The following is a 115343-nucleotide window of genomic DNA, read 5'->3' on the forward strand; positions in this document are numbered from 1 at the left end:
CGCGGGCTGCTGCGTGCCGTAGCCGTAGCCCGGCCCCTGCTGCGCGGGGTACGGCGGAGGCGGCACCGGCGGGTACGGGCCGGTCGGCACCCGCCCGCCCCACCCGCCCCGTCCCTCCCACCCGTTCCCGGGATCCCGTCCGTTCCTGGGATCCCACCCGTTCCCGGGATCCCGTCCGCTCGTGCGCGCCCGCCCGGTCCCGCTAGCCCTTCTGCGGCAGCAGCCGGACCAGGCCCACCAGCACCAGTTCCAGTACCGCCAGCGCCGTCACGCTGCGGCCGAACGCGGCCGCCGGGTCGCCCCCGCCGTAGTAGAGCAGCCCGATCAGCGCGATGCCCAGTGCCCCGCCGACCTGCTGCACGGTGGCCAGCACACCGGCGGCCGACCCGACCAGCTGGGGCTCGACCCCGGCCAGCACCACGGAGGTCACCGGGGCGATCACCAGGCCCATCCCCAGGCCGTCCACGAACAGCCCCGGCGTCAGCCACCACACGCTCCCGCCCGGCGCGCCGTACACCGCGAGGGCGAGCAGGCCCAGCCCGACGGCCATCAGCAGCCCGCCGGCGGCGATCGTCCGGGCCCCGCCGAGGCGGGCGGCGACGCGGTGGGTGGCGTTGGAGGTGAGCAGGTAGCCGAGGCCGATCGCCGTGAACACCAGCCCGGCGCCGAGCGCGTCCAGACCGCGGCCCAGCTGGAGGTACAGGGCGAGCACCAGGAAGAAGGACGCCTGGCCGAGCCAGAAGGCGAGCTGGGCGAGCAGACCGGCGCCGAAGGCCCTGGTCCGGAACAGCCGGGTGTCGACCAGCGGGGCGGCGGAGCCGGAGCCGCTGCCGGAGCCGCTGCCGGAGTCGCTGCCGGAGTCGGGCGCGGTGGCGCCGGTCCGGGTGCGGTGCTGGTGCACCACGAAGCCGGCCAGCAGGGCGACCGCGCCGCCCAGGCAGAGCCAGGTCCACAGCGGCCAGCCCTGCGCGGGGCCCTGGATCAGCGGCAGCACCAGGGCGGTCAGCGCGGTGGTGACCAGCAGCACGCCCACCGGGTCCAGGCCCGGCCGTTGCGGGGCGCGCGACTCCGGCAGGCAGCGGCGGACCAGGGCCAGGGCGGCCAGGCCGATCGGCAGGTTGATCAGGAAGCAGCTGCGCCAGCCGAGGCCGAAGAGGTCCGCCCGGATCAGCAGCCCGCCGATCAACTGGCCGAACACCGCGCCGACGCCCATGGTCAGCCCGTACCGGGCGAAGGCCCGCGCCTGCGCCGCGCCGCTGAACGCCGTCCGCAGGATCGCCAGCACCTGCGGGCCCATCAGCGCCGCCGCCAGGCCCTGCATCACCCGGGCGCCGACCAGCGCGGCGGCGGTGGGGGCGAGGCCGCAGCCCGCGGAGGCGAGGGTGAACAGGGCCAGACCGAGCCCGAACACCCGGCGCCGGCCGTACCGGTCGCCGAGCCGGCCGGCGGTGACCAGGCCGGCCGCGAGGGCCAGGCTGAATCCGGCGATCACCCACTGGACGGCGGCCGGTCCGGCACCCAGGTCGGCCTGGACGGACGGGACGGCGACGTTGACGACGAAGAAGTCGAGGGCGGTCATGAAGGTGGCGGTCAGGACGACCGCCAGCAGGCCGCGCGGGGCGCCGGCCGCCGCCTCGGCCCCGGGCGCGGTGGCACTCGCGGTGGTGCCCGCAATGCCGGGCGCATTGCTGCTCGCATCGGCGGGAGCGGTCGATGGACGGGCGGTCAGGGCGGATCTCATCTCGGTTTCTCCTCAGTGGGGTCGGGGGGAGTGGGTCGGGAGCGGTGGGGGTCGCCCCCGACCCGTCCGGCCTGCCGTCAGGCGCCCGGGACGCGGTCCAGGAAGCCGTACACCGAGCCGATCCGCCCGTCCGGCGAGGCCACCAGGACGTCGAAGCCGATCACCACCGGTTCGGCGCCGGCCGGCCCGAGGTTCCAGGTGAACCGGGCGATGTCGTGGTGCGCGTCCACCGGGCCGAGGGTGAACTCCAGCCCGGGGAACTGGGCCTGGGCCGCGCCGATCAGCGCGTCGATCGCGTCCCGGCCGGCGACGGCGGCCAGCGGGTCGGTGTACCGGCCGTCCACGGCCCACACCTCGTCGATCAGCTTGCGGCGGGCGGCCGGGTCGGTCTCGTTCCAGACCGCGAGGTAGCGCTCGGCGAGCTGCTGGAGGGCGGTGGCGGTGATCTCGGTCATGGTCTTCTCCCGTGTCCCGGTGGGTGGTTGAGCGGCTCGTTCCCGCTGCTCACCAAGGTAGGGACGGGCCGGCGCGGGCGAATCAGTCACGTATCGGCATGGGGGTACGTAGCGTCCGGCGGGGGGTACGTAGGTGTGATCGGCGGTGCCCGCCCGTACCTGCGGCCGGGAGGGCCTCGGTAGGGTCGGGGCATGCTGTACGGGAGGGAAGACGAACAGTCCGTCGTGGCGGGACTGTTGGACGCGGCACGCGAAGGCCACAGCGGGGTGCTGCTGCTCCGGGGCGAGCCCGGGATCGGCAAGACCGCGCTGCTGGACCACGCCGTCGGGCGGGCGGGCGAGGCGTTCCGGGTGATCCGGGCGGCGGGCGTCGAGTACGAGGCGGAACTGCCCTTCGCCGGACTGAGCCTGCTGCTCGCACCCGGCCTCGACCGGCTGCACGCCCTGCCCGGGCAGCAACGGCGCGCCCTGGAAGCGGCATTCGGACTCGCCGAGGAAAGCGCCCCGGTCGACCGGCTGCTGGTCGGGCTCGCCACCCTCGGACTGCTCGCCGAACTCGCCACCGAACAGCCCCTGTTGTGCGTCCTCGACGACGCGCAGTGGCTGGACGACGCCTCCCTCGACGCCCTGTTGCTGGCCGCCCGCCGACTCCAGGCCGAAGGGGTAGCCCTGCTGCTCGCCGCCCGCACCGGCGGCGCCGCACCGGAACTCCCGACCACGGGCTTCCCCGAGCTCCGGCTGACCGGCCTGCCCGAGCCCGACGCCGCCCGGCTCCTGGACCACCGGGCCGGCCCCGGCCTGCCCACCGCCGTCCGCGAGCGGCTGCTCGTCGAGGCGGCCGGCAACCCGCTCGCCCTCACCGAACTCCCCATCTCCACCGGGGCGCAGACGAACACCTCCGGCTCGCCGCCGCCCGCGCCCGGCGGCCTGCCGCTCACCAGTCGGCTGCTGATCGCCTTCCACGGCCAGGTCACCGGCCTGCCCCCGGCCACCCAGACCCTCCTGCTGGTCGCCGCCGCCGAGGAGACCGGCGAACTCGACGTCGTCCTGCCCGCCGCGGCCGCCCTCGGCGTCCCCGCCGAACACCTCGGCCCCGCCGAGGAGTCGGGCCTGGCGAGCGTCACCCCCGACCGCCGGATCGCCTTCCGCCACCCGCTCCTGCGCGCCGCCATCCTGCAACGTGCCCCGCACCACCAGCGACTGACGATCCACCAGGCCATCGCGGGGGCGCTGCCGGACGGCGACCGCCGCACCTGGCACCAGGCCCACGCCGCCACCGCTCCCGACGCCGCCCTCGCCGACGCGCTGGAACGCACCGCCGTCCGCGCCGAGGCCCGCGGCGCCCACGGCGGCGCCGCCGCCGCGTACGAACGGGCCGCCCGCCTCACTCCGGAGCGCGACGCCGCCACCCGCCGCCTCGTCCTGGCCGCCGAAGCCGCCACCGAAGAAGGGAAGTTGGCGCAGGCCGAAACGCTCGCCGACGAGGCCGGGGCCCGCACCGACAACCCCCTGGCACACGCCCTGCTCGACCAGGTCCGGGCCACCGCGCACTTCTGGCGCGGCTCCTACCCGACCGCCTACCGGCTGCTGCTCGACGCCGCCGGCACCGCCATCGAGGCGCCGCACGCCGCCCGGATGCTGTTCCAGGCCTTCCACACCGCCTGGTACGCGGGCGAGGAACCGGTGATCGCCGTCCTCGACCGACTGGCCGCGCTACCGCTCGCCGACGACGACCCGCTCGCCCCGCTCGCCCGCCACCTGCCCGCCGCCGTGCTCCCCGCCCTCGGTCGGCCCGCACCACAGCCCCCCGCCGCCCGCGACACCGCCGCGGCAGCCCGCAAGGCCGGCGCCGAAACCCCCGTCGACCTCGTCCAACTCTGCGGCGCCACCCTCATCCTCGGCCGCGACGACGAGACCGCCGAACTCGGCGGCGAACTCGTCGCCGAAGCCCGCGCCAAGGGCACCATCGGCGTGATGCCCACCCTCCAGTTCTTCCTCGCCGAGGCCGAACTCTTCCACGGCCGCCACCGCGACGCCGAAGTCACCGCCACCGAAGCCCTCGCCCTCGCCCGCGACACCGGCCAGCACCAGTGGACCAGCCAACTCACCGCGCTCCTCGCCTACCTGGCCGCCCTCGGCGGTGACACCGACCGCTGCACCCGGCTCACCGCCGAATCCCTCGCCACCACCGGCCCGCAGACCGCCGCCCCCGCCGCCGGCCGCCCCTGGGCCCACTGGGCACTCGCCCTGCTCGACCTCGGCCACGGCCGCGCCGGCGACGCCGCCGACCGCCTGCACACCCTCACCACCGGCGCCCACCGGCACCACGTCAGCGCCACCCGGGCCGTCCCCGACCTGGTCGAAGCCGCCGTCCGCTTCGGCACCCCCGAACGCTCCGCCGAACCCTACGAACGCTTCGCCCGCTGGAGCGCCGCCACCGACCGCCCCTGGACCGAGGCGCTCCGGCTCCGCTGCCAGGCCCTGCTAGGCCCCGACGAACTCGCCGAATCCGCCTACCGCGCCGCCCTCGACCTCCACGAAGGCACCCACCGCCCCTTCGAGCAGGCCCGCACCGCCCTCCTCTACGGCGAATGGCTGCGCCGCTCCCGCCGCCGCACCGACGCCCGCCCGCACCTGCGCGCCGCCCTCGAAACCTTCGAACGCCTCGCCGCCCACCCCTGGGCCGCCCGCGCCCGCACCGAACTCACCGCCACCGGCACCCCGGCCCCCACCACCAGCCCCACCGGCACCCCCGACTCCCCCCTCACCCCCCAGGAACTCCAGATCGCCCGCCTGGCCGCCCAAGGCCTCACCAACCGCGAGATCGCCGCCCAACTCTTCCTGAGCCCCCGCACCATCGCCCACCACCTCTACAAGGCCTACCCCAAACTCCACATCACCTCCCGCGCCGACCTCCCCACCACCCTCTGACACCCCCACCCACACCAAAGGGCCCTCCCGAACACCTCCGGCAGGGCCCTGCTCTCCACTCGCTGGCTCGCTACTCCTTGGCCTCGACGCCACCTTCGTCGCCGAGGCTCCCGTCATGGGCGTGCTTCCAACCCTCGGAGTGGTGTTCTCGGTGATACGCCAGATGCACCTGGTCGATCTGATGGCCGTCAGCCTCGCGCAGCTTCCCAAGGCCGGCACCTGTGGCACGGTCGGTAATCGTCAGGTCATCCGCGATGGACAGCATGCCGAAGTCGAACAGCGTGTGGTGGTTGGGGCACAGACACAGCACATTGCCCGCGAGATCAGGCCCGTTGTGCGGCTTCCCCAGGGCCCGAATGTGAGCAGCCTCTGCGTAGGCACCCGTGGGCGTGGCAAGTCGAGTGCCGCACACCTGGCAGGTGAAGTCATGGACGCGCTTAACGTAGTTCGCCACCTTGGTGCTACGGACGATCCGCTGAATCGTCGCTTCCAAGCGCGTCGGCGTCTCCGTGCCAGCCGGTTCCTGAGGGGTGGGACCCGCGCTCACGGCCTCCTCGGAAGCGACCTTTGCGAGCCGGTAGCGCCAGATCGCGAAGCTGGACTGACCGGTCTCGCGCCAGAAGTCTTCGACACGGAAGAGCCCGTCGTAGCGGTAGCCAGCGGCGGGCGAGTGCTGGGGATCGCCTTGTGAACCACGTACGACTCGCACCGGGATTCCAGTAGCCATGCTGGTCGCCAGCGCAGCGTTTCCGCGGGTGAGCGTCTGGTGACCCACCTGCTGGCCCGTGTCGGCATCACGGCCCCCTTGCCCGGTGTAGACGATGATGCTGCCGTGGTCCAGGTCGTCCTCATAGCCGCCAGACACGACAATCGACTCCGCGCCGAGCTTCGCGGTACCACAGATGCCTGCCTGCAGCGGCCGGTGCACACCTGCCTCGCTCAGCGCCCGCCGATTCACGAAGACGCGTCCGGCTGCTATCCCTGGTACCGATCCGAAGCCGTCAAAGCCGGTGGGGACAGTGAGAAGGGTGTTTATCCGCAAAGCTGTCGGTCCTCTCAGCGCTAAAGAAACGGTTCACCAAGACGTCGACGGTCGGCTGCTGACCTGGCTGGCCGGAAGACTCGTCGACGTGCAAGGCAGCCACTGTCGCGCAGCGGGGGTCTTCCCGATTCGTCTCCGACATCGGGTCCTCGACCGATCCGCCAAGCGATCTCCGTATCGCGCAACGTGTGCAGGCTCGGTACGGTTCCACCACCTGAAGCCCGGTCAGCCCTGGGCCGAAAGGCCGGCTGCACGAGGGCTTTCTCGCAGAGGTCCCCGAGAGTCTTGGGGAAAGCAGTCAGGGCCAGTGACCCTTGCGGGTCACCGGCCCTGAGCTGGTGTTACTGGGTCGGGGTGGCGGGATTTGAACCCACGGCCTCTTCGTCCCGAACGAAGCGCGCTACCAAGCTGCGCCACACCCCGGTCCTGCGGTTTGTTGCTCCGTCTCCTTCGCAACGAGTAGAACTCTACCGGACGCTCGCCGAGACACGAAATCCGCTTCTTGGCGGGCGTCCGGTGCAGGTCAGCGGGGGGCCGGGGTGAGGGTGAGGAGGGTGGCCTCGGGGGGGCAGGCGAAGCGGACGGGGGTGTAGCGGTTGGTGCCGCAGCCGGCGGAGACGTGGAGGTAGGAGCGGTGGCCGCCGGCCTGGTGGGTGGAGAGGCCCTTGACCCGTCGGGCGTCGAGGTCGCAGTTGGTGACCAGGGCGCCGTAGAAGGGGATGCAGAGCTGGCCGCCGTGGGTGTGGCCGGCCAGGATCAGCGGGTAGCGGTCGGCGGTGAAGGCGTCGAGGACGCGCAGGTAGGGGGCGTGGACGACGGCGAGGGAGAGGTCGGCGTCGGGGGAGGGGCCGCCGGCGACCTCGCTGTAGCGGTCGCGGCGGATGTGCGGGTCGTCGAGGCCGGTGAATTCGAGGTCGAGGCCGTCGATGGTGAGCCGGCCGCGGGTGTTGGTGAGGTCGAGCCAGCCGGCCGCGTCGAAGCCGTCGCGGAGCTTCTCCCACGGGTTGTGGACGGCGTCGGTGACGCCGCGGCGGCCGGTGCCGTCGGCGTTGTTGAGGCCGTGGGCGCCGCTGCGCATCGCCTGGAGGTAGCGGGCCGGGTTCTTGCGGGCCGGGCCGTAGTAGTCGTTGGAGCCGAAGACGTAGACGCCGGGGAAGTCCATGAGGGGCCCGAGCGCGTCGAGGGCGGCGGGGACCCCGAGGGGGTCGGAGAGGTTGTCGCCGGTGTTGACGACGAGGTCGGGGCGCAGGCCGGCGAGGCTCTGCAGCCAGCGCTGCTTCTTGCCCTGGCCGCTCACCATGTGGATGTCGGAGACCTGCAGTACCCGGATGGGCCGGGCGCCGTGGGGCAGGACGGGGACCTCGACCCGGCGGAGCCGGAAGGAACGGACCTCGTACCCGACGGAGTAGGCGAGGCAGGCGGCGCCGGCGGCGGCGAAGCCGAGGGGAACGGAGTACAGCGGTCGCATCGCTCCATGCTCTCAGACGGTGGATCAGCCGGTGAACGTCCGGTGGCCGTGCGCGGATACGGGGGACTGCTCCGCTCCGGGGTGGTGTTCGGCGTGCCGGGCCAGCAGGGCGAGGACGGGGGCCGCCGGCGGGCCCGTTGCCCGCCGCCGGGCCGGTTAATGGCAAGCGACCGAACGTCGCAGGTGGGAGACTCGGGGCCATGACGACGCTCAAGGCGAAGCTGCACGAGGACCTCACGGCTGCGATCAGGGACCGGGACGAGCTGCGCTCGTCCACCATCCGGCTCACGCTGGCCGCCGTCACCAGCGAGGAGGTGGCGGGTAAGGCGAAGCGCGAGCTGTCCGATGACGAGGTGCTGAAGGTGATCGGCCGCGAGGCGAAGAAGCGCCGGGAGGCGGCGGAGGCGTTCGACACCGCCGACCGGGTGGAGCAGGCGGCCCGGGAGCGCGAGGAGGGCGAGGTGCTGGCGGGGTACCTGCCGAAGCAGCTCTCCGACGAGGAGCTGACCGCGATCGTGGCGGCCGCCGTCGCCGAGAGCGGGGCGGCCGGTCCGCAGGCGATGGGTGCCGTGATGAAGCTGGTGAAGCCGAAGGTGGACGGCCTGGCGGAGGGTGGCCGGGTGGCTGCCGCGGTGAAGGCGGCGCTGACGGGCTGAGCCCCGCCGCCAGAGCCGAAGGCCCGAGGGGCGCCGGTCGGCCAGGGGCCCGGATGGCACCGTCCGCCAAGCCCGAAGGGGCGCCCTCCGAGAGTGATCTCGGAGGGCGCCCCTTCATCGTGCCGTGCCCGGGCGGGGGCCGGTCAGCCGTTGTTGCCGCCGTGCTTGCCGCCGTTGCCGTTTCCGCCGTTGCCACCGTTGTTCCCGCCGATGACGCCCGGCGGGAAGGTGAACCCGCCGCCGATCATCCCGCCGGCGTTGTTGCTGCCGCCGCCGGGGTTCCCTCCGCCGGGGTTGCCGCCGCCCGGGTTGCCACCGGGGTTGCCGCCGGGGTTCCCCTGGGGCGGCGGGTTGCCGCCGGGCTGCTGGTTGGCGTTGGGGTCGGCCGGCGGCGTGGCCCCGCCGGTCTGGTTGGCGTTGGGGTCGGTCTTGGGTGCCGGGTCCGGGATGTTGATGGTCTGGATCTGCTCCGGGGACGAGCCCTTGAGGGCCTGGTTCATCGCGATCTGCCAGATCGGACCGGGGCCGTCGGCGCCGAACACCTCGTCGAAGTGCTTGCCGCCGATGTTGATGTTCTTCATCTTGACGCCGCCGGCCGGGCCGCCGAGCCAGACGGAGGTGGCCAGCGACGGGGTGTAGCCGCTGAACCAGGCGGCCTTCTTCTCGTCGGTGGTACCGGTCTTGCCGGCGATCTGCCGGCCGTCGTCGAGCTTGAGCGCGGCCGCGGTGCCCTTCTCGGTCACGTTGAGCAGGACGGTGTTGAGGGCGTCCGCGGTCTGCTCGGAGAAGGCCTGGCTGCAGGTGGTCTGCGGGACCTTGACGTCCTTGCCGTCGACCGTGCTGATCTTGTTGATCGCGATCGGGGTGCAGTACTTGCCGCGGGCCGCGAAGGTCGCATAGACGTTCGACATGGTCAGCGGGCTGAGCTCCAGGGTGCCGAGGACCATCGAGGGGACCTCCTGGAAGGCGTCGCCCTTGGCGGACTGGGTGATGCCCAGCTTGTTGGCCATCTGCTTCATCGCGCAGAGGCCGACCTGCTGCTCCATCTGCACGAAGTAGGTGTTGACCGAGAGGGCCATGGCCTGCTTGAGCTCGTACGGGCCGACCTCGCCGGCCGACTCGTTCTTCACCGTGGCCTTGGGCTTGTCGGTGTTCCTCCAGGTGCCCGTGCAGGTGGTCATCTGCGGGTAGTCGATCTTGTTCTCGGAGGGGAACGGCTGGGTGGGCGACAGGCCCGACTCCAGGGCCGCCGCGGCGAGGATCGGCTTGAACGTCGAACCGGTCTGGAAGCCGTTGCCGCCGCCCATCGCGGAGTCGACGTTGAGGTTGACGACGGTCTGGTTCTTGTTCGGGTCCAGGCCGTACGGGCGGGTCTGGGCCATGGCCAGGATCTTGCCGGTGCCGGGCTCCATCATGGTCGCGGCGGCCGAGACCGTGTCCGTGACGTTGACCTTCTTGGTGACGGCGTTCTGGGCGGCGGCCTGCTTGTCCGGGTCCAGCGTGGTGTAGATGTTCAGGCCGCCGGTGTCCCACAGCTTCTTGCGGTCGGCGGCGCTCTTGCCGAACGCCGGGTCCTGCTTGACCACGTGGCGCACGTAGTCGCAGAAGAAGCCCATGCCGGCCTGGGCGGTGATGCAGCCGTTCTGCGGGTCCTTGAACTTCAGGCCCAGCGGGGCGGCCTTGGCCTCCTTGGCCTGGTCCGCGGTGATGTGCTTGTTCTCGAGCATCTTGTCGATGACGACGTTGCGGCGCTTGACCGTGTTGTCGGGGTAGCGCACCGGGTCGTAGGACGACGGGTTCTGCACCATGCCGGCCAGGGTGGCGGCCTCGGCGACGGTCAGGTCCTTGTTGCTCTTGCTGAAGTAGCGCTGGGAGGCGGCTTCGATGCCGTAGGCCTGGTGGCCGTAGAAGGTGATGTTGAGGTAGTTGGTGAGGATCTGGTCCTTCGACAGGTCCTCTTCCAGCTTGATCGCGACCTTGAGTTCCTGGATCTTGCGACCCAGGGTCTTGCGCTGCGCCTCCAGCACCGCGGCCTGGTCGTCGCCGGCCTTCTCGACGTTGACGTTCTTCACGTACTGCTGGGTCAGCGTCGAGGCGCCCTGCGAGGTGGTGCCGCTCTCGGCGTTCTTGCCGATGGCGCGGAGCACGCCCTTGAGGTCGACGGCGCCGTGCTCGTAGAAGCGGGCGTCCTCGATGTCGACCTGGGCGTGCCGCATGAACGGTGACATCTGGTCGGCGGTCAGGACGGTGCGGTCGCGCTCGTACACCTTGGCGATCAGGCCGCCCTTGGCGTCGAAGATCTGCGTCGCCTGGGTGAGCGGCGGGGTCTTGAAGTCGTCGGAGATGTTGGAGAAGCTCTCCGCCGTGTCCTTGGCGGTCAGCCCGATGGCGCCGACGGCGGGCAGGGCGAGGCCTGCCAGCAGGACTCCGGAGAGCACGCTGACGCCCAGGAACTTCACTCCGTGTCCCGCGATGTCGAGCGGCGACTCGCGGCGCTTATCGCGCGGAGCTCCGGTGTTGCCTGGGGGCTGGGATGCCTGGGGGCGCTTCGGTGCCATGAGGAGAACCCTACGTCCCGGAATCCCGCCCATAGGGGCAGGTGTTCCCCTACGCTTGTCACAAGCTTGCGACAGCTTCGGTGCGTCAACACCATTCACTCTTGTGAGTGCAGAGACTTGCCCGAATTGCCCGATATTAGAGGGTTTTTGAGGCAGCTGTGGCCTGCTGTGCCCGTGTGAACGGTAGCGCTCCGTGATGACACGCGTGGCGAGAGTTGCCGCGCCGCGATTGGCAAGGCTTGCGACCTGCGATCACTCCAACGAGTGAGCTGACCGGTACCCATAGTCCAATCGGGTCATGCGAGATTGAGCCCGGAGGGGCTGTTGCTCGCTGTCGTTCTTCCGTAACGTCCTCAACTGGCAACGGTGAATATGCCGTTGCCGCCGTGGGGGAGCCTCGATACGGGAGAGGACGGCGCCGGGATGGGCTGGGTTGACGACTGGAGTGCGCAGGCCGCCTGCCGCACGAGTGATCCGGACGAGTTGTTCGTCCAGGGGGCGGCGCAGAATCGCGCCAAGGCGGTGTGCAGCGGTTGCCCCGTCCGCACGGAGTGCCTGGCGGACGCACTGGACAACCGGGTCGAGTTCGGAGTCTGGGGCGGGATGACGGAGCGCGAGCGCCGGGCGCTGCTGCGCCGCCGCCCGACGGTCATCTCGTGGCGGAGACTGCTGGAGACGGCCCGCACCGAGTACGAGGAGTCCCTCGCGACCGGCGTGATACTGACGGACTACGCCCAGGCGGGCTGAGCACACCGGCGCGGTGCGGACCGTGCCGTGACAGACCGGTGCCGGGGGGCCATCGGGCTGAGGACATCCACGCCGACGACGTTCGCGCCGGGCGCACCGGTGCCGGGCGCCCGGGCCGGGCCGGTGCCTACGCGGTGCCGCTGAGCCGGTCCCCGATGGCGCGCAGCCCGTCCAGGTCGTGCACGTCGCCCGGCAGCGCGGCGACCTCCACGATCGGCACGTCCGGGTACACGGAGACGAAGCGGTCGCGGGTGCGGCGCTCCCGCCCCATGATCTGCATCCGTTCGGCGTGCAGCCTCAGCAGCCCGGCCGCGAGCAGTTCGGCCTCGGGCGAGGCGTGCTCCGAGCCGTTCTCCTCCAGTGCCTCGGCGGCCGCCAGCGCCCGTTCCGCGGTGAGCTGCGGCGCGCCCGAGCCGTGCACCCGGTTGAGCACCAGACCGGCCAGCGGCATCCGGTCCGCGGCGAGCCGGTCGACGAAGTACGCGGCCTCGCGCAGCGCGTCCCGCTCCGGCGCGGCCACCACCAGGAACGCCGTGCCCGGTGCCTTGAGCAGCTGGTACGTGCGGTCGGCGCGCTCGCGGAAGCCGCCGAACATCGAATCCATCGCGCTGACGAAGGTCTGCACGTCGGTGAGCAGCTGGGCGCCGAAGATCTTGCCCAGGGTGCCGGTGATCAGGCCCATGCCTGCGTTGAGGAACCTCATCGCACTGCGGCCGCCGACCTTGGCCGGGGCGGTCAGGATCCGGATCACCCGGCCGTCGAGGAAGGAACCGAGCCGGTTGGGCGCGTCCAGGAAGTCCAGCGCGGAGCGGGACGGCGGGGTGTCGACGACGATCAGGTCCCATTCCTCGGCGTCGCGCAGCTGCCCGAGCTTCTCCATCGCCATGTACTCCTGCGTGCCCGCGAAGCCGGCCGACAGGGACTGGTAGAACGGGTTCTCCATGATCGCCTTGGCCCGTTCGGGTTCGGCGTGGGCGAGCACGACCTCGTCGAAGGTCCGCTTCATGTCGAGCATCATGGCCTGCAGCTCGCCGTCGCCGGTGACCCCCTTGACGACCCGGGGGGTGTTGTCCAGCTCGGTGAGGCCCATCGACTGGGCGAGCCGGCGGGCCGGGTCGATGGTCAGGACGACGACCTTGCGGCCGCGTTCGGCGGCCCGCAGGCCGATGGCCGCAGCGGTGGTGGTCTTGCCGACGCCGCCGGAGCCGCAGCAGACGATGATCCTGGTCCTCGGGTCGTCGATCAGCCCGTCGACGGCGAGCCGGCTGCCGGCGGCCCGGACACCGCTGCCGCCGTTGCCACCGCCGCCGTGGGCCCGGCCGGCCCCGCCGTTCCCGCCGTTCCCGCTGGTTCCGTTGGTGGTCACGCCGCCCCCTGCCGCTTCAGTTCGCCCGCCAGCCGGTACAGCCCGCCGAGGTCCACGCCCTCGCCCAGCAGTGGCAGCTCGTAGGTGGGGAGCCGCAGCTGCTGGAGGTCGGCGCGCTGTTCGCGCTCCAGCTCGACCCGCTCGGCGTGCTCCCTGGCCTGCTCCAGCAGCGGGTCGAGCAGCGGCTCCACCGCCGCCCGGACCGTCTCCGGCTTGCGCGAGCGCCCGCCGAGCCCGGCCTCGCCGAGGGCCAGCGCGACCTCCTCGCGGTGGTCCCCGTCCACCGCGGCCACCGCCGCGGCGTCCAGTATCGGCGGCCGGACCATGTTGACCATCACCCCGCCCACCGGGAGCCTGGCCTCGCGCAGCTCGGCGAAGCCGTCGACCGTCTCCTGCACCGGCATCTCCTCCAGCAGGGTGACCAGGTGCACCGCGGTCTCCGGCGACTTCAGCACCCGCATCACGGCCTGCGCCTGGGTGTGTATCGGCCCGATCCGGGCCAGCCCGGCGACCTCGGCGTTCACGTTCAGGAACCGGGTGAGCCGCCCGGTCGGCGGCGCGTCCATCACGACCGCGTCGTAGCGGCGGCGGCCGTCCGGGCCCTTGCGCCGGGCCGCCTCGCAGGCCTTGCCGGTGAGCAGGACGTCCCGGACGCCGGGTGCGATGGTGGTCGCGAAGTCGACGAAGCCGACCTTCTGCAGCGCCTTGCCGGCCCGGCCGAGCTTGTAGAACATCTCCAGGTACTCGAGCAGCGCCTGCTCAGGGTCGATGGCCAGCGCGAGCACCTCGCCGCCGCCCCCGCCGCCCCCGTCGTCGGGGGGCAGGCCCAGCTGGGCGCGGGAGACCGCGGCGATCCGGCGTTCCTCGTACGGGAGGGCGGCGATGCCGAACAGTTCGGCGATGCCCTGGCGCCCCTCGACCTCGATCAGCAGCACCCGGCCGCCGTCGGCGGCGAGCGCCAGCGCCAGCGCGGCGGCCAGCGTGGTCTTCCCGGTGCCGCCCTTGCCGCTGACCACGTGCAGCCGGACGCCCTCCCAGTCGGGGTCGCGCCGGGCCGCCTGGCCGGGGGTGCGTGCCACGCTCCGTCTCCGTCCGTCTCGTGGGCCGGGGCCGCTCCGTCGGCCGGCCCGAACTACCGGTGCCCTCTCGCGAGGGTAACCAGGGAGCGCGCCGGATGCCCGGAGCACCAGGGGGGCCGGGCCTGAATCATGCCCCCTTTGTGGGCCACCTCACACGCCGGTCCGTGGGCGGCGCCGATCGCCGCGGCCGCTCGTCTAGAGTCTGGCCATGACCAAGTGGGAATACATGACGGCGCCTCTGCTCGTGCACGCCACCAAGCAGATCCTGGACAACTTCGGCTCGGACGGCTGGGAGCTCGTCCAGGTCGTGCCGGGCCCGAACCCGGAGCAGCTGGTGGCCTACTTCAAGCGGGAGAAGAACGCATGAGCAAGGTCGAGGCCAAGCTCGCCGACCTGGGTCTGACCCTGCCGCCGGTGGCCGCTCCGGTCGCCGCGTACGTGCCGGCCCTGCGCTCGGGCGAGTTCGTGTTCACCTCCGGCCAGCTGCCGGTCGTCGGCGGCAAGCTGCCGAGCACCGGCAAGGTCGGCGCCGAGGTCTCCCCGGAGGAGGCCAAGGAGCTCGCGCAGACCTGTGCGCTGAACGCGCTGGCCGCGATCAAGTCGGTGATCGGTGACCTGGACCAGATCGAGCGGGTCGTGAAGGTGGTCGGCTTCGTCGCCTCCGCCCCCGACTTCACCGGTCAGCCGGGCGTGATCAACGGTGCCAGCGAACTGCTCGGCAAGGTGCTGGGCGAGGCCGGGGTGCACGCCCGCAGCGCGGTCGGCGTCGCGGTGCTGCCGCTGGACGCCCCGGTCGAGGTCGAGCTCCAGGTGCGCGTCAAGAGCAGCTGAGCGTGATCGCGAAAGGCGGGGTTGGGCCTGTCCAACCCCGCCTTCGTGCGCTTAGCATCCGGGCATGGACCATCGAGCGACGACGCTCCCGATGCCGCCCGGTTGGCCCGCCCGGATCCGGGCGGTCGACTCCGGCGTGCTGACCCCGCCGGTGCCCAGGCTCGCCGCGACGGTCGTGCTGCTGCGCGACGCGGCCGCCGGGCCGCAGGCGTACCTGCTGCGCCGGCGCACCTCGATGGCCTTCGCGGCCGGCATGTACGCCTACCCGGGCGGCGGGGTGGATCCGCGCGACGCCGAGGTGGAGACGGGCTGGGCCGGACCGGCGCCCGAGGAGTGGGCGCGGCGGCTCGGGGTGGACGCCCGGACGGCGCGGGCGGTGGTCTGCGCGGCCGTCCGCGAGACCTTCGAGGAAGCCGGCGTCCTGCTGGCCGGACCGGACGCGGACAGCGTCGCCGCACCGCGCGACTGGAGCGCCGAGCGGGCGGCGCTGGAGGCGCACGAGCTGTCCTTCGCCGAGTTCCTCCGCGACCACGCTCTGGTGCTGCGCAGCGACCTGCTGGGCGGCTGGGCCCGCTGGGTCACCCCGGAGTTCGAGGAGCGCCGCTACGACACCTGGTTCTTCGTCGCGGCGCTGCCGGCCGGGCAGAGCGCGGCCCTGGAGGTCGGCGAGGCCGACCGGGTGGCTTGGCTGACGCCCGCCGAGGCCGTCCTCGGCTACCAGGAGGGCCGGTTCGGGATGCTGCCGCCGACCGTGACGGTGCTGCGCGAGCTGGCGCCGGTGCGCACCGCAGCGGAGGCGCTGGACGCGGCCGCCGGGCGCTCGCTGGAGCCGGTGCTGGGCCGGGCCGAGGTCCGGGGCGACCGGATGACGGTCCGCTGGCCCGGGTACGACGAACTGACCATCGACGGGGACTTCCCCGAGGACGCCTGACCGCGCCGGCGCCGCCCCCGCCGCCCCGTCGGCGCTGTCGCCGACGACGCCGTCGAACAGAACTCGACACAGAGAAACAGAGAGGACCGACGCCCGATGACCCACAACGCCGTGGCTCGCCGGACGGCACCCGAGCTGCCCGCCCGCCGCCTGATCCCCCGTACCCCGGCCTGCGAGAGCCTGGTTCCGTTCGTCGAGACGGCCCAGCGGCCGCTCGTCCGGGTCCTGCCGCTCAGGGCCCTGCACCGGCCCCGCGGGGACAACCGGTGAGCGGGCTCCTGCCGGGCGACCCGGCCGCCACCATCGACGGCGAGGCCACGGCCCGGGCGCTGTGCGTGCTGGCGCCCAACCCGTCGCCGATGACGCTGGACGGCACCAACACCTGGCTGCTCTCCGAGCCCGGCTCGGACCTCGCCGTGGTGGTCGACCCCGGCCCGCTGCACGAGGGCCACCTGCGCCGGGTGGTCGACCTCGCGGAACAGCAGGGCAAACGCGTCGCGCTGACCCTGCTCACGCACGGCCACGCCGACCACTCCGAGGGCGCGGCCCGCTTCGCCGAACTCACCGGCACCGAGGTGCGCGCGCTGGACCCGGCGCACCGGCTGGGCTCCGAGGGCCTGGTCAACGGCCAGCGGCTGGACGTCGGCGGCCTCGACCTGCGGGTGGTCGCCACCCCCGGCCACACCTCGGACTCGCTGACCTTCCACCTGCCCGCCGACGGCGCGATCCTCACCGGCGACACCGTCCTCGGCCGCGGCACCACGATGGTCGCCCACCCCGACGGCCGGCTCGGCGACTACCTGGACTCGCTGCGCCACCTGCACACGATGGCCTCCGCGCACGGCGTGCGGACGGTGCTGCCCGGCCACGGTCCGGCGCTCGCGGACGCGCTCGGCGCCGTCGACTACTACCTCGCCCACCGGGCCAACCGGCTCGCCCAGGTGGAGACCGCGGTCGAGGCCGGCTGTCGGACCGCGGACGAGGTGGTGGCCCGGGTCTACGCCGACGTCGACCGGGCGCTCTGGCCGGCCGCCGAGCTCTCGGTCCGGGCGCAGCTGGAGTACCTGGAGGAGCACGGGCTGATCCCGGGCCTCGACTGATCCCGTCACGCGACGGGCAGCGGAACGCCGAAGGGCCCGTCCGCTCGGACGGGCCCTTCGGCGTTTACGGCGGCTGCGGCGCTCACGGTGTGGAGACGTGAGCGCGCCGGGGTCAGCGCGAGCGGCGCGACAGCCGCTCGACGTCCATCAGCACCACCGCGCGCGCCTCCAGCTTCAGCCAGCCGCGGCCGGCGAAGTCGGCGAGCGCCTTGTTGACCGTCTCGCGGGAGGCGCCGACCAGCTGGGCCAGCTCCTCCTGGGTGAGGTCGTGGGCGACGTGGATGCCCTCCTCGGACTGCACGCCGAACCGGCGGGAGAGGTCCAGCAGGGCCTTGGCGACGCGGCCGGGCACGTCGGAGAAGACCAGGTCGGACATCACGTCGTTGGTCCGGCGCAGGCGGCGGGCGATGGCCCGCAGCAGCGCGATGGAGACCTCGGGGCGGGCGTGCAGCCAGGGCTGCAGGTCGCCGTGGCCCAGGCCGAGCAGCTTGACCTCGGTCAGCGCGCTGGCGGTCGCGGTGCGCGGGCCCGGGTCGAACAGCGACAGCTCGCCGATCATCTCGCTGGGGCCGAGGACGGCGAGCATGTTCTCGCGTCCGTCCGGCGAGGCGCGGTGCAGCTTGACCTTGCCCTCGGCGACGACGTACAGCCGGTCGCCCGGATCGCCCTCGTGGAACAGCGACTCACCACGGGCGAGGGTCACCTCGGTCATGGAAGCGCGCAGCTCGCCGGCCTGTTCGTCGTCGAGTGCCGCGAAGAGTGCGGCGCGCCGCAGAACGTCGTCCACGTGCTTCCTCCTTCTCGGCCGTTCGGCGGGTGGGCCGTCCGGCGCAAGTTCCGTACCGTGCTCTGCATCACCAAGCATGGCGCATGTCGCTCCGATCATATGAGGAGGGGGTGTGCCGAGGTGTGCGGTGCGGGGCCATTCGTACCGGCGGGTCACGGGGCGGGGCGGCGCGGGGGCGGCGTCGGGTCGAACGCGTCATCGGACGGTTCGAACAGTGAATCGCCCACCGCCGTACGGGCGTAGAGGACGCTGTGACCGGCCCGGTGGGCGCTGGTCAGACCCGCCGCGCGCAGGGCGGTCAGGTGCTGGGATACGCCGGCGGCGGACAGACCGGTGCGGCGGGCCAGCTCGGTGGTCGAGGCCGGGGAGTCCAACTCGGCGAGCAGCCGGGCCCGGGACCGGCCCAGGACGGCGGCCAGCGCGTCCGGGCGCCCGTTCGGGCGCGGCTCCCACAGGGTGGCCGCGCCGCGCGCCGGGTAGCTCAGCTGCGGCGGATCCGGCGGCAGCACCCGGGTCAGCACCCGCGGCCAGGCGAAGGCGGACGGCAGGAGCAGCAGCCCGGCCCCGGCGCTCAGCCGGGCGACCGCGCAGTGCCGCCGCTCCAGGCGCAGCGCCGCGCCGTCCCAGCGGACCGTCTCGTGCAGGTCGTCCAGCATCCGCGCGGTGCCGTGCTCGGCGGCCTGCCGGGAGCGGTGGAACACGTCCGCCTCCAGCAGGGCGCGGATCCGGGCCCAGTACGGGGCGAGCGCGAGCTGCCAGTACGCCTCGATCTCGGCGGCGAGTCGGGGCAACTGCGCCGCCGGGTCGCGGTACAGCGGCTCCAGGACGGGCGGCAGGCGGCCGCCGGCCTCGGCGGCGAGGATGTCCAGGTCGGCGCGGACCTGCCCGGCGTCGGTGGCGGCGATCACGGCCAGTTCGTCGGCGAGGGCGGGGGCGAAGCCCGCCGGTGCGGGGTTGAGGAAGTCGGGCAGGTGGCCGACGGCCGGGACCATGACGGCCAGCCGGCCGCGGTCGAGCCGGGTGGCGGCCAGCCGGCCGCGGACCTGGTCGGCCCAGCGGCGGTGCAGCGCGGGGACGGGGGAGTGGGCGAGGGCGCGGAGGCTGGTCACCACCTCCTGCATGGGGGAGAGGGCGAAGCGGGTCAGCGCCAGGTCGTTCGCGGAGAAGTGCAGTGCCGTCCGCATGCCGGGCCCCTCCCAGAAGATTCGGGCCCAGCTTAATCAGTGGTGGCCCGCCCGGGCCGGGCCGCACGATGCGGGGGAACCGAGGCAGCACCCGACGGTACGGAAGAACGGTGACCCCGCATGTCCACTCCCCCTCAGGCCCCCACCCCCACCCCCACCCCCACCCCCACGCCGCGCGAGCGGGCGCTGCGGCTGCGGGAGCTCGTCGTGGACGGCCCGCTCGTCCTGCCCAACGCCTGGGACGCGGGCAGCGCCGCCGTCATCGCCTCGGCCGGCGCCCCGGCGATCGCCACCACCAGCGGCGGCGTCTCCTGGTCGCTCGGCCGCGGCGACGGCCACCGGCTGGACCGGGCGCAGGCCGTCGAGGCGGCCCGCCGGATCGTCGCGGCCGTGGACGTGCCGGTCACCGTCGACGCCGAGGGCGGCTACGGGCCGACGCCCGCCGACGTGGCGGCGACCGTGGCGGCACTGGTCGGGGCGGGCGCCGCCGGCGTCAACCTGGAGGACTCGACGGCCGTCGGCGGCCCGCTGTTCCCGGTGGCCGAGCAGGCCGACCGGCTGCGGGCGGCCCGGACGGCGGCGGCCGCGGCCGGGCTGCCCGAGCTGGTGGTCAACGCCCGCACCGACGTCCTCCTGTTCGGACTGGGCGGCCTCGACGACGTGTTGGCCCGGGCCGAGGCCTACGCCGAGGCGGGCGCCGACGGCCTGTTCGTCCCCGGGCTGCTGGACCTCGACGCCCTCGCCGGGCTGTGCGAGCGCTCCCCGCTGCCGGTGAACGCCATGGCCGTCGCGGGCGGGCCGACCGTCGCCGAACTCGCGGCCGCGGGGGTGCGGCGTGTCAGCGTCGGCACCGGGCTCGCCCAGCTCGCGTACACCGCGGCGCGCCGCGCGGCCGCCGAACTGCTCGGCGCCGGGACGCTGGCGGAGCTGGACGGTGCGCTCGGCTTCGGCGAGCTGAACGGGCTGTACCGGGGCTGACCGCGGGCCCGCCGGGAGCCCGGCCGCCCGGCGCCGTCGAGCCTGGCCTCGTCGAGCACGGTCCCGTCGAGCCCGGCCCGTTCACCCGGGACGGGCTCGCCGGGCAGGGGTTCAGCCGGTGAAGCCCAGCTCGCCGAGGGTCTTCTCGATCCGGCTGCGGTGCGCCGCCTCCCAGTCGTCCAGCGTCTCGGCGGCCTCCTTGGCCAGCTTGGCGCGGGCCGCTTCCAGGGACTCGGCGCGTCGGTCGGCGGGCACCACCACGACCCCCTCCTCGTCGGCCACCACGATGTCACCGGCCGCCACCAGCACGCCGCCGCAGCGAACCTGCGCGCCGTGCGTGCCGAGCTCCCGCTTGGCCCCCGGGATCGGGATCACACCGCGGGCGAAGACCGGGAAGCCCAGCTCCCGCACCTCGCCCAGATCCCGGATCAGGCCGTCGGCGACGAACGCCGCGACGCCCCGGCGCTGCGCGACGGCGCACACGTTGCCGCCGGCCAGCGCGTAGTCCAGGTCGCCCGACTCGACGACGATCACGGCGCCCGGCTCGGCCCGGTGGATCGCCGCGTGCAGCATCAGGTTGTCGCCGGGCGGGCACTGCACGGTGAACGCCGGGCCGGCCACCCGCGGCGCCCCCGCCCACAGCGGACGGATGCCGATGTCCATGACCTGGGCGCGCCCGAGCACGTCGGCCAGGGTGGTGGTGGGGATGTCCTTGAAGTCCTGGTTCATGCTTCCTCGTTCTTCGGTGGGCGGGCGGCGGCCGGCCGCCGCCGGTCACGCTAACCCGCGACGGTTCGGGCGAGGAAGGCCCTTCGGCCGGAGAACTCCACCGGCTCGGGCGGGAGGGGCGGGCGGGGGTTCAGACGCGGAAGGCCGCGACGTAGCGGCGGGGGTCGCGGCGGAGGTCGGTGTCCCAGCGGGCCGTGCACTGTTCGGCGAAGGTCTGCCCGGTGCGCAGCACCTCGTCGAGCGGGTCGAGGTAGTCCAGCACCTTCGGCTGTTCCAGGCCGGCGCGGATCCGGGCCCGCAGGCCTGCCCGGGCGAGCCGGACGAGTTCCGCCGCGAGTTCGCGGATCCGGTCGCCGCCCAGCAGGGTGTCCAGGCCGTCGGCGGGGATCCTGGCCTTCGCCGCGCGGTGCTCCGCCATGCCGTGGTGGCGCAGCAGTTCCCAGGCCGCCGTCCGCGACGGGGGGTGGTAGGCGAGTCCCGCCCACAGCGCCGGTACGGCCGGGATGTGCGGGTACGGCGGGCCGTCCCCGGCCCGCAGTTCCAGGGTCCGGCGGACCCTGACGTCCGTCCAGATCTGCGACATGTGGGAGACCCAGTGGTCGAAGGTCGGCATGGTGCCGTCGTCGAAGCCCTGCCGCAGGATCTCGGCGAACGGCCGGTCGGGGGCGAGCCGGTACCGGCCGTCCGGGTCGCGGTAGTAGATCATCGGGATCCCCAGCGCCCAGTCGATGACGTCGTCGGCGTTCACGTCGGGCCGCAGCGCGGGCGGCAGGACGCCGCAGCGGCGCGGGTCCATCCGCAGCCAGTTCTGCGACCTGTGCGAGAGCAGCCCGTTCGACCGTCCGCCCTGCAGCGGCGAGTTGACGAGCAGTGCGGCGATCACCGGGGACGCGGCGGTCAGCATCCGCAGCTTCTGGGTGAAGTCCTCGTCGGACAGGTAGTCCAGGTGCACCTGGGTGGACAGCGACATCGACATGATCTTCGGGGCCCCGCTGCCGGCCTCGCCGATCCGGTCGAAGAAGTCGCGCATGACGGCGCCGCGGAGCATCGGCACCCAGGAGACGGTGTCGAGCCGGTCGAAGGGGAGGTTGCCGCCGGGCAGGAGGGCCAGGCCGAAGCGCCCGACGAGTTCCGCGAGGCGCTCCATGGTGGCCCGCATGTCGTCCACGGCCGTGGCCAGGTCGGCGGCCGGGGCGGAGGAGTACTCGACCTGGCCGCCGTGTTCGAGCGTGATCTGGGCGGTGTCCGCCAGGTCCACGCCGGTCAGTCGGCCGTTGTCGCGCCGGTCCGTGCCGCCCCATTCGGCGAGGACGGCCTCCAGGACGGCCCGGACGCCGTTCTTCCCCTCGTAGGGGGCGCCCAGCCCGGTCTCCGGGTCGACGATGCCGTTCTCGATCTCCAGCCCGATCCGCTCGGTCGCGGCCGCCGCCGGGGCGAGCAGCGGGCCGAGATCGTCGCGGTGCAGCGCCGCTCCCGTCGCCGGGGCGCCGCTCTGCTCGCCGGTTCGGCGCCGGGGCGCCGGTGCCGCGCTCACCCGGCCCGCAGCCGGGCGGTCTCGTCGGCGGGCTGCCCCCGGTCGATCACCTGGCCGACGACGGCCAGGGCCGACTGGGCGGCGCCCTGCATCCAGGCGTGCGCTCCGGACAGGTGCTCTCCGGCGAAGAAGATCCTCGGGTCGTCGGTGGGGTGCGGGGCGCCGAGCCCGGTCAGGTACCGGGTGTGCTCGCCGGGCGCGAGGTGGGCGAAGGCGCCGCCGCCCATGCCGACCTGGTCGTCCCAGTTCCAGTGCACGATGTCGTCCGCGTCGCGGAGGATGCCGGGGTGCAGCCGTTCCAGGCACTTCAGCACCAGCAGGTCGCGGTCGGCCGGCGGCAGGGTGGTGAAGCGCCGGGCGTTGGCCCCCCACAGGTAGGCGCCGACGAGCACCGCGGGCTCGTGGGAGCGCTGCGGGTCCCGGGCGGCCCAGCGCCGCCTGCCGACGGTGCTCCCGTTGGTCCGGCCGTCGACGGGCCGGGCGTTGTCCGACGGGTACCAGCACTGCTGGATCGGCATGTCGGTGAAGCTGCCGCCGCCGAAGATCCGGTCGTCCAGTTCCCAGCCGCGCCGCTTGGTGTGCACGAGCGTCTTCGTGCTGCTGGCGTAGCTGATGCCGCGGATCGCGTGGCGCTGGTGGTGGGGCAGGCCGGGCCGGAAGCTGATCTGGTCGAGGGCGGGGACGGGGACGCAGCAGACGACGAAGTCGACGTCCTCGGTGATCGTGCCGCCGAGGCGCCGCCCGTGCACCCGGACGCCCCGGCGGGTCAGCGAGAGCTCGTCGATCTGGGTGGACAGCTGGAGGGTTCTCGGCCGCAGCCGGCGCACGAACGCGTGCACCAGGCGGTCGGTGCCGTCGACCAGTTCCACCTGGCCCGCGTGGAACAGTCCGAAGTAGTCGACGAGGACCTCCAGCAGGGAGGACTGCTCGTAGTGGACCAGGCCGCTGGCGTGGCCGAGGAGGTCCCAGGCGTCCTGCGACAGGTGCTCGTGGACGTACTGCCACAGTGAGACCGAGACGAGCCGGTCGAGCGCCGGGTCGTCCCAGTGGCCGTCCAGCACCCGCCGGCGCTGGTCGGGGGTGAGCGTCTCCCAGGCGGCCGTCAGCAGCCGGTCCAGGATCCGTCGCGGGTCCTGCTTCTCGGCGGCGCGCAGCGCGTACGCCGGGTGCAGCGCGTGCACCTCCTGGACGCGGGCGCGGTGGCCGCGCAGGTGGTAGTAGGCGTCTGGGTTGAAGTTGACGAACGGCCTGGTCCGCAGGCCGAACTGGGACACGTAGTGGAGGACGCAGTGGTGGTTCCCGGGGATGCGCATGGCGCCCAGGTCGGCGTGCGTGCCGTCCCAGAAGCGGTGCGTGCGCACCCGTCCGCCGGGTTGGTTCGACCGCTCGTACAGGACGATGCCGAAGCCCCGGCGCTGGAGCTCGTAGGCGGCGACGAGGCCCGCCACCCCGGCCCCGATCACCGCGACGCGTCCGGTGGCGCCGGTCACCGGGCGCAGCAGGCTGCTGGGAAAGGCGAAGCTCTCGTCGAACATGGGCACCTCGCGTCGTCGTAGCCCTCAGCCTGGGGCAGCCCGTCGTCGTGAGCCACCAGACGGCGCCCATCCGAAGGTCGGTCCGCGGCTGCCGCGGGCTCCGGTGATCCGCTGCCCGCCGTGGGCCGTTCGGCGTAGCCTTCGTGCATGGCAGAGAGCAAGGTCCGGGCGGCGGCACCGAAGGCGAAGGCCGTGCCGGGGGTGAAGCCGGGGAAGCCGGAGTCGCACCTGGCGATGGTGCGGCGGGCACGGCGGATCAACCGCGAGTTGACGGAGCTGTACCCGTACGCGCATCCGGAGCTGGACTTCGAGAACCCGTTCCAGCTGCTGGTGGCGACGGTGCTGTCGGCGCAGACGACGGACCTGCGGGTGAACCAGACGACGCCGGCGCTGTTCGCGAAGTACCCGACGCCGGAGGACATGGCGGCGGCGAACCCGGAGGAGCTGGAGGAGGTCATCCGCCCGACCGGGTTCTTCCGGAACAAGGCGAAGTCGCTGATCGGCCTCTCGATCGCCCTGCGCGACGACTTCGGCGGCGAGGTCCCGGGCCGCCTGGACGACCTGGTGACGCTGCCGGGCGTGGGCCGCAAGACCGCCAACGTGGTCCTCGGCAACGCCTTCGGGGTGCCCGGGATCACCGTGGACACGCATTTCGGGCGGCTGGCCCGGCGGTTCGGCTGGACCGCCGAGGAGGACCCGGTGAAGGTCGAGGCGGCCGTCGCCGAGATCTTCCCGAAGTCGGAGTGGACGATGCTGTCGCACCGGGTGGTCTTCCACGGCCGCCGGATCTGCCACTCCCGCAAGCCCGCCTGCGGCGCCTGCCCGGTCGCGCCGCTCTGCCCGTCGTACGGGGAGGGCGAGACCGACCCGGAGAAGGCGCGCAAGCTGCTCAAGTACGAGCTGGGCGGGCAGCCCGGGCAGCGGCTGAGGCCGCCGGGGGACTTCCCGGGGGAGGCCGCCGCCCGGGCCGACGCCGCCGAGCACCAGGGGCGGATCGCGGACCTGGCGGTGGGCGAGTGACCCGCGAGGCACGGCGGGCGCCGGAGCCGTCGGTGGTGCGGGTGGTCGAGGGGGACGGCCTGCCGGCCTGGCTGGAGCCGGTGCGGGAGGCGGCCGAGCGGGTGCTGCCGGAGCAGCTGAGCCGCTTCCTGCCGCCGGCGGAGGGCGGCCGGGCGGCGGCGGTGCTGATGCTGTTCGGCGAGGGCCCGGACGGGCCGGACCTGCTGCTGATCGAGCGGGCCCGCTCGCTGCGCTCGCACGCCGGGCAGCCGTCCTTCCCGGGCGGTGCGCTGGATCCGCAGGACGGTGACCCGGACGGCCCGGGCCCGGTCGCGGCGGCGCTGCGCGAGGCCTGGGAGGAGACCGGGCTGGACCCGGCCGGGGTGCAGGTGTTCGCGGTGCTGCCGGCGCTGTACATCCCGGTCAGCCGGTTCGTGGTGACGCCGGTGCTGGGCTGGTGGCGCGAGGAGTCGCCGGTGCGGCCGGTGGACCAGGGCGAGACCGGCGCGGTGTTCCGGGTGCCGGTCGCCGATCTGGCCGACCCGGCGAACCGGGTGCGGCTGCGCCACCCGTCCGGGCACGTGGGGCCGGCCTTCGCGGTGGCCGGGCGGCTGGTCTGGGGGTTCACGGCCGGGGTGATCGACCGGGTGCTGCATCACGGCGGGCTGGAGCTGCCCTGGGATCCGTCCCGGATCGTCGACCTCTCGGACGAGGCGCTGGCCCTGGTGCAGGGCGATCTCGACCACTCCCGGGCGCTGCCCGGCGGCAACGCCGGTCCCACGTGAGGGGCCGTCTGCACGGCCGGGCCGCGGGCCGTGGGAGGGTGTCCGGGTGAACGTCCTGGATGTGCTGCTGATCGCCGCTGCCGTGGCATTCGCCGTGTCGGGCTACCGGCAGGGCTTCGTCGTGGGTGTCCTGTCCCTGGTCGGCTTCCTGGGCGGCGGCCTGCTGGCCGTCCAACTGCTGCCGCTGCTGCTCGACCACCTCAGCCCGGGCACCACGGCCTCGGTGGTGGCGGTGGTGGTGGTGATCGTGTGCGCCGCGATCGGCCAGGCGGTCACCGCGCACTTCGGCTGGAAGCTCCGGGGCCACATCGGCCGCCGTCCGGCGCGGGTGCTGGACGCGACCGGCGGCGCGGCCGTGAACGTGGTCTCGATGCTGCTGGTGGCCTGGCTGATCGGCTCGGCGCTGGCCGGGGCGTCGCTGCCGACGGTGTCCAAGCAGGTCCGTTCCTCGGCGATCCTCGGCGGCGTGCAGAACGCGCTGCCCGACGACGCGCCGAACTGGTTCTCGGACTTCTCCAAGGTGCTGGCCCGCAACGGCTTCCCGCAGGTCTTCAACCCCTTCGAGCACGAGCCGATCACCCAGGTCGACACCCCCGACCCGGCGCTGGCCGGCAGCCCGGCGGTGGCGCGGGCCAAGCAGAGCCTGGTCAAGGTGGTCGGCACCGCCACCTCCTGCAGCAAGACCCTGGAGGGCAGCGGTTTCGTCTTCGCCCCGCACCGGGTGATGACCAACGCCCACGTGGTCGGCGGGGTCGACGAGCCGACCGTGCAGATCGGCGGGGTCGGCCAGCTGTACGACGCGACGGTGGTCCGCTACGACTGGCAGCGCGACATCGCCGTCCTGGACGTGCCCAAGCTGAACGCGCCCCCGCTGTCGTTCGCGGGCGAGGCGAAGACCAACGACAGCGCGATCGTGGCGGGCTTCCCGGAGAACGGCGCCTTCAACGTCCAGCCGGCCCGTATCCGCGGCCGGATCCAGGCCAACGGCCCGGACATCTACCATCGCGGCCAGGTGGTCCGCGACGTCTACTCGGTCCGCTCGCTGGTCCGCCAGGGCAACAGCGGCGGCCCGCTGCTCACCCCGGACGGCCAGGTCTACGGCGTGGTGTTCGCCAAGTCGCTGGACAGTGCCGACACCGGGTACGTGCTGACCGCGGCCGAGGTGCGGGAGGACGCGGAGAAGGGCGGCAGCGCGAGCGCCCGGGTGGACACCCAGGGCTGCGCGCTCTGACCGGGCCCCGGGGCGGTCCGACGCGCCGGATCCGACGATCCGATATCCGTCACACCGTCAGTCCGCCCTGGTAGCCTCTGCCGCGCTCACCCGTTCGGCTCAACCGGGCGCCGTCCCGGAGTGAGTCTTACGGGAGGTCGTGGTAGTCCGATGATGGGTCACTCGCACGCGGTCAGTGGGGCGATGCTGTACGCCGCCTCCGCACCGTTCCTGCCCCCGCTGCTGCTGCACACCACGCTGCAGCCGGCGGACATACTGATGGGCACGGTGCTGTGCGCGGGGGCGGCCCTGCTGCCGGACCTCGACCACCACGACGGCTCGATCGCCAACTTCCTGGGCCCGATCTCCAAGGCGCTCTGCCGCTTCGTGGCCTGGGCCTCCGGCGGGCACCGGCACGCCACCCACTCGCTGCTGTTCGTCGCGCTGATGGGCGCCGGCACCTGGGCGGGCGTCACCTACCTGGGCCGCAACTTCACCCTGGTGCTGACGTTCTTCCTGCTCGCGCTCGCGATCCGGGCGCTGCGGCTCTGCCCGCCGGGGGACCGCCCGGAGAGCTGGATCACCGTCATCGGGCTGTCCGCGCTCGGCACCTTCGGGATGAACACCTGGATGCCGAACTCGCCGGGCTGGCTGCCGTACGCGGTGGCGCTGGGCACCCTGGCGCACCTGCTGGGCGACTGCCTGACCAAGAAGGGCGCGCCGCTGCTCTGGCCGCACAAGGAGCGCTACGAGGTGGTGCTGATCAAGCGCAGCGGCAACGACGTCGAGACCAAGGTGCTGGTGCCGATCATGTCGGTGGCGACCTTCGTCCTGCTCTGGTTCACCGCGGTGTCGCCGACGCTCGTGAACTGACCGGCGGGACCGGTCGGCCGGCCGACCCGGCCGACGGGACCGACCGGCCGGACGACGCGGCGCGAGGCCTCAGGTCTCGCGCCGCAGTCGTGCGCCGACCCAGCGGGCGCGCCGGCCGAGGATGCGGGGGATGCCGAGCTGCTGCCGCTGCGCCGGGCGCGGACGGCGGTCGGGGCCGTCGTAGCCGAGGTCGTCCGCCCAGTCGGGGCGGTGGGCGGAGCGCTGGGAGCTGTTGTGGCGTCGGGCGCGCGGGGCGCCGCCGCGATCGGGCATCCAGGTCATACCGGAATGGATGCCCCTGGGCCGGTGGAGGTAACCGCCGGGCACGGGTCGAAATTGGCCTATGCGGTTGTCATATGTGCGTCAGATCAAGGGAGTTGGGACCAAGGGCCCTTCCCTCGCGGGCCCTTCGCCGCTCCTGTGTCGTCACTCCTTGTGACGGCCGACCCAGTCCAGCAACTCCGCGGTGAACTGCTCCGGGGCCTCCTCGTGCGGGAAGTGCCCGACCCCCGGCATCAGCCGCCAGCGGTACGGTGCCGCCACGTACTCGCCGCCGCCCAGCGCGGTGTGCGACAGCAGCACCGGGTCCGCCGCGCCCTGGACGTGCAGGGTCGGCGCCGTGATCGGCTTCTTCATCCGCCGGGCGAACTGGATGCCGTCCGGGCGCGCCATCGAGCGCAGCAGCCAGCGGTACGGCTCGATCGAGCAGTGCGCCGTGCTGGGGATCTGGATGGCCTGCCGGTACGCGTGCACCGCCTCCTCGTCCAGCCGGTTCGGACCGGCCCAGGCGTCCAGGTAGCGGCTGACCAGCGCTGCGTCGTCGGCCACCAGGCGGCGTTCCGGTATCCACGGCCGCTGGAAGCCCAGCACGTGCTCGAAGGCGGCCGCCTGGCGGCGGTCGGTCAGCAGGGCCCGGCGCAGGTCCCGGGGGTGCGCGGCGGAGACCACGGTGAGGCTCTGGATCACCGACGGGCGCATCACCGCCGCCACCCAGGCCAGCGTGCCGCCGGCGGCGTGCCCGACCAGGTGCGCCCGGCGTTCGCCGAGCGAGCGGATCACCCCGGTGATGTCCAGCGCGAGGTTGCCCGGGTCGTACCCGCGCGGGGTGCGGTCGCTGCCGCCGATGCCCCGCAGGTCGAGCGCCACCGCGCGGTAGCCGGCCTCGGCGAGCGCGGTCAGCTGGTGGCGCCAGGCCCACCAGTACTCGGGCCAGCCGTGCACCAGCAGCACCAGCGGGCCCGAGCCCAGTTCGGCGATGTGGAACCGGGCGCCGTTGGCCGCGAGGTCGCGGTGCGTCCACGGGCCGCTCTGCCGGACGCTCCAGGCCTCGGCGCCGCCGTCCGGGGCGGTGCCGGGGGCGGTGCCGGGGCTCTCCTCGGCGGGCTCCCCCCCGGGTGCCAGGTCGGGTCCGGAGTCGGCGGACGGCTGCGCGGGCACGGGCTTCTGGTCAAGCGGCATACCGAGAGCGTGTCACATCCGTGCGCCGGACGGCGCCCGGTACTCGCTCCCGGCGGGTCCGGGCGGGCGGCTGTGCGCCGCCGCCGGAAGGGCCGTTACGGGATGCGGCCCAGGGCCCGGTCGATCTCCTCCTTGGTGGCCGGCCGAGGCCGGGCGTTCTTCAGCACGTCGGCGGTCTTCTGGGCGCCCTCGATGGTGCGGTGCGGCTTCTCGATCCGCTTGAACGAGCGCCAGGCCATCAGCCCGAGCAGCACCGCGAGCAGCAGGTAGGCGCCGGCCACGATGAGGAACGACCAGCCGAGCGACAGTCCCAGCGCGTGGATGCCGAAGGCCGCCGCGGCGCTCAGCATCGGGACGGCGGCCAGCGCCACCACGGCGGCGACGCCCAGCGAGACGCCCCCGGAGACGCCGCGCTTGACGTCCGCCCGGATCTCGGCCTTGGCGAGCGCGATCTCGTCGTGGACCAGTGCGGACAGGTCGGCGGTGGCCGCCGCGAACAGCTGCCCCACCGAACGCTCGCCCTCGTAGGGCGCCCGGCCGTTGCTGGACGGGTCTGCGGCTCCTGCGGGCATCAGCGGTTCTCCTCTGCGGCTGTGCGGCGTGACGCCGCCGCGTGGTGCGGTTCGGGGGGCCGGAGGGGCCCGGAGGCGTCTGTGGACTGTCGACAGCTCAGAATCATGCCCCTACCGGTCAGTCGCACACCACTCCGGGGCCCCGCCGGGGGGACGTGTCCGGGCACTGCCGGGCCGCCGGCGGGCCTCAGCGGGGCGTCTGCGGCCCCTCGCCGTCGGGTCGCGGGGCGAGCCCGGCGGCCCGGGCCCGCCAGGCCGGGTCGTCCTCCTGGTAGACGTCCGGGACGCCGTCGCCGTCCACGTCCCGGTCCTCCTCCTCGCACAGCGCGCGGTAGTGCCGGTTGCGGAGCTTGAGCAGCACGGTGGCCACCGTCGCGCAGAGCAGCGAGCCGACCAGGACGGCCGTCTTGGAGAGGTCGGCGAGGGCCAGGTCGTCGCGGAACGCCAGTTCGCTGATCAGCAGCGAGACGGTGAAGCCGATGCCCGCGAGCACCGAGACCGCGAACATGTCGGCCCACTTGAGCTTCGGGTTCAGCTCGGCCCGGGTGAACCGGGCGGCCAGCCAGGTGCCGCCGAATATGCCCACCGTCTTGCCGACCAGCAGGCCGATGACGATGCCGAGCGGCGTGGCCTGGGTGAACACCTCGCGCAGCGTCGGGCCGGAGATCGTCACCCCGGCGGCGAACAGCGCGAACACCGGGACGGCCAGGCCGGCCGAGATCGGGCGGACCAGGTGCTCGATGTGCTCGCCGGGGGAGTGCTGCTCGTCGCCCTTCCGGTGGCAGCGCAGCATCAGGCCCATCGCGACGCCCGCGACCGTGGCGTGGATGCCGCTCTCGTGCATCAGTGCCCAGTTCACGACGGCCAGCGGCACGAACAGGTACCAGCCGTGCACCCCGCGCCGGTGCAGGAACCAGAACAGCACCAGGCCGGCGAAGGCCAGGCCGAGCGCCCAGAACTTGATGCCGGAGCTGTAGAAGACCGCGATGATCAGGATCGCGATCAGGTCGTCCACCACGGCGAGGGTGAGCAGGAAGGCGCGCAGGGCGGATGGCAGGTGGCTGCCGACCACGGCCAGCACGCCGAGCGCGAAGGCGATGTCGGTGGCGGTCGGGATGGCCCAACCGCTGGGGTGACCGCCGCTGCCCGAGTTGACGAGGGCGAACAGGATCGCCGGCAGCGCGACCCCGCAGACGGCGGCCACCACCGGGAGCAGCGCGGCGCTCGGGGTGCGCAGCTCGCCCGCGACGAACTCGCGCTTGAGCTCGATCCCGGCCACGAAGAAGAAGATCGTCAGCAGGCCGTCCTTGGCCCAGTTGCCGAGGGTGAGGTCGAGGTGCAGCGGGGCGGACGGTCCGACGGTGTAGTCGAGGACGCTCTCGTACGCGTGCGGCCAGACGTTGGCCCAGACCAGTGCGACCACGGCGGCGAGCAGCAGCAGTACGCCGCCGACGGTCTCGGTGCGCAGGGCGTCGGTGATGAACGTCCGCTCGGGCAGGGACAGCCGGCCGAGCAGCTGCCGGCGGCGGGTCGTCGGCTCGTGGACGGGCGGCTGGTCGGTCACGAGGACCTCCTGAGGGGCTGGGAGCGGCAACGGATGCACGGGTGGTGCAGTTGCCGACCAGACTTCCCGGCGCGCCCTGTGACGCTCGGATTCCCGTCCAGGGATCTTGATGCGTCGTTAACAGTCTAGGGGATCGTTCGGGTGACATCCGGATTGTCCTATTAAAGGACTTAAGCCCTACGGGCTGGTTCTGCACTCCGGAGGAGCAGTGGCGCGGCACCCGAATGGCCCAGGCCGCGTGCGGACGGGTGAACGCGGCACCGTTGGTCGCGGGGCACCGCCTGCTCCCGGCCGCCCCGCAGCACACCCCGGAGGCCGACCGGACGTGGGCTTCGGACCCACGGCATGGCTGTGCCCCGGGCGGTGACCACCGCCCGGGGCACGCTTCACCGTGCCGGTCGGCTCAGCCGTTGCCACCCGCCGGCGGCAGCTGGGCCTGGATCTGGCTCATCACCGTGCTGTCGGCGAGGGTGGTGGTGTCACCGACCTCGCGGCCCTCGGCGATGTCGCGCAGCAGACGGCGCATGATCTTGCCGGAGCGGGTCTTCGGCAGCTCGCCGACCACCTTGACCTGCTTCGGCTTGGCGATCGGGCCGAGGGTACGGCCGACGTGCGCGCGCAGCTCCTCGACCAGCTCCGGGCTCTCGGTGGCGCCGCCGCGCAGGATCACGAAGGCGACGATGGCCTGGCCGGTGGTGGCGTCCGCGGCGCCGACCACGGCGGACTCGGCCACCGACGGGTGGCCGACCAGGGCCGACTCGACCTCGGTGGTGGAGATGTTGTGGCCCGAGACGAGCATGACGTCGTCGACCCGGCCGAGCAGCCAGATGTCGCCGTCCTCGTCCTTCTTGGCGCCGTCACCGGCGAAGTAGCGGCCCGCGAAGCGCGACCAGTAGGTGTCGATGTAGCGCTGGTCGTCGCCCCAGATGGTGCGCAGCATGGACGGCCACGGCTCGGTGAGCACCAGGTAGCCGCCGGAGCCGTTCGGGACCTCGTTGGCCTCGTCGTCGACCACGGTGGCCGCGATGCCCGGCAGGGCGCGCTGGGCCGAGCCCGGCTTGGTCTCGGTGACGCCCGGCAGCGGGCTGATCATCATGGCGCCGGTCTCGGTCTGCCACCAGGTGTCCACGATCGGGGTCTTGCCGGCGCCGATGTGCTCGCGGTACCAGATCCACGCCTCGGGGTTGATCGGCTCGCCGACGCTGCCCAGCACCCGCAGCGAGGACAGGTCGAACTTCGCGGGGATGTCGTCGCCCCACTTCATGAAGGTGCGGATCGCGGTCGGCGCGGTGTAGAGGATCGTCACGCCGTACTTCTGGACGATCTCCCAGAACCGGCCCTGGTGCGGGGTGTCCGGGGTGCCCTCGTAGATGACCTGGGTGGCGCCGTTGGAGAGCGGGCCGTAGACGATGTACGAGTGGCCGGTGACCCAGCCGATGTCGGCGGTGCACCAGTAGACGTCGGTCTCCGGCTTGAGGTCGAAGACCGCGTGGTGGGTGTAGCTGGCCTGGGTGAGGTAGCCGCCCGAGGTGTGCAGGATGCCCTTGGGCTTACCGGTGGTGCCCGAGGTGTAGAGGATGAACAGCGGGTGCTCGGCGTCGTGCGCCTCGGGGGTGTGCTCGGTGGACTGGCGCGCGGTGATCTCGTGCCACCAGACGTCACGGCCCTCGGTCCAGGAGATGTCCTGCCCGGTGCGGCGGATCACCAGGACGTGCTCGACGCCGTCGACCTTGGTGAGCGCCTCGTCGATGGCCGGCTTGAGCGCGGACGGCTTGCCGCGGCGGTAGCCGCCGTCGGCGGTGATGACGAGCTTGGCCTGGGCGTCCTCGATGCGGGAGGCGACGGCGTCGGCGGAGAAGCCGCCGAAGACCACCGAGTGGGTGGCGCCGATCCGGGCACAGGCGAGCATCGCGACGACCGCCTCGGCGATCATCGGCAGGTAGACCGCGACCCGGTCGCCCTTGCGGACGCCGAGCTCCAGCAGCGCGTTGGCGGCCTGCGAGACCTCGTCCTTGAGCTGGGCGTAGGTGATCGAGCGGCTGTCGCCGGGCTCGCCCTCGAAGTGGATCGCGACCCGGTCGCCGTGGCCGGCCTCGACGTGGCGGTCGACGCAGTTGTAGGCCACGTTGAGCTTGCCGTCGGCGAACCACTTGGCGAAGGGCGGGTTGGACCAGTCCAGCGTCTCGGTCGGCTCGACGGCCCAGCTGAGGCGGCGGGCCTGCTCGGCCCAGAAGCCCAGGCGGTCCTCGGAGGCCTGCGCGTACGCGGCCGCGGTGACGTTGGCGGCGGCGGCGAGCTCTGCCGGCGGAGCGAATCGCCGCTCCTCCTTGAGCAGGTTGGCCAGGCTCTCGTTGCTCAACGCGCACTCCTCATCGAGTCATGATCGGAGACGATCCCGTGCGTGGGGATTGTCCCGTGTGTCCCAGCGCACAGCTCACCAGGCGAATGGGGCACTTGACAAGAGCCTCCGGGTAATTGGTGTAGACCTTTGACCGGCTGTCGAACGGACCATCGTACGGCGCACCTCTTCTGGGCGGTGCGCCGTACGACGGCCGGAGGGCCCGCGCCCCGGCCCGCCCGGCGGGGACACGGGCCCGGCTCTCAGGCGGCCAGCCGGGGGCCGTCCTCGGTGCCGCCGGCGGGAACCCGGCCGTCCTCATTCACCCGTTCGGGCGTGTCGCCCGCCAGCGGCCCGCTCGGCGGCGCCCCTGGCGCTGCCCGGCCGGCCGTGGTTCCGGCCGCCGCCGTCCCGATGCGCGCCTCGATCGGACTGAACGTCCCCTCGGCCCGGTCGAGTACGTAGGCCTGGGCGGTCGCGAAGTCGAAGTACATCCCGACCAGTCGCAGGGTGCCCTCCTCCACCCGGCGCTCCACGGCCGGGTTGGCCAGCAGCTGGTCCAACTGCTGGACCACGTTGGTGATGCAGAGCTGCTCCACCAGGTCCACCACCGGCCGCGCGTCGAACCCGGCGGGGACCCGGCGGAGCCGGTCCAGCGAGCCGCGGCCGTTGCGCAGCCAGCGGGCCAGCGGAGTGGGCGGCCCGGGGCGCTCGTGCACGCCGTCCAGCAGGGCCTTCATCGCGCCGCAGCCGGAGTGGCCACAGATCGTGATCGAGCCGACCTCCAGGACCTCGACCGCGTACTGCACCGCGGCCGCCACCGAGTCGTCGGCCGCGCCGGGCTCGTACGGGGCCGGCACCAGATTGCCGACGTTGCGGACGGTGAACAGGTCCCCCGGACCGCTGTTGGTGATCATGCTGGTGACCATCCGGGAGTCCGCGCAGGTCAGGAAGAGCTGGGAGGGCGTCTGCCCCTCCCGGGCCAGCCGGGCGAGTTCGGGGCGGATCAGCGGGGCGGTGTGCTGCTGGAACACCCGGACACCGTCCAGCAGTCGGCCGTGCGGATCCTCCTGCTGCTCGACGCAGTGGTGGCCGACCCAGGGCGTCCAGGCCCGGCAGCGGTGCGGGCCGGGTGAGCTGCCCGCCCGGACGGTGCCGTCGGGGTCGAGCACCTCGTCGTCGCTGCGGCGCGTCACCATCGAGACCCGGCCGCCCGCGGCCTGGTGGCCCGTCCGCCAGCTGTGCAGCGTCTCGTACGCGGCGTGGTCCAGGAAGGAGCCGTCGTGGACCACGGTGACCTCGGCGCCGGAGGGGATCCCGGCCAGCGCCCGGCTCAGCCGGGGCACGGCGGTGAAGGTGAGCGGCCCGTGCGTCTGGACGGTGACCGCGCCCGTCGGGCCGGCCAGCACGTCCACGTGGGCGCGGGTCAGCCGGTAGAGCGCGAGCAGTACGGCGGTGCCGGCGCCGAGCGCGACGCCCCACAGCACGCCGAGCGCCACCACGGCGAGCACGGTGGTCAGGTAGACCGGGAACTCGCGGTGCCGGTGCACGTTGCGGATGTGCGCGAAGCTCACCATCTGCAGCCCGACCACCAGCACCAGCGCGGCCAGCGCGGCCAGCGGGATCCGGCGCAGCCCGCCGGTCAGCGCCAGTGCGGCGGCGAGCACCCAGACGCCGTGCAGCACCGAGGACCACCTGCTCTGGCCGCCGGCCCGCACGTTGGCGGTGCTGCGGACGGCGCCGCCGGCGACGGGCAGCCCGCCGACCAGCCCGCTGACGATGTTGGCCAGGCCCTGGCCGCGCAGTTCGCGGTCGAGGTCGCCGGTGCGGCGGGACATCCGGTCGACCGCGACGGCGGACAGCAGCGACTCCACGCTGGCGACGGCGGTGACGGTCAGGACGGCGGCCAGCACTCCGGCCAGCGGGCCGTGCGGCAGCGCGGGCACGAGGGCGTGCGGCTGCCAGGCGGGCAGCCCGATGTGGGCGAGCCGCAGGTCCAGGGCCAGGGCGAGCGCGGTCGCGGTGGCGACGGCGGCCAGCGGGCCCGGCACCTTGGCCAGCCTGGCGCCGAACTCGCCCGCGGGGCCGGGGAGTCGGCCGAGTCGGGGCCAGCCCAGCAGGACGGCCGCGGTCACCGATCCAGCGAGCAGCGCGGGCGGGTGCGGCCCGGCCAACTGGCCTGGCAGCGCGAGGAGGTTGGCGATCGCGGAGCTCTGCGGGGAGCCGCCGAGGACGACGTGCAGCTGCGCGATGGCGATGGTGAGTCCGACCCCGGCCAGCATGCCGTGCACGATGGCGGGCGAGACGGCGAGCGCGGTCCGGGCCACCCGGCGCACGCCGAGCAGGAGTTGGAGCAGCCCGGCGGCCAGCGTGATGGCGCAGGTGGCCCGCCACCCGTACTGGACGATCAAACCGGCGGTGATCACGGTCAGCGCGGCGGAGGGGCCGCTGACCTGGAGCGGGGTGCCGCCGAACAGTCCGACGACGATGCCCCCGACGGCCGCGGCGGCGAGGCCGGCGGTGAGCGGGGCGCCGGTGGCGAGCGCGATGCCGAGGGAGAACGGCACGGCGATCAGGAAGACCACCAGGGAGGCGGAGAGGTCCTGGGCCCAGCGGGCCTTGGTGCCGGGGCCCGGTGGTGCGTGGTCGGTGGTGTCGGAGGCGATGGGGGCGCTGGAGATGTCGAGGGTCATTGTCTTCCCGTCTGTCCGGGGGAACGAACGCAGTCAGGTCCGGCGGTGAGTCCGGGGTGGGGCTCCGGGGCGGATCGGCTGTCGTGGGTCGCGACGGTGTGGCGGGATGGCGAGGGCGCGGCGGGGAGTGCGGGTGTCACCGGCCGGACCTTGACCATCAGGGCCCGCCAGGGACCTGGGCGAGGTGCGGGACGTCTCGCCGAGGGCCGTCGGGACGGACCATCAAGACTCGGTAAACCGAGGGTAATGAAAGCTTTGCACAGCGTCATTCCGGGAGGGAAGGGCAAAACCCCCCGATTCACCCCATTGGGTGGTGTTCGAACCGCTGGGAATCTGCTGGCGGAGCTGAGGGCGGCCGGGCGCTCGGTGGCGCCGGGCGGTCCGGACGTGCGGAACGGGCCGTGGCCCTCCCCGGGGAAGGGGGGAGGGCCACGGCCCGTTCGGGCGGAGCGGCGTCAGACGCGCGCACCCGCCGGGGCGGGCCGTTCGCCGCCGACCCCGAGCCCGCCCAGCACGAAGGCCTCGTCCACCTGGGTCGCGAGGTCGATGCCGACCTTGGCGTTGGCCCAACTCTCCGCGTTGCGCACGTGGAAGAGCACGGCCTGCTCGGTGTAGCGGCGCACGTCCCGCTGCCCGTACGCGGACTCGGCCTCGGTCCGCAGCTCCTCCAGGACGGCCCGGTTGGCCGGCTCCAGCGACTTCAGCGGCGGCTCGGCGCCCTGCTCCAGACGGCGCACCCAGTCCGAGTGCCCGAAGGTGGTGAGCAGGTCGTCGCCGACCTCCCGGCGCAGGAACGCCAGGTCGTCCGGGCCCTGCACCTTGTTGCCGATCACCCGCAGCCGGACGCCGAAGTCGCGGGCGTAGTCCTTGTACTGGCGGTAGACGGAGACGCCCTTGCGGGTCGGTTCGGCCACCAGGAAGGTCAGGTCGAAGCGGGTGAACAGGCCGGAGGCGAAGGAGTCCGAGCCCGCCGTCATGTCGGTGACCAGGTACTCGTCGGGGCCGTCCAGCAGGTGGTTGAGCAGCAGTTCCACCGCGCCGACCTTGGAGTGGTAGCAGGCCACCCCGAGGTCCTCCTCGGTGAAGGCGCCGGTCGCCAGCAGCCGGACCGAGCCCTCGTCCAGGGCGATCGGGCGGGCGCAGGCGGCGTAGACCGGGTTCTCCTCGACGATCCGCAGCAGGCGCGAACCCCGGCCGGGCGGCGTGGTCTTGATCATCTCGTCGGCCGAGCGGATCAGCGGGTTGCTGCCGCGCAGGTACTCCTTGATCTCCGGCAGGTGCGCGCCGAGCGAGGGCAGCTCCGCGGCTTGGGCATCCGTCAGACCCAGGGCCGGGCCCAGGTGCTGGTTGATGTCGGCGTCGACGGCGATGACCGGTCGGCCCGCTGCGGCCAGATGGCGGATGAACAGTGCGGACAGCGTGGTCTTCCCGCTGCCGCCCTTGCCGACGAAGGCGATCTTCATCTGGGACTCCGGCTCTCGCTCTGGGCCCGCGCTCGGGGGCCACCTGTTCAGGGGCCGCACATGCCGAGGCGCCCTAATTGGAAATAGTTATCGTCTCCGATAGCGGCCATGCTAGCCGGGGTTTGGGTCTCCTCGGCGGAGGGAAGTGAGGATTGCCTCTAACGGGTGATCCGGGGTTGCTGTTCCGGGAGGGGGCGGCTGTTCATTACTCTCGGGTAGGTGAGCACTGGAACAGATCCCCTCGCCCCGCTGGCCCAGCTCCCCGGGGTGCCCGACGCCGTGGCCGAGGTCCGCAAGGCCGTCGACCGGCTCTACGGCCACCGGGTGATGCGCCGCCGCGCGGCCGAGGTCACCTCCGAGTCCGCGCTGCGCGGCGCCCGCGCGTCGGCGGCGCTGGCCGGGGCCGACTGGCCGCTGGAGGAGGTCCGGCGCCGCAGCGACTTCAGCGCGGACCCCGAGGCCCGGACGGTCGGCGCGGCCCTGCGGATCGCCGCCGAGGCCGGCCAGCTGCTCAGCATCTGGCGGCACTCGCCGCTCCAGGTGCTGGCCCGGCTGCACCTGCTCGCCGTCGGCGACGGCGAGCCGTCCGCCGGGCGGCCCCGCCGTACGGGTGAAGGCGCCGAGGACCTGTTCCCGCTGCGGCTCGAGCCGGTGGAGAGCGTCGAGGTCGTCCAGGTGGACGGACCGCTGCCCGTGCTGCCGTCCGCCCCGGGCGCGGAGGAGGTCGCGGCCCGGCTCGACCAGCTCTCCCGGCTGCTGGTGGCACGCGCCGAGGGCCAGGGCGTGGGGACGCCGGCCCTGGTGGTCGCCTCCGTGGTGCACGGCGAACTGCTCGCGCTGCGGCCGTTCGGGGCGCACAACGGCGTGATCGCGCGGGCTGCCCAGCGGATCGTGCTGCTCGCCGAGGGGCTCGACCCGAAGTCGATCTGCCCGGCCGAGGTCGGGCTGGCGGAACTCGGCACCGACGCCTACCGGCGGGCCCTGGCCGGCTACCTGGCGGGCACGGCCGAGGGGATGGCGGCCTGGATCGCGCACTGCGGGCGGGCGCTGCGGCTCGGGGTGCGGGAGAGCACGGCGGTCTGCGAGGCGATGCAGCGCGGGATGGTCTGAGCGCGATTGGTCGGGTCGCGGGCGCGGCGGGGGCGCGGGCGCTTCTGGCACTTCCCGGCGCTTCCGGCACGAAGATGCGGCGGCACCCGATCCTGCCTGGTGCCGCCGCTGGTGCAGATACCGGGTGACCATGCATGCACCGGAAGTGCTGATCAGACGGGGATCCTGCCCGTTCGTCTGGTCCAGCGGCCCGACAGCGGGTCGGCTGCATGTGGGTGCTCGGTTATCTGTACACGCGGTCCGTGGGGCCTTAACTGCGTTGTCGGTTTGACCTCTTCAGGTCCTGACCGGGTCTCGCGGGCCGTGCTTCATTTGTATCGCGTTTCGGGCGAAAGGGGAACCCGAAAAGAGAACTCTGTGCTGATTGTCTGATTTGCCTGCGTTGCGGAGCCCGCAGGCGCCCGCGTGGCGGGGGCCCGCGGCGGGTGGCTCAGGCCTCCGGGCGGCGCCGGTGGGCCAGGTACCAGATCACCCCGGCGGTCACGGCCGCCGTCCCGATCGCCACGGCCGTCAGCACCGAGCCGCTCGGCGCGGAGAACTCCGGGAGCCGCCGCCGCAGTTCCACCGGCCGGTCGAAGACCAGCACCGGCCACTCCCGGGCCTGCGCCTCCTTCCGCAGCGCGCGGTCGGGATTGACCGCCGACGGGTGGCCGACGGCCTCCAGCAGCGGCAGGTCGGTGGAGGAGTCGCTGTAGGCGTAGGACGCGGTCAGGTCGTAGCCCTCGGACTCGGCCAACTCCCGGATGGCGGCGGCCTTGTTCTCGGCGTAGGCGTAGTACTCGATCTCGCCGGTGTAGCAGCCGTCCTCGACCTTGAGCCGGGTGGCGATCACGTGGTCCGCGCCGAGCAGCGCGCCGATCGGCTCGACCACCTCGGAGCCCGAACTGCTGACGATCACCACGTCCCGACCGGCCGCGTGGTGCTGCTCGATCAGTGAGGCGGCCTCGTCGTAGATGATCGGGTCGATCAGGTTGTGCAGCGTCTCCGCGACGATCTCGCGGACCTGCTGGACGTTCCAGCCCCGGGTGAGCGAGGAGAGGTACTCGCGCATCTTCTCCATCTGGTCGTGGTCCGCGCCACCGACCAGGAAGACGAACTGGGCGTACGCGCTCCGCAGTACGGCCCGACGGTTGATCAGACCGCCCTGGTAGAAGGGGCGGCTGAAGGCCAGCGCGCTCGACTTGGCGATGATGGTCTTGTCCAGGTCGAAGAAGGCCGCCGTGCGCGGCCCGCCCGGCCTGGGGCGAACGGGTGAGCGGGTCTGCGCGGGCCCGGTGGCCTCGCCCGGGGACTCGTCGGCGTGGTCGTCGGCGTTCTCGGTGGTGTCCACGGGAACCGAGGATAGAGGGAGCCGCAAAACAGGCCGCCATTCGGTGTACCCGTGGGCGTGCGGGTTTGTGTTTCTGGCCGCTCGGGTACACCATGGAAGTCACGGATCGTTCGCGACCGTGCTAACCCGGTCCGGCTCCTCCCCCCCGAGTCGGGCTGTGGATAGACGACCCCCGCTCTCCCCCCCGGCGGGGGTCGTCGCACGTCCGGGGCCATTTTTAGGCCCTGAAGGCCCCTCGCGGCGAGCGCCGCGGCCGCCCCGTCGACGGTGTACAGGGGGTGTAGACACCCTGGTCCACTGACCACCTTTCGTCACTCTGCGTCGCTGTTTGCTCATGGCTGTCCATGGCTGTTCGGCTGGTTCCGATCGGTGGGGCGGGCTGCTGCGGCGGGGTGCCCGAGCGGCGGCCGGGACGGTCCGCCGAGTGGCCGACGAAGGTGCGACGGGCTTCCGGTTCACATCCGTGATCCCCGATCGTCAATTCCTTGACGATTAATCCCTCGCCCGGGTGAACGTTTTCCTCCACAGCCCACGAGTTATCCACAGGGATTCGCATCGTGGATGACGGAATCCCGATCTCCCCCCACCGTGATGGTCGGCGGCGGTCGCCGGGCGGATCTCATCTCCCTCTCTCCCACGAGGTCTGCCGGGCGGCCGTCCGCCGGAACCGTCCGACGTGCGCCCCGGACCGCCCCTGGCGGCCGTCGGCGCAGAGGGGAGCCCACCATGTCGACGCCGATCGCCGACCACAGCACCACAGAAGGGCCCGGGGCCAGCGGCCCGCTCGTCGTCACCGAGGACGAGGGCCTGGCCGAGCACCTGCTGCGGCTCTGCGCGGCCGCCGGCACCGAACCGAGGCTGATCCGGGGCGCACCACCGCCGCGCGAGCTCTGGGAGGGCGCCTCACTGGTGCTCATCGGGGACGACCAGGCCACCCGGTGCTCCGGGCTCGGCCGGCGCGGCGGGGTGCTGCTGCTCGGGCTGGACCTCGACGACGCCGGGGTGTGGGTCAGAGCCGTCCAACTCGGCGCCGAGCACGTGCTGTTCCTCCCCGACGCCGAGGCCTGGCTGCTCGACCGGATCGCCGACGCGGCCGAGGGTGCCGGTTCCCCGGCGCTCACCGTCGCCGTGCTCGGCGGCCGGGGCGGGGCCGGGGCCTCGACCCTGGCCTGCGCGCTCGCGGTCACGGCCGCGCGGGCTGGGCGGCGGACGATGCTCATCGACGGAGATCCGCTGGGCGGCGGCCTCGACATCCTGCTCGGCGGCGAGGCGGCCCGCGGGCTGCGCTGGCCCGATCTGGCCGGCTCGCGCGGGCGGGTCAGCGGGGTCGAACTGGCCAGGGCGCTACCGGTGCTCAAACGGCTCTCCGCGCTCTCCTGCCTGTCCTGGGACCGCGGCGACACCCTGACCGTGCCGCCGGAGGCCATGCGCAGCGTGCTGGCCGCCTCCCGGCGGCGCGGCGGGCTGGTCGTCGTCGACGTGCCGCGCCATCTCGACGCGGCCGCCGGGCAGGCGCTGGAGCAGTCCGACCTGGCGCTCCTGGTGGTGCCGGCCGAACTGCGCGCGGTGGCCGCCGCCGACCGGGTCGCGGCGGCCGCCCGGATGCGGCTCGGGGACGTCCGGGCGGTGGTGCGGTCGCCGCGCACCTCCGGACTCCCGGCCCACCGGATCGCCCGCGGGCTGCGGCTGGAGCTCGCGGGGGAGTTGAAGCCGGAACCCGGCCTGGCGGAGGACGTCGAGAAGGGCGTCCCGCCCGGCATCCGGGACGGCGGCCCGCTCGCGCGCTTCTGCGAGACCTTCCTGGACGAGGTGTTGCCGCCGGTGCCGGTGGTCGGAGGAGGTGTGTACTGATGGTCCGTCTGCGCAGAACAGGCCCCACCGTGCGGGCGGGGGGCGGTCCGAAGAGTCGGGGCGACGGTGCGTGGGAGCACCGGCCGCTCAGGAGCGTGCCGCCGCCCGGCGGGCCACCCGAAGTACCGCGCCACCCCTGCCCGTACGGGCGCACCGCCCGGGAGGAGCGGACGGCGGAGCTGGTGGACGCGGTCCGGCTGCGGCTGGCCGAGTCGGGTGCCGCCCCGACGGCGGGGTCGGTCGCGGCCGTGCTGCGGGCCACCCGGCCGCCGCTCGGCGGGGACGAAGTCCTGGACACCGTGCGCTCGTTGCGCGCCGAACTGGTGGGTGCGGGCCCGCTGGAGCGGCTGCTGGCGGCGCCCGATGTCACGGACGTCCTGGTGAACGGTCCGGACGAGGTGTGGATCGACCGTGGCGGCGGTCTGCACCGGGCCACCGGAATCCGGTTCGCCGACGCCGAGGCGGTACGGCGGCTGGCCCACCGGTTGGCCACCGCGGCCGGGCGGCGGCTGGACGACGCGCGGCCCTGGGTGGACGCCCGGCTGCCGGACGGCACCCGCCTGCACGCCGTGCTGCCGCCGATCGCGGCCGGCTGCACGCACATCTCGCTGCGGGTCTGCCGGCCCCAGCCGTTCACGCTCGACGAACTGGTGGCGGGCGGGGCACTGCCGCCGGAGGGCGCCGGCCTGCTGGCCGGCATCCTGCGGGCCAGGCTGTCGCTGCTGGTGTCCGGCGGGACGGGCACGGGCAAGACCACGCTGCTCGCGGCCCTGCTCGGCCTGGTCGGGCCTCAGGAGCGGATCGTGATCGCGGAGGACTCCGCCGAACTGCGGCCGGCCCATCCGCACGTAGTCCGGTTGCAGAGCAGACCGCCCAACCAGGAGGGGCTGGGTGAGCTCACGCTGCGGGACCTCGTCCGGCAGGCGCTGCGGATGCGTCCGGACCGGCTGGTGATCGGAGAGGTCCGCGGGGCCGAGGTGTCGGACCTGCTGGCCGCGTTGAACACCGGGCACGAAGGCGGCTGCGGCACGGTGCACGCCAACACGGCGGCGGACGTGCCGGTCCGGCTGGAGGCGCTGGGCTCGCTCGCCGGGCTCGACCGGCCCGCGCTGCACAGCCAACTCCGGGCCGCGCTCGATCTGGTGGTGCACGTGGTCAGGGAGCCGGGCTCTGGGCGCCGCCGGGTGGCGGAGATCCACACGCTGGCCGCCGGCCGTGACGGGCTGGCCGTCACCACCCCGGCGGTGGAGTTCCCGGTTTCGGGCGGTCTGCTCCCCGGGGCGGGCTGGGAGCGGCTGGTCGGGCTGCTGGCGGTGCGTGGTGTGTCGCTCGGGGCGGGGCCGACGTGACGGCGGCGGTGACCGGGTTGGCGGGTGCGGGTGCGGCTGTGCGGGTGGCGGAACTCGCGTTCGTCCTGCTGCTGGGCGGGTGCGCGGCGGGCGCCCTGACGCTGCTCGGGGTGTGGAACAGGAAAGACCGACGACCGGGAGGGTCCTGACGTGATGGGCGTTCAGAGTTCTTTCTGCTGGGCATTGGTGTTGTGCCTGGTGGCCGTCGCCGCGTGGCGTGCGGTGCAGGAGCAGCTGCCGGGCGGGCGCCGGTTCAGGCTGGTGCTGGCCGGCAGTGGGCCCCCGCCCGTTCCGGTGCCGGGCCCGCCGGCGGTGACTGCGGGGCGCGCCCGGCCCCGACCGTTCGACTGGCGGGCGCCCGAACTGCTGCTCCTGCCCGTGGGGTTGGCCGCCGGGCAGGCGACCTCCTCGCCGCTGCCGGTGCTCGCCGCCGGGCTGGCCGTACTGCCGCTGCGGCGGTGGCGGCTGCGGCGGCGCGTGACGGTGGAGGCCGGGCGGCGGGCGGCCGCCGTGGTGGAGCTCTGCGCGGGGCTGGCAGGGGAGTTGCGCAGCGGGGCGACGCCGGAGCAGGCGTTGCACCTGGTCACGGCCCGCCTCGCGGCCGACCCGGACGGGGTGCGCCGGCTCGGCGAGGAGCCGGTGGCGCGGCTCGCGGCGGGCCGGTACGGCGGGGACGTGCCCGCCGCGCTGCACCTGCTCGCCGAACTGCCGGGCGGGAGCGGGGCATCGGCGATCGCGGCCTGTTGGCGGGTAGCGTCCGACGGCGGGTCGGGGCTGGCCGTCGCGCTGGACCGGGTGGCGGAGGCGCTGCGCGGTGAGCGGGCACTGGCGGAGGAGATCGCCGGGGAACTGGCGGGGCCGCGGACCACGATCGCCGTCCTGGCGGCTCTGCCGGCCGCCGGGCTGCTGCTGGGGTCGGCGCTCGGGGCCCGGCCGGTGGGCGTCCTGCTGCACACGCCGGCCGGGCTGGGGTGCTTCGGTGCGGGCGCGGCACTGGAGGGCCTGGGTGTGCTCTGGACGGCGCGCATCGTCCGGGCGGCGGCTCAGGGCGCTGAGGGCCCTCAGGGCGCCCTGGAGGCACCCCGGCGGGCTGCCGGGGCGCGGGGTGCTGGTGGCGGCGGGAGCTGCGGGCTCTCACGGGTACGGGCGCGGGTCCGGACGCGGGCGCAGGTGGTGTCGGGGTGATCCGGGGACTCGGGTGGGTGATCGCCGGGGGGCCGGTGGTGGTGGCCGGCGCGGTGCTGGTGCGCGGGTGGGCGCGACAACGGCGGGTGCTCGGCCGAGTGTTGGTGCGAGTGGCGCCGGGGGAGGGGGCGGGGGCGTCGGCTCCGGGCGGTAGTGGTGGAGGCGGCGGGCGTCGGCGGCCCGTGGTCCTGGCGGCGGGCGCCGGGGTCGGCGCGGCGGTGCTGCTGGGCGGCGCCGTCGGGGTGGTCGTCGGGGCGGTGCTGGCGGCGGGCGTGCACCGGTGGTCGGCCCGGGTGCGGTCCCCGACGGAGCGGCGGGCGGTCCTGGAGGAGGAGCTGCTGACCAGGCAACTCCCGCTGAGTGCGGAGCTGTTGGCGGCCTGCCTCGGTTCGGCGGCCTCACCCTCGGCGGCGGTGTCGGCGGTCGGTCGGAGCGTGGGGGCACCGATGGGGCCCCGGCTGGTCGCGATCGGTGCCGAACTGGCCCTGGGCGCGCCGCCGGAACTGTGCTGGAGCCGTCTGGGCGAGCAGCACCCGTCGCTGGCCCCGCTGGCGCGCTGCCTGGTCCGGACGAGCCTCGGCGGGGCTCCGGCGGCCGAGCCCTTGATCGGGCTCGCGCAGGGGCGGCGGACGGCGGCAGCCCGGGCGGCCCACGCCCGGGTCCGCCGGGCGGGGGTGCTCGCCACCGCTCCGCTCGGGCTCTGCTTCCTCCCGGCCTTCGTCCTGATCGGCGTGGTGCCGGTCGTCATCGGCCTCACCACCCGCTTTGCCCAGGGCGGGTGAACGAGGGGCCGCGCCAAGCGGATCGGCGGCGAAGCCGAGGGCGGCGGCGTTGGCGGCAGCCGCGTAGGCGGCGTCGGGGGCATCGGGGGCATCGGTACGGCGGGGCATCGGTATTCGGTATTTCGTATTTCGGAGACAGGAGAGATTCATGACCGCAGTGATCGCGACGAGGCCCGGCAGCGGGCTCGCGCTCCGGCACGCGCCCGGGGTGTGGCGGCGCAGGAGCCGCTGGGCCGCCCGCCGGATGCGCGGGATGGCCCGGAGCCGGGGCCGGTCGGACGCCGGGATGACCACGGCGGAATACGCCGTCGGCACCCTGGCCGCGTGTGCCCTCGCGGCCGGGCTGTACAAGGTGGTGACCAGCGCGACCATCATGGGGGCGCTGACCGATTCGCTGGAACGGGCGCTTCATGCGACCTAGCGACCGTCCGCGAACTCTCGCCTGCGCGGCGGCCTTGGGGAACGCGTCTGGTCGCGTTGCCATCGGCCGCCTGGTGGCCCCTGGCCTTCGGTCGGGAGGCGCCCCCACCGCATCGTGTCCCTCCGACGCCGCCGCGCGCCGCCTTCGGGTGGATGGCGGGAGGCCGAAGGTCCGCCCTGGCCTGGCGCCGGCACGTGGTGGCGGGCGGGCGTGGTCGCTGCGGCCGGGCCGGCGCGGTGATGCGGGCTTCGTCACGGCGGAGACCGCGGTGGCCCTGCCGGCGCTCGTCCTGCTCGCGGCGATGCTGATCTGGGGCGTGTTGGCGGCGGCCGCGCAGATCCGCTGTGTGGACGCGGCCCGGGTCGGGGCCAGGGCGGCCGCACGCGGGGAGGCGGACGCCGCCGAACTCGCCCGCGCGGCCGCGCCGCCGGGGGCTCAGGTGCGGGTGGCGATGGCGGCGGAGGTGGTGCGGGTGGAGGTGGACGCGCTGTGCGGGGCGCCGGGCAGGCTCGGCGGGTTGCTCGCGGTGCGGCTGGGCGCGACCGCGGTGGCGGCGCGGGAGGACACCCTCGTGGGGGTCACGGGAGGTGCGGGAATCGCGGGAGGTGGTGGTTCATGGCCGACCTGACCGGGGTGCGGTCGGGGGCGCGGCGGTGGGCGAGGACGCGTACCGCCCGGGCGGCCGCCGTCGGTGGGCGCGGGCCGGACGCCGGTTCGGCGACGGTCTGGCTGCTCGCCCTGGCGATGCTCGGCACGGCGGTCTTCGCCGGGACGATCGCGGTCGGAGCGGTGGTCGCCGCGCGGCACCGGGCCGAGTCCGCCGCCGACTTGGCGGCGCTCGCGGCCGCGGACCGGCTGCTGCTGGACCCGGACGGCGGGTGCGGGCAGGCCGAGGGGATCGCCTCCGCGCAGGGCGCCGGTCTGGTGTCCTGCACGGTGGACCGGACGGGGGACGCCGTCGAGGTGGTGGCCGAGGTGACGGTCGGTGGGCTGCCGGCGCGTCTGCCGGTCGGCCCGGCACGGGCGAGGGCGCGGGCCGGGCCGGTGCGGGCCGCGGTCACCGCCGCCGAGGACGGCCTCGGCGGGTCGACCGGCGGGTCGGCGGCGGGCTCATGAGCCGGTCGACGGCCCACCGTCCGCGCTCGGCTCGGGCTTCGTCCCGGAGTCCTTCTCGGAGTCCTTCCCGGGGTCCGACCCGTGGTTCGCTTCGGAGCTCGCTGAGGGGTCCGCCGTCCCGGAGCCTGCCGTCCCGGAGCCTGCCGTCCTGGGGGCGCCGGCCAGCAGGACGTCCAGCAGTTGGACGGCCGCGGCCTTGTCCAGCGGCTCGTTCCCGTTGCCGCACTTGGGTGACTGGACGCAGGACGGACAGCCGCGCTCGCACTCGCAGGAGGCGATCGCCTCGCGCGTGGCCGTCAGCCACTCGACGGCCCGTTGGAAGCCGCGTTCGGCGAAGCCGGCCCCGCCCGGGTGGCCGTCGTAGACGAACACGGTGGGCAGTTCGGTGTCGGGGTGCAGCGGGACGGAGACGCCGCCGATGTCCCAGCGGTCGCAGGTGGCGAACAGTGGCAGCAGGCCGATCGAGGCGTGTTCGGCGGCGTGGGCGGCGCCGGGCAGCTGGTCGAGCGGAAGGTCCGCGTCCAGTAGCTGGTCCTCGGTGACGGACCACCAGACCGCGCGGGTGCGCAGCGTGCGGGGCGGCAGGTCGAGCTTGCTCTCGCCCATGATCTCCCCGGTGGAGATCCGCTTCCGGAGGTAGCCGACCACCTGGTTGACCACCTCCACCGAACCGAAGCTGAGCCGGCCCTCGCCCCAGGCGACGGTGGTGTCGGTGTCGAGCACGGAGATGGAGGTGATGTCGCGGGCGGCCGTGGTGTACGGCGGGTCGGCCGGATCGACCAGGGCGACCGAGTTCTCCAGGTCGAGTTCCCGGACCAGGAAGGTGCGGCCCTGGTGCAGGTGGACGGCCCCGGTGTGGACGGTGGTGTGGGCGGCCGCGGCGTCCACCGTGCCGAGCAGGCGGCCGGTGTCGGCCTCGACGATCTGCACCGGGCTGCCGCCGCTGCCGCGCAGGTCGACGGCGTCGGCCGCGCGTTCGCGGCGGGTCCAGTACCAGGAGCCGTCGCTGCGCCGGCGCAGCAGGCCGCGCCGTTCCAGGACGGGCAGCAGCGGTGCGGTGGAGGGGCCGAACAGCTCCAGGTCGGCGTCGGTGAGCGGGAGTTCGGCGGCTGCCGCGCACAGGTGCGGCGCGAGCACGTGGGGGTTGTCCGGGTCGAGCACGGTGGCTTCGACGGGCGCCGCGAACAGCGCCTCCGGGTGGTGCACCAGGTAGGTGTCGAGCGGGTCGTCCCGGGCGATCAGGACGGCCAGCGCGCCCTGGGCCTCGCGGCCCGCCCGCCCGGCCTGCTGCCAGAGCGAGGCCCGGGTGCCGGGGTAGCCGGCCATCAGGACGGCGTCGAGGCCGGAGACGTCGACGCCGAGTTCGAGAGCGGAGGTGGAGGCGAGTCCGAGCAGTCGGCCGGTGTGCAGCGCGCGTTCCAGGGCCCGGCGTTCGTCGGCGAGGTAGCCGCCGCGGTAGGCGGCCACCCGGTCGGCGAGCGGTCGGCCGAGCTGGTCCTGGGTCTGGAGGGCGACGAGTTCGGCGGCCCGGCGGGAGCGGACGAAGACGACGGTGCGGGTCTGGCGCTCGACCAGGTCGGTCAGCAGGTGCGCGGCCTCGGCGGTGGCCGTGCGGCGGACGGGCGCGCCGTGTTCGCCGACGTTCTCGGTCAGCGGCGGCTCCCAGAGGCCGAAGACCATCGGTCCGCGCGGCGAGGCGTCCTCGGTGACCGCCCGGGCGGGCAGGCCGGTCAGGCGCTCGGCGGTGGCGGCCGGGTCGGCGGTGGTGGCGGAGGCGAGCAGGAAGGTGGGTGACGACCCGTATCGGGCGCAGACGCGGCGCAGCCGCCGGAGCACCTGGGCGACGTGCGAGCCGAACACGCCCCGGTAGCTGTGGCACTCGTCGACGACCACGTAGCGCAGCACCTTGAGGAAGGAGGCCCAGCGGGCGTGGGCGGGCAGGATGCCGCGGTGCAGCATGTCCGGGTTGGTGAGCACGTACGAGGCGTACTGGCGGACCCACTCGCGTTCCTCGGGCGGGGTGTCGCCGTCGTAGAGGGCGGGTCTGACCCGGGGTGGGGCGAGTTCGGCGGCCCGGCGGCGCTGGTCGGCGGCGAGCGCCTTGGTCGGGGCGAGGTAGAGCGCGGTGGCGCCGCGGCCGTTGCGGGCCTCGGTGCCGTCCAGCAGGTCGCTGAGGACCGGGGCCAGGTAGCCGAGCGACTTGCCCGAGGCGGTGCCTGTGGCGATCACCACAGTCTGACCGCTTTTGGCCAGTTTCATCGCTTCTGCCTGGTGCGCCCAGGGCTGCTCCACACCGACGGCGAGCGCGGCGGCCACGATCTCGGACCGGATCGACTCGGGCCACGGCGCATAACGCGCAGGTCGGGCGGGAAGGTGCTCCGTATGGGTGAGCCGATCGGACCGCCCCCGGCTGGTGGACAGGGTCGTGAGCAGTGCCTCGGGCAGGCTGTGTCGGGGCGGCATGAGGACCCAGTGTGTCACCGGCGTGACGCAGAATCGTCGTAAGCCATCGTGCGGGCATGGTCGCAGGTGGTTGAATGTGGCCGTGACGGCCGGATGGCCGTGGGTCGCAGCGCCGAGGCTTGCCACGTGTGGCTGGGTGCGCCCGGGCTCGCGACCATGCGGTGGCGGCCGGCCGGCCGAGGATCGCACATGACGTAGCAAGGCAAGGTGCTGGAGGTTCCGTGGACCTGTCCCTGTCGACCCGTTCAGTCGGCGATCGTACGGTCGTCGAGGTTGGCGGCGAGATCGATGTGTACACCGCCCCGAAGCTGCGGGAGCAGCTGGTCGAGCTCGTCAACGACGGCAAGTACCACCTCGTCGTCGACATGGAAGGCGTTGACTTCCTCGACTCGACCGGCCTCGGTGTGCTGGTGGGCGGTCTGAAGCGGGTGCGTGCCCACGAGGGCTCGCTGCGCCTGGTCTGCAACCAGGAGCGCATCCTGAAGATTTTCCGCATCACCGGCCTGACCAAGGTCTTCCCGATCCACACCTCGGTGGACGACGCGGTCAACGCGACCGACTGACGCGGCCGGGCCGGCCCGTGCCCGTGGTGGCCGGCCCGTTCGTCCCACGCGTCCGGGGTGCCGGGGCCTGCTGGCCCCGGTGCTTCCCGGCCGCCCAGGGGCCGGTTCCGCCGGCCCGCAGGGGCCGCATCGTCGGCCCCGGTCGGAGCACCCCGAAGGGGAGAGATGGCAACCGTCGAACTTCGATTCAGCGCGCTTCCGGAGCACGTGCGAACGGCCCGGCTGGTCGCCGCGGCCGTCGCGAGACGGGCCGGGGTCGACGAGTCGGTGCTCGACGAGGTACGGCTCGCGGTCGGTGAGGCCTGCTCCCGTGCGGTCGGCCTGCACCAGCGCGGCGGCATCGGCGGCACGGTTCGGGTCGCGTTGACCGACCAGGAGAAGCGTTTCCTCATCGAGGTCGAGGACGAGGCCGGCCCCGCCGCCGTCCCGGCCCCCGGCGCCGCCGAGGAGGCGGACCCGGACGAGGACACCCTCGGCCTCGCGGTGATCACCGGCCTGGTCGAGGACCTGGAGGTCACCAACGGTACGGACGGCGGCCTGATCCGGATGAGCTGGCCGGTCTCGGTCGAGTCCGTGGTGGTTTGAGGGCCCGACCTCCGGCGTGCCTCGTGCGGCCCCAGGTGGTCCAGGCGCCGGCTCAGTCCTTGGGCCAGTCCTCGGGACGCGTTGACACACGCTGTTGAACCTGGCGGTCCGCTGCTTCCGGTGCGACCGGGTCCGATCGGTGATCGGACCCGTCGCGAAGAGGAAGCCCATGCGGATCCGCGTTCTGCGGCCGGGCGACAGGGCGGGCAGGGCGGGCAGGACCAGCTGGTCAAGGTGAGCATCTGGGCGAAGAGGTCTACTTCGGCACGCCGGTCGGCGTGCTGCGCGCCTGAGCGGGGCCGGGCACCCCGGTGGGGCGACCCGGGGCCCGGGAACCGGGCGCCGGGCGGCGGACATCGGCCGTGTAGGTTCGACGACCGAAGACGACCGAAACCGAAAGGCTCCTCCCGGTGAACAAGCGACTGCTGGCCGTACCCGTCCTCGGCGCGCTGCTCGCGTTCGGCGCCGTCGGCTGCGGCGGCGACGACAACGGCAAGCAGCTGGAGTCCTGGGCGTCGAACGTCTGCGGCTCGGCCAAGGACCCGATCGTCCAGGCGCAGGCCGCGCTCGCCGACACCGCCCAGGTGAAGACCGGCGAGACCCCGACCGAGCTGCAGAAGCGGCTCTCGACGGACATCGGGCGCCTGGCCAAGACCAACCAGGACATCGCGGCGGCCATCACCGCGGCCGGGGTGCCCAAGGTGAAGGACGGCGCGAACCTGCAGAAGGACGCCGTCGACGAGTTGACCAAGGCGGCCGACGGCTATCAGGACATCCAGAAGAAGCTGGATGCCGTGACCAACACCGACCAGTCGAAGTTCGCGGACGGGCTGCGCAGCATCTCGGACCAGATCCAGCAGCTGGCCTCGCTGTCCACGCAGGCGCAGGGCAAGCTGCAGCGCGGCGACCTCGGCGCGGCCATGGCCAAGCAGGACGGCTGCAAGCCCGCCGCCGCGGCCCCGGGCGGCGCGTCCGCCACCCCGAGCGCCGGGGCGCCCGGCGGAACGCCCACGCCGGGCGCGACGGACGGCGCGAGCCCGTCGACCGCCCCCTCCGCAGGCACCGACACCACCCCGGCGAGCCCGCCCGCCGCCCCGCCGACCACCCCGACCACCCCCGTGCCCAGCGCGAGCTGAGCCCGGGGCCCGGCGGGCCGGCCGCTCCGGCGCCGGTCCGGAGGGTGCCCGGCCCGGCCCCCGATCCGACCTCGATCCGCCCTCGATCCGCCCCGGACCCGGCGGCCGCCCGGTCCGGGGCGGGGGACAATGGCGGGGTGATCAGTAGCCCCGTTCTCGACCAGACCCGCCTCGCCAAGTTGCGTGAGGCGCTGCTCGCCGCCTCGTTCACCGCCGATGGCTGCCTCGACCTGCTCGGGCCCACCGGCTATGCGGCGTTGGCCCGTAGCGAGGCCGTGCCGGCGCTGCGGGCGACCAGGGGCGGCAGCCCGCTGGAGACGCTGGTCCGGCTGTTCCTGCTCCAGCAGCCGGTGCCGTACCGGGCGGCCGCGGCCGCGCTGCCGGTCGAGGACTGCCTGGCCGACGGCTGGCTGCGCTCCGACGGTGAACTGGTGCGGGCGACGGTGGACGTCCGGCCGTACGCCAACGAAGTGGCCGGGATGGACAGTTCGGACGCCTGGGTGGTGTCCGACCTGGGCTGCGCGGTGGGTGGCGCGGGCGGCATCGGATCCGGCGAGACCGCGCACGGGGTGGCCCGCAAGGACCTGGTGCTCGGGGTCGGCGGCGCGTCGACGACGCTGGCCAACATCACCGTGCGCCGTCCGGTCCGGTCCGCGCTGGACCTCGGTTCGGGTTCCGGCGTGCAGGCGCTGCACGCGGCCCGGCACGCCGGGCAGGTGACGGCCACCGACCTGAACCCGCGCGCGCTGCGCTTCTCCGAGCTGACCCTGGCGCTGTCCGGTTTCGAGCGGCGGGAGGCGCTCACCGGCAGCCTCTTCGAGCCGGTCGGGGAGCGCCGGTTCGACCTGATCGTCTCCAACCCGCCGTTCGTGATCTCGCCGGCCGGCCGGTTCACCTACCGCGACGGCGGCATGGCCGGCGACGACCTGTGCCGCAGCCTGGTCCGCTCGGCCGCCGACCACCTGGAGCCGGGCGGCTACTGTCAGTTGCTCGCCAACTGGCAGCACGTCAAGGGCGAGGACTGGCACGAGCGCCTGGCCGGCTGGGTGGCGGGTACCGGGCTGGACGCCTGGATCGTCCAGCGGGAGGTCCAGGACGTCGCCCAGTACGCCGAGTTGTGGCTGCGGGACGGCGGCGATCACCGCGGTCCGGGCGGCGACTACCAGGCCCGGTACGGCGAGTGGCTGGACGCCTTCGAGGCGGGCCGGGTCGAGGGCGTCGGCATGGGCTGGATCACCCTGCGGGCGAGCGGCGCGGAGCGCCCGACCGTCCGGGTGGAGGAGTGGCCGCACCCGGTGGAGCAGCCGCTGGGCCCGCACATCGAGGAGTGGTTCGACCGGCAGGACTTCCTGCGTTCGCACGACGACGCGGGCCTGCTCGCGACCCGTTACGTGCTGGCCGACGAGGTGGTTCAGGAGCAGGTCGGCGAGCCGGGCGCGGAGGACCCGGAGCACGTGATCCTGCGTCACAACCGGGGCATGCGGCGGGCCACCAAGGTGGACACGGTGGGTGCCGGTTTCGTCGGGGTCTGTGATGGTTCGCTGTCGGCGGGCGAGATCGTGGACGCCATCGCGCAGTTGCTCGGCGAGGACCGGGTGGTCCTGCGGGACCGGGTGCCCGAGTCGCTGCGGCTGCTGACCGAGCAGGGGTTCATCCGCCCGGCGGGCTGACCCGGCAACCTGACCCGGCAACCTGGCGCGGCGCACCTGGCGCGGCGCCTCGGGGTCATGCGCCCGGGCGCGGCGCCCCGGCGCGATGCCCGGCGCGGCACCCCCGGCGGGGGCGGTCGGCGCCGGTTCACCTTCCCGTACTCCCCGGTTCGTCCGGCGGTCTCCGGTCGGCCGCCGCGCGTTGGCCCCCTGCTGTGAGGCTCTGTCCACAGGCTGTGGACAGAGCTGGGGAGCCGGGGGCCAGGGGTGGACACGACGACGGCGACGGTGGGCGGGCTGGTGCTCGCCCTCTTCGGTGGCGTGCTGCTGCTCTGGTGCGCCGCCGAGGTGCGCCTGCGCCACCGGGTCCGCCGCTCGGGGGCGTCGGCGGTGGCCACGGTCGTGGCCGAGGACGAGGCGCACGGCCAGCTCGACAGCGCCCCGCTGCTCTCCTTCTCCGTCCTGCCCCCGGTCGAGGGGGCCGGGGCGGGCCGGATCGCCGAACTGGTGCTCACCCGTCCGCGCGGACACACCCCGCTGCGCCGTCCGGACCGCTTCACTCCGGGCGCCCCGGTGCGGATCTGCTACGACCCGCGTCGCCCGAGCCGGGTGGTGCTGGCGGCCGGGGAGGTCCGCCGGGCCGCCGTCGCCGACCTGCTGTGGAGCGTGCTCGGCATGGGTTGTCTGGCGGCGGGTGCCGGGCTGCTCGCGGCGGTCAACGGCTGAATCCGGGGCGTGCGCCCGGCCCCGGTCGGGCTCGCCGGGAACCGGTGGCCGGCGCTCTGCGGAGGCCTCGCTGCGGCTCTCCGCAGGGTCGTCGATATTCCGTTGACAGATTTTGAAATCCGTCATTCCATCCTCCGGAACCCGCCGAAGCCCCCCTCCACGGGGCGCGAACCTCCGTCATCGGGTTACCGTTCGAGTGGCGTCGGCGAGCCCGGCAAAGTGAAAACGCGGGATCCTTCCGTTTGACAAGGGTGGCCGGGGTACGGTCACACTCCGCTGGTGGGGTCGTCGTACAGCGGCAGCCCCGGGATGGTGGAGGGGTCGGGCGGAGCGCAGCCCGTGCTGCCGGCGCCGACCAGCCCACATAAGGACCGGGAGAGAAGAGCGAAGGTGTCCCCGAGCAGCGAGACCGCGCACGGACAGCGACTCGTCATTGTCGAGTCGCCGGCCAAGGCGAAGACGATCAAGGGCTACCTGGGCCCCGGCTACATCGTCGAGGCGAGCGTCGGGCACATCCGCGACCTCCCCAGCACCGCGGCGGAGGTGCCGGACAAGTACACCGGCGAGGTGCGCCGCCTCGGGGTGGACGTCGACCACGACTTCGCCCCCATCTACGTGGTCAACGCGGACAAGAAGTCCCAGGTCAGCAAGTTGAAGTCGCTGCTCGCGGAGTCCGACGAGCTCTTCCTCGCCACCGATGAGGACCGCGAGGGCGAGGCCATCGCGTGGCACCTCCAGCAGGTGCTCAAGCCCAAGGTGCCGGTGCACCGGATGGTCTTCCACGAGATCACCAAGACGGCGATCCAGGAGGCGGTGGCCAACCCGCGCGAGCTCAACCAGCGCCTGGTCGACGCCCAGGAGACCCGCCGCATCCTCGACCGCCTCTACGGCTTCGAGGTCTCGCCGGTGCTGTGGAAGAAGGTCATGCCGAAGCTGTCGGCGGGCCGGGTGCAGTCCGTCGCGACCCGGCTGGTGGTCGAGCGCGAGCGCGAGCGGATCGCCTTCCGCACCGCCTCGTACTGGGACCTGGTCGGCACCTTCGGCACCGGCCGCACCCCGGCCGACGCGGCCAACCCGGAGACCCTCGGCGCCCGGCTCTCCTCGGTGGACGGCAAGCGGATCGCCACCGGCCGCGACTTCGGCTCGGACGGCCGGTTGAAGGCCGGCAGCGCCAACACCCTGCACCTGGACGAGCAGGCCGCCCGGCAGCTGGCCGCCGCCCTGGAGCAGACCGCGTTCAGCGTCCGCAGCGTCGAGTCCAAGCCCTACCGCCGCTCGCCGTACGCGCCGTTCCGCACCACCACGCTCCAGCAGGAGGCCAGCCGCAAGCTGGGCTTCGGCGCCAAGCGGACCATGCAGGTGGCCCAGAAGCTGTACGAGAACGGCTTCATCACCTATATGCGTACCGACTCCACCACGCTGTCGGAGACCGCGATCTCCGCCGCCCGCGCGCAGGTCACCCAGCTGTACGGCGCCGACTACCTGCCGGACGCCCCGCGCACCTACGCCAGCAAGGTCAAGAACGCGCAGGAGGCGCACGAGGCCGTCCGCCCCTCCGGCGACCGCTTCCGCACCCCCGCCGAGACCGGCCTGACCGGCGACGACTTCCGGCTCTACGAGCTGATCTGGATGCGCACCGTCGCCTCCCAGATGAAGGACGCGGTCGGCCAGTCGGTGACCGTCAAGGTCGGCGGCGCGTCCGCGGACGGCCGTGACGTCGAGTTCTCCGCCTCCGGCAAGATCATCACCTTCCACGGCTTCCTCAAGGCCTACGTCGAGGGCGCGGACGACCCGAACGCCGAGCTGGACGACCGCGAGCGCCGGCTGCCGCAGGTCGTCGAGGGCGACCCGCTGGCCGCCGAGCAGCTCACCCCCGAGGGCCACGCCACCAAGCCGCCGGCCCGCTACACCGAGGCCTCGCTGGTCAAGGAGCTGGAGGACCGCGAGATCGGTCGCCCCTCCACCTACGCGTCGATCATCGACACGATCATCCAGCGCCGGTACGTGTTCAAGAAGGGGACGGCGCTCGTCCCGTCCTTCCTCTCCTTCGCCGTGGTCAACCTCCTGGAGAAGCACTTCGGCCGGCTGGTCGACTACGACTTCACCGCCAAGATGGAGGACGACCTCGACCGGATCGCGGCCGGCGAGGCCAAGTCCGTGCCGTGGCTGAAGCGCTTCTACTTCGGCGAGGGCGACGGCCACGCGACCGGCGGCGCCGCCGAGGCCGGCAACGGCGACGGCGACCACCTGGGCGGTCTGAAGGAACTGGTCACCGACCTCGGCGCGATCGACGCCCGGGAGATCAGCTCGTTCCGGATCAGCGACGGCATCACCCTGCGGGTCGGCCGCTACGGCCCGTACGTCGAGCGCGCCTCCGAGGTCGAGGGCGAGCCCGGCCAGCGCGCCGACATCCCCGACGACCTGCCGCCGGACGAGCTCACCGTCGAGCTGGCCGAGGAACTGCTGGCCAAGCCCAGCGGCGACTTCGAGCTCGGTCCGGACCCGGTCAGCGGCAACATGCTGGTCGCCAAGGACGGCCGCTACGGCCCCTACGTGACCGAGATCCTGCCCGAGGGCACGCCCAAGACCGGCAAGAACGCGGTCAAGCCGCGCACCGCCTCGCTGCTGAAGACGATGTCGCTGGACGCCGTCACCCTGGAGGACGCGCTGCGGCTGCTCTCGCTGCCGCGCGTGGTCGGCGCCGACGCCGAGGGTGTGGAGATCACCGCGCAGAACGGCCGCTACGGCCCGTACCTCAAGCGCGGCACCGACTCCCGCTCGCTCACCAGCGAGGAGCAGATGTTCACGGTCACCCTGGAGGAGGCCCTGGCCATCTACGCCCAGCCCAAGCAGCGCGGCCGGGCCGCCGCCGCCCCGCCGCTCAAGGAGCTGGGCACCGACCCGGTCAGCGAGCGCCCCGTCGTGGTCAAGGACGGCCGCTTCGGACCGTACGTGACCGACGGCGAGACCAACGCCACGCTCCGCAAGGACGACGAGGTCGAGACCATCACGCCGGAGCGCGGCTACGAGCTGCTCGCCGAGAAGCGGGCGCGCGGGCCGGTGAAGAAGACGGCGAAGAAGGCCCCGGCCAAGAAGGCGACCGCCAAGAAGGCGACGGCGACCAAGACCGCGGCCACCAAGACCGCGGCCGCGAAGAAGACCGCCGCCAAGAAGACCGCGACGAAGGCGACGGCGACGAAGGCGACCGCGGCGAAGAAGACGGCGGCGAAGAAGACCGCCGTCGGGAAGGCCGCGGCCACCGACGAGGGCTGATCTCCTCCGGATCTCCTCCGGATCCTCCGGCAGGGGCTCCGTCGGTGCCGCTGCCGGCGCCTTCGCCAGTGCCTTCGCCGGCGTCTCCGCCAGTGCCCCGCCGGCGCTCACGGGCCCGCGACCCCACCCCGGGGACGCGGGCCCGAGGCCGGTCGGACGGTGTGCGCGGAACGTCACAACCCGGTGATGAGCGGGATCCGGAACCCCGTTCATCTCATTCCGGTCAACCCCAGCCCGCTACGCTGACCGTATGACGAGCGAGGAGCAGCCCACCCCCAGCGCCGCCCCGGCCGCCCGCGACGCCACGTCCGGGCTGCCCGAGGTCGCGCCAGCCGGGACCCCGGTCGACCGGGCTCGCGCGCTGCTGCGGACGCGCCCCTACCGGCGCCTGTGGACCACCCAGCTGATCGGCGGCACCGCCGACCGGCTCGGCCTGTTGGCGCTGCTCGCGCTCACCGTGGTCGCCGTCGCCCTCGGCGGCCAGTTCGGCGACCTGCCGCGCAGCCTCGCCTTCGCCGTCACGGCGGTCCTCGCCGTCCGGCTGGCGGCCACCGGGCTGGTCGGCGTCGCGCTGCTCGGGCCGGTGCACCGGCTGGTCGCCGGCCGGCTGGACCGGCGCTGGACGCTGTTCGGCGCCGACGCGCTGTGCGCTCTGTTGATCGGCCTCGCCCCCTGGTGGACCGTCTGGCTGGGCTCCGGCCCGAAGCCCTCCGGCGGCGCCGCCTACGTCCTGCTCGCCACCGTGTTCGTCACCGGTGCCGCCGAGCGGGTCCGGGGGATCGCCAAGGACGCCGCCGTCCCCGGCCTGCTGCCGCCCGCCGATCCGTACGCCCCCGCCGCCGAGCAGCGGCCCGCCGCCGCCCACCTGGACACCGTCCGGAGCATCGACCGCTTCACCGGCTGGGCCACCCTGCCGCTCGCGGCCGCCGGCCTGGTCGCCCTCACCCTGCTGAACAACATCGGCGCGGCGCTCGGCTCGGACTGGCTCCGCGCCCACCAGGTCACCTTCGCCGCGCTCGGCGCGGCCGGCCTGTTCGCCGCCTCGGCCGCCCGCGACTACCTCCAGCAGCTGCCCGTCGGCCCGGTGACCGTCGCCCCGCGCTCGCCGCTGCAGGGCCTGCGCGCCCCCACCGACGCGACCCCCGGCCCCGCGCTGAGCAAGGGCCGCACCGGCAGCGCCCCGTACTTCACCTTCGCCGTCGCCGCCGGGTACGCCTCGATGGCCGGCGTCGCCGCGCTCGCGCTGCTCACCGCCGCCGAGCACCGCGCCGGGCCGATCGGCTACGGCCTGCTGGTGCTCGCCGCCACCGCGGCGCCCGCCCTCGGCTCCCGGCTCACCCGGGCCACGCTGCCCGCGCTCTCCCGCCGCCGCCTGCTCGCGCTGGCGCTGCTCACCGAGGGCGTGGCGCTGATCCTGGCCGGGCTGGTGCTGGACTTCGTCCTCGTCCTGGCCCTCACCGTGCTGGCCGGCCTCACCGCCGGGATCGTCGTCTCCGCCGGGCGCACCCTGCTCGGCCAGGAGGTCGAGGAAGCCCGGCTGCCGAAGGTCACCGAGCACCTGTACGCGGTGCTGCGGGTCGTGGTCGGCGCCGCGCTGGTCGTCGTCCCGCTGATCGCCGCGGCGTACGGGGATGTCGAGTACGGCGCGGTCGAGCCCGGCTCGTTCACCTTCATCCACGGCGGCGCGGCTCTCGCCGTCGCCACCTCGGGGCTGCTCACGCTCGTGCTCGCCGCCGTCGTCCTGCTGCGGACCGACGACCGGCGCGGCACCGCGCCCTTCGGCCGGGACCTGGTCGACGCGGTGCGCGGCGCCGTCGGCCCGGCCCCGCGCCAGGGCGCCGGCACCGGCTTCTTCATCGCCCTGGAGGGCGGCGACGGCGCCGGCAAGTCCACCCAGGCCCAGGCGCTCGCCGAGTGGATCCGCGGCAAGGGGCACGAGGTCGTGCTCACCCGCGAGCCCGGCGGCAGCCCGGTCGGCCAGCGGCTGCGCGGCCTCGTCCTGGACGTCGGCAACACCGGCCTGTCGCACCGCGCCGAGGCGCTGATCTACGCCGCCGACCGGGCCGAGCACGTCGAGAACGTCATCCGGCCGGCCCTCGCCCGCGGCGCCGTGGTGATCACCGACCGGTACATGGACTCCTCCATCGCCTACCAGGGCGCCGGGCGCGACCTGGCCGCCACCGAGGTCGCCAGGATCTCCCGCTGGGCGACCGGCGGGCTGCTGCCCGACCTGACCGTCGTCCTGGACGTCGACCCGACCAGGGCCCGGGAGCGCTTCACCGAGGCGCTCGACCGGCTGGAGTCCGAGCCCACCGAGTTCCATCAGCGGGTCCGGGCCGGCTTCCTCGCCCTCGCGGCCGCCGACCCGGCGCGCTACCTGGTCGTCGACGGCAGCCAGGCCCCCGGCTTCGTCACCACCGCGATCCGGCACCGGCTCGACCGCGAGCTGCCGCTCTCCGAGCAGGAGAAGGCCGCCCGCGCCGAGCAGGAGCGGCTCGCCCGCGAGGAGGCCGAGCGCCGCGCCGCCGAGGAGGCCCGCAAGAAGGCCGAGGCCGAGGCCGCCGAGCGCAAGCGGCAGGAAGTGCTGGCGCAGCTGCGGGCCGAACAGGCCGAGCAGGAGCGGCTGGCCAAGGAGGAGGCCGAGCGGGCCGCCGCCGAGGCCCGGCGCAAGGCCGAGGAGGAGGCCCGCCGCCGGGCGGAGGAGGAAGCCCGCCGCCGCGCCGCGGAAGAGGCCGAGCGGAAGGCCGAGGAGGACGCCCGACTGGCGGCGGAGGCCGCCGAGCGCAAGCGCCTCGCCGACGAGGCGGCCGCCCAGGCGGAGCTCCAGCGGCAGCGCGAGCTCCAGCGCGAGGAGCAGCGCCGCCGGGCGGAGGAGGCGCTGCAGCGGGCCGAGGAGGCCCGGCTGGCGCAGGCCGCCGCGCTCGCGGCCGCGGCTGCGGCGGCGCAGACGACGGCGGATCGGGCGGCGGCGGGTTCGGCTGCTGGTCAGGCCGCTGGTCGGGCCGCCGGTTCGGCCCCCGGGGATGCGGTGACCACCGAGCTGCGGGCCGTCCGGGACGTCCCGGGGGCGGGGTCCGTGGGCACTCCCGGGCCCGGTGGGACCGACGAGGCGACGCGGGAGCTGTCGCTGCGGGACAGCCGGGCGGCCGTCCGGGCGGCGGAGGCTGCCGACGCGACCGCCCAGCTGCCGGTCGTCCCGCCGACCGCCGTGGACGAGACGGCCGTGCTGCCGAAGATCACGGAGGAGGCGGACCGGACCGCTGTGCTGCCGAGGGTCACGGAGGAGGCGGACCGGACCGCTGTGCTGCCGCGGGTCGAGCCGGGGCGTCCGGCGCCGGAGCGTCCTGTGTCGGGGCGTCCTGTGTCGGGGCGTTCTGCTCCGGAGCGTCCGGCACCGGGCCGGGTGGAGCCGGGCCGCGCGGGAGCGGGCCGTACCGAGGACCGGGTGCCGCCGGGGCTGTGGCGCGAGGAGCCGGTGGACAGCACCCGCGAGCTGCCGGTGGTCGGCGACGAGCCGCAGCCCGCCGACGAGTCGCAGGCCACCGCCGAGCGACCCCGGCCGGAGTGGGCCGAGGAGACGCCGATGGACGACCTGCCGAGCCTCACCGACACCCTGCTCGGCTCGCGTGACGAGTGGGCGCGCTGGAATCACGGCGGCCCGGCCCCGCAGGACCCGCGTGGCGGCCAGGACCGGCCCGCCCCCGGTGGCGACCAGGGCGAGGGCGGCGGCAAGGGCAAGGGCCGTCGCTGGGGCCGTCGGGGCTGACCTCGGGCTGCGGCGGTACGGACGACGGTCGACGGTAGGACAGCGGTACGGACGGCGGGTCGACGGTAGGACAGCGGTACGGACGGCGGGCGTCGTCGTCGGGGTGGAGAGCCCCGGCGGCGCCGCCCGTCGCCGTCGGCGGCGGGGCGCCTCCTCCGGTGGTGGGGCGGCGCCTCCTTCGGCGGCGGGCGCCCCGGAGGGCGCCGTGGCTGTCGGAGCGGACACGTATGCTCGACGGCGGGGAAGAGGCGCCAGGAGCGCTGCCGTACGGAGCTTGGGAGCAGCAGTGGCCGTCTGGGACGACCTGGTGGGCCAGGAGCGGGTGGTCGAGCAGCTGACCGCCGCCGCCCGGTCGGCCGGGGCGACGATCGCGGCGGGCCGCGGAGCCGGCCCGCAGCCGGGCGGGAACGCCTCCCTGATGACGCACGCCTGGCTGTTCACCGGCCCGCCCGGGGCCGGGCAGGTCACCGCCGCGCGCTCGTTCGCCGCGGCCCTCCAGTGCACCAGTCCGGACCTCGCGCTCGGTGGTACGCCCGGCTGCGGGTTCTGCGACGGCTGCCACACCGTGCTGGCCGGCAGCCACGCCGACGTCAAGTACGTCCGGACCGACGGCCTGTCCATCGGCGTCGGCGACATGCGCGAGCTCGTGCTGCGCGCCTCCAGCTACCCGACCGGCGGCCGCTGGTCGGTGATCCTGGTCGACGCCGCTCACCGGCTCACCGAGGCCGCCGCGAACGCGCTGCTCAAGGGCGTGGAGGAGCCCTCCCCACGCACCGTCTGGCTGCTCTGCGCCCCCTCCGTCCAGGACGTGCTGCCGACCATCCGGTCGCGCTGCCGCCTGCTCGTCCTGCGCACGCCCGCCGCCGAGGCCGTCGCCGACATGCTGGTCCGCCGCGACGGCGTCGACCCGGAGACGGCCCGGCTGGCCGCGCTCGCCGGGCAGGGCGACGTCGAGCGCGCGCGCCGCCTCGCCGTCGACGACCAGGCCCGCACCCGCCGCGCCGAGGTGCTGCGGATCCCGCTGGAGGTCGCCGACATCGGCGGCTGCCTGGCCGCCGCCCAGCGCCTCGTCGACACCGCCAAGGCCGACGCCGAGGCGCTCGCGGAGACCCAGGACGCCAAGGAGACCGGCGACCTGAAGGCCGCCTACGGCGCAGCCGAGGGCAGCAAGGCGCCGCGCGGCATGGCCGGGGCGGTCAAGGAACTGGAGAAACGGCAGAAGAGCCGGGCCACCCGCACCCGCCGGGAGACCCTCGGCGTCGCGCTGCTCGACCTGCTCGGCTTCTACCGGGACGTGCTCGCGCTGCAGCTCGGCTCCGGCGGCACCCTCGCCAACGAGGACCAGCGGCAGGCCCTGAACCGGGTCGCGCAGGACGGCCCGCCGGAGGGCACGCTGCGCCGGATCGAGGCGGTGCTCGCCTGCCGGCAGGCGCTGGACCGGAACGTGGACCCGCTGCTCGCCGTCGAGGCGATGACGGTGGCGCTGCGCGCGGGCTGAGCTGGACCCTGTGCTGCCGGGCCGCCGGGCCGTTCGGGCCGTTCGGGGTGGGCCTGTCGGGCTGAGCACCCGGCGTAGGCCTCCCGGAGCCGTCCCGTTGTCCCACCTTCGAGTGAATGATCGATACGCGCCGGGCACACCCGCGTGTGACCGTCCGCCCGTTGTGCACGCTGGGGGCCGACTGTGCCCCGGTGCGGGGCCGTCGCCCCCCCGTACGGCACCGGGTCCCGTCCGGCGCCGGCCCTCCTCCCGAGGCGGTGCGTCCCATGGTTCGTTCGCTCCTCGTCATCCCTCTGCTGATGGCCGCGCTGGGCGGGATCTGGCTGGCCCGCGGCGCGCTCCAGCGCTGGCGCGACCTGCGCGCCGCCGCGACCTACGAACTGGCCGGTGAACGCTGGCCGATGCTGGTGCGGGCGGCCGGAGCGATGATCTGCGGAGTCTGCGTCACCGCGTTGACGCTGCTCACGGCGCTCGGGGCGTTCGGCGGCCTGACCCCCCGCGGCCAGGAATCGGACCGGGCCGAGCCGGTGGTCGACGCGGCGGGTGCGGGCCCTGGCGGGGGACCGGCGGTTCGGCAGCAGCCGGTGCCGCCCGTCGTGGCGGAGCCGGCCGCGGCCTCCGCCGCCCCGTCGGCCGCCGTGATCCACTTCGACGGCGTCGGCCAGCCGGGCGGCGGCGAGCTGCTGCAGTCCGCCGTGCCCGGCCCGGACGGGCAGCCGCGTACCGTCCGGGTCTGGCTGCCGCCGCAGTACGCCAAGGAGCCGAACGCGCGCTTCCCGGTCGTCGTGATGCAGGCGGCCACCCCGCGCAAGACCGCCGACGCCGAGGTCCCGGACGTCTTCGAGGGCCTCACCGCGGCCCTGCAGACCGGCCGCGCCCGCCCCTTCATCCTGGTCGCCCCCGAAGCGCCGAACGGCACCGCGCACCCCTGCGACCTGGTCGCCGCCGCGCCGGCCGCCGTCGCCGACGACGAGACGCTGCGTGCCGCCATCGCCGCCTCGTTCCGCATCCTGGCACCCGGCCCGGCCTCCTGGGGAACCCTCGGCGTCGAGGGCGGTGCGCCGTGCGCGGCCGCCGCCGGGCTGTCCCGTCCCGACCTGTACGGCGCCACCGCCGCGGTGTCCGGCCGCTACGACGCCGCCGCGCTCACCCAGGCCGGAGCCGAGGCCCCGGCCGGCAGCGCGGCGAAGCTCCTGCTGGCCGCGGCCAAGGCCGACACGGCCGGGCTGGACGCGGCCCGCAAGCTCCAGGCGGCGCTCCAGGCCGGGGCCGGACCGGCGGCCAAGGCCGAGGTGAAGATCTCCGACAACGTGCAGGACTACACCCCCGACCGGGAGCGGATGCGGCTCGTCCGGCAGGCGGCGCAGTACCTGGCCGACGCGCTGGCCAAGGCGTCCTGAGCCGCCGGCCCGGACGGGGCGGTGCCGCCCGGTGCCCGTGGCGGGTGCCGGGCGGCGTGCTGTGGTGCAATGCGAGTCGGGTCGCCGGGCGACGACCCTGGGTGACGATGGAGAGGGCTCGGATGATCGCGAGGGGTCGGATGAGGGCCACCGGGCGGGTGCTGGCCGCGGCGCTCGCCGTCGGGCTGCTGGCGGGCGGGTGCGGTGCGGGTTCCTCGGGTTCCTCGGGTTCGTCGAGCTCGTCGGGTTCAGCGGGCTCAGACGGCTCAGCGGGCTCAGCGGGTTCGTCCGGGGCGGGGGGTGCCGGGCCGTCCACCCCGGCCGCGCCCGGGGTCACGCCGCTGGAGCCGCTGCCCGCCGCCGTCCCGGCCGGGCTGGCCCCGTACTACGCGCAGCGGCTCGACTGGCAGCCGTGCGACGGCGGGTTCGAGTGCACCGCCTTCCGGGTGCCGCTGGACTACGACCGCCCGGGCGACGGCGACCTCACCCTGGTGGCGGCCCGCGCCACCGCCGTCCCGGCGGGCTCGGGCTCCGGCTCGGGCTCCGGCTCGGGTTCCGAGGAGGGGGCAGGGGAAGGCCGGCTCGGCTCGCTGCTGCTCAACCCCGGCGGACCCGGCGGCTCGGCGGTCGAGTACCTGGAGGCCACCGCGCGGACGTACGACAACGGCGTGCGCGCCCGGTACGACCTGGTCGGCCTCGACCCGCGCGGGGTCGGCCGCAGCAACCCGGTCACCTGCCTGAGCGGCGACCGGATGGACGCCTACACCGCCGTCGACCCCACCCCCGGCGACCAGCACGGAATCGACGCCCTGGTCGCCGCCGACAAGGAGTTCGCCGAGGGCTGCCGCCAGCGCGCCGGGGCGGCGCTCGGCCACCTCGGCACCGTCGAGGCCGCCCGCGACATGGACGTGCTGCGCGCCCTGCTCGGCGACGAGCGGCTGAACTACGTCGGCAAGTCCTACGGCACCTTCCTCGGCGCCACTTACGCCGGGCTCTTCCCCGGCCGGGTCGGGCGGCTGGTGCTGGACGGCGCGGTGGACCCGTCGCTCGACTCGGTCACCGGCAACCGCACCCAGGCCGGCGGCTTCGAGACCGCCTGGGCCGCCTTCGCCAAGGACTGCGCCAAGCGCGAGGACTGCCCGCTCGGCGGCACCGAGCAGCAGATCGGCGAGCAGCTCACCGCCCTGCTCGCCACCGTCCAGGCCGACCCGCTGCCCAGCACCGACCACGGCCGGCGACTCACCGCGGCCCAGGCGACCACCGGCGTCATCCAGGCCATGTACGCCGACTTCCTCTGGCCCAAACTGCGCACCGCGCTCACCGACGCCAAGGCCGGCGACGGCACCGGCCTGCTGAGGCTCTCCGACTCCTACTACGGGCGCGAGGCGGACGGCTCGTACCCCAACCTGATGTTCGCCAACACGGCGGTGAACTGCCTCGACCTGCCCGCCCCGTTCGCCGGGCCCGAGGACGTCCAGCGTGCCGTGCCGGACTTCGAACAGGCCTCGCCGCACTTCGGCCGCGACATGGCGTGGATGGCGCTGGCCTGCACCTACTGGCCGGTCCGGGCCACCGGCACGGCGCACACCATCCGGGCCGCCGGCGCCGCCCCCATCGTCGTCGTCGGCACCACCCGCGACCCGGCCACCCCGTACGCGTGGGCCCAGGCGCTGGCCGGGCAACTGGAGTCCGGACGCCTGCTCACCTACGACGGGGACGGCCACACCGCGTACGGGCACCACGACGCCTGCGTGGACGGCGTGGTCAACCGCTACCTGCTGGCGGGCGAGGCACCGGAGCCGGGCGCGCGCTGCACCCGGTAGGCGGGATGGTTTCCGCTTCAACCGACCGCCGGTGCGACGTTACGATGAGCGCCCCCGCCCTCATCTCCTCCCCTCCCCGGAGCGCACCGTGCTCGGAGTCAACGACCTGGCGACGTACGTCCTCGGCGCCCTCGTCATCGTCCTACTGCCCGGCCCCAACTCCCTGTACGTGCTGTCCGTCGCCGCCCGCAAGGGCATCCGGACCGGCTACCAGGCCGCCGCCGGCGTCTTCGTCGGCGACCTCACCCTGATCAGCCTCACCTCGCTGGGCGCCGCCTCCCTCCTCAAGGCCAACCCGGCCGTCTTCGCCGTGGTCAAGCTCGGCGGCGCCGCCTACCTGCTCTGGATCGGCTACGGCATGCTCCGCGCCGCCCGCCAGCTCTGGCGCGAACGCCGGACCGCCGACAATCCGGACAACCCCGCCACCACCGCCGAACCGGCCGCCGAACCCGTCGAGCGCCCGTTCCGCCGCGCCCTGGTGATCAGCCTGCTGAACCCGAAGGCGATCCTCTTCCTGCTCTCCTTCTTCACCCAGTTCGTCGACCCGGCCTACGGACAGCCGGCCCTCTCCTTCGGCCTGCTCGGCGGGATCCTGCAGACCTTCAGCGTGCTCTACCTCTCCCTGCTGATCTTCGCCGGCACCACCCTCGCCACCGCCTTCCGCCGCCGCCGTCGCCTCTCCGCCACCCTCACCAGCGGCGTCGCCGTCCTCTTCGCCGGCTTCGCCGCCAAACTCGCCGTCTCCTCGGCCTGACCCCACCCCCACCAACCGGGTGTGGATCACCCGCGAAACCTGTGTAGACTGGCCCGCGTTGCCACCACGCGTGACAATGGCGCCGCCTTAGCTCAGCTGGCCAGAGCAACGCACTCGTAATGCGTAGGTCGCGGGTTCGAATCCCGCAGGCGGCTCTGTAGAAGCCCCAGGACTCACTCGCCGTGACCTGGGGCTTTTGCGTGGGGTGGGGCGAGGGTCAGGGGGCGGGCCAGTCGGCCCAGGTGGCGGAGGTCATGGTGACCAGGACGGTGCGGTCGCCCTTGTAGGGGGCACGGCCGTGGCTGGCGAGGATGTTGTCGACGACCATGACGTCGCCCTGTGTCCAGTCGGGGGCGAGGGTGGTGCGGTCGAAGGCGGCGTGGATCTCGGCCAGGGTGTCCGCGTCGATGGGGCTGCCGTCGCCGAAGTAGGCGTTGCGCGGCAGGTCCTGCTCGGGGAAGACGGCGAGGAGGGCCTCGGTGGTCTTCGCGGGCAGCGAGCCGATGTGGAAGAGGTGGGCCTGGTTGAACCAGACGGTCTCGCCGGTCACCGGGTGCCGGGTGAGCGCCGGGCGGACCTGGCTGGTGCGCAGCAGGTCACCCTCCCACTCCCAGGCGATGCCGTTGTCGCGGCAGTAGGCCTCGATGTGCCCGCGGTCCTCGGTCTGGAAGGCCTCCTGCCAGGAGAGGCCGATGCCGTCGTGGTAGGCACGGGTGTAGCGGACGCCGAGGGCGGAGAACTTCTCGACCAGCTCGGCCGGGAGCTCGGTGAGGACGGTGCGGCTGTCCGCGACCGGGGTCTGGCCGCCGGTGCTCGGGGTGCGGGTGGCGAGGAAGAAGAGGTGGTCCGGCCAGCGCGAGGAGTAGGAGCTCTCGTTGTGCTGGGGGATGCGCTGGTCGGCCGGGTACTCGGTGGAGGTGTAGACGCTGCCGGCGACCCGCGAGCGCGGGGTGGAGCGCTCGGTGTACTCCAGGGCGCCCCCGCCGAGGACGGCGGCCACCCCGGCCAGCTCGTCGGTGGAGGCGACTGCGGCGCCGACGAGCCTCAGCGAGCCGTGGCGCAGGATCAGTCGGCGTAGTCCGGGGCGGTGGGCGAGCAGCCACTCGCCGCGCTCTGCCCAGTCGGGAACGGTGGCGACGGGCTGCACCGTCCCGCTCTCTTCGAGGAAGGACACTTCAAGGTCCGTACGCGATCTCGTCACGGCGGCTTCACCTCGTCTGTGCGGTGGTGGCGGGGATCGGGGGCGCTGTCATCTTCGCCGCGTGGCCGCCGCCGGGGACAGGCGATTAAGAGAGGCCCGAAAACGTCTGGCGAACGCGGGGCCGGGGCCGCGGTGGGGCCGCGGCCCCGGCGGTGGGCCGAGGGCTACCGGCCGGCCAGGACGGACCGGCCGTGGGGCGCGTTCCGGTGCGGCGCCGTGCCCGGGGGGTGGGCCAGGAGACGGGTGCCGCCGTTCAGCAGGGAACGGCCCAGGGGCGTCACGGTGTGCAGGACGAGGTTGCGGGTGCGACGGGTGGCGATCAGGCCGGCCGCCCGCAGGACCGAGGTGTGCTGGCTGACAGCGGCGTTGGAGACGCCGACGCGGTCGGCGAGTTCGCCGTTGGTGCTGCCGTTGAGCAGGGCCTCCAGCAGGGCGGCCCGGGTCTTGCCGACGAGGCTGGCGAGGGCCTCGCCCTGGGCGGAGTCGAGCGGCCGCTCGGCCTCGCGGGTGCCGAGTACGGCGTCCCCGCGGTAGTCCGGGCGTATCGGGAAGACCAGGGCCGGGGCCGGTTCGGCCTTGACCACGGTGGCGTGCGGTGGGACCACGGCGGGCGCGGTCAGGAACAGCGACGGCGTGATGAGCAGGCCGCGGCCGTTGAGCTCGATGGTCTCGTCCCGGTCGTCCTCGACCTCCAGAACCGGTGCCCGCCAGTGGACGCGCGGGTGCAGGGCCTGGAGCAGCGTCTCCACTCCGGAGGCGCTCATGATCTGCCGGTAGGCGTCGGTGTCGCGGACCAGCCGGGTGTGGATGGCCTGCCAGTACGGGAGGACGGCGATCGCGCCGAACTCCTGGACCAGGCCGTCCGGTCCGGAGGAGAGGTCCTCGCCGGTGGTTCGTGTCGGAAGCCGCGGTAGCGGGTCGGACGGATCGTCCACCTGCGGCGGCGGAGCGCCGAGCAGATCCCAGATGGTCCGTCCGGAAAGGTCGAAGCGGTGCATCAGACGCTGGAGCTCTTCTCGGCTCCGCACGCTGTTGGTGACCGTCTGATGCCATCTTCGGAAGTAACCACCCGAGTTCTTCGACCAGTTGTCCAAGGCGAACGCCGCCTCGGCCTCGGCCGTCGGTGGTCCGGCGACCCGGACGCGGACGAGGTCCTCCATCGAAAAGACGATGCGGCTCACGAACGTGTTCCCCTTCCCCCGAAGAGAACTTGGCCATGCGGACGTTCGGCCGAAGTTCCCCCTCATTCGACTGGGGGCAATCATCGCCGTTCACCGGCGCGCCGGGGTATCCCCCGTTCGGGAGATCCGCAGGATCGGGCCAGGGGTCGCACTCGGTGACAGGGAGGGCGGGGGCGGTGGGGTGCGGCGAACAGGGTGTGTTCCAGCTGGGTGTCGTCCCTATTCCTCGCCCCGCTGCATGGTGCCGCCCTCCCAGGCCCAGGCGGCGATCTCGACCCGGTTGCGCACCTTCAACTTCGTCTGGACGCTGGCCAGATGGGACTTGACGGTGGAGAGGGAGATGGCCAGCGTCTCGCCGATCTCCTGGTTGGTGCGGCCGCGGGCGACCAGCCGGGCCACGTCCAGTTCCCGGTCGGTCAGGACGGTCGGGGAGAGCGTCGTCGCGGCGGCCTGGGCCGCCCCGGGCCCGGCGGCGGAGAGCCGCTTGAGCAGCCGCACGGTGACGGCGGGGGAGACCATCGCGTCGCCGGCGGCGACCGCGCGGACCGCCTCGATCAGCAGGGTCGATCCGCTGTCCTTGAGCAGGAAGCCCTGGGCGCCGCCGCGCAGCGCGCCGTAGACGTACTCGTCCAGGTCGAAGGTGGTGACCACGACCACCCGCAGCGGGTCGCTCACCCCGGGGCCGGCCAGCAGCCGGGTGACCTGCAGGCCGTTCAGCCGGGGCATGCTGATGTCGACCAGGCAGACGTCGGGCCTCAGCCGGCGGGCGAGTTCGACACAGGTGGCGCCGTCGGCGGCCTCGCCGAGCACCTCGATGTCGGGCTGGCTGTCGAGGATCAGCCGGAAGCCGGTGCGGACCATGTCCTGGTCGTCCGCGATGAGCACCTTGATGGTCATGCCGGCATCCTCCGAGTGCTGGGGTCCGTGTTCCTCACGGGGAGCAGGGCCGTCAGCTCCCATCCTCCCGCATCGTCCGGGCGCTCGGTGAGCGTTCCTCCGACCGCCCGGACGCGCTCCTGGAGCCCGAGGAGGCCGAGGTCCTGCTGTCCGAGGTGGGGGACACGCAGACCCTTGCGGGCCGTTCCCCCGCGCGGCGGTCCGTTGCGCACGGTGGCCTCCAGGGTGGACGGGCCGAGGCCTATCCGTACGGTGACCCCGGTGGCGTCCGGGGCGTGCCGGCGCACGTTGCTCAGGCCCTCGGTGATCACCCGGTGCGCGGTGGTGACGATCTCGGGGGCGAGCCGGGCGGTGAGCGCGGCCTCGTCCAGTTGCAGGTCCACCGAGGCGCCGCCCCGGCGGAAGGACTCCACCATGACGGGTATGTGCGCGATGCCCTGCCCCGAGAGCGGCGAGGCGGCGGCCAGGTCGGTGCCCTCGCGCAGCATGGCGACCAACTGCCGCATCGACTCCAGGGATTCGCTGCCGGCCTGCTCGATGTCGTCGAAGATCGGGACGACTTCCTGCGGCGCGGTCTGCCAGATCGCCCGGCCGGCCTGAGCCAGCACGATGATGCCGGTGACGTGGTGGGCGACGAAGTCGTTGAGGTCGTTGGCGAGGTCGATCAGTTCGTCGCGGCGAACCTGTTCCACGGCCCGGAGCCGACGAGTGTCGGCCGCGCGCAGGTAGCAGCCGAGGGCGATCGCGACGCCGGCGACGACGGCCAGCAGCACGACGGTCAGCACCGTCCCGGAGGCGCTGCGGGAGATCCGTGCGGCGAGCCCCAGCAGGGCGACCACCAGGGCGGCGCAGGTGCCGAGGACGGCGGCGCGGGCGCGGACGTGCCGGGCGGTGGTGATCAGCAGGAGGCTGAGCGCGAGCAGCTCCATCAGCCCGGGGGAGTCCTGCTCGGTGCCGCGGACGAAGCCCACGGCGGACCAGACCAGCGACCAGAGCGCGGCCGCCCCGGCGCGTAGTTCGGGTCGGCCGCGCGGGCCGAACAGCACCAGGGCGGCTGGGACCAGCCCGGCGAGCGGCAGCAGCGGTCCGGCGGTGTCCAGACTCATTGCCAGGTCCAGCAGCCACAGCACGCCGAACCCGACCGCCAGGGCGGCCCGGGCGGCGCGCGGCAGGGTGGACACCGGCGTCGCCGGGGACGCCTGGTCCGGGGCCGGGTGGGCGAGGAGGTCTCGGAGGCTGGGGAGCCGCACGGGCCGGCCTTTCGGGTCGGTGGAGTCGGACGGTCGATCAGGGAACGGGAGGCCGGAAGGTCGCGGGCGAGCGGGGCAGGCGGGGCGGTCGGCTGGACGGGGACGGTCGGAGCGGCGCCCGGACGGGGTGCCGGGCGCCGCTCGGGCCTAGGCACTGGCGCCGGGGCCGGCCGGGTCTGCCCCGGAGGGCGGTGGTTCAGCGGTTGGCGCGCCGTACGGAGTCCACGCCGAGAGCCAGGGCGGCCAGTAGCACCGCGGCGGCGGCCACCGCGGCCGTGCCCGGGCCCTTGCCCTCCGCCACGCCGAGGAAGTCGACCTCCGGGATGCGGTTGAACATCGCGTACCAGAGCAGCGGGTAGAGCGCCTGGAACAGCCGGGGACCGCGGCTGACGATCCCGCAGAGCATCGCCAGGGCGGGCACCACCAGGGCGCCGACCAGGGCGGCGACCGCCGCGCCGGTGTCGCCGGAGGCGATCAGCCGGACGATCGGCACCGCGGTGACGGCCAGCGCCACGGCGATCCCGGCGAGCAGGCCCGCCAGCAGCCGGCGGCCTGCGGCCGGGCAGGCGGCGAGCAGGTCGTCGAGGCTCCCGGCGCCGGCGTGGTTGCCCATCCGGGACCAGATGAGCACCGGCCAGAGCACGGTGAGCGGCAGCACCGGGTGGAGGACGTTCCCGCTCGGGACGGACGCGGCGAGCACGGCCAGGGCCAGCGTGCCCAGCCACCACCAGCGCATGCCCTGGAGTAGGACGCGCACCTCGCCGGCCAGTGTGGGCAGGAAGGACGAGCCCATCCGGGGCGCCGTCAACAGGGCCGGGTCGAGGCCGAAGGAGGCGCCCGCGCCGGCGGCCGGCTCCTCGGCGCGGTCGGCGTGCTCGGCACCGGTCCGGTCGGCCGCGCCCTTGGCGCCCGGGACCAGCGCGCCGACCGCGGCGATGGCGGTGGACGGGTCGAAGCGGCGGAACCAGAGCACCGACAGCAGCGCGGCCACCAGCGAACCGGCCACCAGCAGCGCGGCGTTGGCCAGCAGGCCGCCGCCCGGATCGCCGAGACCGAGGCCCTGCCAGTCGAAGGTGACCGGGGTCTTGTCGTCGGAGGTGAGGCCGACGCCGAAGCGCACCGCCTCGGCCGGGTGCCCGGCCGCCGAGATCGCCTGGCGCATCGACTCGCTGATCCGTTCCATGCTCAGCAGGTCGTACGCGCCGGAGGCCTGCGAGGCCATGATGCCGACCAGCCAGACCACGAACCAGATCAGCGCGCCGATGCCGCCGCGCAGGCCCGGCAGGGTGTCGAAGAGCACCGCGCAGGCCGCGACGAGGGCCAGCAGCGGGAGCGTGATCAGGACGAAGGGCAGCAGCAGGCGCACGACGTCGACGTGGTACGACTCGCCCTTGACCAGCTGCACGCCGAACGCGGTCACCGCGAGGGCGAGCAGCATCGAGCCGAGCACCAGCAAGTTGCTGCAGAACTTGCCGAACAGGTACGAGGGCCGGGTCATCGGCGTGGCCGCGAGGATCTGGCCGACGCCGTTGCGCTCGTCCTTGGGGACGGTGCCGCGGGTGATGTTGAAGCCGGCCAGCGCCAACCAGACGGCGCCGCCGAGCGCGGTGACGGTGCCGACGTAGCCGCTGGTGTACAGGCCCCGGTAGCCGCTGATCTGGAAGACCTGCCAGGTCGAGGAGCCGACCGGGGCGGCCAGCAGGCCCAGGGCGAGCGTGCCGAGCAGGACCACCAGGTAGGCGGGACGGCGGCGGCGCTCCCGGAAGTCGGCGAGGGCGAGCGCGGCGACGGTGCCCGCCATCAGCGCACCACCGCCCGCGGGACGGCCGGAGCCGGGGCGGAGGTCAGCAGCAGGTAGGCGTCGTCGAGCCCCGGCGGGACCGGCTCGGCGTGCTGGGCGGGCGCGTGCGGGGAGATCACCCGGGCGCGGACGCCCTGCGGGGTGCGGGTGGTGCCGCCGAGGACGAACCGCGAGCGCAGGGCCGGGATCTGGTCGGAGGCCATGGTGAGCTCCCAGACCGAGCCCTCGGCGAGCCGCAGGAGCTCCTCCGGGGTGCCGTGGTGGATCAGCCGGCCCTTGCCCATGACGGCGATCCGGTCGGCGGTGGCCGCCACGTCGGAGACGATGTGGGTGGAGAGGATCACGATCCGCTCGGAGCCGAGGCCGGTGAGCAGGTTGCTGAACCGCATCCGCTCCTCCGGGTCGAGGCCGACGGTCGGCTCGTCGACGATCAGCAGCTGGGGGTCGTTGAGCAGCGCCTGGGCGATGCCGACCCGCTGGCGCATGCCGCCGGACATCGAACCGAGCCGCTGCTTGGCGGCTCCGGAGAGGTTGACCAGGTCGAGCAGTTCGACGATCCGGGCGTTCGCGGAACGGCCCTGCAGCCCCTTGGCCGAGGCCAGGTAGGAGAGGAACTCGCGGGCGGTCAGCTGCGGGTAGACGCCGAAGTCCTGTGGCAGGTAGCCGATGGTGCGGCGCAGCGGGCCGGGGTTCTCGGCGATGTCGGTGCCGTTCCAGAACACCTGGCCGGAGGTCGGCTTGGTGACGGTGGCCAGGATCCGCATCAGGCTGGACTTGCCGGCGCCGTTGGAGCCGAGCAGGCCGAGCACGCCGGGGCGCAGGGTCAGCGAGAAGGAGTCCACCGCGCGCTTGCCGCCGCGGTACTCCTTGGTCAGATCGGTGATCTGGAGTTCCATCGCTCAGTCTTTCGTGTTGACGCGGACGACGCCGACCTTGGAGGTGACGGTGATGGCGTGGGCGGAGTTCGGGTCCTCGCCGACGTCCACGTGGGGGTTGGACGAGCCGGCCTTGGCCTCGACGTGGTAGCGGGTGCCGTCCTCGGGGACCCGCACGGTGATGCTGCCGGTGTCGGACTCGGCCTTGACCCTGTCGGGCGCCTTGACGAAGGTCAGCTTCACGCTGCCGTTCTCGTTGGCGACGTCCACGTCGGCGCAGGAGAGGCCGCTCGCGTCGACCTTGCCCTTGTCGGTGCGGACGGTGAGCGGCGCGGCGAGGCCGTCGAGGTCCACCGAGCCCTGCTCGGTCTTCACGTCGAGCTTGCCGTCGATGCCCTTGGCGGTGATGCCGGCCGATCCGCTGCCCTGGACGGTCACGGCCACGCCCTTGGGGACGTGCACGGTGTACTGGGCCTTGCAGTTGAGGACGATGCCGCTGCACTTGCCGGACAGCTTGAGGGTCTCGCCCTCCAGCGTCCAGGCGGCGTTGCCGTCCTTCGCGGCCTGGCCGGCGAGCCTGCGGTCGGCCCTGAGGGCGGTGCCGTCGGCGGGCACCAAGGTCACATCCTTGTCGGTGTCCACGGTGAGGTGCGTGCCCTGGAAGCCGAAGTCCTTGGAATCGTTGCGGGGTTGGGCGTCCAGGTCGTCGCTCACACCGCAGCCCGTGAGCGCGATGGCCAGTGCGGAGATCGGGGCCACCCAGGCCAGCTTGGCGGTCGACATTTTCATACCCGTCATGCTCCCGGCGGGGCCGGGGCGGCGACATCCGCCTTTCGGGAGAGATCGGCGGGGTGTCTCGTTCCTTCGGCCGAGGACGTGCTCTCGTTCTTTCGGCCGGGGCGGCACGGGTGAACGGACGGGGGTGGACCGGGGGTTCACTATACGAATTCCCCGGGGAAAGAGCGCCCGCCCGGCACGGGCCGGTGAAGGCCGTGCCGGGCGGGCGGGGAAGGGGTGTTCGGAAGCGGTTGTCGCGGGCCGTCGGCTCCGGCCTCAGATCAGTACGGTCCGCTTTCCGGTGACGGCGCTGATTCGCCGGGCGTCGCGGGTGAGATTGACCCGCTTGAGCCAGCGGTCGGTGCCGTCGAAGCGGCAGCGGAAGGACTCCCGGCCGTGCACCACCCGGAAGTTGTCGATGAAGACCAGGTCGCCGGGGGCGAGCGAGATCCGCTCCACGTGCTCGCCGAGGACGGCCTGGACGGTCCTTACGGCTTCGGCGGCTGCGTCGTCGCCGGGCAGCGGGCGCATGAAGTCGATGTCGAAGCGCAGGTAGGGGGCGTTCGGGGGGCCGAACAGCACGGCGCCGAGCTGCGAGCCGTCGCCGGCGCTGTCGGGCAGCGAGCCGAGGTTGTGGGAGTCGTCCGGGAGGAACAGGAAGCGCTCCTGGAACAGCACCTCGCGGACGTCCTGAGGCAGGTCGAGTGCCTCGGCGCGGACGTAGGTGGTGCCCACCTGGGTGGGGTTGCGCAGGCACAGCAGGGCCACGTAGTCGCTGCGGCAGGGGTGGAAGACGTCCTCGGTGTGGAAGTTGAGCTCCCTGGTGCTGCTGGCGCTGGTCAGCGAGTTGTCGTCCTCGGGGGTGGGGCAGACGTCGTGGACCAGCCGGCCGGCTTGCTGGCTGGTCCAGCCGAACGGCTCGGCGAGTCCGGCGCCGACCAGGGCCAGCACGCCCTCCTCGTGCCAGCCCGCGCCGAGCTTGGCGGCCGGCTCCCAGCCGAGCGGGGTGGGCTCCAGGTCGGCCCGGACCGGAAGGTTGGAGACCACGGTGATGGCCTCCCCGCCGGTGCGGGTCGCGGCGAGGAAGGTCCGCAGCCGCTCCGGCAGCCGCTGGGCGGCGCCGGTGGCGGCCGCGGACATTCGCGAGGGGTCCTGGTCGCCGTTCAGGGACTCCAGGAATTCATCGGCGAGAACCGCGATCTCGTCGCGCTCTTCATCGTGCAACCGCAGCGTGGACACCGCTTTCCTTTCTTTCGCATCGGTGCGCCCTGAGGGTTTCCGGTCAGGACGCGATGGGGCGTGGGCGGAGATCGTTCCAGTTGCTCTCGATGTAATTCAGGCAGTCCTCCCTGGAGTCCGGTCCATACGTCGACGACCAACCGTCTGGAACGTCGAGGAAATCCGGCCATAGGCTGTGCTGGTTCGCTTGGTTGACCAAAACCCGGAAGGTCCCGTCGGCATTCTCGAACGGGTTGCCCATTCGTCTCTCCCTGAACTGGTGTGGGGCCTGCACTGGCACCGCTCATGCTGGGAATCGGTTCGGCGTGCTGACAAGCTCGTTAAGCCAGGCCTTAAATCGGGAAACGGACCCTTTGGCTTCGCTTCGCCGAATGTCTGTGGCGGACCGATATATCGCGCTGACCTGTGGTTATCGTGCCCTGCTTAAGGAGCTGGAGCCTGCTGTTGGTTCCGGTCGAAACTGATGTCACCTGCCGGAAACCGAACAGGAGGCATCCATGTCGATCACTGAAGTGGCGATACCCGGAGCAAAACTGACATCGGCCGACATCTACAACTCGGCGGTCGCATCCTGGGCAATTGCCGCAGCCTGGGAGGTGGGCGCGCTCGACGAGCTGAACGGCGCCTCCTCTCTGGATGCGGAGGAACTGGCGGAAAAGCTAGGGCTGGACCCGGTCGCGTCCCGCGGGATGTTCCAGGCGCTCGCCTCGGTCGGGGTCGTCACCCGCGATGGCGGCACCGTCAGCCCCGGCCCGATCTTCGACGAGGTGAACACCTACCGGTCGTACTTCCACTGGCTCAGTCGGGGCTGCTCCGGCCTTTATACCGAAATGCCCTCGGTGCTCCGAAAAGAGAACCGGGTCGGCTCCTTCTACCACCGCGACGGCGCGGCCATCGGCTACGCCTGCCGCGAGCTGTCCTCGTTCTCGTTCGACCCGGCGTTCTGGGCCGCGATGGATCGGCTGCCGTTCGACTTCAAGGTCGCCGCCGACCTCGGCTGCGGCAGCGGCGAGCGGCTCATCCAGATCGCCAACCGCTACCCGGGCACCCGTGGGCTCGGCCTCGACATCGGCCTCCCGGCCGTCGAGATGACCACCCGTGAGGTGGCCAGGGCCGGCCTGTCCGACCGCATCACCGCTCTCCAGGCGGACGCTCGCGACCTGGCCCCGCACTCCGTCTTCGCGGAGGTCGAGCTGCTCACCTGCTTCATGATGGGTCACGACTTCTGGCCCCGCGAGAACGCCGTCAAGTCGATGCGCACCCTGCGCGAGCGGTTCCCCAACGTGCGCCGCTTCCTGCTGGGCGACACCACCCGCACGGTCGGCTACCCGGACCGCGGGATCCCGCTGTTCAACCTCGGCTTCGAGTCCGCCCACGACCTGATGGGGCAGTACATGCCCACCCTGGACGAGTGGTACGGGGTCTTCGAGGAGACCGGCTGGAAGCTGGCCGGCGAGCAGCGGATCGAGTCGCCCGCCGCCTCCGTCGTCTTCGAGCTGGAGTGACCCCGACACCATGACGACCACCTCGGCACCCCCCATCTGGAGCGTCGACCCGGCCAGCGCCGGCGGGCTCGGCCGGCTGCTGCACCGACTGATCCGCCAGCACACCGTCCCCGGGGCCCAACTCGCCCTCCTGCACCGGGGCGTGACCTCGGTGGTGGTGGCCGGGGAGGAGCGCCACGACAGCGGCCGGCCGGTCATCGCGGAGTCCCGGTTCCCGGTCGGCTCGCTCACCAAGTCGTTCACCGCCGCGCTGCTGGCGACCCTGGCGGACGAGGGCGAGGCGGACCCGGACGCCCCGCTCGGCGAGCAGTTCCGCGAGTTCGCGGCGCTGCCCGGGGCGCTCGGGAGCGAACTGACGCTGCGGCACTTGCTCACCCACACCGGCGGACTGCCCGGGAGCCACCCCGCCGAGCAGCCGCCGGCCGACCGCGACCAGTACCTCAGGGAGGCCGCGGCGACCGTGGTCTGCCCGCCGGGTACGGCCTTCTCCTACTCCAACGTCGGGCTGGTGGCGGCCGGCCGGGTCGCCGAACTGGCCCTCGGCATGCCGTGGGAGGAGGCCGTCACCTCGGTCGTGCTGCGTCCGCTCGGCATCCGCGCGGCCTTCGTCACCGGCTCGGGCGCCGCCGCCGGGCACGTCCCCGGGCACGCCGCGCAGCCGGCGTACGGTACCGCCCGCCCGGTGGCCCAGCTGCTGCCGCCGGTGGAGGCGCCGGCCGGCGCGCTCGCGCTCGCCGCCGCGGACCTGCTGCGGTTCGGCACCCTGCTCGCGGACGAACCGGTGCGCCCGCGAGGGCCGCTGCTGCCGCCGCCCCGGGTCACCGAGGCGATGCGCCGGATCGAGCCGAACACTGACGCGTTCGGCCTGGCCGACGCTTGGGGCCTTGGCCTCGCGCACTACCTGGCCCCGGACGGCCGGACCTGGGTCGGTCACGACGGCACCGGCGACGGCACCTCCTGCCACCTGCGGGTCGACCCGCAGGAGAGCACGGTCGTCGCGCTGACCACCAACGCGGGCACCGGACTCGCGCTCTGGGACGACCTGCTGGCCGAACTGGGCGAGGCCGGGATCGAGGTCGGCAGTCACCCGTTCACCCGGCTGCGCGGCGACGCGCCGCCGGCCCCCGACCACCTCCTCGCCGACTGCGCGGGGACCTACCGCAACGGCGCCACCGAGTACCGCCTGGGCCATGACCCGGACGGCCTGCGGCTCGACCAGGGAGGCCGACCGTTCGCCCGGCTCGCCGTCCGGTCGGACCTGGCGTTCTCGGTCGTCGAGCTGACCACCGAGCGGACCGGCTACACCGGCCGCTTCCACCGGGACCCGGGCACCGGGCGGATCGACCGCGTGCAGGTCGGCGGGCGCCTGGCGGTCCGGTGGTGAGCGGCGGCACACGGCAGTAACCAGCGTGTTCCGGACTCCCGCGACCCGCGGGAGTCCGAAGCCGTCGTCGGACCGGACGGCCGGGCGGCTGAACGGGCAGAGCAGACCGAAGGGCAGGAGACGCAACCATGTCGCACGAGGCGGCTTCCTCGGACGCACGGCTCATCAATGGCACCGACCCGGCGTCGGCGGAGGCGGCAGGGTGGCACGCGGGACCGCCGGCGCCCGCCGCCGCCACCCTGCCCGAGCTGCTGCGCCGGCAGGTCGAGCGGGCCCCGAGGGCGCCCGCCCTGGTGTCCGGGGCCGGCACCCTCTCGTACGCCGAGCTGGATAGCCGGACCAACCGGCTGGCGCACCTGCTGATCGACCGGGGCGTCGGCCCCGGCAGCATCGTGGCGCTCGGCATGGCCCGCGGCGCGGATCTCGTGCTGGCGGCCATCGCCACCACCAAGGCCGGCGCCGCCTACCTGCCGGTCGACCCGGCCTACCCGGCCGAGCGGGTCGCCTACGTCCTCGCCGACGCCTCGCCGCGGCTGCTGCTCACCAACGGCGCCGGTTCGGTCCGGGCCGTCGACGGCCCGCCGACCGTGCTGGACCTCGCCGACCCGGCCGTCGCCGAGGCGCTGGCGGGCTGCCCGGACACCGACCCGGCCGTGGCCGGGAAGGTCGTGCCGGGACACCCACTGGACGCCGCGTACGTCATCTACACCTCCGGATCCACCGGGCGCCCCAAGGGCGTGGCCGTGCCCCACCACGGCCTCGCCGCCCTCACCGCCCAGCACGTCGCCCAACTGGCGGCCGGCCCCGGTTCCCGGGTGCTGCAGTTCGCCAGCCCCAGTTTCGACGCCTCGGTGTTCGAACTCTCCATGGCGCTGCTCACCGGCGGCACGCTGGTCCTGGCCGACGCCGCGCGGCTGGTACCCGGTCCGGCCTTCGCCGACCTGCTGGCCGAACTGCGGATCACCCACGTCACCCTGCCGCCGGCGGTGCTCGCCACCCTGCCGGACGGGGCGGTCCCGGCCGGCGTCACCGTCGTCACGGCCGGCGAGGCCTGCCCCGCCGCGGTCGCGGCCCGTTGGGCGCCCGGCCGGTTGATGGTCAACGGGTACGGGCCGACCGAGTCCACCGTCTGCGCCACCATGAGCGACCCGATCCCCGGGGACGGCACCGCCCCCGACATCGGACGCCCGGTGGCCGGCACCCGGGTGCACGTCCTCGACGAGCGGCTGCGGCCGGTCGCCCCCGGCGCCGTCGGCGAGCTGTACGTGGCCGGGGACGGGCTGGCGCTCGGCTACCTGGACCGCCCCGGGCTGACCGCCGAGCGCTTCGTCGCCGACCCGTACGGACCGGCCGGCGGCCGGCTCTACCGCACCGGCGACCTCGCCGAGTGGACCGCGGACGGCGTGCTGCGCTACCGCGGCCGGACCGACGACCAGGTCAAGATCCGGGGCTTCCGGGTCGAGCTGGGCGAGGTCGAGGCCGCCGTGCTGACCCACCCGGCCGTCGCCGAGGCCGCCGCCGGAGCACCCGAGGACGAGCGCGGCCACCGTCGACTGGTCGTCCACGTTCGCGCGGAGGCGGGCCTGGCCGCGCCCACCCGGGCCGAGCTCGCCGCCCACCTGCGCCGCACCCTGCCCGAGCACCTGCTGCCCTCCGCGGTGGTCCCGGTCGGGCACTTCCCGCTCAACCCCTCCGGAAAGGTGGACCGCGCCGAACTGCCCGCGCCGGACTGGACCGGCCGCGGGGTCGCCTACGTGCCGGCGGACGGCCCGGTCGAGGAGGCCGTGGTCCGGATCTGGGAGGAGGCCCTCGGCACCACCGGTGTCGGGACCACCGACGACTTCTTCGACCTCGGCGGCGACTCGCTGCTGGGCGCCCGCGTCCTGGCCCGGCTGAAGGCGGAGTTCGGCACCGCTCCGAGCCTGCGCGAGCTGTTCGCCGCGCCGACCGCGGGCGCGGTCGCCGCCCTGGTCGGACCGGCCGGGCACAGCCCCGCCCCGGTCGGGGCCGTCGCGCGCGACGGCGCGCCGCGTGGCCGAGGCGGCACCGTGCCGATGTCCTTCGCCCAGGAGAGCCTCTGGTTCCTGCACGACGCCGCCCCGGCCCTGGCCGGGTACGGCGCCGCGGTCGGCATCGAGCTGGCCGGCGAACTGGACGACGAGGCGCTGCGCGCCGCCTTGGGCGCGGTGCTCGCCCGGCACGAGGTGCTCCGCACCACCTTCCGGGCCGGCGAGCACGGCGGCGTGCAGGTGGTGCACGAGCCCGGCGAGCCCGCGCTCGACGTGGTCGACCTCACCGCGCTGTCGGCCGGGAAGGCGGCGGACGAGCACGAGCGACTGCTCGCCGAGGCGACGGCCCGTCCGTTCGACCTGGTGGCCGGGCCGCTGCTGCGCGCCCTGCTGATCCATCTGCCCGGGCAGCGGCACATGCTGGTGCTGGACCAGCACCACATCGTCACCGACGGCTGGTCCACCCGCGCCCTGCTCCGGGAGCTCTTCGAGCTCTACGGCCGGGCCGTGCGCGGGCCGCTCGGCCCGGTGGCCCCGGCGCCCGACCAGTTCGCCCGCCACGCCGCCGACCAGCGCGAACGGGCCCGGGCCGGCGTCTGGGACGCCGACATCGCGTACTGGCGCGAGCGGCTCGCCGACCTGCCGCCGCTCGACCTGCCCGCTGACCGGCCGCGCTCGGCGGCCCGCACCGGCGCCGGCGCCCTGCACCGGTTCCGTGTCCCGGCCGAGCTGGCCGCCGGGCTGCGCGCCCTGTCCCGAGCCCGTCGGGCCACCGTCTTCATGACGCTGACCGCCGCCGTGCACGTCCTGCTGGCCCGGCACAGCGGCCAGCGCGACTTCGCGCTCGGCATCGCCACCGCCTGCCGCCGCGACGGCGTGGACGACGACACCCAGGGCTTCTTCGCCAACCTGGTGCCGCTGCGCACCGCGCTCGACCCCGCCCGGCCGTTCGGTGAACTCGTCGACGCCGTAAGGGAGTCCACCCTGGTCGCGGTCGAGCACGGCGAGGTGCCGTTCGACCGGCTGGTCGAGGCGCTGCGGCCGCTCCGCGAACCGGGCCGGATGCCGCTGGTGCAGACCGCCGTCACCTACCAGGAACCGCTGCTGCGCCCCGGGGCGGCGGCCGCCGGTCTCGACCTGGCCGAGGCCGAACTCCCGCGATCCTCCTCGCGGTTCGACTTGCTCTTCGAGTTCTGGAACCACGGCGACACGCTCGGCGCCGGCATCGAGTACAGCACCGACCTGTTCACCGCTGCCACGGTCGCCCGGCTGGCGGACCACCTGCTCGGCCTGCTCCGGTCGGCCGTCGCCGACGCCGGCGCGCCCGCCGGGGAGCTCGCCCTGGTCGGCGCGGAGGACGCCGGGGCCCGGCGGGCCCGGGCCGACTGGCACGACACCGAGGTCACCTACCCGCGCGAGGCCCGGGTCCACGAGCTGTTCGAGTACGTCGCCCGGCTTCGCCCGGATGCCGTCGCCCTGGTGCACGAGGAGACCGTCGTCCGCTACGGCGAGCTCAACACCCGGGCCAACCGGCTGGCCCGCCGGCTGGCAGCCGCCGGGGTCGGGCGCGGCACGCTCGTCCCGGTCTGCGCCCGGCGCTCGCCCGGGATGGTCGTCGGGCTGCTGGCGGTGCTCAAGGCCGGCGGCGCCTACGCGCTGCTCGACACCGGCCTGCCGGTCGAGCGGCTGCGGCTGATGATCGAGGACCTGGCCGCGCCGGTCGCACTCGTCGGGGCCGACGCCGAGGCGACCGTCCGGGCGGCCTGGCCCGCCGCGGGCGACCCGGTCCTGTTGTCGCTCACCGACCCGGCCACCGACGCCGAGGACGACTCCGACCCGGCCGTCCCGGGCAGCGCCGAGGACCCGGCGACGGTGATGTTCACCTCCGGCTCCACCGGTCGGCCCAAGGGCGTGCTGGCGGCCCACCGCGCCACCGTGCGCACCTTCGTCGGCACCGACTACGCCCGGTTCGGGCCGGACGAGGTGGTTCTGCAGTCGGCGCCGATCTCCTGGGACGCGTTCTCCCTGGAGCTGTTCGGCGCGCTGCTGCACGGCGCCCGCTGCGTCCTCCAGCCGGCCCCCACACCCGAGCCGGAGGCGATCGCCGAGCTCGTCGAGCGGCACGGCATCACCACCCTGTGGCTGTCCTCCAGCCTGTTCAACGTGATGGTCGAGGAGTACCCGGGCATCTTCGGGACGCTCCGCCAGGTGCTGACCGGCGGCGAGGCGGTCTCGGTCGAGCACGTCGGCCGGGTGCTGCGCCGCCACCCCGGGCTGCGCCTGGTCAACGGCTACGGACCGGTGGAGTCCATGGTGTTCGCCACCACCCACCGGATCACCGAGCGGGACCTGGGGCGGGCCTCGGTGCCCATCGGCCGCCCGCTGGCCAACACCCGGGTCCACCTGCTGGACCAGGACGGACGGCCGGTGGCGGACGGCGTGCCCGGCGAGCTGTACCTGGCCGGCGACGGCCTGGCGATCGGCTACCTCGGCCGGCCCGAGCTGACCGCCGAGCGGTTCGGCCCCGCGGTCTTCGACCCGGCCGAGCGGCTCTACCGCACCGGCGACCTGGCCCGGATGCTGCCCGAGGGCGTGCTGGAGTTCCTCGGCCGGGCCGACGACCAGGTCAAGGTGCGCGGCTTCCGGATCGAGCCTGGGGAGATCGTCGCCGCCCTGCTGCGGTTGCCGGAGCTGGCCGACGCCGCCGTCCTGGCACTGCCGGACGGCGCGGGCTCCAAGCGCCTGGTCGGCTACCTGGTGCCCCGGGACGCCGAGCAGCGCCCGGACACCGCCGGGGTGCGCGCCGCACTGGCGGAGCGCCTGCCCTCGTACCTGGTGCCGTCCGCCTTCGTCACGCTGCCGGCGCTGCCGCTGAACGCCGCCGGGAAGCTCGACCGGGCCGCCCTGCCGGTGCCCGAGGCCGACGCCGGGCGGGCCTACCTGGCGCCGCGCGACGAGAAGGAGTGGCTGCTCGCGAAGACCTGGGCCCGGCTGCTCGGCGTGGAACAGGTCGGTGTCGAGGACAACTTCTTCGAGCTGGGCGGGGACTCCATTCTCACCATGCGGGTCGCCGCCCGGGCCCGCGCCGAGGGGCTCTTCCTGCGCTCCGGCGACGTGATGCGGCATCAGACCGTCGCCGCACTGGCCGCCGTGGCGGTCTGGGCCCGGGACGAGGCGCCCGCCGCCGAACAGGGCCCGGTCGAGGGCGAGCTGCCGCTCACCCCGGTCCAGCGCTGGTTCCACGGCACCGACCCGGCCCGGCCCGGGCACTTCGACCAGACCGTCCGGGTCGAACTGACCCCCGGAGTCGACGAGGCGGCTCTGGAGCGGGCGCTGCGCGCCCTGTTCGCGCAGCACGACGCGCTGCGGCTGCGCTTCACCGGGACCGTCGGCCACCACGCGCCCGGCCCGGGCGGCCCCCTGCTGCACGTCGTCGACCTGGCCGGCCTGCCGGTCGACGAGCAGGAGCGCCGGATCGACGACGTGGCCGAGCGGGCTGAGGAGTTCGACCTCGTGGAGGGCCCGCTGTTCGGCGCCACCTTGCTGCGCGGCGACACCGAGCGGCCGGACGTGCTGGTGCTGGCAGCCCACCACCTGGTGGTCGACGGCGTCTCCTGGCGCATCCTGCTGGAGGACCTCACCGACGCCTACCGGCAGGCCGCGGTCGGCCGGGAGGTACGGCTGGGCGCCAAGACCACCTCGTTCCGGGCCTGGGCGATCGACCTCGAAACCCGCACCGCCGCCGGCGAGTTCGAGCCCGAGCGGGCGTACTGGGACGGCGTGCCGGACCCGGCGACGCCCCGGCTGCCGCGCGACCGGGCAGGCACCAACACCGCGGCCTCGACCCGCACGCTGACCGTCCGGCTGACCGCCGCCGAGACGGACGCGGTGCTCCGGGAGCTCCCGGCCCGCTACCAGGGCGGCCCGGACGACGTCCTGCTGAGCGCGCTCGGCACCGCGCTGGCCGCCTGGACCGGCCTGCCGAAGGTGCTGGTGGACCTGGAGGGCCACGGCCGGGCCGAGCGGGACGGCACCGACCTGTCCCGCACCGTCGGCTGGTTCACCGCCGTGTACCCCGTCGCCCTCGACCTGCCCGACCCGGCCGCCGGCTGGTCGGCCGTGCTCAAGTCCGTCAAGCAGCGGCTGCGGGACGTCCCCGGCGGTGGCCTCGGCCACGGCGCGCTGCGCGACGCGGCCGCCCACCGCACCGAGCGCGACCGCGCGCCCGAGGTGAGCTTCAACTACCTCGGCCGCTTCGAGGAACTGCCCGAAGGAGGCCTGTTCGAGGCGAGCACCCGGCCGCGGATGTGGCTGCGACAGTCCCCGGAGTCGGTCCGTCCCCACCTGCTCGACGTCATCGCCGTCCTCGGCGACGGCGGCGCCCTGGAGCTGCTCTGGCAGTACTCCGACCAGGTGTACGAGGAGGCCACCGTACGGCGCCTCGCCGAGGCCACCGCCGACGCGCTGCGCGCGCTGGCCGCGCACGCGGGCGAACCCGGAGCCGGCGGCCGGACCCCCTCGGACTTCCCGCTGCTGCGGCTGGACCAGGCCGCAGTGGACCGGCTGGCCGGTGACGGCCGAGCGGTGGCGGACCTCTACCCGCTCACCGCGATGCAGGCCGGCATGCTCTTTCACTCGTTGGAGGCCGCCGCCGAGACTGGCGGTCAGGACGCCTACTTCGCCCAGTTCGCCTTCGTGCTGGACGGCGTGGACCGCGTCGACCTGCTGGAACGCGCCTGGCGCAGCACCGTCGACCGAACCCCGGTGCTGCGCACCACGGTCGCCGACACCGGGGCCGGCGGGTTCGTCCAGCGGGTGCTGCGGACCGTACCCACCCCGCTGACCGTGCTGGACTGGAGCGGACTGGACGAGGCCGGACGGGCCGAGGCGCTGGAGCGGCTCTTCGCCGCCGACCGCGCGCTCGGCGTGGACCTGGCCGACGGCCCGCTCACCCGGCTCACCGCGGCCAGGCTGGACAGCGGCTCGCTCCACCTGCTGTGGACCTTCCACCACGCGCTGCTGGACGGCTGGAGCCTCTACCAGGTGCTCTCCGACCTGTTCGCCGAGTACGCGGCGCTGCGCGCCGGCCGGCCGTCCGCCGCCGTCGAGCGGCCGCCGTTCCGCGACTACGTGGCCTGGCAGCTCGCTCGGGACGCCGACGAGGCGCAGCGGTACTTCACCGAGCGGCTGGCGAGCCTGACCACCGCCACCCCGCTGCCCTTCGACCGCAGGCCGACCGGCGAGCACCGGGTCAGGTCCTCCGCGCGGCTGCGGGTGGAACTGCCGGCCGAGCTGTCCGCCCGGGTCTACCGCGCCGCGCGGGACCGGCAGGTCACCGTGAACACGGTGGTCCAGGGCGCCTGGGCGCTGCTGCTGTCCCGGGTGTCCGGGCAGGGCGACGTCTGCTTCGGCGCGACCGTCTCCGGCCGCCCCAACGACCTCGACGGCGCGCCGGACATGGTCGGGCTGTTCATCGCCACCCTGCCGGTCCGTGCCCTCGCGGACCCGCAGGCCGAGCTCGGGCCCTGGCTGCGCGAGCTCCAGCAGGAGCAGGTGCGGGCCCGCGTCCACGAGCACCTGCCGCTCACCGCGATCCAGGCCCGCAGCGGGATCGCCGCCCCGGCCAGGCTCTTCGACAGCGTGCTGGTCTTCGAGAACTACCCGGTGGACGACGCCGCGCTCACCGTCGGTGGCCTCGCCCTGCGCGACGTGAGCGCCGACGCCGAGACCACCAACTATCCGGTGGCGGTGGGCGTCTACCCGACCGAGCGGCTGACCTTCTCGTTCGCCTACGACCCCGCCCTGTTCGACGAGCGGACGGTGCGGACCTTCGCCGACCGGCTCGGTCTGCTGCTGGGCGGCATGGCCGAGCCGGAGGGGGAGGCGCCGACCCGGCTGGTGGACCTGCCCTGGCTGACCGAGGACGAGCTGCGGCGGCACCTGACCGGCCACGACGACACCGCGGTCGCCGTGGACCGCACCACCGTGCCGGAGCGGATCGCCGCCCAGGCCCGGCGCACTCCCGCGGCGCTCGCGCTGACCGGCCCCGACGGCCGCCTCGACTACGCCGACCTGGGCGCGCGCTCCGACGCGCTGGCCGCCCGGCTGCGCGCCGCCGGGGTCGGCACCGAGGACGTGGTGGCCGTCGCCATGCGCCCCTCCGCGCTGCTGGTGGTGACCCTGCTCGCGGTGTGGAAGGCCGGCGCCGGGTACGTGCCGCTGGACCTCCAGCACCCGGCCCGGCGGCTCGGCGCCCTGCTCGCCGAGTGCGGTCCGGTGCGGCTGCTGGTGGACGCCGAGGGCGCGGCGGCTGTGGACGGCGAGGCGCCGGCCGGCTGCCCGGTCGACCTGGTGGACCTGGCGGGCCTGGTGGACCTGGCGGGCCTGGCGGGCCTGGCGGGCCTGGCCGGCCCGGCCGGCCCGGCCGGCCCGGACGACCACACCGGGGTCGTCCGACCCGCCCCGGCGGACACCGCGTACGTGCTCTACACCTCCGGTTCGACCGGCACCCCCAAGGGCGTGGTCGTCGAGCACGCCTCGCTGGCGCACTACCTGGCCCACGCCGCCGACGCGTATCCGGGTCTGCGCACCTCGGCCCTGCTGCACTCCTCGATCGCCTTCGACCTCACCGTCACCGCGCTGTGGACCCCGCTGACCCAGGGCGGCACGGTCGTGGTGTCCCCGCTGGAGCCGGACGCGCTCGCCGAACTGGCCGCCGCCGGTACCGCGGTGGGCTTCGTCAAGGCGACGCCCAGCCACCTCCCGCTGCTGGAGCGCCTGCCGGACGTGGCGGCCGGCTCGGCCGACCTGGTGGTCGGCGGCGAGCAGTTGCCCGGCGAGAGCCTCGCCGGCTGGCGGGCCCGGCACCCCGGCAGCGCGGTGATCAACGAGTACGGGCCGACCGAGGCGACCGTGGGCTGCATCGTGTACCGGGCCGAGCCTGGGCAGCCGCTCGCCCCGGGTGCCGTCCCGATCGGCCGGCCGATCCGCAACACCCGGGTCCACCTGCTCGACGGCACGCTGCGCCCGGTGCCCGACGGCGTCACCGGCGAGCTGTACCTCGGCGGCGACGGCCTGGCCCGCGGCTACCGGGGCCGTCCGGCGCTGACCGCCGAGCGGTTCGTCGCCGCCCCGTTCGGTGCGCCCGGCGGACGGCTCTACCGCACCGGCGACCTGGCCCGGCGCCGCGCCGACGGCGTGATCGAGTACCTGGGCAGGGCCGACGACCAGGTGAAGGTGCGGGGCTTCCGGATCGAACTCGGCGAGGTGGAGAGTGCGCTGACCCGCCACCCGGGCGTCGCCGCGGCCGCTGCCACGGTCGCCGACGGGGTGCTCGGTGGGCACGTGGTGACCACAGGCGGCCCGGACGCGCCGGACGCGGCCGAGCTGCGCCGCTTCCTGGCCGGGCTGCTGCCCGAGCACATGGTCCCGGCGGGCTTCGCAGTCCTCCCGGCACTGCCCCTCACCCCCAACGGCAAGGTCGACCGGGCGGCGCTCGGCCGACCCGCGGAACGGCCCGCCGAGCCCGCGGCACCGGAGCCGCAGGAGCTGCTGACGCCCACCGAGCAGGCCCTGGCGGGCATCTGGTCGGACGTCCTGGGGGTGGCGCAGGTCGGCCCGGACGACGACTTCATCGGCCTGGGCGGGGACTCCATCCGGAGCCTGGGCGTGATGGCAAGCGTCCGCAGGGCGTTCGGGATCTCCCTGTCGCCGCGGGAGGTCATGACGGCCCGGACCGTCTCCGAGCTGGCGGCGCTCATCGAGGACAAGGTCCTGGCGGAGGTCCTGGCCGCCGAGGGACTGGCGGACACCGGCACGAGCAGCGAGGCATGAGGAGCATGAGCATGAACGGTCCTACGTCCCGGCCCGACCGACTGTCGGTGCTGCCGCCCGAGGTGCGCGAGAAGCTGCTGCGGCGGCTGGCCGGCCAGGGAGCGACCCCGGACGCGCCCGGAGCGCCCGCCGCCGCGGCGGACGCCGCGATCGGCGCCGGTCCGCGCCCGGAGGAGATCCCGCTCTCCTCCGGCCAGCAGCGGCTCTGGTTCCTCAGCAGCCTCGCTCCCGAGGGCAGTGAGTACACCAGCGCCTTCGGCCTGCGGCTGACCGGTCCGCTCGACCCGGACGCGCTGGCCCGGGCGGTCGACCTGATGGTGGAGCGGCACGAGGTGCTGCGCACCAGCTACCGGGTCGAGGGCGACCGGGTGCGCCAGGTCGTCCACCCGGCGGCGTCCGGGGTGCTGCGCCTCGCCGAGCCCGCCGCCGATGCCGGGGAGGCCGATGCCGGGGAGCTCGATGCCGAGGAGCCCGGTGTTGCGGCCGCCGTACGGGCCGAGCTCGCGACGCCCTTCGACCTCGCGCGGGGTCCGCTGCTGCGTGCCCTGCTGCTGAGGTCCGCGCCAGAGCGGCACGTGCTGCTGATCACCGCCCACCACAGCGTCATCGACGGCTGGTCCTCGGGCGTGCTCTTCGACGAACTCGGCTCGGCGTACGCGGAGTTCGCCGCCGGCCGCACTCCGCGCTTGGAGCCGGTCCCGGTCCAGTACGCCGACTACGCGCTCCGGCAGCGCGAGTGGCTGACCGGGCCCGGGGTGAAGGCCGGGCTCGACTACTGGGAGAGCAGGCTGCGCGGCGCCGAGCCGCTCGGCCTGCCCACCGACCGCCCCCGCCCGCCGGTCCGCGACACGGCCGGCGCCGTGCTGCGGCTGGCTGTGCCCGCCGCGTCGACCGCTCGGCTCAAGGGCCTCGCCCGGCGCGAGGGCACCACGCTGTTCCCGGTGTTGCTGGCCGGCTACCAGCTGCTGCTCGCCCGGATCTCCGGGCAGCCGGACGTCACCGTCGGCACCGTCACCACCGGCCGCGGCCGGCCCGAACTGGAGCGTGCCGTCGGTTTCTACGCCAACACTGTCGCGCTGCGCACCGCGGTGGACGAGAAGGAGCCGTTCGCGGCGCTGCTCGCCCGGGTGCGGGACGGCGTGCTGGACGGCTTCGAGCACGACCAGGTGCCGTTCGACCGGCTGGTCGAACTGCTGGAGCCGGTCCGGGACCCGAGCCGCACCCCGGTGTTCCAGACCATGATGGTGCTGCAGAACGCGTTCGGAGCCCCGCTCGCGCTGCCCGGGGTGGCCGTCGAGCAGCTGGAGCTGCCGCGCTGGGAGGCCACCGTCGACCTCGGGCTGGAGTTCGAGGAGCGCGACGGCGAGTTGGACTTCGGCCTGTCGTACAGCACCGCGCTGTTCGACGAGCGGACCGTCCGGGCGCTCGGCGAGCAGCTGGTCGCCCTGTTCGAGGCGGTCGGCGAGCGGCCGGACACCCCGCTGTGTGCGCTGCCGCTGGTCTCCGCCGAGGAGGCGGCCGAGCTGCGCCGCGACTGGGACGCGGCGGCCGCCACCGCCGACGACGGCCCCGCCACCCTGGTCCAGGCCTTCGAGCGGCAGGCCGCCGCCACCCCCTGCGCGCCCGCCCTGGTGTTCCGGGACGAGCGGCTCGGCTTCGCCGAACTCAACTGCCGGGCCAACCGGTTGGCGCGCCACCTGCGGGCCCTGGGGATCGGCGAGGAGAGTCTGGTGGCACTGGTGCTGCCGCGCTCGACCGACTTCGTGGTCGCGCTCTGGGCGGTGCTCAAGGCCGGCGCGGTGTACGTGCCGATGAACTCCGAGGAGCCCGCCGAGCGGATCGCCGACCTGCTGCGCGGCATCCGGCCCGCGCTGGTACTCGGCACCGGGGAGCCGGCCGGCGCGGTGCCCGCCGAACTGCCCCGGCTGCTGCTGGACGAGCCCGCCGTGGTCGCCGCCGTCGCCGCTCGGGACGGGCATGACGAGCCCGCGGCCGCGCCGGCACCCGGGGACGCCGCGTACGTCATCCACACCTCGGGCTCCACCGGCCGGCCCAAGGGCGTGGTGGTCGAACACCGCTCGCTGGCCAATCTGTTCGCCCGTCAGCGGGACGAGCTGTTCCGGCCCGCGGCGGCCCTGCTCGGCCGCCCGCTGAGGGTCGCGCTGACCACGGTGCCGACCTTCGACGCGTCCTGGAACCCACTGATGGCGGTGGCCGACGGCCACACCCTGCACCTGGTGGACAGCGAGACCCGGCTGAACGCCGACGACCTGGTGGCCTACGCGCGGCGCGAGCAGGTGGACCTGTTCCAGCTCACGCCGTCCTTCGCCCGACCGGTGCTCGACGCCGGCCTGCTCGCCCCCGCCGCGCCGCACCGGCCCGCTGTGCTGGTGCTCGGCGGCGAGGCGGTCGGCGGGGAGCTGTGGCGCGAGTTGGCCGCGACCCCGGGGCTGACCGCCCACAACTTCTACGGGCCGGCCGAGTGCACCGTCGACACCCTCGCCGCCCGGGTGGACACCGCCCGCGCGCCGGAGCTCGGTCTGCCGGTGCGCGGCACCCGGGCCTACGTGCTGGACGCGCACCTGCGCCCCGTCCCGGTCGGCGTGCGCGGCGAGCTCTACCTGGCCGGGCTGCCGGTCGGGCGCGGCTACCTGCACCGGGCCGCACTGACCGCCGAGCGCTTCGTCGCCGATCCGTTCGGCCCTGCGGGCACCCGGATGTACCGCACCGGCGACCTGGTCCGCCGCACGCCGGACGGGCGGCTGGAGTTCGCCGGCCGCGGCGACGACCAGGTCAAGATCAACGGGGTCCGGGTGGAGCCGGGCGAGATCGAGGCGGCGCTGCGCTCCCACCCTGCGGTGGACGACTGTGCGGTGGTGCCCCGGGTCGGCCGGGCCGGCGTCCAGCGGCTGGTGGCCTTCGTGGTGCCGAGCGCCGCAGTGCCGGGCGCGGCCGCGCTCCGCGCCCACCTGCACGGCCTGCTGCCGGACTACCTCGTCCCCGCCGCCTTCGCCTTTCTGACGGCGCTGCCGCGCACCGCCGGCGGCAAGACCGACCGCCGGGCCCTGCCGGAGAGCGCCGTGGAGCCGGGGCCGGCCACCGGCTACGTGCCGCCGCGAACCGAGGTCGAACGAGCTCTGGCCGGGATCTGGGCCGAGCTGCTCGGTGCCGACCTGGTCGGCACCGAGGACAACTTCTTCGCCCTCGGTGGCGACTCCATCCTCAGCATCCAGGCCGTCTCCCGGGCCCGGGCCGCCGGGTTCCGGCTCCAGTCCAGGGACATCCTGGTCAAGCAGACCATCGCCCGGATCGCCCCCGGCGTCACCACGGCGGCCGACACCGCCCAGCAGTACGAGCACCGGGGACCGGCACCGCTGGCCCCGATGCAGCACCGGCTGCTGGCCGGCGCGGCCGACATCCCCAGGTTCACCATGTCGCTGCTGCTGGAGCTGGTTCCCGGCACCGACCCGGCCGCACTGGTGCGGGCGCTGGAGGCCCTGGTCGCCCACCACCCGGCGCTGCGCACCCGGTTGCGCCGCGCGGACGGCGGCTGGCTGCAGGAGGCCGCGGCGCACCAGGGCGGCCCGCTGCTGAGCCGCCGGGCCACCGCCGGCCTGGGCGGGCCGGAGCACGCGGCGGTGCTGCGCGAGGAGGCGGAGTCGGCTCGCCGCGCCCTCGACCCGGAGCACGGCCCGGTGCTGCGCGCCGTGCTGTTCGACGAGGGTGCCGGGGCCGGCCCCCGGCTGCTGCTGACAGCGCACCACCTGGTGGTCGACGGCGTCTCCTGGCGCATCCTGCTGGACGACCTCGCGACCGGCTACGAGCAGGCCCGGGCCGGCCGGCCGGTCGACCTCGGCACCCCGACCACCCCGTTCGCAGCCTGGTCCGCCAGGCTCGCCGAGTACGTCCGCGACGGTGGTCTGGACGTCGAACTCCCTTACTGGCGAAGGATCGCCGAGGAGTCCTTCGAGTTGCCCACCGACGGCACGGGGCCCAATACGGCGGCCTCGTCGGAGCGCGCGGACTTCGCCCTCACCGCCGAGGAGACCGAGGCGCTGCTGCGCGACGTCCCGCCGGTCTACCGGACCAGGGTGGACGACGTGCTGCTCACCGCCCTGGCCGGCGCGCTCGCCGAGTGGACCGGCCGCGAGCGGGTGCTGGTCGGCCTGGAGGGGCACGGGCGTGAGGACGTCCTGCCCGGCGCCGACCTCTCCCGCACGGTCGGCTGGTTCACCGCCGTCCACCCGGTCGCGCTGACGGTGGCGGCCGGCGACGGGGTCGCCGCCCGACTGAAGTCGGTGAAGGAGCAACTGCGAGCCGTCCCCGCCAAGGGCTTCGGCCACGGCGCGCTGGCCGCCCACCGGGCGGGCTTCACCCCGGCCGCCGCGCCGGCTGTGACCTTCAACTACCACGGGCAGCTGGACGGCGCGTTCGCCGCCCGCTCCCTCTACCGCGCCCACCTGGGCGACGGCGGGCCGCAGTGGGACGGCGACCACGAGCGGAGCGCACAGATCGAGGTGGTCGGCGCCGTCTCCGACGGGGTGCTCACGCTGTCCTGGTTCACCTCCCGGGCGCTGCACCGGCCGCAGACCGTCCGGCGGCTCGGCGAGTCGCTGCTGGCACACCTGCGGGCCGTCATCGCGCACTGCGCCGAGCCCGGCGCCGGCGGCCGCACGCCGTCCGACCACCCGTTGGCCCGGCTCGACCAGGCGGCCCTCGACCGGCTGGTCGGCGACGGCCGGGGCGTGGACGACGTCCTGCCGCTCACCCCGCTGCAGGGCGGCATGCTCTTCCACATCCTGACCGACCCGGACGGCGGCGCCTACGTCGACCAGCTGGCCCTGCGGCTGGAGGGACTGGCCGCCGCCGAGGCGCTGGCCGGGGCCTGGCGCGAGGTGTTCCGGCGCACCGACGTGCTGCGCGCCACCGTCCGCTGGGAGGGCGTGCCCGAGCCGGTCCAGCTGATCCGCTCGGACCTGGAGCTGCCGGTCGAGCTGCTCGACTGGCGTGGGGACCCCGACCCCGGCCGACGGCTGGACGAGCTGGTCCGGGCCGAGCGCGAGCGTGGAATCGACCTGGCCGCCGGGCCGCTGATGCGGATCGTCCTGGCCCGGGTCGACGACCGGACCGTCTACCAGCTGTGGACGTTCAGCCACCTGCTGCTGGACGGCTGGAGTACCGCCCAGCTGTTCGAGGAGGTGCTGGAGCACTACGTCGCCGCCGTCGAGGGGCGGGCCGCCCTCCCGGTCAGCCGGCCGTCGTTCCGCGAGTACCTGGAGTGGCTGGCCGAGCAGGACCGCGAGGCCGCCATGGCGCACTGGCGGCAGGTGCTGGCCGGCTTCGCCGAGCCCACCGCGCTGCCGGTGGACCGCCAGCCCGCCGCCGACCACCGCACCCGGGCCGTCGGCTCGCACAAGCTCGCCCTGGACCCGGCGGTCACCGGGGTGCTGGCCGACTGGTGCCGGGAGAACCGGATCACCCTCAACACCCTGATGCAGGGCGCCTGGGCGGTCCTGCTGTCGCGGCACGCCGGTGAGCCGGACGTGGTTTTCGGTGCCGTCGTCTCCGGGCGAACCCCCGAGGTGCCGGGGATCGAGAGCGGCATCGGCATGTTCGTCAACACCGTCCCGGTCCGGGCCCGGGTGGCTGGACCGGAGGCGGACGGTGACCTCGGGGCCTGGCTGCGCGCCCTGCAGGCGGCGCAGGCGGAGAGCACCGCGCACGACTACCTGGCCCTCTCCGACGTCCGGCGCTGCGCCGAGCTGGCCTCCGGGGAGCGGCTGTTCGACAGCGTGGTGGTCTTCGAGAACTACCCGGTCGCCGAGGGCGCCACCGGCCGCGACGGGGTGGGAGTCCAGGTGTTGTGCTCCTCGGACAGCAGCACCGTGCCGCTCACCGTCAGCAGCCACGCCGACACCGCGCTGCGGATCGAACTCACCTACGATCCCGAGCTGTTCGACGCCGCCACCGTGGAGCGGATCGGCGGCCGGCTGCGCACCCTGCTGGAGGGCGTGGCCGCGGACCCGCACCGCGGGCCGGCCGCGCTGCCCTGGCTCACGGAACGGGAGCGGCACACCCTGCTCGTCGAGCGGAACGACACCGCGCGCCCGCGCCGCACCGAGACGCTGGTCCAGGAGCTGTTCGACGCCCAGGTCGCCGCCCGCCCGGACGAGGTGGCCGTCCTGGAGGCGGACGGAGGGGCTCCGCTGACCTTCCGGGAGCTGGACCGCCGGGCCAACCGGCTCGCCCATCGATTGGTCGCCGCCGGCGCCCGGCCGGGCGAGCGGGTGGCGCTGCACCTGGAACGCTCCACCGACATGGTGCTCGCCGTGCTCGCCGTGCTGAAGTCCGGTGCCGCCTACGTGCCGCTGGACCCGGCGTACCCGCGCGAGCGGCTGGAGTTCATGCTCGAGGACGCCGAACCGGCGGTGGTGCTGAGCCACGCCGCGATCGCCGACCGGCTGCCCGGCCACGGCGGTGCCCTGGTCACCGTCGAGTCCGTCGCCGACACCGGCCCGGGGACCCCGCCCGAGGTCGCCGCCGGGCCGGACGACCCGGTGTACGTGGTGTACACCTCCGGCTCCACCGGCCGCCCCAAGGGCGTGGTGGTGACCCACCGGAACCTGCTCCACGTCGCCGGCGCCTGGGACGAGCTGTACGACCTGACGGAACGCAGGCTGCGCTTCGTCTCCATCACCAGCCTCTCGGTGGACCTCTTCCTGGCCGACCTGCTCCGCTCGGTCTTCTTCGGCGGTTCGATGCTCGTCGTGCCGACCGACCTGGTCACCGACCCTGCCCGGCTGCTCGCGCTGGTCGAGCGGGTCGGCGGTACCGCGATCGAACTGGTCCCCTCACTCGCCAAGGCACTGGTCGAGGAGGTCGGGGGGCGCGGCGAGCGGCTGCCGGCCTTCCAGGTGATGTCGGTCGGCTCGGAGGGCTGGCGCGTCGACGACTGCCGAGAGCTGCTGGAACACGCTCACCCGGACACCATGGTGGTCAACGCCTACGGAGCGACCGAGGCCACCGTCGACTCCACGGTGTTCGTACCCACCCCCGAGCGGCTGGCCCGCCTCGCCGCCTACGTGCCGGTCGGCAGCCCGATCGGCAACACCCGGGTGTACGTCCTCGACGAGCGGGGCGAGCCGGTGCCGGTCGGCGTGCCCGGCCACATCCACATCGGCGGTGACGGCGTGAGTGCCGGCTACTGGCGGCGTCCCGAGCTGACCGCCGAACACTTCCTGTCCGACCCGTTCACTCCGGGCGGCCGGCTGTACCGGCCGGGCGACCTGGGCCGCTGGACGGCCGACGGCGTCCTGGAGTTCCTCGGCCGGTCCGACCACCAGGTCAAGATCCGCGGCTTCCGGATCGAGCTCGCCGAGGTCGAGGCGGCGCTCACCGCGCTGGACGACGTGACCGAGGCGGTCGTGGTGGCCCGCCGCGATCGCGGCCGGGACCGGCTGGTGGCGTACGTGGTGCCCGCCGTGCCCGGCGCCGGGATCGACCCGGCCGGGCTGCGGGCCCGACTGGCCGTCGGCCTCACCGAGGCGATGGTGCCCTCGGCCTTCGTCGGGCTGGAACGCGTCCCCCTGCTGCCCAACGGCAAGACCGACCGTCGGGCGCTGCCCGAGCCGCCCGAGGACCTCGCCCTCGGCGGCGAGTACCTGGCCCCCGAGGGCGCGTCGGAGACCCTGCTGGCCGGGATCTGGGCGGAGGTGCTGGGCGTCGAGCGGATCGGGGCCGAGGACAACTTCTTCGAGCTGGGCGGTGATTCGCTGCTGAGCATCCGGGTGGTGTCCCGGCTGCGGCAGCACGTGGCCTCCGGGCTCTCCCCGCGCGCCCTGTTCAGCGCGCCGACCGTCCGGTCGCTGGCCGCGCTGCTCGCCGCCGAGCGGGAGACGCCCACCGCCGCGCTGGTGCCGGTCGGCCGGGAAAGCGCCCCGCCGCTCTCCTTCGGCCAGCAACGGCTCTGGTTCCTCGGGCAGTTCGGCGGGACCGGCGCCGAGTACAACTCACCGCTGGGCCTGCGGGTGCGCGGCCCGTTGGACGCCGACGCGCTGGAACTGGCGCTGGCCGACCTGGTGGACCGGCACGAGTCGCTGCGCACGCTCTTCGGCCAGGTCGACGGCGAGGGGCGGCAGTTGATCGCCCCGGCCGGGCGGCCCTTCGCGCTGGCCCGCACCGATCTGGCCGGCCACCCCGCGCACGAGCGCGAGGCCCGGCTGCGGGAGGCCGTCGGCGCCGACGGCGCCACCCCCTTCGACCTGCGCACCGGTCCGCTGTTCCGGGCCCACCTCGTCCGGCTGGCCGAGGACGAGCACGTGCTGACCCTGGTCCTGCACCACATCGTCACCGATGGCCGCTCGGCCGGCGTGCTGGTCCGCGACCTCGCCGAGCTGTACCGCGTCCGGCGGCGCGGCGGTACCGCCGACCTGCCGGAACTCCCCGTCCAGTACGCCGACTTCGCGGCCTGGCAGCGTGCCTGCTGGGAGAGCGCGGGGAGCGGCCGGCTCGACTGGTGGCGGGAGCGGCTGGCCGGCCTGGAGCCGCTGGAGCTGCCCACCGACCGGCCCCGGCCGCCGGTGCGCGGCCGCGAGGGGGCGCAGCTGGAGTTCGCTGTGGAAGCGGAGACCGCCAAGCGGCTCAAGCGGATCGCCCAGGATCGCGGCGCGACGCTGTTCACCGTGCTGGTCGCGGCGACCCAGCTGCTGCTCGCGCACTGGTCGGGCCAGGACGACATCGCGGTGGGCACCGTCTCGGCCGGTCGCGACCGGCCCGAACTGGAGCAGGTGGTCGGCTTCTTCGTGGACACCCTGGTGCTGCGCTCCGAGGTGGACTGGGAGGAGGGCTTCGACGGCTTCCTCGGCCGGGTGCGGGAGTCCGTCAACGGCGCCTTCGCCCACGCCGACGTGCCCTTCGACCGGCTGGTCGAGGCGCTGCGGCCGGAGCGCGACCCGAGCCGCACCCCGCTGTTCCAGGCCATGGTGGTCCTGCAGGACGCCCCGGGCGGCCCGGTGCGCCTCGACGGCGCCCACACCGAGGAGTTCGGCCTGCCCACCGGCGGCGCCGCGTTCGACCTCACCTTCCAGTTCCAGGAGACCGACCGCGGCCTGGACGCCGCCCTCCAGTACAGCGTCGGCCTGTTCGACCGGAGCACCGCCCGCCGGATGGCCGACGCCCTGGTCTTGCTGCTCGGCGGCATCTCCGAGCGCCCGTGCGACCCGCTGCGCGAACTCCCCTACGTCCCGGCCGAGGAGCTCGTGCTGGAGCCCCGGCGCTGGCACCGGGACCCGGACGAGGAAGCCGGCGTGCTCGCCCACGAGCTGGTGGGCCGGCGGGCCGAGGAGCGCCCGCACGCGGTGGCCGTGGTCGCCGACGACGGCAGCGAGGTTTCGTACGGTGAACTCGACGCCCGGGCCGGGGATCTCGCCCGCCGCCTGGTCTCCCGGGGCGTCACCCCGGACACCCTGGTCGGCGTGTTCGCCGACCGCGGGGTGGAGATGGTGGTGGCGGCGCTCGCGGTGCTCAAGGCCGGCGGCGGCTACGTGCCGTTGGACCCGCAGTACCCGGCCGACCGGATCGGCGCGATGATCGGTGGCACCGCGGTCCCGCTGCTGCTCACCCAGGCGCACCTGGTCGAGCGGCTCCCCGAGGGGCCGTTCACCGTCCTGCGGATGGACGGGTCGGACGGGTCGGACGGCGATGCGGCCCCGGCCGGCACCGCGCTGCCCGGCGAGCCGGGCTCCCCGTACCGGGTGGAGGCCGACCACGTCGCCTACGTGGTGCACACCTCCGGTTCCACCGGCCGCCCCAAGGCCGTGGTGATCAGCCACGGCGCGATCGCCCGGACTGCCCGGGTGCTGCGCGAGGCCTGGGACATCACCGCCGACAGCCGGGTGCTGCAGTACGCGCCGGCCAGCTTCGACGGCGGGGTGTGCGACCTGTTCTGCACTCTCACCGCAGGCGGCGCGCTCTGCCTCACCAGCCCGCGCCCCGCGCCCGACCCGGCCGGGGAGATCATCCGGACCGGCGCCACCGTCGCGGTGCTGCCCCCGGCGCTGCTGGCGGTGATGGACGCCGAGCGGCTGCGCGGCCGGCTGCCCACCGTCGCCGCCGCCGGCGACGTCTGCCCGCCCGACCTGGTGCGCACCTGGTCACAGGGCCGGGAGTTCTTCAACGTGTACGGGCCGAGCGAGGCCACGCTGGTCTCCACCCTGTGGAGTCCGGGCGAGCTGCACGCGGGCGCCCCCGTGCCGGTCGGTACCGAGCTCAACGGCGTCGGCCTGCACATCCTCGACCGCCACCTGCGGCCGGTGCCGGACGGCGTTCCCGGCGAGCTCTACATCGACGGCCCCGGGCTCGGCCGCGGCTACGCCGGACAGCCGGGCCTGACCGCCGGGCGGTTCGTCGCCAACCCGTTCGGCGGGCCCGGAAGCCGGATGTACCGCACCGGCGACCTGGTCCGTCGGGTGGCCGGCGGCGAGCTGGAGTTCGTCAGCCGCACCGACACGCAGTTCAAGGTCCGTGGCCACCGGGTCGAGCCCTCCGAGATCGAGGCCGTGCTGCTGCGCGAGCCCGGCGTCGGGGACGCCGCCGTGGTGGTCTTCAAGCCGGAGGGCGGCCGCGAGCTGCTGGCCGCGTACGTGGCCCCGGGCGCCCGGTCGGGCGCCTTTGAGCTCTCACCCGCGGTGCTCAGGGACGCGGTGGCCCGCGCCCTGCCCGGCTACATGGTGCCGGCCGCCGTCCAGGTGCTCGACCAGCTCCCGGTCGGCACCAACGGGAAGGTGGACCGGCGCCGGCTTCCGGCGCCGACCGGACCGGACACCGCCGTGGCGGCCCGGGTGGCGCCGCGCGGACGGAAGGAGGAACTGCTCGCCCGGATCTGGGCGCAGACGCTCGGCGTCGAGCGGGTCGGCGTCGAAGACAGCTTCTTCGACCTCGGCGGCGACTCCATCCTCAGCATCCAGGTGGTCGCCCGGGCCCGCCGGGCCGGGCTGCGGCTGGACGCCCAGGACGTCTTCCTGCACCAGACCGTGGCCGAACTCGCCGCCGTCGCCACCGAGATCGGCGACGGCGCGGCCGAGGGTCGGCCGCCGGCCGCCGGGCCCGTCCCGCTGACCCCGGTGCAGCGCTGGTTCTTCGACACCCACGACCACCCGCACCACTTCAACCAGTCGGTGCTGCTGGAGCTCGGCGCGCCGGCCGACCGCGCGGCGCTCACCGCCGCGTTGGAGGCCCTGGTCGAGCACCACGACGCGCTGCGGATGCGCTACACCCGCACCGCCGACGGCTGGGCCCAGGAGAACCCGCCCTACCGGGCCGGCGAGCCGCTGCTGCGGGTGGTGGACACCTCCGCCACCCCCGACGGCGAACTGGGCGCGCTGCTGGACCGGGAGGCCCGCGCCACCCAGGCCGGATTCGACCTGGGCCGCGGCCCGCTGCTCGCCGCCGTCCTCTTCGAGTCCGGTGGACGCCGCCGCGCCCGACTGTTCCTGACGGTCCACCACCTGGTGGTCGACACCGTGTCCTGGAACATCCTGCTGGACGACCTGGACGCGGCCCACGCCCAGGCGGCGGCCGGTCGGCCGGTCGACCTCGGCCCGCGGAGCACCACTTTCCAGGAGTGGTCCGCCCGCCTGGTCGAGCACGTGCGCTCCGGCGGGCTGGACCACGAGCTCGACCACTGGAACGGGGTCGGCGCCGCCCGGCCGGTGCCCCGCGACCTCGACGGCGTCGCCACCGTGGGCGGCGGCCGGGAGGTGCGGGTGCGGCTCGGCGCCGAAGACTCGGCCCAGCTGGCCGAGCACGCGCCGACCGTCTACCGCACCAAGGTCGAGGAGATCGCGCTCGCCGCGCTCGCCCGGGTGCTGGCCCGCTGGACCGGCGAGGACGAGGTCACCGTCGACCTGGAGGGCCACGGTCGCGAGCGGCTGCTCGACGACGTCGACCTGTCCCGGACGGTCGGCTGGTTCACCGCGGTGCACCCCGTCCGCCTCACCGTGCCCGAGGGCGACGACTGGCGGGCCCTCACCCGCGTCGTGCGGCGGCAGCTGCGTGCCGTCCCCGGCAAGGGCCTGGGCCACGGCCCGCTGCGCCACCTGCACCCGGACACCCCGCTCACCGGGCCGGACCCGGACGTGGTGTTCAACTTCCTCGGCCGGCATCGCAGCGACGGCGGGCCCGGCAGCGGGCTCGTGCACACCGTGCACGGCGCGATCGGCCAGGACCTCGGCCCGGACGACCGGATGGAGCACGTGTTGGAGATCGTCGGCGGGATCCACGACGGACGGTTGGAGTTCACCTGGTACTACTCCCCGGCCGTCCACCACCACGGGACGGTGGAGCGGCTGGCCGCGGAGTTCGCCGACGTGCTGCGCGCGATCGCCGACGAGTGCCGGGAGGCGCGGGGATGAGCGAGCTCGCACCCGCCGACCGCCCGGTGGCCGTCACGGAACCGGAGCTCCCGCTCCGCCGCAACCGGGTCTACCACCTGCTGTGGATCGGCACCACGGCCTCCGAGACCGGTCTCAACGTCTCCACCATCGCCTTCCCGCTGCTCGCCCTCGCCACGACCGGCTCCCCCGGGGTGGCCGGCGCGGTGAGCGCGGTCAACGCGGTGGCCCAGGTGGCCGTCGGGCTGCCGGCCGGTGCGCTGGTGGACCGCTGGGACCGCAAGAAGATCATGGTGGTCTGCGTGCTGGTCCGGGCGGTGATGCTCGGCCTGCTCGCGCTCGCCGCCGCCACCGGGCACGTCACCACCTGGCTGCTGCTGCTCACCGCGGCCGTCGCCGGGGCGGCCACCAGCCTGTTCGACCCGGCCGAGCGGGCCTCGCTGCCACTGGTGGTGACCCGCGGGCAACTGCCCACGGCTCTCTCGGTGAACACCGCGCGGATGCACCTCGGGCAGCTGGTCGGCACCTCGGGCGGCGGGTTCTTGTTCGGCCTGGGGCGGGCCGTTCCATTCCTCGCCGACGCCGTCGCCCACCTGGTGGCCTTCGTGACGCTGCTTTTCGTCCGGCTGCCGAAGCAGGAGCGCAAGCCCTCCCCGATCTCGGCCATCCCGCGTGACATCGTGGCCGGCTTCGCCTTCCTGGTGCGCCAGCCGTTCATGCGCTCGACCACCCTGCTGCTGCTCGGCCTCAACCTGCTGTTCCAGGCGCTCTACCTGGTCGTCATCGTGGCCGCCGAGCAGAACGGGGCCTCGCCGGGGAAGGTCGGCACGATGGCCGCGATGTTCGGCGTCGGCGGCCTGATCGGCGCGCTCGCGGCGCCGCGGATCTCCCGCTCGATCACGCCCTACCAGGCCGTGGTCGGGATCATCTGGCTGCTCGCGGTGCTCGTCCCGCTGATGTCCGTCACCAGCGGCGCGCTGGTCTGGGGCGGCTTCCTGGCCGCCATGGCCTTCCTCGCACCGACCGCGTACACCGTCGTCGGTACGCAGCAGATCCTGCTCACCCCGGACGGCATGCGCGGCCGGCTGAGTTCGGCGACCAACCTGTTCAACGGCGGCGCGCAGGCCGGCGGCGCGGCCCTGGGCGGGCTGCTCTCGCAGTGGCTGAGCGGCACCCAGGCGATGCTCGGCTGCGCCGTCGGCCTGGCGGTGCTCGGGCTGGCCGGCGCGGCGGCGGGCTCGCTGCGGCTGCCGTCCGCCGGTCAGGTGAGGGACGTCGGTCAACCCGGAGAGGACTGATCGCCCGAACAGGTGAGAGTGCCCCGGGCGTGCCCGGCCGGGACGCCGTCCAGCGGGAGGAGGACGGCGACCTGCCAGCCGCCGTTCGCGCAGGCCCCGGCGGTGAGCTCGCCGCCCAGCCCCGCGACCCGCCGACGCAGCTCCCGGATGCCGGTGCCGCCGCCCTCGCGGTCGACCGCCGCCGCGGTGTCCGCCCGGGCGCCGGCCGGAACGGGCTCGTTGTGGATCAGGACCCGCAGGGCGCCGCCGTCGGACACCCGCTCGGCGGTGACCGTCACCCCGGGCGAGGCGGGGGCGTGCCGGCGGACGTTGGTGAGCGCCTCCATCACCACCCGGTAGCCGACCGCGCCGACCTGCTCCGGCAGGCCGTCCACGGCGCCGGGGGAGAGTTCGAGCCGGGCCGGGATCATCCCGGTGCGCTCGAACCGGTTCATCAGGTCCGGCAGCTCGTCCAGCGAGTGGGGCCGGGCCGCCGCGTCCTCCTCGGGATCGTCCGCCGCCGGCTCGTCCCCGCCTCGGCCCGGCCGGCGGTCCTCCTCCAGCTCGCTGAGGATCCGGATCGTCCGGTCCATCGACTTCAGCGCCTGGATGCCGGCGCTCTCGATCTGCGGGAGCAGCGCCAGCGCCTTCTCCGGCGACTCCTTGGCCAGCATCTGGGCCGCCTGCGCCAGCACCATCACCCCGGTCACGTCGTGCGCGGCGAAGTCGTGCAGATCCCGGGCGACGTGCAGCCGTTGGGCGCGCCGCTCCTCCGTGACCGCCAGCTTGCGCCGGCTGTCCAGTGAGCGCAGGTAGCAGGACGCCCCCACCGCGGCCACCGCGGCCAGTCCCCAGACCACGCAGAGCCCGATGGTCTCGCGCGGCCCGGCCGGCGGGTCGAGGGTCAGCGCGATCCGCAGCGGCAGCAGGGTCACGGTCACCAGCAGGAGCAGCCCCAGCAGGGCGGCGACCGCCGGAGCGGACCCGCGCACCGCGGGCATGACGGTGACCAGCAGGGCGACCGACTCGACCAGGATCCAGAGCCCCGAGGTGTTGTCGGCGGGGCCCTCGTAGCGGAACGTCGCGTACAGCGAGATCGCGCAGGCCACCGGGACGGTCACCAGGTTGCGGGTCCGCGGCTGCCCCGGCAGCCACACGATCAGGACCGCGGCGGCCAGCACTGCCGCCGTCGTCGAGCCCCGGATCAGTGTCGAAACCGGTGAACCCGCCCACACCGCAACCGAGATGGCGACCGCCGCGAGGACCGCCGCGCCAACTGGGCGTCCGATCCTGGCCAGTTGATTTGTCATGTGCTCGGATGCTACCCCGTGCGAGGATCAGCCCATGACGACACGCATCGTGATCGCTGACGACCAGGCAACCGTGCGGGACGGCTTTCGACACATCCTCGACCTGCAACCGGACATGGAGGTGCTCGCGGTCGCGGGCGACGGTGACGAGGCGCTCGAGATCGCGCGGAGGCTGCGGCCGGACGTCCTGCTCGCCGACATCCGGATGCCGCGGATGGACGGGCTGGAGCTGACCCGCCGGCTGGCCGAGGAGAGCCCGGGCGTACGGGTCGTCATCGTCACCACCTTCGACCTCGACGAGTACGTCCACTCGGCGCTGAAGGCGGGCGCGTACGGTTTCCTGCTGAAGCGTTCCGGTGCGCCGCTGCTGATCGAGGCGGTGCGCGCCGCCGTCGAGGGCGACTCGCTGATCAGCCCGCAGATCACCACCCGGCTGCTGCGAAGCCTGGCCGGCCCGAAGCAGAAGAAGGCGCCCAAGGCCGAGCAGTTGACGCCGCGTGAACTCGAGGTCGCGCGGCTGGTCGCGGACGGCCTGACCAACGCCGACATCGCGGAGGCGCTGTTCATCTCGGCCGGCACGGTGAAGACCCACATGACCCACGTGCAGCGGAAGCTGAAGGTGAACAACCGGGTCGGCATCGCGGCCTGGGTCTGGGACTCGGGCGCCCGGCACGGCTGAGCCGGCCGCTCGCCGCGGACGGACGCTACTGGTCGAGGTAGGCGAGGACGGCGAGGACGCGGCGGTTGTCGCCGTCGGTGGGGAGGAGGCCGAGCTTGGTGAAGATGTTGCTGATGTGCTTGGCGACGGCCTTCTCGGTGATGAAGAGGCCCTGGGCGATGCCGGCGTTGGAGCGGCCCTGGGCGAGCCATTCGAGGACTTCGCGTTCGCGGTCGGTGAGGCTGCCGACGTTCTCGTCGCGTTCCTTGCGGACGAGGAGCTGGGAGATGACGTCGGGGTCCATCGCGGTGCCGCCGTCGGCGACGCGGCGGATCGAGTCGAGGAACTGGGAGCCGTTGGTGACGCGGTCCTTGAGCATGTAGCCGACGCCGCGGCCGCCGCTGGCGAGGAGTTCGCGGGCGTAGAGCGGTTCGACGTACTGGGAGAGGAGCAGGACCGGGAGGTCGGGCATGGTGCGGCGGGCGGTGAGGACGGCCCGCAGGCCCTCGTCGGTGAAGTTCGGCGGAAGCCGGACGTCGACGACCGCGACGTCCGGCTGCTGCTCGGTGAGGGCCGCGAGGAGGTCGGCGCCGTTGTCGACGGCGGCCACCACCTCGTGTCCGTAGGCCTGGAGGAGGCGGATCAGGCCGTCCCTCAGGAGGAAGTGGTCTTCGGCGAGGACAATACGCACGGAAGCTCCATCGTCACCATGGTCGGGCCGTTGACGGGGCTGTTCACGGCCAGGACCCCGTCGAACGTGCTGAGTCGTCGCTCGATGCCGCGCAGTCCGGTGCCCCGGGTGGCGTCGGCGCCGCCGCGGCCGCTGTCGGTCACGGTCATGCGCAGCATGCCGTGATCGTAACGGATGTCGATCCAGGCCCGGTCGGCGCCGGAGTGCTTGGCGACGTTGGTGAGGATCTCCGAGATCGCGAAGTAGGCGGCGGACTCGACGGGCATCTCGGCGCGGCCGGGCAGGTCCACGACGACCTCGGTGGGGACCGGGCAGACCATGGCCAGCGCCCGCACCGCGTCGGCGAGTCCGCGGTCGGCGAGGACCGGCGGGTGGATGCCGCGGACCAGGTTGCGGATCTCCTCCAGGGCCTTGGAGGAGGACTGGCGGGCCTCGATGAGCAGGGCCCGGACGGCCTCCGGGTTGGTCTCCAGCAGGTGTTCGGCGGCGTCCAGGGTCATGCCCATCGCGACCAGGCGGGCCTGGGCGCCGTCGTGCAGGTCGCGTTCGATCCGCTGGATCTCGGCCATCTGCGTGTCGACGGCGGTGCTGCGGGTGGTGGTGAGGTGCTGGATCCGACTGGCCATCAGTTCCTGCTCGCTGGGGGCGAGCATGGAGTGGGTGTACCGGGCGTGCTTGCGGATGGCGCGGGGGGCCATCCACAGGGCCAGCGGCAGTTGCAGGACGCCGAGGACGCCGGCCAGCACCGCGGTGGCCTGGCCGTCGATCGGGATGAACTGGTACCAGAGCCCGTCCCACCGGGTCGACAGCGGGACGCCGAAGAAGGCCAGGAAGATGCCCCAGAAGCCGCTGAGCAGGACGGCGAGCGGCATGAAGGCGAGGAAGCCGCCGACGATCGGGTCGGTGAGCACCCAGGTGAACTCCCGCTTGGTCTGCGGGTCGCTCATGATCCAGCGGTAGCGGGCGACGGCCCCCGAGGCGCCCTCGGGGGCGGCCGGCAGGCCGCTGGGCGGGCCGGGGATCTGCACGCCGGACCAGCGCTCGGACAGGCCGCGCTGACGGGCGGCCAGCGCCCGGACGCGCTCCATGGCCCGCGGCACCAGGCCGAGGCCGGGGCCGACCAGGGAGATCGCGCCGGTGACCCCGAGCGAGCGCCCGAAGGCCGCCACCGACATCCAGCAGAGGGCCAGTGCCCGCCGCAGCCCGGTGAATCCGGCGGGGACGGAGAATCCCCTGATCTCGACCGCCGAGGGGCTTCCCCCGAGCTTCATCGTGCGGTCCATGACCCGCTCCTCTCTGGTGCCGTTCGCTGTGCCCCGGCCGTGGTGGCCGTGTGACCATTCTGGCGGGGGCGGCGCGACGAAATCGGTAGTAATAACCCCCCTCTTGCGCGACCGGAGGGGGAGGTTCTTCTACCTGGCGGCGGCGGTGACGGCGGCGGTGACGTCGGTGGTGACGTCGGCGGTGACGCCGGCGGACGGGCTCAGAAGCCGTCCGATTCGCCCTCGGCGGTGTCGGGGGCGGCGACGAAGAGGGACAGGGTGTCCGCCACGCAGGCCGCGTGCTGCCGGCCCTCGACCTCCACCGTCATCCGGACCGCGGCGAGGTGGCCCATCGGGGTCTCGCGGACGCTGGTGACCTTGGCGCCGCCGCGGACCCGGGCGCCGACCGGGATCGGGCGGGGGAAGCGGACCTTGTCCAGGCCGAAGTTGACACCCAGTTCGACGTTGTGGATCTCGAAGATCGCGCGCATCATCGCGGGCAGCAGGCCGAGCGTCATGTAGCCGTGGACGATGGTCCCGCCGAACGGGCCGGTGGCGGCGCGCTCCGGGTCCACGTGGATCCACTGGAGGTCGCCGGTGGCGTCGGCGAACTGGTCGACGCTGTGCTGGGTGACGTCGAGCCATTCGCTGTAGCCGAGGTGCTCCCCGGTCGCCCCGGTGAACTCGGCCAGGTTGGCAAAGGATCTCATGCGGGTGATTCTGGGCGGCCGTCCATGGCGCGGACAAGGCGTCGGGGGGGCCGGGAGGCCGTTCGGTCAGCGTGCCGTCAGTTGGCCGTCAGCGGAGGGGGCGGGGCGGCGGGGAAGGCCGCAGGCCCGCCGGCGCCGGGAGCGCGGACGGGCCTGCGGGGCGGGGCGGGGAGGACTCAGCCGTAGCGCTTGAGCTCGTGGAAGAAGTCCGGGACGGTGTGCAGCTGCCCGGCCGCGAGGACGCGGTCGTAGACGTGCTTGGCGACGGCCATGTCGAGCACGCCGAGGCCGAACGGGGAGAAGACCACCGGCCGGTCGGACGGCGGGGTGATCGTGCCGTTGAGCACGTCGTAGAGCGTGCCGGCGACGAACTCGCGGTGGCCGACGCGCTGTTCGGCCAGGTGCGGCGAGGTGCCGGCCTTCATGCAGTGCTCGATGTCGTCGACGACGTTCCACGAGTCGAGGACGATCTCGGGGGAGAGGTCGCGCAGCGAGACGTGCAGCACCAGCGGGTTGTGCGAGAACCACTGCGGGTCCGTCACGTGCGGCTCGCCGGCGACGGTGGCGAAGACCACCAGGTCGCTGGAGCGGATCAGGTCCTCGGCCTTGTCGTGGACGGTGATCTCCACGCCCTCGCCCTCGGCCCGGCGCAGGTAGTCGGAGAAGCCGTCGGCGTGCTCGGCGGACAGGTCGTGGACGCCGGCCGCGGTGAAGTCGAAGCCGTTGGCGGCGAGGTAGGTGTGCACGTAGCGGGCGATCAGGCCGACGCCGAAGAAGCCGACCCGGGTCGGGCGCTCGCCGCGGGCGTCGGCGAGCCGGGCCGCCGCGAGGGCCGCGGAGGCGGCGGTGCGCGCCGCGCTGATGATCGAGCTCTCCAGGCAGGCGAACGGGTAGCCGGTCTCGGCGTCGTTGAGGATCAGGACGGCCGAGGCGCGCGGCAGGCCGGCCGCCACGTTGTCCGGGAAGCTGGAGATCCACTTGATGCCGTGCACGCCGACCTCGCCCTTGACCGAGGCCGGCAGCGCGATGATCCGGGAGGACGGGCGGTCGGGGAAGCGCAGGAAGTACGAGTCCGGGTTGACCGTCTGCCCCTCGCCGTGCAGCCGGTACGCGGCCTCGACCGTGGCGACGACCTCGTCCTCGTGCCCGTTGAGGGCCTCGTGCACCTGGGCGCCGGAGACCACGGCGAAGGGAGGGACCTGATTCATGGGAACAGTGCTCCTGGTCGGAGAAGTGAGGATCGGAGGGTGGGGAAGCGGGCGGAGGAGGGTTCAGCCGATGCGGGCCAGGCCCTTGGCGCGCTGCCGCGCCCGCCCGCGCGAGACCACCAGCGGGTCCCAGTCCGGGCCGCGGTCGGGCAGCCGGGAGGGGTCGCCGAGCACCGCGCCGCCGAAGACCTCGCGCAGCAGCGCGCGGCCGATGATGTCGGAGGCGGCGGCCATGCCGCTGTTCGCGACCGCGGCGATGCCGCTGCCGTAGCGCACGCTCTGGCCGACCACGTACAGGCCCTCGACCTCGGTGCGCACGTCCGGCCGCTGGCTGGAGCCGCCCCAGCTGGCCATGCCGTACGGGGTGCCGCCGGTGGCCCGGATGTAGCGCTCGTGGGTGAGCGGGGTGGCCGTCTCCAGGTGGGTGATGCGCTCCCGGAACGGGCCGATGACCTTCTCGGCGGTGGCCAGCATGACCTCGGTGAGCTGCTGCTTGCGGGCGAGGTAGGCGGCGTTGCGGCGGTAGGGCTCGCCGTCGGCCGGGCCGCCCTCCAGGCCCCAGAACGCGTAGCCGGGCGGCAGGCCCGTCATGAGCTGGAAGTTGCTGTGGCCGGGCGGGCAGACGGCGGCGGCGCCCGGGTCCTTGAGGGAGGCGAAGGAGAAGGTGAGCGCCGGCACCGAGTCCATCGAGCCGTCCCGCGCGTACCGCTCCAGCATGGCGGCGTGCGCGCCCTCCATGTCGTCGCTGTCGTGCCACCAGAGGTTGGCGTTGGGCAGGCCCGGCAGTTCGGTGTCGAGCCCGATGTACACCGAGACGAAGGAGCCGCGCATGGTCGCCGCGCGGGTGCGGGCCACCACCTCGGAGGGGAAGGCGTCCTCGCCGCCGCACAGGTCGAGGACGGTGCGCCGGTAGTCCGCGTTGGAGATGACCAGCGGGGCCGAGATCCGCTGCCCGTCGGTGAGTTCGACGCCGGTGGCGCGCCCGTTCTCGATCAGGATGCGGCGGACGTCGCAGCGGGTGCGCAGTTCGCCGCCGTGCGCCTCCAGCGCCTCGACGAACGCGGCGACCATCGCCTGGCCGCCGCCCTCGGGGTAGTACGCGCCGCGCAGGTAGTGGTCCATCATCGAGGCGTGGTGGGCCAGGCTGATGCCGTCGGGCATGGTGCCGTAGTTGCCGGCCTGCGCCGCGAGCAGCGTGCGCGCCTTGGCGGAGAGGCCGAAGTGGCCCAGGGCGTCGGCGAAGGTGCGGCGGGACCAGCGCATGGTCTGCGGGGACTTGCGGAACAGGTCGACCAGGGAGACGCCGTTCAGGCCGGCGCGGGTCGAGCCGGCCACGTTCTCGGCGAGTTCGAGGAAGCCGGCGATCCGGTCGGCCTCCTCGGGCAGGGCCTGCCGCAGCCGGTCGCGGTAGGCGTCCCAGCCGGCCGGCACGTCGACGGTCGCGGTGGGCGTGATGATCCGGTCGAAGCCCTGCTCGTTGTCCATCGGCCGGAACCGCACCCGGTCCAGGACGCCGAGGCCGGCCAGGATCGCCGGGAAGTGCCCGTCGGGGCCGCAGTCGCCGAGGTAGTGCGTTCCGACGTCGAACTCGTACTTGCGCCGGCGGCGGAACACGTGCGCGTTGCCGCCGGCGATGTCGTGCTGTTCGAGGACGAGGACGCTGCGCCCGTCGGCCGCCAGGTAGCCGGCGGTGGTCAGGCCGCCGATGCCGCTGCCGACGACGATCGCGTCGTAGTGGTCGCGCAGTCCCTGGGTCCCCTGCATGCGTGCTCCCATCAGAACGTGCCGCCGCCGTGGATCTCGAAGACCGACCCGCTGATGTAGGCGGCGCGGTCGGAGAGCAGGAAGGAGACCAGGTCGGCCACCTCCTCGGGCTTGCCGGCCCGGCCGAGGGCGACGTTCTTCAGCATCCGCTCGACCGCGGCGTCGGACATGTCGCCGACCATGTCGGTGGCGATCAGGCCCGGTGCGACCACGTTGGCGCGCACGCCGCGCGGGCCGCACTCCTTGGCGAGGGACTTGGTGAAGCCGATGATGCCGGCCTTGGAAGCGGCGTAGTTGGCCTGGCCGAGGTTGCCGTAGATGCCGGACACCGAGGACAGGTTGACGATCGATCCGCTGCGGCGCTTGCTCATCGCGAAGGCGGCGGCGCGGCACACGTGGTACACGCCGTCCAGGTTGGTGCGCAGGACCTGGTTCCAGTCGTCCTCCGGCATCAGGATGACCGGGCGGTCCCGGGTGATGCCGGCCGAGGTGACGGCGGCGTCCACCGGGCCGACCTCGCGCTCGGTGCGGTTGTACCAGTCGCGGACCTGTTCCGGGTCGGCCACGTCGCACTGGGTGGCCGTGATCCGGGTGCCGAACTCGCCTGCCTGCTTGACGAGTTGCTCGGCGGCGTCGGCGTTGGAGCGGTAGCAGAAGGCGACGTCGTAGCCGTCCTGGGCCAGGCGCAGCACGATGGCCTTGCCGATGCCCCGGGACCCGCCGCTGACCAGGGCGATCACGCGTGCTCCCCGAAGAGTCTCAGGACGGCGCAGCCCACCGCGCCGTCACGGTCGACGGCGGACACCAGGGCGATCCGGCCCCGGGCCGCCGGGTCGGCCTCGGCCACGCCGAGCACCGCCTGGATCTGGAAGGACGCGGAGGCCGCGCTGGTGTCGCCGAGCAGTTCCATGGACGGGACCCGGCCCAGTGCCTCGGCCGGCAGCAGCGCGGCGAGCGCGTCGTACTCGGCCCGGCCGGCCGCGGTGGGCGCGGCGCAGGGGACGGCGGCCCAGACCTCGTCGGCGGTGACGCCGGCGCGGTCCAGGGCGCGCCGCACGCACGCGGTGACGGCGGCCTCGGGGTCGTCGTCGATGTCGACGCGGGTCTCCACCGCGAGCACCGCGGCGAGCGCCGGGCGCTGGGCGGTGCCGGCGTGCTCGACGACGAACAGGCCGCAGCCCTCGCCGAGCAGCGGCGTGGAGTCGCCGGCCGCGACGGCGGTGTGCTCGATCCAGGCGTGCGCGGCGGAGAACTCCTCGGCCGAGCCGACCAGGTACTTGGTCGCCCGGCCCTGGCCCATCAGGCGCCGCGCGTAGTTGAGGGCGAGCAGGCCGCTGACCCGGCCGCCGGCGACGGTGGTGTTGGGGCCCTTGAGGTCGTGCCGGATGGCGGTGGCACCGGCGGCGTGGTTGAGACTGCCGAAGGGGATGCGGCCGGCGTCGACGTGGAAGGGCAGCGCGTTGGTGTAGGACTGCTTGAGGAAGTTGGTGACGTTCTCCAGGCTGCCCATCGAGATGCCGAGGACCACACCGGTGCGGTCGTCGGTCTCCACCACCCGGTTGCCGTCGGCGTCCTTGAGCAGGCCGTCGGAGGCGACCAGGGCCAGCGCGGTGAGCCGGTCCATCTTGGCGGTGCCGGTGGGGCCGAGCAGGCCCTTGATGTCGAAGCCGGGCACCAGGCAGACGTCGGGCGACGGCAGCGTGCCGAGCGCGGCGTCCGCCTTGACGGCGGTCTTGGCGCCGGCGCGCACGCCGGACGCGAAGTCCTGGCGGGTCAGGCCGTGCGGCGACACGGCCGACCAGCCGGTGATGACGAGTGTCTCCGGCGGCAGGGCCGCCGGGGTGGCTGCGGTGGTCATCGTCAGACTCGCTCTCCGTACGTGCCCAGAATCAGGATGGCGTTGTTGCCGGCGAAGGCGCTGGAGTTGTTCTCCACGATCCGGACCTGCGCGTCGACGGCCTGGTTGGGCACGACGTCCAGCGGGCAGTCGGGGTCGGTCTCCACGTGGTTGATGGTCGGCGGGATGAACTGGTGCTCGATGGCGATGCTGCAGGCGATCGCGCCGAGCGCGCTGGCCGCGCCCATCGAGTGGCCGAGCATCGACTTCACCGCGACGGTGCGCGGCGGTGCGTCGCCGTACACGTCGACGATGGCGGCCGACTCGGTCTTGTCGTTGGCCTTGGTGCCGGTGCCGTGCGCGGAGATGAAGTCGATCTCGTCCCGCTCGACCCCGGCGTCGTCCAGGGCGAGCCGGATGCCGCGCGCGATGCCGTCGCGGTTCGGCGCGGTCGGGTGGGCGGCGTCGCAGCTGAGGCCGTACCCGAGCACCTCGGCGTAGATGTGCGCGCCGCGGGCGAGGGCGGACTCCAGGCTCTCCAGGACGAGGATGCCCGCGCCCTCGCCGGTCAGGATGCCCTGGCGGTTCCTGTCGAACGGGCGGACCACGTCCGGGGTGAGCGCGCCGAAGCGCTTGAACAGCGCGAAGGCCTTGCGGCAGACGGCGTCGGCGCCGCCGCACAGCGCGATGTCGACCTCGCCGGAGCGGATCGCGTCCAGCCCGTAGCCGATCGAGTAGTTGCCCGCCGCGCAGGCGGTGGTGATGGTGGTCGGCTCCACGTTCGGCATCCGCAGCTCGCGGGCGATGACGGTGGTGAGCCGGCCGGCGTTGATCCGGCGGGACAGCACCGGGTCCATGGCCTCCGGGTCCCCGGCCGCGAGCTCCTGCTCGACCAGCACGCCGATGTCGTGACCCTCGCCGTCGGTGGTGCCGACGCTGATGACGGCCTGGCGCTCGCCGAGGTCGGACTCGGTGAGCCCGGCGTCCTCCACGGCCATCCGGGCGGCGGCGACGGCGAACTGCCCGGCGCGGCCCATGTCGTCGAGGGGGACGTTGCGGATCCAGCGCTCCGGCTCGAAGTCGGGGACCTCGCAGGCGATGTTCTGGCCGAACCCCTCGGTGTCGAACCGGGTGATCGGCCGCGCACCGGAGCGGCCGGCCCGCAGCCCCGCGGTGTACTCCTCGACACCCGTGCCGATGCTGGAGATCGCCCCGAGGCCGGTGAGGACGACCCGGCGGCGGTCGGCCGGCACGCCGGCGCGGGGTGCCGCTGGTGACTGTGCGGTGGACATGGGACTCCTTAAGCAGTGGGATGCCTGCGGGCGGGGGTTCCGGTCCCGGAACCCGCCCCGATCACCAGCCGGCGGCCGTCGCGGTCACCTGGTACGTGGCCTCCACGTTCACCATCTTCGGCAGCTCGTTCATGTCGATGACGATGGAGTACTCCATCTCCAGGGCGCTGAGCACGTCGATGAGCTTCAGCGAGTCGGCGCCCAGCTCGTCGACGAACAGCGCGGTGTCGGCGAACTCGGTGTGCACGTCGATGTTCTCGGCGATGATTTCGCGGATGCGGGTGAGACGCTCCGGCGCGACCGTCGTCATGCTCGTTTTCCTCCGTTTTCGCGGGCGCCTTGTGCGGGTGCCCTGGGGTGCCCGGAGAATCGGGCCTCTGGGCAGCAAATTAGTCAGGCCCGATGACGGGTCGATGACGTCCAACTGACCGCTCACTGACGGGTCCTGGTGGGGTGTCGCGTACCTGGTGGGGAGGGGTGCCGGGGACAAAACGGCCGCCCGCCGCACCGTCGGGCGAAGGCCCTGGGGGTGCGGCGGGCGGCGGGGTTCGGAGCCGTCCGGCGGCGTTCTTCCGGATTCCGGGCGCGGGCCCGGCCGGTCAGCCCTGCTGCTGGAGGCTGAGCGGGCGCATGTCCGTCCAGCTGCCCTCGATGTGGGCGACGGCGGTGGCCCGGTCGGTGGCCTCCAGGGTCACCGACCAGCCCTCCGGGACGGCGGCGAAGGACGGCCACAGGGAGTGCTGCCCCTCCGCGTTGACGAGGACGAGGAAGGTGCCGTCTTCGCGGTCAAAGGGGTTCGCCATGACTGTTCTCCAGATCTCGGGATCGCGGGACGTGCCGGGTTGATCGGGCGTCAGGTGGTCGGGGTGCCGGTCGGGCTCGCGGCCAGGGCGGCGAGGGCGTGTTCGACGACCGCGCCGATCGCCGCCGCCGGTGCGGGTTGCAGCAGTTGCTGGTGCCCGCTGTCCACGTCGTGCGCGCGGACGGCGGAACCGACGTGCGGCTCCCAGCTCTTGAGCTTGAGGGCGCGCTCCTCCGGGGTGGGGCGGGTGTCGCCGCCGGCCGCCACGAAGAGCGTCATCGGGCAGCCGTCGAAGCGGCCCGGGGTGAACCGCTGGAACAGCTCCAGGTTGTTCCGCATGACCCCCAGCAGCCGTTCCAGCGTACCGGGTTCGAGTGCGGCGAGGGGGCCTTCGGTGCGGGCCAGGTGTGCGGCGACGCCTTGCGGGGTGAGCCGTTCCGGCTCCGCCGCGTCGATCCCGGCCTCGGCCAGGAAGTCGGCGAGGAACTCGGCGTCGCTGGGCCGGGCGCCGAGGGCGTCGTCGGGGTAGGCGTCCAGGTTGGCCAGGAACGCCACCCGCTCGCCGGCGGCGTGCAGCCGGACGGCCATCTCGTGCGCCACGACGCCGCCGTAGGACCAGCCGAGCAGGTGGTACGGGCCGTGCGGCTGCACGGCGCGCACCCGGGCCAGGTACTCCTCGGCGACGTCGCCCAGGTCGGTCGGCAGCGGGCCGTCGCCGGACAGGCCGCGGGCCTGGAGGCCGTAGACCGGCTGCTCCGGGTCGAGGTGCTCGGCGAGCGCCGCGAACGGGATCGCGAAGCCGAGGCCGCCGTGCACGCAGAACAGCGGGGGCCGCCCGCCGGTGGGCCGGATCGGCAGGACGGGCCCGAGCAGGTCGACCGCGCCGCCTCCGCTGGTGGCGGCCGCGGCCAGCGCCTCCAGGGTGCGGTGCTCGAAGACCGCGCCGAGGCTGATCGGCAGCCCGGCCCGGACGGCCGCGTTGACCAGCCGGATCGCCTTCAGGCTGTCCCCGCCGAGGGCGAAGAAGGAGTCCTCGGGGCCGACCGGGCCCGTGCCCAGGACCTCCTCGACGGCGGCGCAGAGCAGCCGTTCCGGCTCGGTGCGGGGCGCCCGCGGGGCGCGGGCCGAGGGGGCGGCCGCGGGGGCGGGCAGGGCCTTGACGTCCAGTTTGCCGTTGGCGTTCAGCGGCAGTTCCGGCAGCGCGGTGTAGCTCTCCGGCACCATGTGGCCGGGCAGCGAGCGGGCCAGGTGGCCCCGCAACTCGGCCGGTCCGGGGGCCGGCCGGCCGTCGGCGGGCACCAGGTAGGCGACCAGGCGGCGCTGGCCGGCGGCGTCGGCGGGGGCCAGGACGGCGGCCCGGGCGACGGCCGGGTGCTCGGCCAGCAGCCGTTCGATCTCGCCGAGTTCGACCCGGTAGCCGCGGATCTTGACCTGCTGGTCGGCGCGGGCGACGTACTCGATCCGGCCGTGCCGGTCCCAGCGGACCAGGTCGCCGGTGCGGTACATGCGCTCGCCAGGGGCGCCGAACGGGCAGGCGGTGAAGCGGGCGGCGGTCAGCCCGGGCCGGCCGAGGTAGCCGCGGGCCAGGCCCTCGCCGGCCAGGTACAGCTCGCCGACCACGCGGCGCGGCACCGGCCGCAGCGCCTCGTCCAGGACGTACGCGGAGGTGTCGCCGATCGGCAGGCCGATCGGGACGGTGCCCTGGGCGCGGCCGAGGTCCTGGCCGGTGGCGAAGGTGGTGGTCTCGGTGGGGCCGTACACGTTGAACACCGTGGTGTCCGGCAGGGCGGCCCGCAGCCGGTCC

The 115343-nt window shown here is 74.1% G+C and carries 80 protein-coding genes and 2 tRNA genes (1 of these 82 running past the window's edge); 39 read left to right on the forward strand and 43 right to left on the reverse strand.

Annotated features, from left to right (window positions below; all coding sequences use genetic code 11):
* Nucleotides 1–202: 202 nt before the first annotated feature.
* Together ABT015_RS23020 and ABT015_RS23025 are read right to left on the reverse strand one after the other, a co-directional pair.
* Complete coding sequence (locus tag ABT015_RS23020) at nucleotides 203–1741, reverse strand: MFS transporter (protein WP_350881948.1); 1539 nt, start codon at nucleotides 1739–1741, stop codon at nucleotides 203–205.
* A gap of 77 nt (nucleotides 1742–1818) precedes the next feature.
* The gene (locus ABT015_RS23025; RefSeq protein ID WP_350881950.1) at nucleotides 1819–2196 is read right to left on the reverse strand and encodes a nuclear transport factor 2 family protein; all 378 of its coding nucleotides are present in this window, start codon (nucleotides 2194–2196) and stop codon (nucleotides 1819–1821) included.
* Between the two features lie 192 nt (nucleotides 2197–2388).
* Here ABT015_RS23025 and ABT015_RS23030 point away from each other — a divergent pair, with 192 nt between their 5' ends.
* The gene (locus ABT015_RS23030; protein ID WP_350881952.1) at nucleotides 2389–5127 is read left to right on the forward strand and encodes an AAA family ATPase; all 2739 of its coding nucleotides are present in this window, start codon (nucleotides 2389–2391) and stop codon (nucleotides 5125–5127) included.
* Nucleotides 5128–5197: 70 nt separating this feature from the next.
* Here ABT015_RS23030 and ABT015_RS23035 read toward each other — a convergent pair whose 3' ends face one another.
* The 3 genes from ABT015_RS23035 to ABT015_RS23045 all read right to left on the reverse strand — a co-directional run bounded on the left by ABT015_RS23035 (nucleotide 5198) and on the right by ABT015_RS23045 (nucleotide 7637).
* Nucleotides 5198–6169: a YDG/SRA domain-containing protein gene (locus ABT015_RS23035; protein WP_350881954.1), complete on the reverse strand. Its 972-nt coding sequence runs from the start codon at nucleotides 6167–6169 to the stop codon at nucleotides 5198–5200.
* A gap of 349 nt (nucleotides 6170–6518) precedes the next feature.
* Nucleotides 6519–6592, reverse strand: a tRNA-Pro gene (locus ABT015_RS23040).
* A 100-nt stretch (nucleotides 6593–6692) separates the two neighbouring features.
* Nucleotides 6693–7637 (reverse strand): metallophosphoesterase, encoded by a 945-nt coding sequence (locus tag ABT015_RS23045; RefSeq protein ID WP_350881956.1) that lies wholly within the window; start codon nucleotides 7635–7637, stop codon nucleotides 6693–6695.
* A 200-nt stretch (nucleotides 7638–7837) separates the two neighbouring features.
* Between ABT015_RS23045 and ABT015_RS23050 the strand changes: the two genes are divergently transcribed.
* Nucleotides 7838–8293: a GatB/YqeY domain-containing protein gene (locus ABT015_RS23050; protein WP_350881958.1), complete on the forward strand. Its 456-nt coding sequence runs from the start codon at nucleotides 7838–7840 to the stop codon at nucleotides 8291–8293.
* A 143-nt stretch (nucleotides 8294–8436) separates the two neighbouring features.
* Here ABT015_RS23050 and ABT015_RS23055 read toward each other — a convergent pair whose 3' ends face one another.
* Complete coding sequence (locus tag ABT015_RS23055; RefSeq protein WP_350881960.1) at nucleotides 8437–10851, reverse strand: transglycosylase domain-containing protein; 2415 nt, start codon at nucleotides 10849–10851, stop codon at nucleotides 8437–8439.
* Between the two features lie 423 nt (nucleotides 10852–11274).
* Between ABT015_RS23055 and ABT015_RS23060 the strand changes: the two genes are divergently transcribed.
* Entirely contained in the window at nucleotides 11275–11598 is a 324-nt protein-coding gene (locus ABT015_RS23060) for a WhiB family transcriptional regulator (RefSeq protein WP_030240986.1), read from the forward strand.
* 127 nt (nucleotides 11599–11725) lie between these two features.
* On the opposite strand, the gene bagB is transcribed toward ABT015_RS23060, so the two are convergent.
* On the reverse strand, nucleotides 11726–12844 hold the full coding sequence (gene bagB, locus ABT015_RS23065; RefSeq protein WP_063351282.1) for an ATPase BagB: 1119 nt from the start codon (nucleotides 12842–12844) through the stop codon (nucleotides 11726–11728).
* Nucleotides 12845–12960: 116 nt separating this feature from the next.
* Nucleotides 12961–14043, reverse strand: coding sequence for an ATPase BagA (bagA, locus tag ABT015_RS23070; RefSeq protein WP_350881961.1), 1083 nt, complete (start codon nucleotides 14041–14043; stop codon nucleotides 12961–12963).
* A gap of 208 nt (nucleotides 14044–14251) precedes the next feature.
* Here bagA and sp36 point away from each other — a divergent pair, with 208 nt between their 5' ends.
* From sp36 to ABT015_RS23095, 5 genes are all read left to right on the forward strand, one after another.
* On the forward strand, nucleotides 14252–14410 hold the full coding sequence (gene sp36, locus ABT015_RS23075; protein ID WP_167745864.1) for a Sp36 family protein: 159 nt from the start codon (nucleotides 14252–14254) through the stop codon (nucleotides 14408–14410).
* Nucleotides 14407–14874, forward strand: a complete 468-nt coding sequence (locus ABT015_RS23080; RefSeq protein ID WP_350881963.1) for a RidA family protein — start codon at nucleotides 14407–14409, stop codon at nucleotides 14872–14874. Before sp36 ends, ABT015_RS23080 begins: the two co-directional genes overlap by 4 nt.
* Nucleotides 14875–14938: 64 nt before the next feature.
* Nucleotides 14939–15805 (forward strand): NUDIX hydrolase, encoded by an 867-nt coding sequence (locus ABT015_RS23085; RefSeq protein ID WP_350881965.1) that lies wholly within the window; start codon nucleotides 14939–14941, stop codon nucleotides 15803–15805.
* Between the two features lie 96 nt (nucleotides 15806–15901).
* A complete protein-coding gene (locus ABT015_RS23090) occupies nucleotides 15902–16075 on the forward strand; it encodes a hypothetical protein (RefSeq protein WP_350881966.1) in 174 nt (57 codons plus the stop codon).
* Nucleotides 16072–16905 (forward strand): MBL fold metallo-hydrolase, encoded by an 834-nt coding sequence (locus ABT015_RS23095; protein ID WP_350881968.1) that lies wholly within the window; start codon nucleotides 16072–16074, stop codon nucleotides 16903–16905. The genes ABT015_RS23090 and ABT015_RS23095 overlap by 4 nt, the downstream gene beginning before the upstream one ends.
* A gap of 112 nt (nucleotides 16906–17017) precedes the next feature.
* On the opposite strand, the gene ABT015_RS23100 is transcribed toward ABT015_RS23095, so the two are convergent.
* Together ABT015_RS23100 and ABT015_RS23105 are read right to left on the reverse strand one after the other, a co-directional pair.
* A complete protein-coding gene (locus tag ABT015_RS23100; protein WP_030240972.1) occupies nucleotides 17018–17692 on the reverse strand; it encodes a Crp/Fnr family transcriptional regulator in 675 nt (224 codons plus the stop codon).
* A gap of 152 nt (nucleotides 17693–17844) precedes the next feature.
* The gene (locus tag ABT015_RS23105) at nucleotides 17845–18876 is read right to left on the reverse strand and encodes an ArsR/SmtB family transcription factor (RefSeq protein ID WP_350881969.1); all 1032 of its coding nucleotides are present in this window, start codon (nucleotides 18874–18876) and stop codon (nucleotides 17845–17847) included.
* Nucleotides 18877–18996: 120 nt separating this feature from the next.
* Here ABT015_RS23105 and ABT015_RS23110 point away from each other — a divergent pair, with 120 nt between their 5' ends.
* Nucleotides 18997–19854 (forward strand): isocitrate lyase/PEP mutase family protein, encoded by an 858-nt coding sequence (locus ABT015_RS23110; protein WP_350881971.1) that lies wholly within the window; start codon nucleotides 18997–18999, stop codon nucleotides 19852–19854.
* A gap of 111 nt (nucleotides 19855–19965) precedes the next feature.
* On the opposite strand, the gene ABT015_RS23115 is transcribed toward ABT015_RS23110, so the two are convergent.
* From ABT015_RS23115 to ABT015_RS23125, 3 genes are all read right to left on the reverse strand, one after another.
* A complete protein-coding gene (locus ABT015_RS23115; RefSeq protein WP_350881973.1) occupies nucleotides 19966–20583 on the reverse strand; it encodes an RraA family protein in 618 nt (205 codons plus the stop codon).
* Between the two features lie 130 nt (nucleotides 20584–20713).
* Nucleotides 20714–22117 carry a glutamate-cysteine ligase family protein gene (locus tag ABT015_RS23120; protein ID WP_350881975.1) on the reverse strand — a complete coding sequence of 468 codons (1404 nt, stop codon included), beginning with the start codon at nucleotides 22115–22117 and terminating at the stop codon, nucleotides 20714–20716.
* Nucleotides 22114–23652, reverse strand: coding sequence for a flavin monoamine oxidase family protein (locus ABT015_RS23125; RefSeq protein ID WP_350881977.1), 1539 nt, complete (start codon nucleotides 23650–23652; stop codon nucleotides 22114–22116). Before ABT015_RS23125 ends, ABT015_RS23120 begins: the two co-directional genes overlap by 4 nt.
* A 147-nt stretch (nucleotides 23653–23799) precedes the next feature.
* Between ABT015_RS23125 and nth the strand changes: the two genes are divergently transcribed.
* The 4 genes from nth (at nucleotide 23800) to ABT015_RS23145 (ending at nucleotide 27519) form a co-directional block, all read left to right on the forward strand.
* Nucleotides 23800–24672, forward strand: a complete 873-nt coding sequence (nth, locus tag ABT015_RS23130) for an endonuclease III (protein ID WP_350881979.1) — start codon at nucleotides 23800–23802, stop codon at nucleotides 24670–24672.
* Complete coding sequence (locus ABT015_RS23135; protein WP_350881981.1) at nucleotides 24669–25436, forward strand: NUDIX hydrolase; 768 nt, start codon at nucleotides 24669–24671, stop codon at nucleotides 25434–25436. The genes nth and ABT015_RS23135 overlap by 4 nt, the downstream gene beginning before the upstream one ends.
* 46 nt (nucleotides 25437–25482) lie before the next feature.
* Nucleotides 25483–26667 (forward strand): MarP family serine protease, encoded by a 1185-nt coding sequence (locus tag ABT015_RS23140; RefSeq protein ID WP_350881982.1) that lies wholly within the window; start codon nucleotides 25483–25485, stop codon nucleotides 26665–26667.
* A 150-nt stretch (nucleotides 26668–26817) separates the two neighbouring features.
* A complete protein-coding gene (locus ABT015_RS23145; RefSeq protein ID WP_350881984.1) occupies nucleotides 26818–27519 on the forward strand; it encodes a metal-dependent hydrolase in 702 nt (233 codons plus the stop codon).
* Between the two features lie 69 nt (nucleotides 27520–27588).
* Here ABT015_RS23145 and ABT015_RS23150 read toward each other — a convergent pair whose 3' ends face one another.
* From ABT015_RS23150 to ABT015_RS23180, 7 genes are all read right to left on the reverse strand, one after another.
* Entirely contained in the window at nucleotides 27589–27801 is a 213-nt protein-coding gene (locus ABT015_RS23150; RefSeq protein ID WP_350881986.1) for a hypothetical protein, read from the reverse strand.
* A 144-nt stretch (nucleotides 27802–27945) separates the two neighbouring features.
* Nucleotides 27946–28977, reverse strand: a complete 1032-nt coding sequence (locus ABT015_RS23155) for an alpha/beta fold hydrolase (RefSeq protein ID WP_350881988.1) — start codon at nucleotides 28975–28977, stop codon at nucleotides 27946–27948.
* 95 nt (nucleotides 28978–29072) lie between these two features.
* A complete protein-coding gene (locus tag ABT015_RS23160; protein ID WP_063348673.1) occupies nucleotides 29073–29549 on the reverse strand; it encodes a phage holin family protein in 477 nt (158 codons plus the stop codon).
* A 187-nt stretch (nucleotides 29550–29736) separates the two neighbouring features.
* Entirely contained in the window at nucleotides 29737–31113 is a 1377-nt protein-coding gene (gene nhaA, locus ABT015_RS23165) for a Na+/H+ antiporter NhaA (protein ID WP_350881991.1), read from the reverse strand.
* A 403-nt stretch (nucleotides 31114–31516) separates the two neighbouring features.
* Nucleotides 31517–33472 carry an acetate--CoA ligase gene (acs, locus tag ABT015_RS23170; RefSeq protein WP_350881993.1) on the reverse strand — a complete coding sequence of 652 codons (1956 nt, stop codon included), beginning with the start codon at nucleotides 33470–33472 and terminating at the stop codon, nucleotides 31517–31519.
* Between the two features lie 242 nt (nucleotides 33473–33714).
* Entirely contained in the window at nucleotides 33715–36144 is a 2430-nt protein-coding gene (locus ABT015_RS23175) for a SulP family inorganic anion transporter (RefSeq protein WP_350881995.1), read from the reverse strand.
* Nucleotides 36145–36599: 455 nt separating this feature from the next.
* Nucleotides 36600–37607: an ATP-binding protein gene (locus ABT015_RS23180; RefSeq protein WP_350881997.1), complete on the reverse strand. Its 1008-nt coding sequence runs from the start codon at nucleotides 37605–37607 to the stop codon at nucleotides 36600–36602.
* A gap of 219 nt (nucleotides 37608–37826) precedes the next feature.
* Between ABT015_RS23180 and ABT015_RS23185 the strand changes: the two genes are divergently transcribed.
* Nucleotides 37827–38717, forward strand: coding sequence for a Fic family protein (locus ABT015_RS23185; RefSeq protein ID WP_350881999.1), 891 nt, complete (start codon nucleotides 37827–37829; stop codon nucleotides 38715–38717).
* Nucleotides 38718–39147: 430 nt separating this feature from the next.
* On the opposite strand, the gene ABT015_RS23190 is transcribed toward ABT015_RS23185, so the two are convergent.
* Nucleotides 39148–40047, reverse strand: coding sequence for an HAD family hydrolase (locus ABT015_RS23190; protein ID WP_350882001.1), 900 nt, complete (start codon nucleotides 40045–40047; stop codon nucleotides 39148–39150).
* Nucleotides 40048–40773: 726 nt separating this feature from the next.
* On the opposite strand from ABT015_RS23190, the gene ssd reads away from it, so the two are divergent.
* The 7 genes from ssd to ABT015_RS23225 all read left to right on the forward strand — a co-directional run bounded on the left by ssd (nucleotide 40774) and on the right by ABT015_RS23225 (nucleotide 46751).
* Nucleotides 40774–41898 (forward strand): septum site-determining protein Ssd, encoded by a 1125-nt coding sequence (gene ssd, locus ABT015_RS23195; protein WP_350882003.1) that lies wholly within the window; start codon nucleotides 40774–40776, stop codon nucleotides 41896–41898.
* A gap of 179 nt (nucleotides 41899–42077) precedes the next feature.
* On the forward strand, nucleotides 42078–43247 hold the full coding sequence (locus ABT015_RS23200) for a TadA family conjugal transfer-associated ATPase (RefSeq protein ID WP_350882094.1): 1170 nt from the start codon (nucleotides 42078–42080) through the stop codon (nucleotides 43245–43247).
* Between the two features lie 198 nt (nucleotides 43248–43445).
* On the forward strand, nucleotides 43446–44432 hold the full coding sequence (locus ABT015_RS23205; RefSeq protein WP_350882005.1) for a type II secretion system F family protein: 987 nt from the start codon (nucleotides 43446–43448) through the stop codon (nucleotides 44430–44432).
* Nucleotides 44433–44614: 182 nt separating this feature from the next.
* A complete protein-coding gene (locus ABT015_RS23210) occupies nucleotides 44615–45214 on the forward strand; it encodes a type II secretion system F family protein (RefSeq protein ID WP_350882007.1) in 600 nt (199 codons plus the stop codon).
* A gap of 148 nt (nucleotides 45215–45362) precedes the next feature.
* Entirely contained in the window at nucleotides 45363–45635 is a 273-nt protein-coding gene (locus tag ABT015_RS23215; RefSeq protein WP_350882009.1) for a DUF4244 domain-containing protein, read from the forward strand.
* A gap of 268 nt (nucleotides 45636–45903) precedes the next feature.
* Nucleotides 45904–46263 carry a TadE family type IV pilus minor pilin gene (locus tag ABT015_RS23220; RefSeq protein WP_350882011.1) on the forward strand — a complete coding sequence of 120 codons (360 nt, stop codon included), beginning with the start codon at nucleotides 45904–45906 and terminating at the stop codon, nucleotides 46261–46263.
* Nucleotides 46251–46751 carry an Rv3654c family TadE-like protein gene (locus ABT015_RS23225; protein ID WP_350882013.1) on the forward strand — a complete coding sequence of 167 codons (501 nt, stop codon included), beginning with the start codon at nucleotides 46251–46253 and terminating at the stop codon, nucleotides 46749–46751. Before ABT015_RS23220 ends, ABT015_RS23225 begins: the two co-directional genes overlap by 13 nt.
* Here ABT015_RS23225 and ABT015_RS23230 read toward each other — a convergent pair.
* Entirely contained in the window at nucleotides 46746–49214 is a 2469-nt protein-coding gene (locus tag ABT015_RS23230; RefSeq protein ID WP_350882016.1) for a DEAD/DEAH box helicase, read from the reverse strand. The genes ABT015_RS23225 and ABT015_RS23230 overlap by 6 nt on opposite strands.
* 221 nt (nucleotides 49215–49435) lie before the next feature.
* On the opposite strand from ABT015_RS23230, the gene bldG reads away from it, so the two are divergent.
* The 12 genes from bldG (at nucleotide 49436) to ABT015_RS23290 (ending at nucleotide 66542) form a co-directional block, all read left to right on the forward strand.
* A complete protein-coding gene (gene bldG / locus ABT015_RS23235; protein WP_049659132.1) occupies nucleotides 49436–49777 on the forward strand; it encodes an anti-sigma factor antagonist BldG in 342 nt (113 codons plus the stop codon).
* Nucleotides 49778–49942: 165 nt separating this feature from the next.
* Nucleotides 49943–50362, forward strand: a complete 420-nt coding sequence (locus ABT015_RS23240) for an ATP-binding protein (RefSeq protein WP_350882018.1) — start codon at nucleotides 49943–49945, stop codon at nucleotides 50360–50362.
* Between the two features lie 410 nt (nucleotides 50363–50772).
* The gene (locus ABT015_RS23245) at nucleotides 50773–51498 is read left to right on the forward strand and encodes a hypothetical protein (protein WP_350882020.1); all 726 of its coding nucleotides are present in this window, start codon (nucleotides 50773–50775) and stop codon (nucleotides 51496–51498) included.
* 137 nt (nucleotides 51499–51635) lie between these two features.
* A complete protein-coding gene (locus ABT015_RS23250; protein ID WP_350882022.1) occupies nucleotides 51636–53168 on the forward strand; it encodes a DUF7059 domain-containing protein in 1533 nt (510 codons plus the stop codon).
* 246 nt (nucleotides 53169–53414) lie between these two features.
* Nucleotides 53415–53873 (forward strand): DUF3592 domain-containing protein, encoded by a 459-nt coding sequence (locus ABT015_RS23255; RefSeq protein ID WP_350882024.1) that lies wholly within the window; start codon nucleotides 53415–53417, stop codon nucleotides 53871–53873.
* Between the two features lie 390 nt (nucleotides 53874–54263).
* Nucleotides 54264–57146 (forward strand): type I DNA topoisomerase, encoded by a 2883-nt coding sequence (gene topA, locus ABT015_RS23260; protein ID WP_350882026.1) that lies wholly within the window; start codon nucleotides 54264–54266, stop codon nucleotides 57144–57146.
* A 250-nt stretch (nucleotides 57147–57396) separates the two neighbouring features.
* Complete coding sequence (gene tmk / locus ABT015_RS23265) at nucleotides 57397–60912, forward strand: dTMP kinase (RefSeq protein WP_350882028.1); 3516 nt, start codon at nucleotides 57397–57399, stop codon at nucleotides 60910–60912.
* Nucleotides 60913–61198: 286 nt separating this feature from the next.
* Nucleotides 61199–62410 (forward strand): DNA polymerase III subunit delta', encoded by a 1212-nt coding sequence (locus ABT015_RS23270; RefSeq protein WP_350882096.1) that lies wholly within the window; start codon nucleotides 61199–61201, stop codon nucleotides 62408–62410.
* Nucleotides 62411–62676: 266 nt separating this feature from the next.
* Nucleotides 62677–63810, forward strand: a complete 1134-nt coding sequence (locus ABT015_RS23275; RefSeq protein ID WP_350882030.1) for an alpha/beta hydrolase — start codon at nucleotides 62677–62679, stop codon at nucleotides 63808–63810.
* Nucleotides 63811–63917: 107 nt separating this feature from the next.
* Nucleotides 63918–65633 (forward strand): alpha/beta hydrolase, encoded by a 1716-nt coding sequence (locus ABT015_RS23280; RefSeq protein ID WP_502897382.1) that lies wholly within the window; start codon nucleotides 63918–63920, stop codon nucleotides 65631–65633.
* A gap of 88 nt (nucleotides 65634–65721) precedes the next feature.
* Nucleotides 65722–66387 carry a leucine efflux protein LeuE gene (gene leuE / locus ABT015_RS23285; RefSeq protein ID WP_350882035.1) on the forward strand — a complete coding sequence of 222 codons (666 nt, stop codon included), beginning with the start codon at nucleotides 65722–65724 and terminating at the stop codon, nucleotides 66385–66387.
* A gap of 81 nt (nucleotides 66388–66468) precedes the next feature.
* Nucleotides 66469–66542 (forward strand) — tRNA-Thr (locus tag ABT015_RS23290).
* Between the two features lie 62 nt (nucleotides 66543–66604).
* Here the strand turns inward: ABT015_RS23290 and ABT015_RS23295 are convergent.
* The 9 genes from ABT015_RS23295 to ABT015_RS23335 form a co-directional block, all read right to left on the reverse strand.
* Nucleotides 66605–67561, reverse strand: a complete 957-nt coding sequence (locus ABT015_RS23295) for a TauD/TfdA family dioxygenase (protein ID WP_350882037.1) — start codon at nucleotides 67559–67561, stop codon at nucleotides 66605–66607.
* Nucleotides 67562–67752: 191 nt separating this feature from the next.
* Complete coding sequence (locus ABT015_RS23300; protein ID WP_350882039.1) at nucleotides 67753–68748, reverse strand: ArsR/SmtB family transcription factor; 996 nt, start codon at nucleotides 68746–68748, stop codon at nucleotides 67753–67755.
* Between the two features lie 240 nt (nucleotides 68749–68988).
* The gene (locus tag ABT015_RS23305) at nucleotides 68989–69666 is read right to left on the reverse strand and encodes a response regulator (RefSeq protein WP_350882041.1); all 678 of its coding nucleotides are present in this window, start codon (nucleotides 69664–69666) and stop codon (nucleotides 68989–68991) included.
* Entirely contained in the window at nucleotides 69663–70916 is a 1254-nt protein-coding gene (locus ABT015_RS23310; protein ID WP_350882043.1) for a sensor histidine kinase, read from the reverse strand. Before ABT015_RS23310 ends, ABT015_RS23305 begins: the two co-directional genes overlap by 4 nt.
* Nucleotides 70917–71112: 196 nt before the next feature.
* Nucleotides 71113–72717 (reverse strand): ABC transporter permease, encoded by a 1605-nt coding sequence (locus ABT015_RS23315; protein WP_350882045.1) that lies wholly within the window; start codon nucleotides 72715–72717, stop codon nucleotides 71113–71115.
* Nucleotides 72717–73613: an ABC transporter ATP-binding protein gene (locus ABT015_RS23320; RefSeq protein WP_350882047.1), complete on the reverse strand. Its 897-nt coding sequence runs from the start codon at nucleotides 73611–73613 to the stop codon at nucleotides 72717–72719. The genes ABT015_RS23315 and ABT015_RS23320 overlap by 1 nt, the downstream gene beginning before the upstream one ends.
* A gap of 3 nt (nucleotides 73614–73616) precedes the next feature.
* Nucleotides 73617–74381, reverse strand: a complete 765-nt coding sequence (locus tag ABT015_RS23325; protein ID WP_350882049.1) for a DUF4097 family beta strand repeat-containing protein — start codon at nucleotides 74379–74381, stop codon at nucleotides 73617–73619.
* Nucleotides 74382–74645: 264 nt separating this feature from the next.
* Nucleotides 74646–75608, reverse strand: a complete 963-nt coding sequence (locus tag ABT015_RS23330) for a TauD/TfdA family dioxygenase (RefSeq protein WP_350882051.1) — start codon at nucleotides 75606–75608, stop codon at nucleotides 74646–74648.
* Nucleotides 75609–75651: 43 nt separating this feature from the next.
* The gene (locus ABT015_RS23335) at nucleotides 75652–75849 is read right to left on the reverse strand and encodes an MbtH family protein (protein ID WP_350882053.1); all 198 of its coding nucleotides are present in this window, start codon (nucleotides 75847–75849) and stop codon (nucleotides 75652–75654) included.
* 256 nt (nucleotides 75850–76105) lie between these two features.
* On the opposite strand from ABT015_RS23335, the gene ABT015_RS23340 reads away from it, so the two are divergent.
* The 5 genes from ABT015_RS23340 (at nucleotide 76106) to ABT015_RS23360 (ending at nucleotide 102026) form a co-directional block, all read left to right on the forward strand.
* Nucleotides 76106–77113 carry an SAM-dependent methyltransferase gene (locus ABT015_RS23340; protein WP_350882055.1) on the forward strand — a complete coding sequence of 336 codons (1008 nt, stop codon included), beginning with the start codon at nucleotides 76106–76108 and terminating at the stop codon, nucleotides 77111–77113.
* A gap of 10 nt (nucleotides 77114–77123) precedes the next feature.
* Nucleotides 77124–78497: a serine hydrolase domain-containing protein gene (locus tag ABT015_RS23345; protein ID WP_350882058.1), complete on the forward strand. Its 1374-nt coding sequence runs from the start codon at nucleotides 77124–77126 to the stop codon at nucleotides 78495–78497.
* Between the two features lie 128 nt (nucleotides 78498–78625).
* Nucleotides 78626–88339, forward strand: coding sequence for a non-ribosomal peptide synthetase (locus tag ABT015_RS23350; RefSeq protein ID WP_350882061.1), 9714 nt, complete (start codon nucleotides 78626–78628; stop codon nucleotides 88337–88339).
* Between the two features lie 11 nt (nucleotides 88340–88350).
* Nucleotides 88351–100749, forward strand: a complete 12399-nt coding sequence (locus ABT015_RS23355) for a non-ribosomal peptide synthetase (protein ID WP_350882063.1) — start codon at nucleotides 88351–88353, stop codon at nucleotides 100747–100749.
* Nucleotides 100746–102026, forward strand: a complete 1281-nt coding sequence (locus ABT015_RS23360) for an MFS transporter (RefSeq protein ID WP_350882065.1) — start codon at nucleotides 100746–100748, stop codon at nucleotides 102024–102026. Before ABT015_RS23355 ends, ABT015_RS23360 begins: the two co-directional genes overlap by 4 nt.
* Here the strand turns inward: ABT015_RS23360 and ABT015_RS23365 are convergent.
* Complete coding sequence (locus ABT015_RS23365) at nucleotides 102008–103186, reverse strand: sensor histidine kinase (RefSeq protein ID WP_350882067.1); 1179 nt, start codon at nucleotides 103184–103186, stop codon at nucleotides 102008–102010. The genes ABT015_RS23360 and ABT015_RS23365 overlap by 19 nt on opposite strands.
* A 163-nt stretch (nucleotides 103187–103349) precedes the next feature.
* Here ABT015_RS23365 and ABT015_RS23370 point away from each other — a divergent pair, with 163 nt between their 5' ends.
* A complete protein-coding gene (locus ABT015_RS23370; protein ID WP_350882069.1) occupies nucleotides 103350–103994 on the forward strand; it encodes a response regulator in 645 nt (214 codons plus the stop codon).
* Nucleotides 103995–104019: 25 nt separating this feature from the next.
* On the opposite strand, the gene ABT015_RS23375 is transcribed toward ABT015_RS23370, so the two are convergent.
* The 11 genes from ABT015_RS23375 to ABT015_RS23425 form a co-directional block, all read right to left on the reverse strand.
* Nucleotides 104020–104664, reverse strand: coding sequence for a LuxR C-terminal-related transcriptional regulator (locus ABT015_RS23375; protein ID WP_063348719.1), 645 nt, complete (start codon nucleotides 104662–104664; stop codon nucleotides 104020–104022).
* Nucleotides 104628–105947, reverse strand: coding sequence for a sensor histidine kinase (locus ABT015_RS23380; protein WP_350882072.1), 1320 nt, complete (start codon nucleotides 105945–105947; stop codon nucleotides 104628–104630). The genes ABT015_RS23375 and ABT015_RS23380 overlap by 37 nt, the downstream gene beginning before the upstream one ends.
* A 200-nt stretch (nucleotides 105948–106147) precedes the next feature.
* A complete protein-coding gene (locus ABT015_RS23385) occupies nucleotides 106148–106636 on the reverse strand; it encodes a MaoC family dehydratase (RefSeq protein ID WP_350882074.1) in 489 nt (162 codons plus the stop codon).
* Nucleotides 106637–106812: 176 nt separating this feature from the next.
* On the reverse strand, nucleotides 106813–107844 hold the full coding sequence (sbnB, locus tag ABT015_RS23390; RefSeq protein WP_350882076.1) for a 2,3-diaminopropionate biosynthesis protein SbnB: 1032 nt from the start codon (nucleotides 107842–107844) through the stop codon (nucleotides 106813–106815).
* A gap of 63 nt (nucleotides 107845–107907) precedes the next feature.
* Complete coding sequence (locus ABT015_RS23395) at nucleotides 107908–109608, reverse strand: phytoene desaturase family protein (protein ID WP_350882078.1); 1701 nt, start codon at nucleotides 109606–109608, stop codon at nucleotides 107908–107910.
* Between the two features lie 11 nt (nucleotides 109609–109619).
* The gene (fabG, locus tag ABT015_RS23400) at nucleotides 109620–110348 is read right to left on the reverse strand and encodes a 3-oxoacyl-ACP reductase FabG (RefSeq protein WP_350882080.1); all 729 of its coding nucleotides are present in this window, start codon (nucleotides 110346–110348) and stop codon (nucleotides 109620–109622) included.
* On the reverse strand, nucleotides 110345–111466 hold the full coding sequence (locus ABT015_RS23405) for a beta-ketoacyl synthase N-terminal-like domain-containing protein (protein WP_350882082.1): 1122 nt from the start codon (nucleotides 111464–111466) through the stop codon (nucleotides 110345–110347). Before ABT015_RS23405 ends, fabG begins: the two co-directional genes overlap by 4 nt.
* A gap of 2 nt (nucleotides 111467–111468) precedes the next feature.
* Nucleotides 111469–112737: a beta-ketoacyl-[acyl-carrier-protein] synthase family protein gene (locus ABT015_RS23410; protein ID WP_350882084.1), complete on the reverse strand. Its 1269-nt coding sequence runs from the start codon at nucleotides 112735–112737 to the stop codon at nucleotides 111469–111471.
* Nucleotides 112738–112798: 61 nt separating this feature from the next.
* Nucleotides 112799–113047: an acyl carrier protein gene (locus ABT015_RS23415; RefSeq protein ID WP_063348726.1), complete on the reverse strand. Its 249-nt coding sequence runs from the start codon at nucleotides 113045–113047 to the stop codon at nucleotides 112799–112801.
* 289 nt (nucleotides 113048–113336) lie between these two features.
* On the reverse strand, nucleotides 113337–113540 hold the full coding sequence (locus tag ABT015_RS23420; RefSeq protein WP_350882087.1) for an MbtH family protein: 204 nt from the start codon (nucleotides 113538–113540) through the stop codon (nucleotides 113337–113339).
* A gap of 50 nt (nucleotides 113541–113590) precedes the next feature.
* A protein-coding gene (locus tag ABT015_RS23425) for a non-ribosomal peptide synthetase (RefSeq protein ID WP_350882089.1) crosses the window boundary here: on the reverse strand, nucleotides 113591–115343 show its end. Its footprint extends 5555 nt past the window's final position; only the last 1753 of its 7308 coding nucleotides appear in the window; the start codon falls outside the window, past its right edge; its stop codon occupies nucleotides 113591–113593.

Source organism: Kitasatospora sp. NPDC094016, assembly GCF_040304045.1.
Taxonomy (GTDB): Bacteria; Actinomycetota; Actinomycetes; order Streptomycetales; family Streptomycetaceae; genus Kitasatospora.

Coding starts and splice junctions, on each gene's coding strand:
- ABT015_RS23020 (WP_350881948.1), bottom strand. CDS start 1,741: ATGAGATCCGCCCTGACCGCCCGTCCATCGACCGCTCCCGCCGATGCG.
- ABT015_RS23025 (WP_350881950.1), bottom strand. CDS start 2,196: ATGACCGAGATCACCGCCACCGCCCTCCAGCAGCTCGCCGAGCGCTAC.
- ABT015_RS23030 (WP_350881952.1), top strand. CDS start 2,389: ATGCTGTACGGGAGGGAAGACGAACAGTCCGTCGTGGCGGGACTGTTG.
- ABT015_RS23045 (WP_350881956.1), bottom strand. CDS start 7,637: ATGCGACCGCTGTACTCCGTTCCCCTCGGCTTCGCCGCCGCCGGCGCC.
- ABT015_RS23050 (WP_350881958.1), top strand. CDS start 7,838: ATGACGACGCTCAAGGCGAAGCTGCACGAGGACCTCACGGCTGCGATC.
- ABT015_RS23055 (WP_350881960.1), bottom strand. CDS start 10,851: ATGGCACCGAAGCGCCCCCAGGCATCCCAGCCCCCAGGCAACACCGGA.
- ABT015_RS23060 (WP_030240986.1), top strand. CDS start 11,275: ATGGGCTGGGTTGACGACTGGAGTGCGCAGGCCGCCTGCCGCACGAGT.
- sp36 (WP_167745864.1), top strand. CDS start 14,252: ATGACCAAGTGGGAATACATGACGGCGCCTCTGCTCGTGCACGCCACC.
- ABT015_RS23080 (WP_350881963.1), top strand. CDS start 14,407: ATGAGCAAGGTCGAGGCCAAGCTCGCCGACCTGGGTCTGACCCTGCCG.
- ABT015_RS23085 (WP_350881965.1), top strand. CDS start 14,939: ATGGACCATCGAGCGACGACGCTCCCGATGCCGCCCGGTTGGCCCGCC.
- ABT015_RS23090 (WP_350881966.1), top strand. CDS start 15,902: ATGACCCACAACGCCGTGGCTCGCCGGACGGCACCCGAGCTGCCCGCC.
- ABT015_RS23105 (WP_350881969.1), bottom strand. CDS start 18,876: ATGCGGACGGCACTGCACTTCTCCGCGAACGACCTGGCGCTGACCCGC.
- ABT015_RS23110 (WP_350881971.1), top strand. CDS start 18,997: ATGTCCACTCCCCCTCAGGCCCCCACCCCCACCCCCACCCCCACCCCC.
- ABT015_RS23115 (WP_350881973.1), bottom strand. CDS start 20,583: ATGAACCAGGACTTCAAGGACATCCCCACCACCACCCTGGCCGACGTG.
- ABT015_RS23125 (WP_350881977.1), bottom strand. CDS start 23,652: ATGTTCGACGAGAGCTTCGCCTTTCCCAGCAGCCTGCTGCGCCCGGTG.
- nth (WP_350881979.1), top strand. CDS start 23,800: ATGGCAGAGAGCAAGGTCCGGGCGGCGGCACCGAAGGCGAAGGCCGTG.
- ABT015_RS23145 (WP_350881984.1), top strand. CDS start 26,818: ATGATGGGTCACTCGCACGCGGTCAGTGGGGCGATGCTGTACGCCGCC.
- ABT015_RS23150 (WP_350881986.1), bottom strand. CDS start 27,801: ATGACCTGGATGCCCGATCGCGGCGGCGCCCCGCGCGCCCGACGCCAC.
- ABT015_RS23155 (WP_350881988.1), bottom strand. CDS start 28,977: ATGCCGCTTGACCAGAAGCCCGTGCCCGCGCAGCCGTCCGCCGACTCC.
- ABT015_RS23160 (WP_063348673.1), bottom strand. CDS start 29,549: ATGCCCGCAGGAGCCGCAGACCCGTCCAGCAACGGCCGGGCGCCCTAC.
- ABT015_RS23175 (WP_350881995.1), bottom strand. CDS start 36,144: ATGACCCTCGACATCTCCAGCGCCCCCATCGCCTCCGACACCACCGAC.
- ABT015_RS23180 (WP_350881997.1), bottom strand. CDS start 37,607: ATGAAGATCGCCTTCGTCGGCAAGGGCGGCAGCGGGAAGACCACGCTG.
- ssd (WP_350882003.1), top strand. CDS start 40,774: ATGTCGACGCCGATCGCCGACCACAGCACCACAGAAGGGCCCGGGGCC.
- ABT015_RS23215 (WP_350882009.1), top strand. CDS start 45,363: ATGACCGCAGTGATCGCGACGAGGCCCGGCAGCGGGCTCGCGCTCCGG.
- ABT015_RS23225 (WP_350882013.1), top strand. CDS start 46,251: ATGGCCGACCTGACCGGGGTGCGGTCGGGGGCGCGGCGGTGGGCGAGG.
- ABT015_RS23230 (WP_350882016.1), bottom strand. CDS start 49,214: ATGCCGCCCCGACACAGCCTGCCCGAGGCACTGCTCACGACCCTGTCC.
- ABT015_RS23240 (WP_350882018.1), top strand. CDS start 49,943: ATGGCAACCGTCGAACTTCGATTCAGCGCGCTTCCGGAGCACGTGCGA.
- tmk (WP_350882028.1), top strand. CDS start 57,397: ATGACGAGCGAGGAGCAGCCCACCCCCAGCGCCGCCCCGGCCGCCCGC.
- ABT015_RS23275 (WP_350882030.1), top strand. CDS start 62,677: ATGGTTCGTTCGCTCCTCGTCATCCCTCTGCTGATGGCCGCGCTGGGC.
- ABT015_RS23280 (WP_502897382.1), top strand. CDS start 63,918: ATGGAGAGGGCTCGGATGATCGCGAGGGGTCGGATGAGGGCCACCGGG.
- ABT015_RS23300 (WP_350882039.1), bottom strand. CDS start 68,748: ATGGAGGACCTCGTCCGCGTCCGGGTCGCCGGACCACCGACGGCCGAG.
- ABT015_RS23305 (WP_350882041.1), bottom strand. CDS start 69,666: ATGACCATCAAGGTGCTCATCGCGGACGACCAGGACATGGTCCGCACC.
- ABT015_RS23315 (WP_350882045.1), bottom strand. CDS start 72,717: ATGGCGGGCACCGTCGCCGCGCTCGCCCTCGCCGACTTCCGGGAGCGC.
- ABT015_RS23320 (WP_350882047.1), bottom strand. CDS start 73,613: ATGGAACTCCAGATCACCGATCTGACCAAGGAGTACCGCGGCGGCAAG.
- ABT015_RS23325 (WP_350882049.1), bottom strand. CDS start 74,381: ATGAAAATGTCGACCGCCAAGCTGGCCTGGGTGGCCCCGATCTCCGCA.
- ABT015_RS23335 (WP_350882053.1), bottom strand. CDS start 75,849: ATGGGCAACCCGTTCGAGAATGCCGACGGGACCTTCCGGGTTTTGGTC.
- ABT015_RS23340 (WP_350882055.1), top strand. CDS start 76,106: ATGTCGATCACTGAAGTGGCGATACCCGGAGCAAAACTGACATCGGCC.
- ABT015_RS23345 (WP_350882058.1), top strand. CDS start 77,124: ATGACGACCACCTCGGCACCCCCCATCTGGAGCGTCGACCCGGCCAGC.
- ABT015_RS23350 (WP_350882061.1), top strand. CDS start 78,626: ATGTCGCACGAGGCGGCTTCCTCGGACGCACGGCTCATCAATGGCACC.
- ABT015_RS23355 (WP_350882063.1), top strand. CDS start 88,351: ATGAACGGTCCTACGTCCCGGCCCGACCGACTGTCGGTGCTGCCGCCC.
- ABT015_RS23360 (WP_350882065.1), top strand. CDS start 100,746: ATGAGCGAGCTCGCACCCGCCGACCGCCCGGTGGCCGTCACGGAACCG.
- ABT015_RS23370 (WP_350882069.1), top strand. CDS start 103,350: ATGACGACACGCATCGTGATCGCTGACGACCAGGCAACCGTGCGGGAC.
- ABT015_RS23380 (WP_350882072.1), bottom strand. CDS start 105,947: ATGGACCGCACGATGAAGCTCGGGGGAAGCCCCTCGGCGGTCGAGATC.
- ABT015_RS23385 (WP_350882074.1), bottom strand. CDS start 106,636: ATGAGATCCTTTGCCAACCTGGCCGAGTTCACCGGGGCGACCGGGGAG.
- sbnB (WP_350882076.1), bottom strand. CDS start 107,844: ATGAATCAGGTCCCTCCCTTCGCCGTGGTCTCCGGCGCCCAGGTGCAC.
- ABT015_RS23395 (WP_350882078.1), bottom strand. CDS start 109,608: ATGCAGGGGACCCAGGGACTGCGCGACCACTACGACGCGATCGTCGTC.
- ABT015_RS23405 (WP_350882082.1), bottom strand. CDS start 111,466: ATGACCACCGCAGCCACCCCGGCGGCCCTGCCGCCGGAGACACTCGTC.
- ABT015_RS23410 (WP_350882084.1), bottom strand. CDS start 112,737: ATGTCCACCGCACAGTCACCAGCGGCACCCCGCGCCGGCGTGCCGGCC.
- ABT015_RS23415 (WP_063348726.1), bottom strand. CDS start 113,047: ATGACGACGGTCGCGCCGGAGCGTCTCACCCGCATCCGCGAAATCATC.
- ABT015_RS23420 (WP_350882087.1), bottom strand. CDS start 113,540: ATGGCGAACCCCTTTGACCGCGAAGACGGCACCTTCCTCGTCCTCGTC.